Source organism: Pseudarthrobacter sp. B4EP4b (assembly GCF_006680095.1).
Lineage (GTDB): Bacteria > Actinomycetota > Actinomycetes > Actinomycetales > Micrococcaceae > Arthrobacter.
The window spans coordinates 57,147-152,374 of record NZ_VHIJ01000031.1; the positions used below are offsets into that span (position 1 = coordinate 57,147).

The 95,228-nt window shown below is 61.3% G+C and carries 83 protein-coding genes and 2 pseudogenes (1 of these 85 only partly in view); 46 read left to right on the plus strand and 39 right to left on the minus strand.

Annotated elements, in window-relative coordinates; translation table 11 throughout:
* Together FNL14_RS11325 and FNL14_RS23620 are read left to right on the plus strand one after the other, a co-directional pair.
* Positions 1–457, plus strand: the 3' portion of a protein-coding gene (locus FNL14_RS11325; protein WP_142060074.1) for a hypothetical protein. 68 nt of this gene lie to the left of the window's left edge; the window shows 457 of its 525 coding nt (coding positions 69–525); the start codon falls outside the window, past its left edge; its stop codon occupies positions 455–457.
* Positions 439–885: a hypothetical protein gene (locus FNL14_RS23620; protein ID WP_255470800.1), complete on the plus strand. Its 447-nt coding sequence runs from the start codon at positions 439–441 to the stop codon at positions 883–885. The genes FNL14_RS11325 and FNL14_RS23620 overlap by 19 nt, the downstream gene beginning before the upstream one ends.
* Positions 886–1,090: 205 nt before the next feature.
* Here the strand turns inward: FNL14_RS23620 and FNL14_RS23800 are convergent, their stop codons facing one another.
* A complete protein-coding gene (locus FNL14_RS23800; RefSeq protein WP_142060076.1) occupies positions 1,091–1,441 on the minus strand; it encodes a helix-turn-helix domain-containing protein in 351 nt (116 codons plus the stop codon).
* 194 nt (positions 1,442–1,635) lie between these two features.
* On the opposite strand from FNL14_RS23800, the gene FNL14_RS11340 reads away from it, so the two are divergent.
* Genes FNL14_RS11340 through FNL14_RS11390 form a run of 11 tightly spaced genes read left to right on the plus strand, consistent with a single transcriptional unit; the run spans position 1,636 to position 12,936 of the window.
* The gene (locus tag FNL14_RS11340) at positions 1,636–2,715 is read left to right on the plus strand and encodes a CHAP domain-containing protein (RefSeq protein ID WP_142060078.1); all 1,080 of its coding nucleotides are present in this window, start codon (positions 1,636–1,638) and stop codon (positions 2,713–2,715) included.
* Positions 2,715–3,227, plus strand: coding sequence for a hypothetical protein (locus tag FNL14_RS11345; protein WP_142060079.1), 513 nt, complete (start codon positions 2,715–2,717; stop codon positions 3,225–3,227). Before FNL14_RS11340 ends, FNL14_RS11345 begins: the two co-directional genes overlap by 1 nt.
* Positions 3,228–3,266: 39 nt before the next feature.
* Entirely contained in the window at positions 3,267–4,715 is a 1,449-nt protein-coding gene (locus FNL14_RS11350; protein ID WP_142060081.1) for a chromosome partitioning protein ParA, read from the plus strand.
* A 34-nt stretch (positions 4,716–4,749) separates the two neighbouring features.
* Positions 4,750–5,352, plus strand: coding sequence for a DUF6668 family protein (locus tag FNL14_RS11355; protein WP_142060083.1), 603 nt, complete (start codon positions 4,750–4,752; stop codon positions 5,350–5,352).
* Between the two features lie 11 nt (positions 5,353–5,363).
* On the plus strand, positions 5,364–5,633 hold the full coding sequence (locus tag FNL14_RS11360) for a hypothetical protein (RefSeq protein ID WP_012623549.1): 270 nt from the start codon (positions 5,364–5,366) through the stop codon (positions 5,631–5,633).
* A gap of 26 nt (positions 5,634–5,659) precedes the next feature.
* The gene (locus FNL14_RS11365; protein WP_142060085.1) at positions 5,660–6,400 is read left to right on the plus strand and encodes a hypothetical protein; all 741 of its coding nucleotides are present in this window, start codon (positions 5,660–5,662) and stop codon (positions 6,398–6,400) included.
* Complete coding sequence (locus FNL14_RS11370) at positions 6,397–7,653, plus strand: hypothetical protein (protein WP_142060087.1); 1,257 nt, start codon at positions 6,397–6,399, stop codon at positions 7,651–7,653. Before FNL14_RS11365 ends, FNL14_RS11370 begins: the two co-directional genes overlap by 4 nt.
* Entirely contained in the window at positions 7,640–9,148 is a 1,509-nt protein-coding gene (locus tag FNL14_RS11375) for an SCO6880 family protein (protein ID WP_142060089.1), read from the plus strand. The genes FNL14_RS11370 and FNL14_RS11375 overlap by 14 nt, the downstream gene beginning before the upstream one ends.
* Positions 9,148–10,719: a helicase HerA domain-containing protein gene (locus tag FNL14_RS11380; protein ID WP_255470801.1), complete on the plus strand. Its 1,572-nt coding sequence runs from the start codon at positions 9,148–9,150 to the stop codon at positions 10,717–10,719. Before FNL14_RS11375 ends, FNL14_RS11380 begins: the two co-directional genes overlap by 1 nt.
* Positions 10,716–12,485 carry a type IV secretory system conjugative DNA transfer family protein gene (locus FNL14_RS11385; protein ID WP_142060091.1) on the plus strand — a complete coding sequence of 590 codons (1,770 nt, stop codon included), beginning with the start codon at positions 10,716–10,718 and terminating at the stop codon, positions 12,483–12,485. Before FNL14_RS11380 ends, FNL14_RS11385 begins: the two co-directional genes overlap by 4 nt.
* Before the next feature lie 13 nt (positions 12,486–12,498).
* Positions 12,499–12,936, plus strand: coding sequence for a DUF4913 domain-containing protein (locus tag FNL14_RS11390; RefSeq protein WP_142060093.1), 438 nt, complete (start codon positions 12,499–12,501; stop codon positions 12,934–12,936).
* Positions 12,937–13,028: 92 nt separating this feature from the next.
* Here FNL14_RS11390 and FNL14_RS11395 read toward each other — a convergent pair whose 3' ends face one another.
* Positions 13,029–13,358 carry an Lsr2 family protein gene (locus FNL14_RS11395; RefSeq protein WP_142060095.1) on the minus strand — a complete coding sequence of 110 codons (330 nt, stop codon included), beginning with the start codon at positions 13,356–13,358 and terminating at the stop codon, positions 13,029–13,031.
* A gap of 630 nt (positions 13,359–13,988) precedes the next feature.
* On the opposite strand from FNL14_RS11395, the gene FNL14_RS11400 reads away from it, so the two are divergent.
* Positions 13,989–15,695: an ATP-dependent endonuclease gene (locus tag FNL14_RS11400; protein ID WP_142060097.1), complete on the plus strand. Its 1,707-nt coding sequence runs from the start codon at positions 13,989–13,991 to the stop codon at positions 15,693–15,695.
* 375 nt (positions 15,696–16,070) lie between these two features.
* Here the strand turns inward: FNL14_RS11400 and FNL14_RS11405 are convergent, their stop codons facing one another.
* The 10 genes from FNL14_RS11405 to FNL14_RS11450 all read right to left on the minus strand — a co-directional run bounded on the left by FNL14_RS11405 (position 16,071) and on the right by FNL14_RS11450 (position 29,119).
* Entirely contained in the window at positions 16,071–16,829 is a 759-nt protein-coding gene (locus FNL14_RS11405; protein WP_142060099.1) for a maleylpyruvate isomerase family mycothiol-dependent enzyme, read from the minus strand.
* Positions 16,829–17,677 (minus strand): fumarylacetoacetate hydrolase family protein, encoded by an 849-nt coding sequence (locus FNL14_RS11410; protein WP_142060101.1) that lies wholly within the window; start codon positions 17,675–17,677, stop codon positions 16,829–16,831. Before FNL14_RS11410 ends, FNL14_RS11405 begins: the two co-directional genes overlap by 1 nt.
* Positions 17,677–18,780 (minus strand): cupin domain-containing protein, encoded by a 1,104-nt coding sequence (locus tag FNL14_RS11415; RefSeq protein ID WP_142060103.1) that lies wholly within the window; start codon positions 18,778–18,780, stop codon positions 17,677–17,679. The genes FNL14_RS11410 and FNL14_RS11415 overlap by 1 nt, the downstream gene beginning before the upstream one ends.
* Before the next feature lie 94 nt (positions 18,781–18,874).
* Complete coding sequence (locus FNL14_RS11420) at positions 18,875–19,747, minus strand: alpha/beta fold hydrolase (protein WP_142060105.1); 873 nt, start codon at positions 19,745–19,747, stop codon at positions 18,875–18,877.
* Positions 19,744–21,726, minus strand: coding sequence for an NAD(P)/FAD-dependent oxidoreductase (locus FNL14_RS11425; protein ID WP_142060107.1), 1,983 nt, complete (start codon positions 21,724–21,726; stop codon positions 19,744–19,746). Before FNL14_RS11425 ends, FNL14_RS11420 begins: the two co-directional genes overlap by 4 nt.
* 190 nt (positions 21,727–21,916) lie before the next feature.
* Positions 21,917–22,873 (minus strand): LysR family transcriptional regulator, encoded by a 957-nt coding sequence (locus FNL14_RS11430; RefSeq protein WP_142060109.1) that lies wholly within the window; start codon positions 22,871–22,873, stop codon positions 21,917–21,919.
* A 167-nt stretch (positions 22,874–23,040) separates the two neighbouring features.
* Entirely contained in the window at positions 23,041–24,390 is a 1,350-nt protein-coding gene (locus FNL14_RS11435; RefSeq protein ID WP_142060111.1) for an MFS transporter, read from the minus strand.
* A gap of 1,144 nt (positions 24,391–25,534) precedes the next feature.
* A complete protein-coding gene (locus FNL14_RS11440) occupies positions 25,535–26,056 on the minus strand; it encodes a flavin reductase (protein ID WP_142060113.1) in 522 nt (173 codons plus the stop codon).
* Complete coding sequence (locus tag FNL14_RS11445; protein ID WP_142060114.1) at positions 26,053–27,351, minus strand: styrene monooxygenase/indole monooxygenase family protein; 1,299 nt, start codon at positions 27,349–27,351, stop codon at positions 26,053–26,055. The genes FNL14_RS11440 and FNL14_RS11445 overlap by 4 nt, the downstream gene beginning before the upstream one ends.
* 808 nt (positions 27,352–28,159) lie before the next feature.
* Entirely contained in the window at positions 28,160–29,119 is a 960-nt protein-coding gene (locus tag FNL14_RS11450) for an NAD(P)-dependent oxidoreductase (protein WP_142060115.1), read from the minus strand.
* An 85-nt stretch (positions 29,120–29,204) separates the two neighbouring features.
* Here FNL14_RS11450 and FNL14_RS11455 point away from each other — a divergent pair, with 85 nt between their 5' ends.
* The 13 genes from FNL14_RS11455 to FNL14_RS11515 all read left to right on the plus strand — a co-directional run bounded on the left by FNL14_RS11455 (position 29,205) and on the right by FNL14_RS11515 (position 42,428).
* On the plus strand, positions 29,205–29,924 hold the full coding sequence (locus FNL14_RS11455) for a FadR/GntR family transcriptional regulator (RefSeq protein WP_142060117.1): 720 nt from the start codon (positions 29,205–29,207) through the stop codon (positions 29,922–29,924).
* Positions 29,917–31,395 (plus strand): amidohydrolase family protein, encoded by a 1,479-nt coding sequence (locus FNL14_RS11460; RefSeq protein WP_142060119.1) that lies wholly within the window; start codon positions 29,917–29,919, stop codon positions 31,393–31,395. Before FNL14_RS11455 ends, FNL14_RS11460 begins: the two co-directional genes overlap by 8 nt.
* Positions 31,392–32,348: a nucleoside hydrolase gene (locus FNL14_RS11465; RefSeq protein ID WP_142060121.1), complete on the plus strand. Its 957-nt coding sequence runs from the start codon at positions 31,392–31,394 to the stop codon at positions 32,346–32,348. The genes FNL14_RS11460 and FNL14_RS11465 overlap by 4 nt, the downstream gene beginning before the upstream one ends.
* Before the next feature lie 262 nt (positions 32,349–32,610).
* Positions 32,611–33,771, plus strand: a complete 1,161-nt coding sequence (locus tag FNL14_RS11470) for an extracellular solute-binding protein (RefSeq protein ID WP_142060123.1) — start codon at positions 32,611–32,613, stop codon at positions 33,769–33,771.
* 11 nt (positions 33,772–33,782) lie between these two features.
* Positions 33,783–34,697 carry a carbohydrate ABC transporter permease gene (locus tag FNL14_RS11475; RefSeq protein ID WP_142060125.1) on the plus strand — a complete coding sequence of 305 codons (915 nt, stop codon included), beginning with the start codon at positions 33,783–33,785 and terminating at the stop codon, positions 34,695–34,697.
* A 1-nt stretch (position 34,698) separates the two neighbouring features.
* Entirely contained in the window at positions 34,699–35,628 is a 930-nt protein-coding gene (locus FNL14_RS11480) for a carbohydrate ABC transporter permease (protein WP_142060127.1), read from the plus strand.
* 34 nt (positions 35,629–35,662) lie between these two features.
* Positions 35,663–36,613, plus strand: coding sequence for a nucleoside hydrolase (locus FNL14_RS11485; protein WP_142060129.1), 951 nt, complete (start codon positions 35,663–35,665; stop codon positions 36,611–36,613).
* Positions 36,614–36,696: 83 nt separating this feature from the next.
* Positions 36,697–37,482: an SDR family NAD(P)-dependent oxidoreductase gene (locus FNL14_RS11490; protein ID WP_142060131.1), complete on the plus strand. Its 786-nt coding sequence runs from the start codon at positions 36,697–36,699 to the stop codon at positions 37,480–37,482.
* Positions 37,482–38,411 carry a polysaccharide deacetylase family protein gene (locus tag FNL14_RS11495; RefSeq protein WP_142060133.1) on the plus strand — a complete coding sequence of 310 codons (930 nt, stop codon included), beginning with the start codon at positions 37,482–37,484 and terminating at the stop codon, positions 38,409–38,411. The genes FNL14_RS11490 and FNL14_RS11495 overlap by 1 nt, the downstream gene beginning before the upstream one ends.
* Before the next feature lie 38 nt (positions 38,412–38,449).
* Positions 38,450–39,553 carry a Xaa-Pro peptidase family protein gene (locus FNL14_RS11500; RefSeq protein WP_142060135.1) on the plus strand — a complete coding sequence of 368 codons (1,104 nt, stop codon included), beginning with the start codon at positions 38,450–38,452 and terminating at the stop codon, positions 39,551–39,553.
* Positions 39,550–40,317, plus strand: coding sequence for an SDR family NAD(P)-dependent oxidoreductase (locus tag FNL14_RS11505; protein ID WP_142060137.1), 768 nt, complete (start codon positions 39,550–39,552; stop codon positions 40,315–40,317). Before FNL14_RS11500 ends, FNL14_RS11505 begins: the two co-directional genes overlap by 4 nt.
* A gap of 39 nt (positions 40,318–40,356) precedes the next feature.
* Positions 40,357–41,295 (plus strand): ribokinase, encoded by a 939-nt coding sequence (locus FNL14_RS11510; protein WP_142060139.1) that lies wholly within the window; start codon positions 40,357–40,359, stop codon positions 41,293–41,295.
* Positions 41,292–42,428, plus strand: coding sequence for a glycerate kinase (locus tag FNL14_RS11515; protein ID WP_142060141.1), 1,137 nt, complete (start codon positions 41,292–41,294; stop codon positions 42,426–42,428). Before FNL14_RS11510 ends, FNL14_RS11515 begins: the two co-directional genes overlap by 4 nt.
* Positions 42,429–42,509: 81 nt before the next feature.
* Here the strand turns inward: FNL14_RS11515 and FNL14_RS11520 are convergent, their stop codons facing one another.
* From FNL14_RS11520 to FNL14_RS11535, 4 genes are all read right to left on the minus strand, one after another.
* Complete coding sequence (locus tag FNL14_RS11520) at positions 42,510–42,806, minus strand: hypothetical protein (protein WP_142060143.1); 297 nt, start codon at positions 42,804–42,806, stop codon at positions 42,510–42,512.
* Between the two features lie 117 nt (positions 42,807–42,923).
* A complete protein-coding gene (locus FNL14_RS11525) occupies positions 42,924–43,934 on the minus strand; it encodes a ribokinase (protein WP_142060145.1) in 1,011 nt (336 codons plus the stop codon).
* Positions 43,935–44,036: 102 nt separating this feature from the next.
* A complete protein-coding gene (locus FNL14_RS11530) occupies positions 44,037–45,509 on the minus strand; it encodes an MFS transporter (RefSeq protein WP_142060147.1) in 1,473 nt (490 codons plus the stop codon).
* Positions 45,502–46,452 carry a nucleoside hydrolase gene (locus FNL14_RS11535; RefSeq protein ID WP_142060150.1) on the minus strand — a complete coding sequence of 317 codons (951 nt, stop codon included), beginning with the start codon at positions 46,450–46,452 and terminating at the stop codon, positions 45,502–45,504. The genes FNL14_RS11530 and FNL14_RS11535 overlap by 8 nt, the downstream gene beginning before the upstream one ends.
* Before the next feature lie 553 nt (positions 46,453–47,005).
* Between FNL14_RS11535 and FNL14_RS11540 the strand changes: the two genes are divergently transcribed.
* The 4 genes from FNL14_RS11540 to istB all read left to right on the plus strand — a co-directional run bounded on the left by FNL14_RS11540 (position 47,006) and on the right by istB (position 51,436).
* Positions 47,006–48,151, plus strand: coding sequence for a LacI family DNA-binding transcriptional regulator (locus FNL14_RS11540; RefSeq protein WP_142060152.1), 1,146 nt, complete (start codon positions 47,006–47,008; stop codon positions 48,149–48,151).
* 55 nt (positions 48,152–48,206) lie between these two features.
* Positions 48,207–48,869: a hypothetical protein gene (locus tag FNL14_RS11545; protein WP_142060154.1), complete on the plus strand. Its 663-nt coding sequence runs from the start codon at positions 48,207–48,209 to the stop codon at positions 48,867–48,869.
* 561 nt (positions 48,870–49,430) lie between these two features.
* Positions 49,431–50,648, plus strand: a complete 1,218-nt coding sequence (gene istA, locus FNL14_RS11550; RefSeq protein WP_142060156.1) for an IS21 family transposase — start codon at positions 49,431–49,433, stop codon at positions 50,646–50,648.
* Complete coding sequence (istB, locus tag FNL14_RS11555; protein ID WP_142060158.1) at positions 50,648–51,436, plus strand: IS21-like element helper ATPase IstB; 789 nt, start codon at positions 50,648–50,650, stop codon at positions 51,434–51,436. The genes istA and istB overlap by 1 nt, the downstream gene beginning before the upstream one ends.
* 58 nt (positions 51,437–51,494) lie before the next feature.
* On the opposite strand, the gene FNL14_RS11560 is transcribed toward istB, so the two are convergent.
* The 12 genes and pseudogenes from FNL14_RS11560 to FNL14_RS11610 form a co-directional block, all read right to left on the minus strand.
* Positions 51,495–52,634 (minus strand): IS30 family transposase, encoded by a 1,140-nt coding sequence (locus FNL14_RS11560; protein WP_370455853.1) that lies wholly within the window; start codon positions 52,632–52,634, stop codon positions 51,495–51,497.
* 107 nt (positions 52,635–52,741) lie between these two features.
* On the minus strand, positions 52,742–52,999 hold the full coding sequence (locus FNL14_RS23805; protein WP_370455854.1) for a substrate-binding domain-containing protein: 258 nt from the start codon (positions 52,997–52,999) through the stop codon (positions 52,742–52,744).
* 266 nt (positions 53,000–53,265) lie between these two features.
* On the minus strand, positions 53,266–53,898 hold the full coding sequence (locus FNL14_RS11570; protein ID WP_370455851.1) for a hypothetical protein: 633 nt from the start codon (positions 53,896–53,898) through the stop codon (positions 53,266–53,268).
* Positions 53,847–54,167, minus strand: coding sequence for a hypothetical protein (locus FNL14_RS23810; protein ID WP_370455852.1), 321 nt, complete (start codon positions 54,165–54,167; stop codon positions 53,847–53,849). Before FNL14_RS23810 ends, FNL14_RS11570 begins: the two co-directional genes overlap by 52 nt.
* Complete coding sequence (gene araA / locus FNL14_RS11575) at positions 54,164–55,681, minus strand: L-arabinose isomerase (protein ID WP_142060160.1); 1,518 nt, start codon at positions 55,679–55,681, stop codon at positions 54,164–54,166. The genes FNL14_RS23810 and araA overlap by 4 nt, the downstream gene beginning before the upstream one ends.
* A 33-nt stretch (positions 55,682–55,714) precedes the next feature.
* Entirely contained in the window at positions 55,715–56,410 is a 696-nt protein-coding gene (locus FNL14_RS11580) for an L-ribulose-5-phosphate 4-epimerase (protein WP_142060162.1), read from the minus strand.
* Positions 56,407–58,130, minus strand: a pseudogene (gene araB, locus FNL14_RS11585) (ribulokinase). Before araB ends, FNL14_RS11580 begins: the two are co-directional and overlap by 4 nt.
* A 124-nt stretch (positions 58,131–58,254) precedes the next feature.
* A complete protein-coding gene (locus tag FNL14_RS11590; protein ID WP_142060164.1) occupies positions 58,255–59,220 on the minus strand; it encodes a glycoside hydrolase family 43 protein in 966 nt (321 codons plus the stop codon).
* Entirely contained in the window at positions 59,217–60,035 is an 819-nt protein-coding gene (locus FNL14_RS11595) for a carbohydrate ABC transporter permease (protein WP_142060166.1), read from the minus strand. The genes FNL14_RS11590 and FNL14_RS11595 overlap by 4 nt, the downstream gene beginning before the upstream one ends.
* Entirely contained in the window at positions 60,032–60,988 is a 957-nt protein-coding gene (locus FNL14_RS11600) for a carbohydrate ABC transporter permease (protein WP_142060168.1), read from the minus strand. The genes FNL14_RS11595 and FNL14_RS11600 overlap by 4 nt, the downstream gene beginning before the upstream one ends.
* A 66-nt stretch (positions 60,989–61,054) precedes the next feature.
* Positions 61,055–62,326 (minus strand): ABC transporter substrate-binding protein, encoded by a 1,272-nt coding sequence (locus FNL14_RS11605; protein ID WP_142060170.1) that lies wholly within the window; start codon positions 62,324–62,326, stop codon positions 61,055–61,057.
* Positions 62,327–62,345: 19 nt separating this feature from the next.
* Positions 62,346–63,272, minus strand: coding sequence for a family 43 glycosylhydrolase (locus tag FNL14_RS11610; RefSeq protein WP_142060173.1), 927 nt, complete (start codon positions 63,270–63,272; stop codon positions 62,346–62,348).
* A 108-nt stretch (positions 63,273–63,380) separates the two neighbouring features.
* Between FNL14_RS11610 and FNL14_RS11615 the strand changes: the two genes are divergently transcribed.
* The 4 genes from FNL14_RS11615 to FNL14_RS11630 all read left to right on the plus strand — a co-directional run bounded on the left by FNL14_RS11615 (position 63,381) and on the right by FNL14_RS11630 (position 70,814).
* Positions 63,381–64,391: a LacI family DNA-binding transcriptional regulator gene (locus FNL14_RS11615; protein ID WP_142060174.1), complete on the plus strand. Its 1,011-nt coding sequence runs from the start codon at positions 63,381–63,383 to the stop codon at positions 64,389–64,391.
* Positions 64,392–64,725: 334 nt separating this feature from the next.
* On the plus strand, positions 64,726–67,767 hold the full coding sequence (locus FNL14_RS11620) for a glycoside hydrolase family 2 TIM barrel-domain containing protein (protein WP_142060176.1): 3,042 nt from the start codon (positions 64,726–64,728) through the stop codon (positions 67,765–67,767).
* Between the two features lie 879 nt (positions 67,768–68,646).
* Positions 68,647–69,891, plus strand: a complete 1,245-nt coding sequence (locus tag FNL14_RS11625) for a CaiB/BaiF CoA-transferase family protein (protein WP_142060178.1) — start codon at positions 68,647–68,649, stop codon at positions 69,889–69,891.
* On the plus strand, positions 69,888–70,814 hold the full coding sequence (locus FNL14_RS11630; RefSeq protein ID WP_142060180.1) for a hydroxymethylglutaryl-CoA lyase: 927 nt from the start codon (positions 69,888–69,890) through the stop codon (positions 70,812–70,814). The genes FNL14_RS11625 and FNL14_RS11630 overlap by 4 nt, the downstream gene beginning before the upstream one ends.
* Here the strand turns inward: FNL14_RS11630 and FNL14_RS11635 are convergent.
* Positions 70,801–71,616 carry an IclR family transcriptional regulator gene (locus FNL14_RS11635; protein WP_142060182.1) on the minus strand — a complete coding sequence of 272 codons (816 nt, stop codon included), beginning with the start codon at positions 71,614–71,616 and terminating at the stop codon, positions 70,801–70,803. The two genes, FNL14_RS11630 and FNL14_RS11635, sit on opposite strands and share 14 nt — an antisense overlap.
* 691 nt (positions 71,617–72,307) lie before the next feature.
* A complete protein-coding gene (locus FNL14_RS23815) occupies positions 72,308–72,547 on the minus strand; it encodes an NAD(P)-dependent oxidoreductase (protein ID WP_142060184.1) in 240 nt (79 codons plus the stop codon).
* 492 nt (positions 72,548–73,039) lie between these two features.
* Between FNL14_RS23815 and FNL14_RS11645 the strand changes: the two genes are divergently transcribed.
* Positions 73,040–73,723 carry a GntR family transcriptional regulator gene (locus FNL14_RS11645; protein ID WP_142060186.1) on the plus strand — a complete coding sequence of 228 codons (684 nt, stop codon included), beginning with the start codon at positions 73,040–73,042 and terminating at the stop codon, positions 73,721–73,723.
* A gap of 87 nt (positions 73,724–73,810) precedes the next feature.
* On the opposite strand, the pseudogene FNL14_RS23625 reads toward FNL14_RS11645, so the two are convergent.
* From FNL14_RS23625 to FNL14_RS11670, 6 genes and pseudogenes are all read right to left on the minus strand, one after another.
* Positions 73,811–74,255: pseudogene (locus tag FNL14_RS23625) on the minus strand (IS110 family transposase); the annotation flags it as partial.
* A 461-nt stretch (positions 74,256–74,716) separates the two neighbouring features.
* On the minus strand, positions 74,717–76,690 hold the full coding sequence (locus FNL14_RS11650; protein WP_142060188.1) for an MFS transporter: 1,974 nt from the start codon (positions 76,688–76,690) through the stop codon (positions 74,717–74,719).
* 836 nt (positions 76,691–77,526) lie between these two features.
* Entirely contained in the window at positions 77,527–78,582 is a 1,056-nt protein-coding gene (locus FNL14_RS11655) for an MBL fold metallo-hydrolase (RefSeq protein ID WP_142060190.1), read from the minus strand.
* On the minus strand, positions 78,579–79,499 hold the full coding sequence (locus FNL14_RS11660) for an SDR family NAD(P)-dependent oxidoreductase (protein WP_142060192.1): 921 nt from the start codon (positions 79,497–79,499) through the stop codon (positions 78,579–78,581). The genes FNL14_RS11655 and FNL14_RS11660 overlap by 4 nt, the downstream gene beginning before the upstream one ends.
* A gap of 37 nt (positions 79,500–79,536) precedes the next feature.
* Positions 79,537–81,120: an AMP-binding protein gene (locus tag FNL14_RS11665; protein ID WP_142060194.1), complete on the minus strand. Its 1,584-nt coding sequence runs from the start codon at positions 81,118–81,120 to the stop codon at positions 79,537–79,539.
* Positions 81,121–81,216: 96 nt separating this feature from the next.
* On the minus strand, positions 81,217–81,840 hold the full coding sequence (locus tag FNL14_RS11670; protein ID WP_142060196.1) for a TetR/AcrR family transcriptional regulator: 624 nt from the start codon (positions 81,838–81,840) through the stop codon (positions 81,217–81,219).
* A gap of 350 nt (positions 81,841–82,190) precedes the next feature.
* Here FNL14_RS11670 and FNL14_RS11675 point away from each other — a divergent pair, with 350 nt between their 5' ends.
* The 9 genes from FNL14_RS11675 (at position 82,191) to panD (ending at position 92,944) form a co-directional block, all read left to right on the plus strand.
* Entirely contained in the window at positions 82,191–82,592 is a 402-nt protein-coding gene (locus tag FNL14_RS11675) for a Zn-ribbon domain-containing OB-fold protein (protein WP_142060198.1), read from the plus strand.
* Complete coding sequence (locus tag FNL14_RS11680) at positions 82,592–83,764, plus strand: hypothetical protein (RefSeq protein ID WP_220126161.1); 1,173 nt, start codon at positions 82,592–82,594, stop codon at positions 83,762–83,764. The genes FNL14_RS11675 and FNL14_RS11680 overlap by 1 nt, the downstream gene beginning before the upstream one ends.
* A 90-nt stretch (positions 83,765–83,854) precedes the next feature.
* The gene (locus FNL14_RS11685; RefSeq protein ID WP_142060200.1) at positions 83,855–85,252 is read left to right on the plus strand and encodes an MFS transporter; all 1,398 of its coding nucleotides are present in this window, start codon (positions 83,855–83,857) and stop codon (positions 85,250–85,252) included.
* A 169-nt stretch (positions 85,253–85,421) separates the two neighbouring features.
* Entirely contained in the window at positions 85,422–85,547 is a 126-nt protein-coding gene (locus tag FNL14_RS23630; protein ID WP_255470803.1) for a hypothetical protein, read from the plus strand.
* A gap of 356 nt (positions 85,548–85,903) precedes the next feature.
* Entirely contained in the window at positions 85,904–86,749 is an 846-nt protein-coding gene (locus tag FNL14_RS11690) for a MaoC family dehydratase (protein ID WP_142060202.1), read from the plus strand.
* A gap of 25 nt (positions 86,750–86,774) precedes the next feature.
* Entirely contained in the window at positions 86,775–89,081 is a 2,307-nt protein-coding gene (locus FNL14_RS11695) for a CaiB/BaiF CoA-transferase family protein (protein WP_142060204.1), read from the plus strand.
* Positions 89,082–89,500: 419 nt separating this feature from the next.
* Entirely contained in the window at positions 89,501–90,928 is a 1,428-nt protein-coding gene (locus FNL14_RS11700) for an aldehyde dehydrogenase family protein (protein ID WP_220126162.1), read from the plus strand.
* A gap of 74 nt (positions 90,929–91,002) precedes the next feature.
* A complete protein-coding gene (locus FNL14_RS23820) occupies positions 91,003–91,977 on the plus strand; it encodes an enoyl-CoA hydratase/isomerase family protein (protein WP_181762610.1) in 975 nt (324 codons plus the stop codon).
* Positions 91,978–92,515: 538 nt separating this feature from the next.
* On the plus strand, positions 92,516–92,944 hold the full coding sequence (gene panD, locus FNL14_RS11710) for an aspartate 1-decarboxylase (protein WP_181762611.1): 429 nt from the start codon (positions 92,516–92,518) through the stop codon (positions 92,942–92,944).
* Positions 92,945–93,330: 386 nt separating this feature from the next.
* Here the strand turns inward: panD and FNL14_RS23635 are convergent, their stop codons facing one another.
* From FNL14_RS23635 to FNL14_RS11730, 3 genes are all read right to left on the minus strand, one after another.
* Positions 93,331–93,471 carry a hypothetical protein gene (locus FNL14_RS23635; RefSeq protein ID WP_255470804.1) on the minus strand — a complete coding sequence of 47 codons (141 nt, stop codon included), beginning with the start codon at positions 93,469–93,471 and terminating at the stop codon, positions 93,331–93,333.
* A 442-nt stretch (positions 93,472–93,913) separates the two neighbouring features.
* Positions 93,914–94,258 carry a hypothetical protein gene (locus FNL14_RS11725; RefSeq protein WP_181762612.1) on the minus strand — a complete coding sequence of 115 codons (345 nt, stop codon included), beginning with the start codon at positions 94,256–94,258 and terminating at the stop codon, positions 93,914–93,916.
* A gap of 30 nt (positions 94,259–94,288) precedes the next feature.
* Positions 94,289–94,792, minus strand: a complete 504-nt coding sequence (locus FNL14_RS11730; protein WP_142060210.1) for a MarR family winged helix-turn-helix transcriptional regulator — start codon at positions 94,790–94,792, stop codon at positions 94,289–94,291.
* A 136-nt stretch (positions 94,793–94,928) separates the two neighbouring features.
* On the opposite strand from FNL14_RS11730, the gene FNL14_RS11735 reads away from it, so the two are divergent.
* The coding region (locus FNL14_RS11735) for an SDR family oxidoreductase (protein ID WP_142060212.1) at positions 94,929–95,228 on the plus strand (300 nt) is incomplete at its 3' end.

A 95,228-nucleotide genomic window follows, 5' to 3' on the forward strand; every position in this document is an offset into this window, starting at 1 on the left:
CGTTGCGGTCTTAGCCGTCGGCATTGTCATTCTTCCGGGATTGGTGTACAAGAAATTTGCCGTGATCGCTCGCAAGTTCGGTTTGCCCAGCAGTGGGCGAACGGTGGCTGTTACAACACTCACTATTGCCGGAGCATTAGCTTGCGTTCTACTCAGTGTGCCGACCCCGGTTCCTGCGACAGTTCTGAGCCTGGTCGCAGGAAATGGCCTACTGGCACTGGCTAGACGTTGGATGAACGCATCAGCTCACGTATCAGTCACGACATTCGCCGCACTTTGGGTGACTGATGTATACGGATCGGTTTTTATCTGGCTGTTGGTACTATCACCGATGATGATGCTGAGCCGAACGGCACTGCGGGAGCATACTTGGCGAGAGGCAGTGTCAGGGGCATTGTTAGGCATCATCACTTATGGCTGTTTCGTTGGAACTAAAAATTGGAGCTGGATCAGTTGAGTGATTTCGATCTTTCGCCGCAGCGCGCGGCCGCGGCCTTGCGGGCGGAAACGCTCGCGCGGAAGATCAATCTCCTACTGGACGTGCTCGTCTCTGAGACTGGCAAGCCCTTCGACTATCCAGCCATTCGCGATGGAGCCCAAAAAGCCGGCTACTATCTGTCTCGGACTCGATGGACACTCCTGAAGGCAGGGAAGGAACAAGTTGTTCCTGACGAAGCCCTACGGGCAATAGCCGCTGTATTCGACGTGGATCCCGAATACCTCCTCCAGGAAGGCGGCAAACTTCCGGAACGAGTCGAGGCGGAGTTGGAACTCATTCGAAGCATGAGGCGTGCCGAGGTTCGCAATTTTGCCACCCGCGCACTGGGCCCAGTTGATCCCGAAACACTGAAGGCCATCGCCAAGATCCTGGATGAGGGCGTCTAGCCACCGCACGGCTCTCCTTCTAGTAGCCCTCAGCGTGGTTTGACAAGCTTCGTCACACTGCTATCGTCGTTTGTGTAGTCACTCATGCGTGACGCATGCGTGGTTCTGAGCGAAAGCCAGCAAGTGAACGAAACGATGAACCGGTGGTTGAGGCATGATCAGCAGGAGCAGAGAAGGTCTCTCGACGCTTCCCAAGGCGTCAGCCCTAATGTCCCTCCACGTAGTCGAGGTACGTGCGCGCGAGACTTCGAATCCTTCTTGCTTGCACCGCATAAGTGACATCCCGGCCTTGGCGCACACCGCGTGGAGGATCAGTTTCGATCAAACCATCATCTTCAAGAGCTTCCAGATGCCGGTTCAGGCTCGGTCTGCCTATGTCCAGCTCGGCCTGGAGTTGCCCGATCGTCGAGGGACCCAGAATGGCCAATTGCCTCAAGACGTTCGCTCGAGCCCTGTTGCCGATGAATCTCACTGCGGCTTCGACATCTGGAGGAAGATTCGGTCGGATCAGTCGGGGCATGCGTCTATACTGCCCGACTTTCCACAGATTCATCATGTCTATCCATACCGCACTCTATTGCTAAATAAAAGAGTCCGTGCCGCGGCTCTCTTTAGATGGAGTCGTGAAGACAGCTGCCCGCAGCGTCTTTACCTCATCTCCGATGCCTTTTGTGCTTCCACCACTGATCTGGCGACGAAAACGGACGTCAGTGGCCTCTTGTTAGTCGGACCAGACGAGGGTCTGCGCTGATGCGAGGCAGGTCATTTGCTCTGGTTACCCTAGCCGTTACCCCTGTACTGTTTTTGGGCCTGATACTAAGCATGCTCGTGCTGCTCGCCCCCGCGAAGCCTGCTGCCGCGACGTGCGGTCCAGCCGCCGTCTCTGCCGTCATCGCCGCTGGCACCAAGGTCGCCGGCTACTCCGAGGAGCAGCTGAAGAACGCCGCTGCGATCATGGGTGCCGGCAAGGGGCTGGAACTGTCCGTGAAGGGCCAGATGATCAGCGTCATGGTTTCCCTGGGGGAGTCGGGGCTGCGTGTCCTTGACTACGGCGACGGACCAGGCCCTGACTCGCGTGGGTTGTTTCAGCAGCGCGACAACGGCGCGTGGGGCTCCTACGCCGACCGCATGAATCCGACCACTAGCGCCACGAACTTCATCAAGGCCCTGCAAAAGGTCGAGGGCTGGGAGTCGCTAGAGCCGACCCTTGCCGGCAACAGGGTCCAGCGCAACGCAGACCCGTACCACTACCAGAAGTACTGGCCCGAGGCCGTCAAGATCGTCCAGGCGCTCTCGGACGGCAAGATCTCACTGGAAGGCAGCGACTGCGCCATTCCGGGGAAGTCCGGTGCCGGGGACGACTACCCGTGGAAGGACTCTCCGACATGGGTTCAGGTCGGAGCCAACGACGCCAGCACTTCGCCGCTGAACTTTTACTACCGGGAGTGCGTGGACTTCGCTCTGTGGCGGGTGAACCAGCAGATGGGGTCCACCGGGGAACCGTTCAAGTTCCTCAACGGCACTTTCCGCCCCGACGGCCAACGCTTGGGCTCGGCGCTGACGTGGAAGGCCGGCTGGGACGCCAAGGGCTGGCCCACCGGTTCCGTCCCCCGGGTTGGGGCGGTCGTCTGGTACGCGCCCGGGGCCGGGGGAGCGGACCCGACGTTCGGTCACGTCGCCGTGGTGAAGGAAGTCAAGGACGACGGGACCTACGTCGAAGAGGGCTACAACGGCAACCCGCCTCCGGATGACCACAACTACTACACCCGCACTGTCAGCAGCGATGTCCCGTCAGCGTTCCTGTACCTGCCCACCCAAGAGGAGAAGTAATGAAGAAGCCCCTGGCCCTGATCGCTGTGGCCTTGCTGTGCGCCGCGTGCGCACCGGCAGCGAACACGACGCCTGCACCGGCTGAAACCGCGGCAGTAACGCCTTCTGCGCCCGTTTCGTTGAGCGTCAGCAGCGGCCCGCAGGCCCCAGGGGGCACGGTGCCGGCCACTATCGGCATCACCTGGGATGAGGCCAGTAAGGCCGCCGCTATCGATGTTGCGGAGCAGGCCATGGCCGACTTTGCCCGCCCTGGCGTGGAGGAAAGGCAGTGGGCCAACGATCTTGCCCGCTGGCTGACCCCGCAGGCCACTGCCGACTACTCGGCCGTGGACCCGGCCAACATTCCCGCAGGCCGCGTCACCGGCCCGGCCACGCTGAGCGTAGATGAAGCCAACGGCTACGGCGTCGTGGCAGCTATGCCCACCGACGCCGGAACCTACACGCTCCAGCTACTCCGCACGAGCAAGGAAGCCCCGTGGAAGGTCAACCGCTTCACACCACCCTCGTCCTAAGCGCCGGAACTCCCCAACCCACACGTAAGGAAGAAGCCCATGAGCACCACATCAACCGAGGTCCTGGCCTTTCCAAACATCAGAGCCATCGTCCGTGACAACGGAACCGCCGAGGTCGTCGTCGCCGGTAACTCCCGCATCGTCCCTGCGGGGGAATCCCTGCAGGATCTTCGCAACAACGCCCTTGCACTCGTCATGGGCGAGGCCCAGACATTGAACCGCCCCGTCAGAGTCCAAATCGAGGATCCCGAAGGACACGGTGAACTGATCGTTCACCCGGACAACACGATCGAATCCGTCTCCTACGAGACACGCCCCACCCGCCGCCGGACAGAAACACCGGAACCCACACCCGAGACGTCAGTTCCCGCAGTCATTGAAACCCCGGCTCCCGCGCCTGAGTATGTGGAAGCTCCGGCAGAGCCCACGGCTGCCGCCGTCGCCGCGGTGGACCGCCAACCGTGGCCGCCTAATCCTGTCGTGTCAGAGACGACGCCAGCGCCGGCAGTTGCCATGGAGGAAGCACCGCCGACCCGCCGCAGCCTGAAGGAAACCTCATTCCTGGTCAGCGCCCCGGTCCTGGAACCGGCCACACAGGGGTGGCGGGGTGTGCTCACCCGCCTTGGCCTCAGGATGGACCCGTCCACCGAAGAACTCTCCGAGCGAGAAGATATCCGCACGGTCAGCCAGCACTGGCCCGGCCCCCGGACCATTGCCGTGGTCAACCGCAAGGGCGGCGCGAACAAGACGCCAACGGTCGTCATGCTCTCGGCCATCCTCGCCCGCTACAGCGGGGCCGCGACCGTCGCCTGGGACAACAACGAATCCCAAGGCACCCTGGGCTGGCGAACCGAAAAGGGCGCCCACGACCGGAGCGTCCTGGACCTGATCGACTCCTCAACCGAACTGCTCTCCCCGTCAACGAACGCCGCGGAAATCGCCAAGTTCGTCCACCACCAGACCGCAGACAAATTCGATGTCCTGCGCTCAGACGAGAACGAAGAAGGTGACCACGAGGTCACCGCTGAGGAAGTGGACATCGCCCACCAGGTCCTCACCAGGTACTACCGGCTGGTGGTCATGGACTCGGGGAACACCGCACGGGCAGCGAACTGGCGCAGGATGATTCACCACACGAACCAGCTCGTCGTGCCGGTGACGGCCATTGAGGACCGCGCCGAAGCCGCCCGGTTGACGCTGCAGACCCTCGAATCCCGAGGTGGCCATGACGCCGAGTTGGCCCGCAACGCCGTCGTGATCGTATCTGAATCCACCGACGCCAAGCGGGCCATGTCCGGGGATGCCCTGAAGCGGGCCAGAGACGAGGCCCAGCGAATCGCGGACGGCTTCGAACCGTTCGTCCGGGCCGTCGTGAGGATTCCCTACGACCCTGCCCTGGTCAACGGCCCCATCCGCTATGAAGCCCTTCAGCCCGCCACCCAGCGGGCATGGCTGGCGGCCGCAGCCGCCGTCGCCAAAGGCTTCTAAACCACCCATGAACTGACTTCAGAAAGGAGGAACCATGCAACAGTCCCTGAACCCCTGGATTACCAGCCCCGGCACAGAAATGCCGGAGGAGGAAACACTGGACACGTCCCTGCCCCCGGCGGCAGTTATCAGTGCCCCACTCAAGGGCATGGTCGAACCCGACGCAGCGGACCGACTGGCCAGCCGCACCATGGCCGGTTCCGCCGCGTTGTGGGTCATCGGCGCTCACGGGGGAGCCGGCGAGAGCAGAATCGCGGACCTCCTCGATGCACGCGCCACAGGTCACTGCTGGCCAGTCCTCCAGAACGGAAGCAAACCACGGGCCTTGCTGGTCTGCCGCGCAGACATGCGCGGCCTGACAGCCGCCAGAAGTGCGCTGACCCAATGGGCATCAGGAGCCGCCCCGAAAGTTGAGCTGCTCGGCCTCACCGTCCTTGCGGATGCGCCAGGGAAGACTCCCAAAGCTCTCCGGGATTTCACCGCCATCGTTGGTGGGGGAGCGCCCCGGCTCTGGACCCTGCCTTGGGTAGAAGCATGGCGGCACGGGGACACCACAACACCGCCGTCCCGCGAATATCAACGCCTCATCACTGACGTGGCCGCGCTGGCCGACGAAACCAAATCAACCACCAACTGAAAGGTCTCACCATGAACTACTTCTCCGCACTTGCAACCGGTGTCATCCCCAACCCCACTCCGACCATCCCGGCAGAGGCAGACGGGTTGCTCCTGGTCCTGAACTGGGCCTCCGGCATCGGCCTGGTCCTCGGCGTTCTCGGCGTGATCATCGTCGGCATCGGTATGGTCATCCAGCTCCAGCGCGGCGAAGGCGCACAAGCCATCGGCAAGCTCGGTTGGGTTCTCCTGGGCTGCATCATCATCACCGGTGCCGCCGGCATCGTCCGCGCCTTCGTCTAAGCCAGCACCAACAACGGGAGGTTCGCATGAGCCAGTCAACAGAGAGCACCACCGAAAGCAATCCGTTCACGAAACCCGGTTTCATCATTGCGGCCGCGCTGGTGGTCGCGCTGATCGCAGCAACCATCGTGATCTTCCTTCTCCCCAAGGGACAGGGCAACGCGCAGCCGGCCCCTCCGTCGGGGGAGCCTACCGGGTCGGTAGCAGCCACCCCCAGCGCTTCGGCTGGTGCTGAGGCAAGTGTCTGCGGGCTCCCCTCGTCTTCGGAAACCGCTTTGGGCGCTGCGCCGGAGACGACGTGGGAACTCGTAGGAACCATGGCTGCCCCAACTGATCCCAAGGTTGGTCCAGGGAAGACCGATGATCAGGGCATCCGGTCCTGCTTCGCCCATACACCCACGGGTGCACTATATGCTGCGGTGAATCTTTGGGCTCTGGGCAGCGATCCCTCCAAGGAACGAGCCATCGCCGAACAGCTTGTGGCTAAGGGAATCGGCCGGGATGCAGGAATGAAGGCACCGCAAACCGCGACCCCGTCCTCGTCCGTGAAGATCCAGATAGCTGGGTTCAACGTTTCGTATACATCTACCCAGGCTGTGGTTGAACTGGCATTCAAGGCAGACAATGGTGCCCTTGCTTCTGTAAGGACGAACCTGCTTTGGCAGGACGGTGACTGGAAAGGAGTGGTAGCCGACAACGGCGCACCCCTGGAAGAACCACGCCAAGTCCGTGATCTCTCAGGCTTTATCCCATGGAGCGGAGCATGAAGCCCGTATGGAACCCGGCAGGAGATTGGATAGCGGGCATCACAGATGATGCGATAGGGAATCTTGCCAAGGCCATCATGGAGGGTATGAGCCAGATGGTGACGACTCTGTCTACCTTCTGGGTTTCAATGCCCACGGTGAACCTGGCCAGTGAGGACGGGACGACTCCAAGCCCGGTTGCTTCTGCCGTCAACAGCGAACTAATGCCGTGGACGCTGGCTCTGGCGGTACTCGCAGTGATCCTCGGCGGAATCCGGATGATCTGGGAGCAGCGTGGTGCGCCGCTAAAGGACCTGCTCCGTTCGCTGCTCACCCTGACGTTGGTGTCCGGCTTGGGTCTGGGTGTCATCTCGATTCTGGTGATCGCAGCCGACGCATTCTCTGTCGCCATCATTGAGCGTTCCTCGGACGGCAAGGGATTCGCCGAGTCGATGAAGATCCTCGTCGTGACCGGCCAGACGGGCGTCGGGGTATTTATCCTCATCATTCTGGGCTTGATCGGGCTGATTGCTTCGCTGGTCCAGATCGTCCTGATGGTGGTCCGTAGCGGCATGTTGGTAATCCTGGCGGGCATCCTGCCCACCACTGCAGCGTTCACGAACACCGAGATGGGCAGGCAGTGGTTCCAGAAAGCAGTTGGATGGACGATCGCGTTCATCCTCTACAAGCCTGCGGCGGCCATTGTGTACTCGGTCGCGTTCCTTCTCATGGGCAGCGGCGAGGAGCGCGACGCGCTGGTTAAGTCCATCACGGGCTTCACGTTGATGATTGTTGCCTTGTTCGCGTTGCCGGCGTTGATGCGCTTCGTCACACCCATGGTTGGTGCCGTTGCCTCGGGCAGCGGGGCCGCAGCAGGGGCTGCTGTTGGTGCCATGGCCACCGGTGCTGTGTCCCTGGGACGTGGCGGCGGCGGACGAGGCCATGCCGCACCAACCCCCGCGACAACAAGCACCACAGCCAGCACGCCCAGCACTCACGCCGGCTCTTCGCCAAAGGGCAGTGACGGAGCGCCCGGCCCCCGGCGCGGGGGAGGCCAGCCTACCCCCGGTGTTACCGGCCCGGGAGGAGCCGCTGGCGCTGCAACCGCAGGCAAAGCTGGCACAGCAGGAGCAGCGGCAGGCGGCGGGGCAGCAGCAGCTGGCCCGGCAGGCATGGCCCTGGCCGCCGGGGCACAGGTGGCTACCAAGACGTCACAGGCAATTGAAAAGACCGCACAGGATTCAACCGGGGAGGGCCCCAGTGGCAGCAATTAACACCGAATACAAGGAACCGTCCTACGGCAACTGGCGCGTACCGCGCTCCGCCGGCTTGGGCAACCTCGGTGCCATTGGCACCGGGATTGTGATGGCCGGGCTGTTGCTGGGCATCACCACGTTCGCTATCTGGGGCCTGTTCCCAGGCCTCGCTGTCCTCGCCGTCGCCGGGGCCAGCGCCCTGTTGCTCACGGTCAAGGACAAGCACGGCCAGTCCGCTGTAGACCGCTTCGGCACCCGGATGGCCTTCCGGCTCTCCCGGTCCTCCGGAACAAACCTCTACCGCTCCGGACCCTTGGGCGTGACCGAGTGGGGCATGTACCAGCTCCCCGGACTGGCCGCGAAGTCCACCCTGTACGAGTTCGTCGACTCCTACAAGCGCCCGTTCGCCATGCTCCATGTCCCGGCCACCAGCCACTTCACCGTCATCTTCTCCACCGAACCTGACGGAGCCTCCCTGGTGGACCCTGAGCAGGTTGACGCATGGGTCGCCAACTGGGGTGGTTGGCTCGCCGGCCTTGCCGACGAAGCAGGACTGGACGCCGCGGCCGTCACCGTGGAGACCGCTCCCGACTCCGGGTACCGGCTCCGGAACGAGGTCGAAATGAACATTGACCCCAAGGCGCCGGAATTCGCCCAAGCGATCCTGCGCGAGGTCGTGGACACCTACCCGGAGGGATCGGCAACGGTCCGCGCCTGGGTTTGCCTGACCTTCAACGCCTCCCTGCGGTCCGGGGCGAAGAAGCGCACCCCCGAAGATGTGGCCCGGGACCTCGCCTCCCGGATCCCCGGCCTCTCCGCCAGGCTGCAGTCCACGGGTGCCGGGATCGCCCGCCCGATGTCCGCGCAGGAACTCTGCGAAGTCGTCCGCATAGCCTATGACCCTCCCGCTGCGCTGATCATTGATGAAGCCCAGGCCGCCGGTTCCCCCGTTGCCCTGACCTGGGATGAGGTCGGCCCCACCGCCACCCAGGCGAACTGGGACGGCTACCGCCACGATTCCGCGTTCTCTGTCTCCTGGACCATGGCTGGAGCCCCCCGCGGGTCCGTGAACTCCTCGGTCCTGTCCCGGCTGCTGGCCCCGCACGGCGACATTGACCGCAAACGCGTCTCCCTGCTTTACCGTCCGATGGATTCGGCGAAGGCTGCCGCTTTGGTTGAGCGGGACCAGAACAATGCCAACGTCCGCATCACTTCCGGAACGCGGCCCACGGCACGCGCCCTGGTTGATGCCCGCTCCGCCGTGCAGACCGCTCAGGAAGAAGCCCGTGGTGCCGGCCTGGTGAACTTCGGCATGGTTGTCACCGCCACGGTGACCGACAGGGACCGGTTGCCGGATGCCGTGGCCGCCATCGAGCAGACTTCCGGGACTGCAAGGGTGCTCCTGCGCCGCGCCTACGGTGCTCAGGACACCGCGTTCGCGGCGTCCCTGCCGCTGGGCCTGGTGTTGCCCAAGCACAGCATGGTGCCCTCCGAAATCAAGGATGCCCTCTAATGGCACTCAAGGACGTTTTGACAGCGATGACAGTAAAGCCAGTAAAGAAGGCAAAAGGCACTCCAAAGGAGGCTGGCCCGGGTGCCCGTGGCTGGGCCGGACGCGGCGGCGGCATGGCGCAGCTCGTCCCGTCGGTGAAGGAGTATCGGGGAACCACAGTCCAGGTCTGTGGACTGTGGCCGTTCTCCTCCGGTACGTCCTCGCCCATGATCGGTGTACCGCTCGGCCGTCATGAGGAAACCCAGGCCACGGTCTGCTGCGACCCGATCAGCTGGTTCCAGCGTGCCCGCCTCATCTCCAACCCTTCCGCCTTTATCCTTGGCAAACCCGGGCTGGGCAAGTCCACCTTGGTTCGGCGCATGTTCCTGGGTCTTGCCGCCCAGGGCGTCAATCCACTGGTTCTCGGGGACTTGAAAGGCGAGCACGTCAAGGCCGTCGAAGCTCTCGGCGGGCAGGTCATCAAGCTCGGCCGCGGTGTCGGCTACCTGAACATCCTTGACCCGGGCCAGGCCGTGGAGGTCGCCCAGCTCCTCGAGGAACACGGCCACCATGAAGCGGCCACCCGCGTCCGCGCTGACGCGCACGGGCGGCGCCTGAACATGGTCGTCTCACTTATCACTATCAGTCGGAACAACCCGCCCACCGATCAGGAACAGACCATCCTGGACCGGGCGCTGCGGGTCCTCGATGACCGGTTTGACGGGATTCCGGTCCTGAAGGACCTGCTGGACGTTATCGTCTCCGCCCCGGATGAACTCCGGCAGGTCGCATTGGACCGTGGCGACATGAACGTCTACCTGCGGGAGACCCGGGCGCTGGAAGCAACTCTGTTGGGCCTGACCGGGGGAGGGAAGCTGGGAGAAATCTTCTCTCGGCAGACCACTAACCCGATGAAGCGGGACCGCGCCGTGGTCTTCGACGTCTCCAGCATCGACGAGACCGAAACCGACCTGCAGGCCGCCGTGTTGCTGGCCTGCTGGTCCTACGGCTTCGGTACCGTGAACGTCGCCAACGCCCTCGCCGACGCAGGGCTGGAGCCACGGCGGAACTACTTTGTGGTCCTGGACGAGCTGTGGCGGGCGCTGCGCTCCGGCAAGGGAATGGTCGACCGGGTTGACGCCCTGACCCGCCTGAACCGTTCCGTCGGTGTTGGGCAGATCATGATCTCCCACACCATGTCCGACCTGCTCGCGCTGCCCGAGGAAGAGGACCGGATGAAAGCCCGCGGCTTCGTCGAACGCTCCGGCATGGTGATCTGCGGCGGTCTGCCCGCCTCGGAAATGCCGCTGCTGACCTCCGCGATTCCCCTCTCCCGGCAGGAGCAGCAAAAGCTCATCTCCTGGCAGGACCCGCCCGCTTGGGACTCACGCGGCCTCGACGTCGAACCCCCGGGCCGCGGGAAGTTCCTGATCAAGGTCGGCGGCCGGCCCGGCATCCCCGTACAGATCGGGCTGACCTCGATCGAGAAGAACGACGGCCTGAACGATACCGATACCCGCTGGCACGCGCCGGCGAAAACGCTGATGGACCCGGCAGCACCGGCACTGCCAGCCGAAGGAGGCTCACTGTGAGCGCACCGAACCGCAAAGGCATGGGCCTCGAAGATGCCCTGCTGGTCTGGCTGGCCATCGGCGCCATCGTCGTCTTCGGCGGCGGCACCTACGCTGCCCTTCACCTTGGGTCCTGGATGGCCGGCATCGCCGCGCCCCCGGCCCACCCCATCGATCTGATCGCCGGTCTCATCAAAGGCCGGGTTCCTTGGCCCACCCAGTCCACCATCGTCGTCTGTGTCATGGCCGGCCTGATCCTGGCGCTGGCCATCGTCGTGCTCGTGGCCTGGAGGAAAGGGGCATCCAAGCGAGCCCGGGTCGATAAGGCCGCCCGCTACCTGGGCCGCGGCAAAGCCCTCGACGCGTTCTCCGAAAAAGGCGCACAGGCCAAAGCCGAACGTCTCGGTATCAAGGACAACCCCGGGATTGTCGTCGGCAAGGTCGTCTCCACCGGCCAGAAGTTCGTTCAGTCCTGGGAAGACCTCAGTCTCGACATTTGGGGACCCCGAACGGGTAAGTCCACCTCCCGGGTGATGCCCGCGATCCTGGGCGCGCCCGGCGCCGTTGTCTCGACGTCGAACAAACGTGACGTCGTGGACGGCACCCGCGGCGTCCGCGAGAACACGGCTCCGGTGTGGGTCTTCGATCCGCAGAAGATCGCCCAGGAAGAACCGGACTGGTGGTGGAACCCCCTGTCCTACGTCACAGACGAAGAGAAAGCCTACAAACTCACCCAGCACTTCTCGGTCGGTTCCCGGGTCCCCGGGTCCAAGCCGGACGCCTACTTCGACCCCAAGGCCGAAGACATCCTCTCCTCGTACTTCCTCGCAGCCGCGCTCGGTGGTCTGCCGATCACGCAGGTGTACCTCTGGGTGACCGAGCAGGTCAACCGTGAACCTATCAACATCCTCAAACAGCACGACTACGAGCTGCAGTACAAGGGACTCGAGTCAACGCTGGAACTGGCCGACAAACAGCGCGACGGTATCTTCGGCACCGCCGAGAAAATGATCCAGTGCCTCAAGAGCAGGAACACGCTCCGCTGGGTCGCCCCGACCGGCGGCGCAAGCGTGGCCGGTGATCCGCGCCGGCAGTTCAACCCGCATGCCTTCGCAGCCTCCCAGGAGACCATCTACATCCTCTCCAAAGAAGGCGCAGGATCAGCCGCCCCACTCACCACCGCACTGACCGTCGCCATCGCCGAGGCGATGGAGGAACGCGCCGAGCGCAGCGGCGGCCGACTGCCCAAACCCGCTTTGTTCGCCCTGGACGAGCTGGCCAACGTCGTCCGCTGGGCCTCCCTGCCTGACCAGTTCAGCCACTACGGCTCCAAAGGCCTGATCGTCATGGGCATCCTGCAATCCTGGTCGCAGGGCGTCGAACTCTGGGGCGAGGCGAACATGCGGAAAATCTGGTCCGCAGCGAACGTCAAGGTCTACGGCGGCGGCGTCGCCGAAGAAGGCTACCTCCGCGCGCTCTCCGACCTCATCGGTGACTACAGCTACACCAACGTCTCCATTTCCTCCGGTAAATCCGGCTCCAGCCGCTCCCGCCAGGAAGCCAAGGAACGGATCTTCGACGTTTCCAACCTCGCCGAGCTCGACCGCGGCCGCGCCGTCATCCTCGCCTCGGGCGCCCCAGCCACCCTCGTACGCACCATGCCCTGGTACACCGGCCCACACAAAGAAGCCGTCGAAGCATCCATCAAGACCTACAGCCCCCGCCCCGAGGAAGAGGCGGTGCCGGTCGCGGCCGCAACTGTCGATAATCCGTGGGTCACGAAGTAAGGAAGCTGCTGCCATGACAGACGATTTTGGGCTGTTCGATACGGACACTCCGCCCGCCAGCGCCGGCGGAAGCGAAGACGAGAGAAGCGAGAAGAAGTCAGAGCTCGTCTACGGCTCGCCCGAGGAGTTCCTTCATGAGCAGCTGCTACCCACATATGTCCGCAGCGTCACCGGAAAGTCCGCCAAGTGGTGCATCGAATGGTACTTCCACCCGGAAGCCGTCTCGCGCGTAGCTGCCATGTGGCGGGCCTGGGAGCATCTTCGCCTCGATCCTGCCACCGGCATGAGCGTCTGGTGGCGCGACCACGCAGACCACCACATGAAAGTCCTACTGGACCCCCAAGGCCCCTTCTACAACTGCGATATGAAAGAACACCGCGACCCCGAACACCTCGAACCCAATAAGGCGCCCGCAGGCTGGTTTCCGGACGTCCGGACTATTCCTGCCTGAAAAAAGCAGCTGCACCGCTATCTGCGCCCGCCTGTCAACAATCAGGGCTGGAAACCATTTGGATTCCAGCCCTGATTCTTATTTTTCCGGCTTTAGTGCGCGGCCTCGTACTTCTCTACGACCTCCGCCTGGATACGGCCCCGAGTGTTGACCTGAATGCCATTCTCGGCCGCCCACAGGCGTACCGCTTTGGCATCCGGGCCCCCGTGCGAGGACTTGGTACGGGTCGCGGGGCGGCCACGGCCGCCGGCCACTTTGCGTCCGGCCTCGGTAAAGCGCGCCAAGGCGTCACGCAGTTCATTAGCGTGTCCCTCGTTAAGGTCAATTTCGTATGCACTGCCGTCGAGGGCGAAAGATAAGGTTTCGGTAGCTTCCGAACCGTCAATATCATCTTCCAGCAGCACGACTGTCTTTTTCGCCATGAATTAAGGCTATCAGTCTGCTGAGCAACCGGATTCCCTAATTAGAAGGCACCGACACAGTGGAGCCACTGCTGGTTGTTGAAGATACTTTTAGTCCCCGAACTGAGTTACGCAACAACAACGAGGCAGGAGGGATGCGAGCAGTACACAGCTGGGGTCAATCCGGGTTATCCACGGCTGGAATCGGCAGCCATCGGGGTAGCTCCCTCGGCAGCAGTAGCGGTGGGTAACCCACCAGCATTGTCCCCGGTTGTGGGCAGCGGGAAACCCACCGTCCAAGACGGTCGTTGGACAATTCCGCTACAGGCCGTTGTGTAACGCAGCTCCCGACTGCTGCTTGCTGTCTCGTCACACTAAGGCTTTCAAATCGAGAGGTATCGAACAGAAGATGGAACTTCCGTTGTGTCGCCGGGGGTTGATTCATCCACCTGCAGAACTCAGAAATTCGTATGGCAGGTAGCGCCGGCGACCCGGTCGACTGGACTTGAAAGTCGCCTTCATGACATCGCGGCCGACTTGAGTTCCCTGTCCAGGGATACCCTCCGGTAAGTTATGGACGGCGATCAGAGCAGGAAAAGATGAACTCTTCCTGTTGCTGATGATGTGAGTCAAAGTGGCGTGGGGGAGCGAATGAAACTGACCAGACTTAGAATCGATAGATTTAGGGCGATTCGCAGCGCCGATATTCGTATTGGTGATGAGTTAGCTCTGGTGGGACAGAACAGCTCAGGAAAAACTTCTGTCCTGCGTGCTCTTAACGCCTTTTTTAACTTTGAAGATGAACGCCAGGCTTTCGAGACGGGCCAGCATGTCTTCCGATCGTCCGCAGTAGCGATTATCGACGTGACATTCTCAAACACGCCCGATGCGTGTCCTATTCCACGGGTTTCCCCGAGTGGTGACCTTGTTCGTGCAAGGCTCAGATACAAGAGGGAGCCGTTGTGGGAGATCTACGTGGATCGAGACTGGCAGAAAGCCCCCCAGGACTTTCAGGAACAGTTGCACCGCTTCATCTCGTACGCCTTCATCCCATTGCGCCGTGACCACCATGTTGCTGGCTGGGGCCCAGAGGGACTCATGGAACGCGTAATCGAAGCCAGTGTTAATCATGGGCGTCAACGAGACCACATCACCCCCAAGATCAAGGGTCTGACACAGGCCATCAAGAACCAGTCGTTGGATACCCTCGTTAAACAGCTGAGGAAAAAGACGCCCCTCAACGGAACTTTTGAGTATGTCCTGAAATACGAGGAGGCCCCAGACTATTCAGTTCTACTGAGAGACCTGACGCTCCATGTGACCGAGGGTAGCCAAAGTGTCCGCTTGGCCGATAGTGGTAGCGGAACGCAGAGCATGGCAGTTTTCGCGTTGTACTCATACTTGGCGGAACTTGAAAACAGCACCTACATTTTGGGGTTTGAGGAGCCAGAACAGAATCTTCATCCTCAGGCCCAGATGCAGCTCCTCAAGAATCTCAGAGGCCTGGGGTTGCAAATCCTATTCACGACCCACTCCTCGACCATGATCGACGCTCTGGATCATGAGCAAGTAGTCCTCTGCCGACGGGCTCAGGCGAGTCGTCGCGATGTTGAGATGACAATCTCGCAACTTCCGGAAGATTTCTTCTTGGCCAACGGGATGAACAGGGAGTCGTACTATAAGTTCCACCGACGACGGAACTCTGAGTTTTTCTTTGCTGACTTCGTAGTTGTTACGGAGAGCCCAGTTGACGCGATGGTGGTTCGCCATCTGATGAGCGACGGTCATGGGGACCTTGAAGCACTCAATATGACGATACTGCCGCTTGACGGAGTTACCAATATCGATTTCGTCTATCATTTGCTCAAGAGCTTGGAGATTGAAGCAGCATTCGTTGTGGATAAGGACTACTTCCTACCCTATAAAAATGATGAGGTAAAGCTCAGCCGCAACAATCATGGATTCCCTCAGTACCGAAGGGAATTCAAAAGAGATTGCCTCATCAAGGAGATTATCCCTAAGGAAACCGAACGCATCGCCTTGCTTGATTACTTCTGGACCAATCCTTCTCGCGCGGCATCTATGCTGGCTTCTGCTAATTTCTACTGTTTCCGCTGGTCGTTGGAGATCGACTTAGTAGCTGCCCCGGTGGCTCGCGCTACAATGGCAGATATCTGCCAAATCCACGATCCAGACAAGCGGACATCCGAGGAATTGCTGACTCAGCGACAGAATAAAATCAAGAAGCAGGAAGTCGTTGGCCCGGTGCTGGCTAAACTCGGGGCGAAGAATCTGCCTTCTTCGTACAAGTTGCTTCGCAGAGACCTCCCGACCAAAGCAAAATTAGCTGCACGGTAGAGCTGTCCGTGACACTAACAGTTGCGCCAGCTCGGAGTAGTACCCAGGCACGTCACTCCAAAACCGTCAGGTTGATGTTAAAGACATTTGGAGGGAAGCGTCACGAAGCGACACTCCGAACCCTATTCTGACAATATTTCGCCTTCTGCCTGACGTCAGGTTGGGGTGTACTTCAGGTGCGCTAAGAGCGGGGAAAGCTCCTCTCGACGGATTGCCCGTTTCTAGATGAAGCACCGCGATCTTCAGGGCAAGCTCTTCGGCGCACCTCTTCATACTTGATAGGTTTTGAGTCCCAGCCTGCGGCGGAAGTGGGCAAGTGGGAGCCTGAAATGCAACGGGCGACGCCGGAAGGCCGTACGCCCTTGGTAGGCCGGCCTAGATCCAGGCCGGTGCCGGCGGCGCTGGGGTGAGGGATTCGCGGTCGCGCCTTGCCGTGGTGCCGCCTGTGCCGCGGCCTGTGGCCCATTGGGCGATGGCCGGCAGGGAGCCAGAGACCACGGTGGGGGAGGTGGCTGCCGTATTGCCGTAAGTCACTGGTGAGGGCTGGCCGGTGACTTCGACCACCAGGTCTTTGTCCGTCCCGCGGGCGTGCCAGGCGCCTGTGATGTCCTTGAGGAGCCGATCGAGGACGGGGGCGGGGATGTCCTTGAAGGTTGCCCCGTTGTCCAGGTCGACCGCATGGACCCAGACCTCGCGGGTGCGCATCCATACAGTCTCCTCTGCGGGGACGGTCCTGCCCTGGACGGTCTTGACCTTGTGGTGCCAGGAGTCGGCCGGCAGGTCGCGCCATTCCACGTTCAGGTGCACGGCGGAGTGTTCGAACAGGTTTCGAAGCGCAATGGGGCTGAGGGTGGCGCCGAAGTCGATCTCATGGTTGCGGACCTCAACCGAGGGATACATGGGAGTCTCCACCCCGGTTGCCGCCCATTCCACCAACCGGGCGACGGCCCGCGCGTTATAGCCGACGTGGGCGACGACGTGGCGGCGGGTCCAGCACGGCAGCAGCGAGCCCCCGTCCAGGTCAGCGTCGGTCAGCTCCTTGAGCTTGCGGGCAAAGAACGCGGTGCCGCGCCGTGCCTGTAGGAGCCCATCGAGCAGGACGGGATCGGTGGTCTGGTCGTGGCGGGCGGCCATCAGGCTTCCTTGACCACGCGGTTGGTCAGCTGGCCCAGGCCCTCGATGGTGGTCACCAGGACCTGGCCTTCCTGCAGGTAGCGCTTGGGGTCCTGGGCGTGGCCCACGCCGCCGGGGGTGCCGGTGGCGATCACGTCGCCCGGGTTCAGCGTGATGATGGTGGAGATGTAGGAGACCAGGAATTCAGGGGTGAACACCAGGTCCGAGGTAGGGGTGCTCTGCTGGACGTCGCCGTCCACCGCAGAGGTCATCAGCGGGCCGGGGGTGAATTCGTCCTGGGTGACCAGGGCGGGGCCGAACGGGGTGGACTTTTCCCATGTTTTGCCCTGGAGCCACTGGATGGTGCGGAACTGGTAGTCGCGCATGCTGATGTCATTCAGCACCGAGTAGCCGGCGATGTGGTCGGCGGCCTGGGCTTCGGGGATGCGGCGGCCCTGCTTGCCGATGACGACGGCGAGTTCTGCTTCCCAGTCAACGGTGTCCGATTCCTGGGGCAGGGCCAGGTCGTCGTTGGGTCCGATCAGGGATTCGGCGTACTTGGCGAACAGGGTGGGGTACTCGGGAACTTCGCGGCCCATCTCCTTGATGTGGTTGCGGTAGTTGTGGCCCACGCAGATGATCTTGCCGGGGGAGGGCACGACGGCGGCGAGGTCGGCGCCCTCAAGCGGGTGGGTTGCGCCGTTGGCTGCCTTCGCCGTGGTCTCCCACGTGGCGTCCTTCAACAGGGCCCCGACGTCGGAGAAGCCCGGGATTTCGGTGAGGATGTCGCCGTCCTGGCGGACCGCCGTCGTGCGCGCTTCGGTGCCGGTGCCGGTGTCGGCGGGGAGGCGGAGGGTGAGGAGTTTCATTACTGGGTGCGTCCTTCGATGTAGGTGCGGTTGAAGTTCAGGCGCTCGAAGATGGGGGCGTCACTGAACCGGAAGAGGTCAAATTCGGTGTCGGCCTGCAGTGACCAGGCTGCCCAGGAGGGGACCACGAACAGGTCGCCCTTAGCCAGCTGCTTCGTTTCACCGTTGAGGACCACGGATCCTGTGCCTTCGAAGACCTGCCAGACGCTGGAGCCCACCTCGCGGACCGTCTCGGTGGTGGCGTGGGCGCGGAGGCGGTGGAACTCGGCGCGGATGGTGGGCATCACGTCCCCGCCGGTGGTGGGGTTGGTGTACCGAACTGCGGCGTGGCCCTGGGAGGCGGTTGCCGGGTGGCCCTCGTCCTCGAGGAGCAGCTGTTCCCGGAGGGCGGCGTCCGTGTACTTCCAGCGGTAGGCGGCAATGGGCGAGCTGGTGGTGTCATCCAGGGCGGAGAGCGGGCGCAGACCGGGGTGGGCCCAGAGCCGTTCCGACCGGGAGATGTCCGGGGTGGCTTCGTCGGTGACACGCTCGGTGCCGAACTCGAAGAACCCCGCGTCGGCGTAGTGCACGAACGGGATGTCCAGGCCGTCGATCCAGGCCATCGGCTGATCGGTGTCGTTGTGGTGGCCATGGAAGTTCCAGCCCGGGGTCAGCAGGAAATCACCGCGGGACATCCGCACCGGGTCGCCGTTCACCACGGTCCATACGCCCTCGCCCTCGACAACGAAGCGGAAGGCGTTCTGGGAGTGCCGGTGCTCCGGTGCGGTTTCCCGGCCGCCCAGGTACTGGATGGCAGCCCAGAGCGTGGGGGTGGCGTACGGGGTGCCGCCAAGGCCGGGGTTGGCCAGCGCAATAGCCCGGCGTTCCCCGCCGCGACCCACGGGGACCAGGTCTCCGGCGCGGGCGGCCAGCGGGTACAGGTCGTTCCAACGCCACACGTGCGGCACTGCCTTCGGGGTCGGGACCATCGGCATGAGATCGCCGATCTCCGTCCACAGCGGGATCAGGTTCTCCGAGTCGAAGTTCTCATACAGCTGGTCCAGCTGTTCTTGTTGCTCAGCTGTAGGTGCCGAGGCAACTAACTGACCGTGGTCGTGACTCATTGTGGTCCTGTCCTATCTTCTGTCTTTCATGTGTTTCGATGATTCGTGGGGCGCAGGTACAGGTCTTGGGACCTGTCCGATGCACAGGTCCCGATTAGACGAGCTGGGAGCTTTCGTGTCGGCTCAGGAAAGGTGTGATCGCCTGCATCAGCTCAGCGATGTGGTCGATGTTGGGTGCGTGCTTGCAATCTAATTCGACGGCCTCGCAGCTGGGGGCAGCGGATTGTATGTTCTGCATCCATTCCGGCCTCAGGAGCGGGTCGCGGGAACCGCCAACGAGCAAGATGGGTGTGGAACTGCGCTGCAGATCATTCAGCCAGTTGTCATCCACCCGCGGAACTCGAAGTGCTTCAGGCAGGGGAATAGCTGCTGCTTTCACAGCTCTGTAGTGCCCGCTCTTCCGTGCTTCCGCAGCCCTGAGGGCAAGATGGCTGGAAAAGTGCGGGCCGTCGTCGATGAGGAGGCTGACGATCCTGGACAGGTCATTTTCTGTCCCGTCCCAGTGCCCCAATTCGTCAAGGGCCAGATCGGTGCGCCACGGTCCTCCTGATCCGTTTACGCTGACAACAGATCGTAATTGGATCTTTTCATCATTCGAGCCGGACCAACCGGCTGCAGCGCGCAAGGCCAGGGATCCTCCGAAGGAATTGCCCATCAGGTGCACCGGGCCTTCCACTCCCAGTGTGCGGAGGAGATCGAAGATGTGACGGAGCCGGAAGTCGTACGGCGACTCACCCAAGAAGACGGCCTTATCGGTGCCTCCGAATCCGAGGAGATCCGGGGCTATGACTCGATAGTGTTCAGCTAAAAGAGGAGCCATTGTGCCCCAGGTCACTGCAGCGCTGCCTCCCCACGCGCCGTCATGAAGCAGTACAAGAACGGGCGCATCGGGTGCCCCGCCCTCAAAATAGCGGGTACGGAAGGACCCGGCGACGGTCCATTTTTCTTCCAGCAGGGGACTGGTCATACCAGGACCTCTCCATTCCTAAGCGTCGTCTTTCCGGCGCTGGCCTGAGGCGCAACATAGGCGTAGTCCTCTTCACGGAGCTGCTCCGTTAGACGCCAGTACTCGACTGTGCTCAGTGGCCAGTTTTGCGAGACCCTGCCGGAGGAACTCTTGTACCAGTTGTTCACGCCCTCTATCCCCCAAGCCATCTCCTCGTTGGCACGGTCAATCCTCTTGTTGTATTCAAGGAAGGCTTCCGGTTTGCATTCCAGGCTTCCCCCACCTCTTGATGCCAGAAGTGAGATACATCCCATGACGTGGTTCATTGCCAGTTCGGAGAACATAATGATGCTTCCGTTCAGGACCAGGTTTGTGTTCGGCCCATAGAGGCAGAACAGGTTGGGAAAGTTGGGAACCGTGATACCCATGAATGCCCTGGGATCCTCACCCCACCATTCGCGCAGTTCCTGGCCGCCGCGGCCGACAACTTTCATGGGGGCCAGGAACTCTGAAGCCTTGAAACCTGTACCGTAGATGATCACATCCACGACAACCTCGTCCCTGCTCTCCGTCACAATGGCCGTGTCGGTGATGCTGGAGATCCTGTCGCTGATGAGTGTTACGTTGTCCCGCAACAGGGTCTTCGCCCAAACGCCGTTGTCACGCAACATCCGCTTCGAATACGGCGGATAGTCAGGAATGACCTTTCCCAGCAGGTCGGGACGATCAACGTACTGAGAAGAAATATGCTTCTCCAAAGCCATGCGCAATTCATAATTCATCTGGGACACCGAATCATGTCGGTCCCATGAGGGGTCGACGACGGCGAACCGGCGCATTCCATCGACTGCCATCCAGAACTGATGGAAACGGAACCAGCGGTGGTAGTCGGGAAGATTTTCGAAGAGCCACTTGAGTCCGGGACGTAGCTCATCGTGATATGCCGGGGCCGGCAGCGCCCAGGGCGCGCTGCGCTGCATGACATACAGGTGCTCCGTTTGCTCGGCAATTTCCGGGATGACCTGGTAGGAGCTCGCTCCGGTGCCAATGACCGCAACGCGCTTTCCGGTCAGGTCGACATTGTGGTCCCAGCGGGCGGTGTGAAACGCGGTTCCGCCAAACGTGTTTCCTCCTGGAAAGTTCGGGATGGACGGCTGGTTCAGCTGACCGACGGCGCTGATGACGGCATTCACCGTATAGGTCTGCTCCCCTGCGTCCCCGGAGCGGGCCGTGACGGTCCACAGGCACGTGGCTTCATCGAAGGTTGCCGACACCACTTCGGTTCCGAAGACGATCCTGTCCCGCAATCCGAAGCTGTCGGCGGCGTTACGGAAATAGTTGTGGATGGCGCCTTGGGTGGAATATTGATGGGTCCAGTCGCTCTTTTGTGCGAAGGAGTAGCTGTAGGCGAAATTGTTGGTATCGAGTCGGCATCCCGGGTAGTCGTTCTCTAGCCACACGCCGCCGACGTCTGTGTTCCGCTCGAGGATGATGAATGGAATACCTGCCTCGTCAAGGCGGTGCGCGGCGAGCAGACCGGACATGCCCGCTCCGATGATCATCACCGAGAAATCCTCAGGGACTTCGACAGTGGTCGGGGCGGCGGGGGACACGGCGGCTTCGCCAAGTCCGAGTTCGTGCAGCAGCAGGGGCTCGTAGTTCTCGGCGACATCACCGGTAATAAAGCGAATCAACCGACGCAATTGTTCGGGATCGTCCATACGTGCGCTGGAGCTTGCCGAGTCCCGGAACTTCTTGATGGAATCGAATGCGAGGTTCCTCGCGAGCTGCTGCTCCTGCGCTGAGAGGCCGCCTTGTGGAGCGAGAGCAGCGCCTTCCACGCGTATCGCGGGGTGCAATTCATCGCGGTTCACCAGGCTCATGTCTCCGGTCAAATGTGCCAGTGCCGGAATGAGCGAGGGCAAATCAGCATCCTCGAGCGCCGACATCAATTGATCATCAGTGGCTGTGAGAATGCCCGGAGTGGTAGAAAAAGTCATGTTGGCTCCTCAAGCGACACGTTCGCGCAACTGCCAATAATTAGCAAGTGGTTTATGTGTTGGCCGAACGTGGCGGAAACGTATTTTTATATGTCTAGGCTATTTCAGTGGACATTCGACGACAAACGCTTTGTGTGAATGTCAGTTATGAATTCAATAAATGTACGGAGCGGGGTACGCCCTGCGTGACTTAAGGACGGATCTCAGGGTGCGTATTTCCAGCCGGTGCACTCATGATTTCGTGGCCGATCGCGGTAAATTTATCTCTTAGCCATCTGTTACCGGGATCCTGCTCGTTCCGCGCGTGCCAGTACATGTGCATGCGCACTGTGGGCAGCTCAAGAGGAGGAGCAACGGTCCTGAATTGGTCGTCGCGGGCGAGCTGGTCAGCGAGCTTTTCCTGCAGGAGCCCGACCAGATTATTTCCCCGGATCAGAAACGGAATAATGACAAAGTCATCGACTATGACCCGGTCATTTCCGAGGCCGGCAGCGATCAGTGTCGAATGGGCATTGGTTGCTACACCGTGATGCTCGTACACCACATGCGGATACATTTTGAAGGATTCAGCATCAAACCGCTTGCCGGCAAATGGGTGGTCGCGGTCAACCACGCACGTCCACTCCAATGAAAGGACGTGCTGGTTGGGATGTGTGATGCCGAACGTGTCCGGCAGCAGAACCAAATCGATGCCTGGTCGCTCCACGAGTTCGTTCCGGGGCTGCCCTATGGGTTCGATCTGGATGACCACTCCCGGCGCATCCCGCATCAGTCGAGTGACCAACGGGGCCACAAGCAGTACCGCGGCTGCATTGGCAGTAGCGATACGGAAACGTCTCTGCGAGGTGCCAGGGTCAAAAGGAAGATGACCCAGGACTTCCCCTCGCGCGATCGCCAGCATACGCGACAGAGGCTCCTGCAATGAAGCTGCCCTGGGAGTCAGCTGCCACTCCCGTCCGACCCTGGTAAGAACGTCATCATCGAGCAGGCGTCGTAGCCGTCCGAGCATGTTGCTCATGGCCGACTGAGTGATTCCTAACTGCTCGCCAGCGCGGGTCACGTTTCGCTCAAAGAGCAGCGCCTCAAGAGCCACGAGCAGATTAAGATCGACGCCGTAAAGGTTTCGCGCCCTCTGCTCTTCGCTCAACTTTCCAACTTTCTGGTGTTCTTCCTGACGGCTCCGGCTTTGTCCGATGCTATCGGGCGGCGCCGGTCAAAGGGTGGCCCATCCCAGCTCGTTTGGCTGGGATGGGCCGGCTCTCGGAGGTGCCCCCTTTGGCCTGCCTTGCAGCAGAATCCCCTGGTGTACCTGAACTAGGCGTCCTTTGGGCTAGGGCTGGAACTCGCCACAATGGGATGTTCAGGCCCCGCAACGACGTCGTTACCGCGGGATATTTTGGACAGAACCAGCACGCTGATCGCGGAGACGGCAACCATTGCGACCAAGTACAGCGCGATCGCCTGGGAGGAAGCAGTAGCCGCGTAGATGGCAGTGGCGATCATAGGCGTCAGGCCACCGCCGAGGACAGAACCCATCTGGTACGACAGTGAGGCGCCCGTGTATCGCAGGTGTGTTGGGAATGAACGGGTGATGATTATGGCCTGGACCCCGACCGATAGCCCGATCGGCACAGCAAGAATCACAAGCGCCAAGAGGGCTCCGCCGATGGTTACGCCGTCGAACAACCAGAAGCACACGAAGACCGCGGCTGCGGAGAGGATCATGGCAAGAGTGAACAGTTTGACCGCCCCGACCCTGTCTGCGAGGTTTCCGGCGAAACCGGTAACGACAAGATAGACAACGGATGCAGCGATCAGCGAGCCAAGAAGCAGTTGCCGGTCCAGTCCCAATTGAACTCCGTATGAAAGGAGATACACGGAGAACAGGTACCCGAGGGCTGACGGCGCGAGGGAAACACCCATACCGCTGATCACGTTCTTCCATCCGCTGCGCAGTACCTCCAGGAGCGGCAGACGGCGGGTCGCGGAAGCAGCATTAACCTTCTCGAACTCCGGGCTTTCCTCGAGCTGCATTCGGATGAACAGCGCAACAATTACCATAAGGGCACTGAACACGAACGGAATCCGCCAGCCCCAGGCAGCGAACTGAGCAGGTGCAAGAACGGCGCCGATGATCAGGAAGACGGCGTTCGCCAGTATTATTCCAGCCGGGATTCCCATCTGCGGGAACGATGAATAGAAGGCGCGTTTACCCGGCGGGGCATGTTCGGTCGCCATCAGGACAGCGCCGCCCCACTCACCTCCCACACCAAGGCCCTGAACGAGGCGCAAGGTAATCAGCAGGATTGGCGCCGCAATTCCGATTTGTTCGAAATTGGGCAATAGGGCAATCAGGAAAGTCCCAACACCCATCAACATCAGGGAAAAGACCAGAGTACGCTTGCGACCCAGCCGGTCTCCAAAGTGACCAAACAGAATTCCGCCAACGGGGCGGGCGATAAATCCGGCCGCGAAGGTCCCGAATGATGCGATCAGTCCAGCTGTAGGCGAAAACGCGGGAAAAAATTGAGGGCCGAAAACAAAAGCTGCGGCGGCTCCGTAAATGAAGAAGTCGTACCACTCAATGGTCGTGCCGACGAACGTAGCAGCGGCGACTCTCCGTGCTCTCTTAGGCGCATCAGACGCCAAATTTGCCGTGTTCATAAATCTCCCTTGATTCAATCTCCCATAGGTGACGCGTGCGGTCACGCCGTCGGAGCTTCCGTTATTCACACAGGTCCATTCCGCGCGTGAATACATACTGAGCTAAAGTGAACGAGTGTGATCTTCGTCCTAACCAATTCAAGAACAGCATGCGTGTATATACAAGGATTCCTGCTTGGCGAATCGTGATGCCAGACATCACGGCCGTGAATGGTTCGTTTTGGGTCTCATGAAGCAGCGTCGTGAACCAGTGCCCTTTTTCGGCTGCCAGCCGTCCCTCTGGACATCACCGCGCCTCACCGACAGCCACCTCTCAATTCTCATACCAAGACGGACCGGAAAAACAACCAGCCCGCGGTCCCTACGGTCAGCTAACGGCAGGAAATCCCTGCGCCAAATATGAGGACAACCCCACGACCGATGGCAGTAAACAGGCTCTTTGGCAGCCGCTCCCCCGCCCGATTTCCAACGCCGATATCGCGCCTTCCGTCAACCTGCATGTTCTGGCGGGCGCTTCATGCGAGTAGAGCCGCCAACACGCCTACGGTTGCCTGAGGGTTCGAGTAGCGGAACTCCGACCAAGAGCGGTAGGCCGGAGTTCCGTGTCCAAAAGGTACACCCCGCCGTTGGAGTTCGCTAGGGATGTCACCGACAACTCAAGGGGCCACGAAACAAGGGGCAGCAAGAGGGTTTTCGTGACGTAGCCGGTTGGCTTCGTCCGGGGGAGTAGGACCGATAGCCGCCTTCCTGCGCTGGCGTCAGGATAGTGCGAAATTCCGTTTCATTGACAGTGGCTGTTGATGTTTTCAGATCCCACCCTGACAGCGGGAGAGGAAGGAAATCAGGCTGGGGAAGCTCGGAATAGTCGAATAGCCCTATGAATTTGGACTTGTTGAAGTCGGTCGGGGCCGCGGGTGGCTATGTCCCATATAGAGACTGGTCGCAACGTCGGAGAACAAGGGGAAGCTCCGCCTCCAGGCCAATGTTTTCCCATGTCACGCGGATTTAGACGTCAGGTTTGGGTGTACTTCAACCAGGTGACGCAACGCGAAACCTGCCAAGTTCTGCAGTCGTGTCTGTTTATCGCAAAGATGAGCAATTACTTGCCGTGAAGCGTTGTAGCCGACGAGCTCGTGGTGAGGTGCTACCTGATTTGCGCCTCCAGACGGCTGTTCGCCGTGCCAACGTGGTGGTAGCTTCGATTGAAGTAGACCAGCCCATGCCCGCCTTGCATCCGCACTTGCATTACCTCCGCGAAGATGACTGTGTGCGTGCCTACGTTTATGACTTCATGGATGGCGCAGTCCACATTGGCGACGGCGCATTCGAGCAGTGGGCTGCCCGTTTCACCGGGCGTCCATTCCGCTGCAGCGAATCTTTCGTCAAGGGAATTAACACTGCCAGCGAAGACGCTGGCAAGGGGTTGCTGTGAGGCAGAGAGAACATTGACGCAGAGCACTCCATTTCGCAACAGTGGCTTGTTCTGCATGCTGCTTTGATTCATGCAAACCAGCAGCATGGGCGGGTCGTCGGTGACGCTCGATACCGCTGTGGCCGTGAAGCCAAGGCGTCCGGCTACCCCCGAGGAAGTGATGACGCAGACGGCCGAGCTTAGATTTGCCATCGCGTCACGAAAGCTACCCTTCAAATCGTCAGGGCTGCTCATCGGGGGACCGTCACGAGGTCGGTGACACCGTGTCGTTCGGCGAAAGCCTGTGCTGCCCGCATGTCTTGTAGTGCGGGCACGATTGACTCCGGGTGAGGAAGACCGTAGTAAAGCTCATCGGCGGCAGTCGTGCTTTGCACTGCTGCATCGACAACAATCCGGGCTGCGGGTTTTAGCGGCTGTAAGAACAAGTTATTGTACTCGCACTGATTGCGCCCATAGTAGGACCAGATCAAGCTGTTCACCCTCGTCATCCAGCTTTCGTCGAATGCCTTGTCCCCATTCTCGGTGATTTGTTCGGCAAGGAACTTTCCACTCCGATTAGCGAAATTGCCGCCCTGCCCGCAGATTGGGTCGAAGGTGATGGCGGTATCGCCAATCGGCATGATCAGGCCGCCGGAAGGCAGGCGGCCGAATGCCTGGCGTACACCCGGCACGAAGCGGCCCGTCAGCCACCCGTTGGGGTCCTCGTGGACGAATTCGACGTCGTCAATGAAGTGACGCTCCCATGGTGCGAATTCTCGCGAAATCTGCTTGAAGATTTCCGTCGCCTCCACGCCGGTGCTAGCACCACCAAACCGGTCGAAGACGCCTCCCGGCTTCGCTTCAAGGAGCCATGCAAAGGTGTCGCCGGCGGTCTTGTGCATCCAAGGACCCCAAAAGAATTCTCCGGCGTCCGCGTAGAAGTTGAACTTCTGCGGGATGAGTTCCCAGCGGTCGGCGAACCATTCGCTGACATGTCGGCCCGACTTACTGCGGACTACACCCATGGCGAGATGGCGCTGAGGGGCGTCAAAGACGGAACGGGCCTCGTCGCGGGGGATCAGCTTGCCCAGGTCAGCCTTTCCGGCGGCGAGAACGGTGACGTCACTCTCGAGGGCGATGAGATCCGCTCGCGCCGGAGTGACGTTCTCAATCACCAATCGCCCACCCCGTGATTCCAGATCTGAAAGCCAGCGGCTGACGCGCATCCGCATGTCGATCCCGCAGCCCCGGCGTCCGTATTCGGTGAGGCCCTGGATGACCTGGGGCTCAGGGTCGCCGACAAATCGGGATCGGTCCATTAGGACGCCCTGGCCACCCATCATGTTCCCTGACCAGTGATCCATGTCGAGTTCACGCTCGATGTCTATCGAGGAAGCCCAAAGGTAGTTTGAACCAGTTGGCTTCGACTCGTCGAGCCACTGCTCCGGTGTCCGGTCGGAGTACACGGTCACATCGTGCCCATCGCGAAGTAGCGCGTAGGCGAGGATGCAGCCCGCAGGTCCGGAACCGATGATGCTGACTTTTGACATGAATCCTCCGAGGTATAAAACGCCTCGCCGCAGCGGAGGCGCAAGACAAATGATGTCTTTACTTAGAGACGTTAGACAACTTCTGACGCTTGTTTGAGGGAGTGAGTATGTGTTTACGTGATGTTTACGGGCTGCCCCTTCAGCGCTTACACGAGTCGATTTCCACGATGGTTAGTAGGCAGGGCCACGAGACCAGAGGTCAAGGCATCGTCTTATAAACCAGGTGGGGCGCCCAGGGAATGACCGGCATTAGCGAGATGGGGGTTTCGGGCGTTTAGCAAGGATTGAGGCGTAAGCGCCTGTGACACCGACGCCCACCAGCTTTCGACCCGCGGGCGTCCGTGGGTCGCGGTCGATATCGATCTTGTGTCCGTTGTAGCGATGAACGTTCGCCTCCTCGTCGTTTAGTCCCGGCGTTGAAGATGTCGAGGTTTCCGCCCATCTCTTCTGGTTGGACTGTCTTCGGAATAGCAATAATGCCCAGCCGAACGAGCCGGTGCAGCACGACTAAGGACGAACTTTTCCAATGCCAGGACTATGACCGTTAGGACTGGCTTGGCAAAGATGATGTTGCTTTGCCCTCCCGCTAACGGGAGAGAAGTGATGCCGGACGTCGTGAACAGCTCGGCGCAGTTGATCCCCCTGATGCTAGGGCGCGTCCAGCTGCGTCCTCACATTTGTATGCCGCGGCGGTATCGATCAATCGGTAACTCGTAAGCCGGAGCAGCGCCAACGGCTTAGCTTTGGTCCTCCAGGATCTATAAACGCCGAAGCCCAGGATTGGCATTTGACGAAACTGCTGCTGTGCCTACTTTGGGGCTGCGCTTCCTACCACGAGATTTTGGAGCTTGTTGCCAGCGTGAAGTGCTTTTAGGTTCCTACCGACCAACTCTGCTGCTCCCTGGGGCCTGTTCCCCGCAATATGCGGTGTGATGATGAGGTTTTTTAGTCTCCATAGTGGTGAGGTGGAGGGGAGAGGTTCGCTTTGAGCGACGTCGATGGCCGCACACCTCAGCTGTTTCTTTTCGAGAGCAGATATGAGAGCCGCTTCATCGACCGTCGAACCACGTCCTACATTGATGAAAACGGAGCCTTGGGGCAATGCAGCGAAAACGCTGCTGTTGAACAGCCTGTCGGTTCCCGCACTGGCGGGCACCAGCGAAATGAGAACGTTTGTGCTTCCTAGCAGTTCTCTGGCGGTATCTTCTGTCACCACCGGATAGCCGGCGCGGCTACCGGCCGTGCTTGCCACGCCAGTAACCTTTGCGCCAAGAAAGGTGAGAAGGGGAGCGAGCTTCGCGGCAATGGAACCAAATCCCCAAATCAGGACGCCCGCACCAGCGAGTGTGTAGTCGGCAGCGCTGTCCGGACTTGCCTGGTCATGAAGGTACTCGTTGTCCCACGTCGCGGATTGTTGGGCACGGTGGAGCCGGTCGAGCCTCCGGATGCAGGCGAGCAGGAGCGTAAGGGTGTGCTCGGCCACCGGCCCGTCATGAAGAGAACGCCCCGAACATACCTGTACCGACTCCGGAAAGCCGGCGGCGGTGACAGCGTCCGTCCCCGAGGCCAAGGCTTGCACCAGGCGCAGGCGTGTCAGGTGCTGGGCTGCGGCGGCCAGTTGTGCAGCAGGGTTCTGCCACACAACCAAAACCTCAGCGTCCCTGTCAGCCTCGGGTATTGGCGCATGAACGTCATAGACGATGAAGCGGTCTTCCGTTCCTCCTGTGAATGACTCCGGACTGACTGTTGAGGGGACCAGAACCTTCATAGCGTCTCACTTCTCCCTTTTTGGCGAATTGCCTTCAGACATATGACCTCTTGCATCGTACTCCTTAGACGTTTAGAGTGTGAGCATGAACACGTCAGATGAGTCCAGTCGGCAGCGCCGCTATTTGAATGTTGCCCAAGATCTGTTGCTGGCCATTACCAATGGCGAGTACGTAGCAGGGGAGCGGCTGCCCGCCCACACTGACATCGCCGCTAAGTATCAGGTTTCACGGCCGACTGCGCGGGAAGCGTTTCTAGCCTTGGAACTTGTGGGAGCAATTGAGGTCCGCCATGGTGACGGGACCTTTGTGCGGCGCGCTGCAAGGGTTGGCGGGACCGAGGGTTCCCCTCTCGATGTCCCTCCGCGGGAGCTGATTGAGACTCGCCTGTCGATTGAGCCTGTGGCCGCCAGCCTCGCCGCGACCCGGATTACACCTGAGCGGATATCCACCCTGGAAGGGTATCTGGACCGCCAGGCCGAACTTGTAGAGGATCCGAATGGGATTGCCGAGTTTGTCGCCTTGGGTCTTCAGTTCCACTCGGATCTGGCGCCGGGGTGCGGCAACTCAATCCTTTCGGGGATTATCGAGCAGCTGGTGAACATCGAGTCGCATCCACTGTGGGTCCTCGTCAACCAGCAAGGATTGCCGGACCCGGCTTCACGGCAGGTGCAAGTCGACGAGCACCGTGCCGTCCTCAAAGCAATCCGCGGCGGCGATCCAATATCCGCGGCCGAGGCCATGCGAAACCATCTTGGGCACCTGGACCGTGCCATTTTCATGAACGGAGGCGGCTCTCGTGCCTGACCAAACAATCCCTACGCCCTACGACCTTGTTGTCACCGGCGGCCTTATAGTCAACGCCACCGGATCCACCGAGGGGACCGTCCTTATCAAAGACGGGCGCATCGCAGGGATCCTCGACGGCGACGCGCCGTTGCCACCTCATACGCGACAGATCGACGCGACAGGTCAGCTGGTGCTCCCGGGCGGAGTCGATCCTCACTGCCACGTCGGGCAGGTGCTCGGCGAGTTCTCCATGCTGGACAGTCACGCTCAGGCAAGCATCGCAGCTCTGTGGGGCGGTACCACCACCATCATCGACTTCGCCATCCCGGAACCCGGCCAAACCCCGCTTCAGGCTGTGTACGAGAAGCGCAAGGCCGCTCAGGATACCCGGACAGACCTGGCCCTGCACGGTGGTGTTGTCGCCTGGGACAACACCACGCGGGATCAACTCCTGTCATTGGCTGAACTAGGTGTCCTCACGGTCAAGATGTTCACCACATATCGTGACGGGGTGATGGCCGGATTCGACACCATCGAAAAAGTCATGGAAGTCCTTGCCGGACTCGGTGGCGTGGCAATCATTCACGCCGAGGAAAACCACCTGGTCGAGCAGGCGCAAAACTACGAGCGGGAGCATGGGCGGGGCGACTCCCGACACCACGCCCTGACGCGGCCCGAAGCAGCTGAAGCAGCCGCCGTCTCCCGCGCTCTGGGGCTCGCGGCAAGCACTGGAGCGGCGGTCTACTTCGTGCACCAGACGACGCCGGATGTTGTGGATCTAGTTGCAGATGCCAGGTCCAAGGGCATCCGCGCCTATTCGGAGACCTGCCCGCACTACATTACTTTGGACGACAGCGTCTACGAAAGCGGGCGGCCAGAACTTTTCGTTTGCTGCCCGCCAATCCGCTCCGCTGCCGCGATGACTGGACTGAGGGACCGGACGATCAGGGGCATGGTTCACACCCTGGGATCTGATCACTGCTGCTACTCCAGCGCACAGAAGGAAAAGTACTCCCACGACGTGACATCGATGCCTAACGGGCTCCCTGGTGTCGAAAACCGCATGACGGTGTCCTTTGACACGCTCGTCGTGCACGGTGGGATGAGTGTCGAAAACTTCGTGGCGATGTCTTCAACAAATCCCGCGATCCTCAACGGCCTGAGGTCCAAGGGCTGGATAGGACCTGGCGCAGATGCAGACGTGGTCATCTTCGACCCCACGATAACCAAGGTCATTAGCGCGAAGACGCACCATATGAACTCTGACTATTCGCCGTACGAGGGCACTGAGTTTACCGGTTGGCCCACGGCGGTGATCAGCGCAGGACGCGTCGTTATTGACGATGACGGGTTCCACGATCCGGGGCCAGTTGGACGCCACCTTTCCTCCAAAGCCCAGCTCGACGCCGTCCCCCTCCTGGCGGCACGCGCGGTCGGCGGAACACAAACCATGATCACCGGATCCAACAAAGAGGAGCTCCTGGCATGACCCGAAAAGTGATTCTTGATGTGGACACAGGAACCGACGACGCAATCGCCATCATGTTGGCGGCCCAGTCCCGGCCATTGGATTTGGTCGCCTGCACCACGGTGTGGGGAAACCACGACGTTGACACCACGACAGAGAACACGCTGCGGACTCTCGACCTGATCGGCCGCCAAAACATTCCGGTGTACCGGGGACTCGGCAAGCCCTACGCACCCATCCCGTTCCTCTTCGAAGATCACGTTGACAGCGAACGGGAAGTCATTCACCCCCATGATTTCCCGGCGCCTACCACCACCCGACAGGCATCCCAGCAGCCAGCAGTGGAATGGCTGGTGGAAACTCTGCGGGCAACGACGGAGCAGATCACCCTGGTACCAGTGGCACCCTTGACGAACATCGCAGCAGCCATCACCCTGGACCCTCGGATCGTTCAGGCCATCGATGAGATCGTCATTATGGGCGGCGCGCATGCCCTGGGTAACGTTACGGCTTCAGCCGAAGCAAACATCTGGCATGACCCGGTCGCAGCAGACGTCGTCCTGCAGGCAGGCTTCGAACGTGTCGTGCTGGTACCCCTGGATGCAACCCATAAAGCCAACATGTCATTGCGTCACACCGCCGCCCTGCGGGCTATCGGCACTCCGGCCGCAGGTGTGGCTGCAGACATCGTCGAGCAGCGCATCCGTGGCTATAACGAAACACAGCCTCAGGCCGAACCTGATTCAGCTCCCGTGCACGATGCCCTCTGCATCGCGTACCTCTTAGACCCGGCCGTGGTTGACCTGGCGCCATACCACGTCGCCGTCGACACGGTCAGCCCGCTGGCTTTCGGCAAAACATTTGTCGATGTCGCCTCACGCACCCGCAAAAAGCCCAACGCATTTGTGGCGCTGGGCGCGGACGCGGACCTGTTCAACAAGCTTCTTTTCGAGGCACTGAGCGAAGGGAGATAGGCAGCTAGTCCTAACGCGGAGAGTGAATGCCTAGGAAACGAACACCCTCCCACGCCAGAAACAAGGAGTTACTTTGCACACCAACTTTACCTCACGACGGCGGACAAGCCGTCTGATTCTTACAACACTTGCGATTGGGGCCCTGGCCTCATCCGTGGTTGCCTGTTCACCGAGTTCCCCGGCCACCAGCGCCAACTGCCCCGACGGGTCAGCCAAGCTTAAGGTTCTGCGGTCCACGACAAACGTGCCCACGGACGCCCAGATGGCCGATTACACGTCCAAGACCAACGGGTGCGTCACCTTCGATGTAACCGATGTACCGTTCGGCCAGTACGCCGATAAGGTGAGTGTTCTCAGCTCCTCGGCCAATGCACCGGACATCTATGGCTACGACATGCCGGAGACCGCGAACTATGCCTCCAAAGGCGTGCTGCTTCCCCTCGATAATTACCTGCCTGAGGGGTGGAAGGACGACGTCCTGCCGGCAACCCTCACAGAGGGCAGCTACGAGGGCAAGGTTTACACCATGGGTGTGCAGCAGGACGCCCTCGGCCTGTACTACAACAAGACCCTGACTGACCAAGCAGGCATCACCGTCCCCACATCCCTGGACACAGCCTGGACGTGGGAACAGGCCCGCGATGCCATGCTGAAGTGCCAACAGGGGACCCCTGGCAGCCCAACGGTTTACGGGCTCGCACCGACGCAGTTGGGTTCGGGCACTCCGGGGCCGGTTTACAGCGATCTGCTGTATCTTCGCAGCGCCGGCGACCCTAAGGCGCCAAGTGACTCGTCAGCGTACAAGACTTTCTACGCCATCTCTCCAGACGGCAAAGAGGTCGACGGCTGGCTGAACACACCCGAAGCGGTTGAAGCGGCTGGCTTCTATCAGTCTCTGTATAACGGTGATAAGGCAGTCACCTCCAAAACCGGACGGCCAAATGCATTCCTGGACGGCAAAGCCTGCTTTGACATGTTCCACGCGGGGCAGGTCCAGCCCTTGAAGGACGCGAAGGTGCCATTCGACTGGGGTGTCGCACCGCTGCCCTACATCAAGACCCCGATCGTTCACACCGGCGCGATCACTGTCGCGGCGTCGGCAAAATCGAAGCAGGCAGATGCGGCCGCGAAGTTCGTGGTTGCCGTGAGCACGGGTTCGGCAGCCAAGGAATATAACCAGAAAAACGGCCGCCTCCCTACGCTGAACAGCGTTTACAAGGAACTGCCAGAATTCCAGGAGCCCCCGCAGAGTCTGTTCTACAACGAGCTGGAGAAGTGGGGTCAGCCGCGGCCGCCCACTACGCACTTCTCCCAGTACAGCCAGATCGTCGAGAACGCGCTTAAAAACATCGCCTATGGTGGCGACCCCAAGGACGAACTCGACCAGGCAGTGACTAAGCTGTCGCCGCTGATGTCCCGATAAGGAGAGCATCCATGTTATCCACGACGACGAGGCCCGTTCGTGGAGCTGGAAGGAAACGGTCGCGACGGGAATTACTCGTCGCGGCCGGCTTCCTGGCCCCGTTCCTCATCATCCTCGCAATATTCCAATACGTCCCCGTTGTACTCCTGATCAAAAACAGCCTTCTCAGTTACACGCTCATCAACCCCGACCTGCAGACATTCGTGGGGCTGGAGAACTTCGCCCGGATCTTCAGCGATCCAGCGGCTCTTCAAACGATAGGGGTCACGCTGATCTTCGCGGTAGGAATGGTCGTCCTGATCATTCCGATGGGCTTCCTCCTGGCTACTTATCTCAATCAGCCCCTTCCAGGCAGGGGAATTCTTCGGACAGCCGTGTTCCTCCCGGTCATTACCTCATCGGTTGTGGTCGCAACGCTATGGAATTTCCTGCTGGCCAACGAAGGACTCGTCAACGCGGTGCTGAATTCTTTGGGGTTTGGTACCGCCTCGTTCCTAACCGACCAGGCTTTGGCTTTGCCGTCGATCATCATCATGAGCGTTTGGCAGCAAGTTGGGATGGCCGCCATCCTTTACCTCGGCGGTTTGCAGTCTATTCCCGGGGACGTAATGGAGGCATCGGTCCTCGACGGTGCAGGGGGGCTGAAGCGGACATTTTTGATCGTGATCCCGCTCCTGTCCAGGACGACGGTGATGGTCGTGGTCATCATGACTGTCTTTGCGCTTCAGTCGTTCACTCCGGCCTACGTCATGACCCAAGGTGCCCCGGGGGGCACCACTAACCTGATCGTTTACGAGATCTATAAACAGGCTTTCACGCTGCAGGACCCGGGCTTCGCGTCCGCCTTGTCCGTTCTGCTGTTGGCCGGAGCCATCACCATCAGCCTCGTTCAAATGAGACTTCTCCGAACCCGATGGGACTACTGAGATGACACAGCTGACATCGCAACGCGTGTCGGACGACGCCGGAGCCGGGGACGGCACCCGCGCGAACGACGACAGAACCGGCCGGAGTCGGGTGCCCGTCCGGCTTTGGCAGCGGATCTGGACAACGGTCGTCGTCATTGCAATCCTGATAGCTTTCGTCCTGCCCTACGAATGGATGTTCGTCTCAGGCCTGAAGAGCCAATCGAGCATCTTCGCGGACATCAGTCCGCTTAGTTGGAAGACGTTTGTCCCACTCGCTGTGACATTCGAGAACCTCCAGGAACTGTTCGTTGACCGGGGCGTCGGCCGCGCCCTGTTGAACTCGTTCCTGGTCGCCGCATTCCAAGTGGTGGCCTCACTAATACTGTGCACCTTGGCGGCCTATGCGCTGACCAGAATCGCCTTCAAGGGCCGCAATGCGGTGTTCGCAATCATCCTTGCCACGTTCATGCTTCCGGCCGAAGCGCTCGTCGTTCCGCTGTATCAGCTGATTTCCGCAATGAGCCTGCAGGACACCCTTCTCGCCGTGGGCGTTCCCTGGATCGCCAGCGCGTTCGGGTTGTTCCTGCTCCGTCAGTCCTTCGAAGCGGTTCCGCTGGAACTGGACGAAGCGGCCAAACTTGACGGCGCCGGCCACTTCCGGATTTTCTGGTCGGTCATTCTCCCTGTGGTTCGGGTCGACCTCGTGACGTTTGTGCTGATGATTTTCCTGTTCTCCTGGAACGGTTTCCTTTGGCCCCTCGTAGCCATCCAGAGCACCGAGAACACCCTTGTGCAGGTAGCCGTCGCCCAGTCCGTTTCTCCCGGGGCACTGCCAAACTGGGGCCTGACATTCGCGGGCGCCTCCGTGGCCACCATCCCCCTGCTAATTCTGTTCATCTTCCTTCAACGGCTCTTCATCCCCGGGCTTGCCCGTACCGGACTGAAGTAAGCCCGATACCCATCTACCTCCAAGGAACAAAAAAGTGACCAAGAAAATCATTCTCGACGTTGACCCCGGACACGATGACGCCATCGCCATCCTGCTCGCGCAGGGAAACCCTGACGTTGAACTGGCGGCCATCACCTCTGTCGCCGGCAACCAGGTCCTGGCCAAGACAACCTACAACGCACAGCGAGTCGCCACGCTCGTCGGCGCTACGAACATTCCGATTGCAGCCGGCGCGGAATTCCCCCTGGTGCGCGAACAGATCACCGACGGCGAAGTGATCGCCGGATCCGTCCATGGTGTCTCCGGTCTGGACGGCCCGGAGCTGCCGGAACCCGCGATGGAGCTCGACGCCCGCCATGCCGCACAACTCATCGTTGACCTCGTGATGGCAGGGGAGCAGGACGAGTACACGCTCGTTCCCACCGGTCCTCTGACCAACATTGCCCTGGCGATGCGGCTGGAACCGAAGATCATTGGCCGTGTAAAGGAAGTCGTCCTGATGGGCGGGGCCTACACGCAGGGGAACGCCACGCCCGCGGCCGAGTTCAACATCCTCGCCGACCCGGAAGCGGCTGCAGCCGTTTTCGCCGCCAAGTGGCAGGTAACAATGGTCGGCCTGGACCTCACGCACCAGGCAGTTGCCACCCCTGAAGTGAAGGAACGGATCCGCGCGATCGGGACGCCCATCTCCCAGGTAGTGGTCGAATGGCTCGACTTCTTCGGCGCAAACTACGACTCTGTATGGAAGATGCCGTACCCGCCCATCCACGACGCCTGCGCAGTCGCCCGCGTCATCAACCCCTCCATTGTCGGGGTGAAAGAAGCCTTCATCGCTGTCGAAACGCAGGGTAAATGGACTTACGGCGAAACCGTCACCGACTTCCTGGGCGCCTACGGCCTGCCATTCAACAACCTCGCCGCCACCACTTTGGACTTTGACGCTTTCTGGGATCTCATCATCGACGCCATCAAGCAAGTCAGCTGACTGATTACCCCTGTCCGTCCCGGCCTGCGCCTCGGCAGGCCGGGACGGCACCCTTTTGCTCGCTTACAGAAAGGCATGACCCCATGCGCCTCGCAGGCCGCACAGCAATTGTCACCGGAAGCTCCTCCGGAATCGGGCGGGCCATCGCTGTCCGCTTCGCCCGCGAGGGGGCGAATGTCGTGGTCAGCGACATCCGGGAAAGCCCGATTTGGAGCGGTGACGACGAAAGGCCCACCGCCGACCTCATCACCGCTGAAAACGGCAGCGCCGTATTCCAGCAGACTGATGTCTCGGACGCTGTCGCCGTCGACAGGCTCGTGAACCGCGCCGTTGACGAGTACGGGCGCCTGGACATCCTCGTCAACAACGCCGGCCTTGTCTTCTCCTCCTCCGTGCTCAACACCAGTGAAGAAGACTGGGACCGCTTGATGGACGTGAATCTTCGGGGTCAGTTTCTCAGCTGTAAACGCGGAATCGGCCAAATGATTGACCAGGAGCCCATCGGTGAAGTCCGCGGCCGGGTGATCAACGTGGCCTCCCAGCACGGACTCGTGGGTCCTCCTGATTTCTTTGCCTATGCGGTCAGTAAAGGCGGAATGATCCAGATGACCCGGCAGCTCGCCGTCGACTACGCCAAACATGGAATTATCGTCAACGGCATCGCCCCGGGGCGTATCATCACCGGCACCCATCCCGGTGAGGTTGACATGACCGACCCCGTCCTCGAGTACTCCCGGTCCCGCACGCCCTTCCCAAGGCTGGGCCGGGCTGAAGACGTCGCGGGCGCCGCCCTGTTCCTGGCATCAGATGACTGCAGCTACATCTCGGGACATAACCTGCTGGTTGACGGCGGATGGATGGCGTACTGATGACAACGCTTACAGGACCGCAGCGTGACCTGGTGGGCTACGGTGCACACATCCCGAAAGTCACCTGGCCGGACAATGCAAACATTGCAGTTAACATCGTGGTGAACTACGAGGAAGGTTCCGAGTACTCCCACGCTGCAGGAGACGGTGAGAACGACGTGCTGGGCGACTCCGGCTACCGGTTTCCGGCGCACGTGCGCGACCTGGCGCAGGAGTCGATGTACGAGTACGGGAGCAGGGCCGGAATCTGGCGGCTCCTGAGGCTCTTCGACGAGCTTCACGTGCCGGCAACTTTCTTCGGCTGCGCCGTGGCCTTTGAGAAGAATCCCGCCGTCGCCGCCTACGCCAGCCGAGCAGGCCACGACCTGGTCTCCCACGGCTGGCGATGGGAAGAACATTGGCGCCTGAGCCGGGACGAGGAACGCGAACACATCCGCCTGGCCGTGGAATCCTTTGAAAAGACCTGGGGGAGCCGGCCCACCGGCTGGTACTGCCGGTACGGGCCGTCCGTGAACACCCGGGAGCTTGTCGTCGAAGAAGGAGGCTTCGACTTCGACTGCGACGCCTATAACGACGACCTTCCGTACTTCACCACGGTCAACGGCAAGGAACACCTCGTCGTACCGTATTCCCAGACCTACAACGATTCCCAGGGGTCCAAAAACCCCTCGGAGTTCCTGGACTACATCAAACGCGCCTTCGACGAACTGTGGCTCGAAGGCGAACGCGGCTTCCCCAAGATGATGTCCATCGGGCTGCACCCAAGGCTGGTGGGCCAAGCCGCCCGCACCTCGGCCTTGCGCGAGTTCATCACCTACGCCCAGCAAAGGGGCGGCGTCTGGTTCGCACGGCGAAACGATATCGCAGACTGGTGGTCCACACACCACCAGGACTTCCCGCTCGTCGACAGCCTGCGGGCGTCTTGCTGACCGGCGAACGGGTTCCATACCGGTCACGCTGGCGTTCGGTGTGGGAAACCCTCGAAAGCGAGGGGCTGGACGCACTCGTCATCCACGGCCGAGGACAGGTCGCCCATTACGGCAACATCACGCACCTCACCGGGCACATCCCCGCTAACAAGGGATTGTTCGTTGTCGTTGCCCGGGGCCGGGCGCCAGAAGTCATCGCCTCCACGGCCCAGGCTGCCCGCTACGTGCTCATGGACCAGTCTCTGGCGCCTGGAGTTGTCGTCCGCGCCCCAGGCAACGGCCCCAAGGCAACGCTGTATAAGGAAATCGCGGCAGCCACGGGACCCGGGACCGTGGGTCTGGCCGCTTCAGATAAGAATGGTCTGCCCCACAAAGACCACGGCGGGATCCTCGCGGCCCTGGAGCCCGGGGCTGAGGTCAGCGACGCCTTCGGCATTCTGGAATCACTGCGACGGCAACCGGAAAGAACCAAAACACAACAGCTCCGCCGTTCCATGGCCAGGGCTGAGGGCGCAATGGAAGCCGCTGCACACCAGCTGGGCAGCGACGGCACCGAAGCAGCCGTCGCCGGTGCTATCGCGCAGTATCTCCGTTCCCACGGCTCGGTATTTGACATCATTCATGTCGCCGCCAACGAGTTCCATGGCCAGCCCCCCGGCGACAGGCCCATCCTGGACGGCGACCTGGTCACTGTCTTCATCGAAACCGCCGCGGCCGACGGGCACTGGGTCGAACTCGGTGCATTGTTCGCCGTGGGGAACGTGCCCACCCAACGCCTCATCTTGGCCGGACAGGCCGTTAAGGCTCTTGATGGTGCCGCGAGCCACCTCCATGGCGGACACCCAGCCAGCGCCGTCGCGGAATTCCTGACCGGGCAGGGGCGCCACGCCATCGGCTTCGGACACTGCCTTGGCCTGGATGAGATACCCCTACCCGTCACCAATGACTCCGCGTGGACACTGCTCGACGGTGAGGCCATCGCCTTGCACCCGAGCCCCCTAGGTGAGGACGGGCAGGAGGCAGCCGGGGTCGCCAACACCTACCTCGTGGGTGAGGCCGGCGGTCTCCCCTTATCCGATTACCCCAAAACAGTGCGGCGGATCAGCCGCTCACACCCGCTACCACCCAAGAAGGAACCATGACAGATTTCAAGACCGCGGTTATCACAGGTGCCGCGAGCGGCATCGGCCGTGCCACCGCAGTGGCTTTTGCGAGGGCTGGAATCCGATCCGTCATCGGGGCGTTCCCTGGCGACCCCCATGACCCGTACGAGAGCTTGAACCTTGTGAAAGAAGCCGGGGGAGAAGGGGTCGTCCACGAACTCGACGTACGCAGTGCCGACGAGGTGGATAGGTTCGCCCAGCGCGCGGTCGACGAATGGGGGCGCCTTGACATAGCAGTCGCCAACGCAGGAATCGTCCGGTTGCACCCGCTGGACGAACTAACCGACGATGCCTGGAACGACCTGATGTCGGTCGACTTGGGTGGGGTCATGCGCCTCTTCCGCAGCGCCGCCTCCCGCATGGACCACGGCGGCGCCCTGGTGGGCATTTCTTCCATCTCCGGAGGCGTCTACGGGTGGGCCGACCACGCCCACTACACGGCAGCCAAAGCAGGGGTCCTGGGCCTCTGCAAGGCCCTCGCGGTGGAACTGGCTCCCCGCGGAATCCGGGTCAACTCCATCGTTCCAGGCGTTATCGACACAGCTCAGACCCAGGACAGCACGAATTCATTCGGCCGCGAAGGCCTTGCAACGGCAGGAACGAAAATCCCGATCGGACGGGTAGGACGCCCTGAGGAAATTGCCCATGCTGTCAGGTTCTTGAGCAGCGATGAAGCCAGCTACGTAACCGGGCAGCACCTGGTCGTCGACGGCGGGCTGACTGTCTTTATGCCGGTTTCCTGACGCGTCCATAGCGGTCTAAGACAGAAAGGCGTAAGACAAATGCCCGACGTGAAAGTACTGGTCGTGGGGTCGATGAATGCCGACCTAACGACCACAGTCGGGGGGTTCCCTTCCCCCGGCGAAACTGTCCTGGGGACCGACCTCAGGACAGAACCCGGCGGCAAATCCTCTAATCAGGCAACCGCGGCCGCACTCCTCGGAGCGGACGTGAGCCTGGTCGGTGTGGTGGGTGCGGACGAACTGGGTGACCGGCTCATTATTGAGGCCGCGGCAAAAGGCGTCGACACCTCCCGGGTCAGACGAAGCCCCGACAAAAGCACCGGCGCAGCGATGATCGCAGTGAACCAGGACGGCGAAAACACCATCATCGTTTCCCCTGGCGCCAACTCCACCCTCGCACCTGAGGACCTCCCCGACGTGGACCTCGAAGGCGGCCCCATCGTTGTGATGGCACTTGAAGTGCCCCTTCCAACAGTTATCTCCGTCGCGGAACGCGCCGCGTCCGCCCGCGCACACGTCCTTCTCAACGCTTCGCCGATGCAAGTACTCCCGGCCCAGCTCCTTGGGAACGTTGAGGTGCTCATCATCAATGAAGGCGAGATGCTCGCGCTGCTCGGGGAGCAGGACCTGGGTCAAGGGTGGGACTACTACGCCCGCAGAGTCCTGGACCTGGGATCGAAGTGCGCAATCGTGACCAGAGGCAAGACGGGAGCCGTGGTCTTTGAACCCGGGTATCAGGCACCCACCGTAACCTGCATCGGCGCCGTCCAGGTCACTGCCGTTGACACCACAGGATGCGGAGACGCTTTCATGGGCGCTGTCGCTGCCGAGCTGGCGGCCGGACGCACCCTGGTTGAGGCGGCCAGAACCGGTGCCCTGGCGGGGGCATGGGCTGCCCAAAACCGGGGCGCTCAGGCGTCTTATGGAAGGCGCAATGACCTCCAAATCCTTCTCTCGGCAGCGAGCCTACAACCATGAGCCAGCTTATTGCTTCACGGCCGGCGCGGATTCTTATCGCTCCGGATTCCTACAAAGGTTCAGCTACTGCGGAGGCTGTTGCTCGCAATATTGCCCTCGGCTGGTCTTCCGTGCGCGGACAGGACCACATCCAGTTGGCACCCATGGCCGATGGCGGCGAAGGCACGATCGATGCGCTGAAGTCGATATATCCGTCTGCGGACCGGCGTCCGATCCGCGTCGCAGGTCCCGGCGGGCAGCCAGTTGAAGCCGAATGGCTTTACCTGCCGCCGGCCTTCGGCTCTCGGGGAAGCACAGGGGTCGTGGAGCTGGCGTCAACCAGCGGCATTACCCTTTTGGAGCACCTGAGTCCCCTCGATGCCCAAAGCACCGGGTTCGGGCAGGCGATCGTTGCTGCTCTGGAGGCGGGAGTTTCGAGGCTTGTCCTGGGCATCGGTGGAAGCGCATGCACAGATGGTGGTGCCGGGATGCTGCAGGAACTGGGCTATCGGTTCCTTGATAAAAACGACAAACCGATCCGCCCCGGGAACAGGGGACTCTCAGATGCCGTATGTGTTGATGCGTCCGCGGTTTTGCCGTTGCCCGAGAACGGCGTGGTGGTCCTGACGGACGTGACCAATCCGCTCACCGGGCCGAACGGCTCAGCAGCTGTCTTTGCGCCTCAGAAAGGTGCATCCAGGCAAGACATTCCTCTCATGGATTCCGCACTCGAGCATTTTGCGGCGTTATTCAGTATCGATCCTCAAACCACTGGTGCCGGTGCGGCTGGCGGGACGGGGTTCGGCCTCATGGTCTGGGGCGCGGACATGAAGTCTGGGGCTGAAGAGATTGCATCACTCCTGAACCTGCCGTCGCGCGTCAAACATGCGGATCTCCTCATCACCGGGGAAGGGCGATTTGATCGGCAGTCGGACCTCGGAAAAGTAGTGGGTCAATTGCGCCGTACGGCCGCTGCGTTTGACGTGCCGGTTGCCCTTGTCGCCGGTGCCATCGGCTCGGAAACGGAAGGATTTTCGAACGCCATCTCCCTGTCGGACCTCGCGGGGGATTCCAGATCCGCCATGGCCGATCCGGAGACGTACCTGAGGATCGCCGGCGCCGAACTTGCCTCCAGCTTTGCAGCCAGCTCGTAACGGCTGCGATTACCGCGGGCCGCACGGGCGGGAACAGCAAGCTCCCCTCTAACCGCGGCGGTGCCCACAGCCTCAAGAGACTTAGTCCCCGTTGGCTCGTGAGTCTTTAAGTGCTCGTTTGCGATTCGATGCTGGTCGTTCCTTTCTGGAACGGAACAGCCCTGCGCAGGCGACGATGCACCAGATGGAATTTAGAGCCACTACGGACCAGGCGTGGGCTTGTGCCGTGGTGATCGCCAGAAGGAACGCGCCGGCGGCGTTGAGTGCTTGATATTGGTACCCGTCGGACTCAATGCGTTTGACGGTGAGGAGCCCGAAGGAAAGCAGCAACGCGACGGTTCCGACCCAGCCAAGTACGTTGGCGACAAGTTCAACCATTCTGCCCAACCGGGAATTCGAGGATTACGTGAGTGCTCGCGCCTTCTCTGCGGCATCCCGGCTCAGCCCGAACAGTTTGGGCGGAACCGGTCACCGCGGTCTGCAGCATGTTGATATTCATCGGATCTGCAGGCTGGCCAAGGACGTCAAGCAAGCCGCTGTCCGCGCGCGGTCCGCGTAGCTGGCCTGCGCGCCGTGTCCGGTCGCCGCGATGCTTGCTACGCAGCTGGCTAAACGGCAGGCGTCCAAGAGCGGTGTTCCGGAGGCCAATGCCGCAAGGACCGTCCCGAAGAAAGCGTCACCGCAGCCGGTGGTATCAATAGCATCCGTGGGGATGGCAGGAACTACTGTTGTGCTGGCGCCTTCGATGACAAGGGACCCGCGGGGTCCCAGAGTGATCACAGCTTGTTCAACGCCAAGCTGGGACAAACCGGCAGCAATCCTGCCTTGGTCGTCACTGTCGAAGTCATTCAGCCCCGAAGCGACATGGGGGGGCAGCAAGTCTGCCAGTTCGTTCTCGTTCACGATCAGCACGTCGGTCAGACGCAGGAGTTCGGCGGGAACACTGCGATAAGGCGAGAGGTTTAGGAGAACGAGAGTGCCACTGGCCGCGGCCAGCCGCGCGGCGGCCAGCGCTCCGGTTATCGGCGTCTCCAGGCACAGGCCGAGTACTTTGGCCTGCCTTACGGCATCTGCGTGGTCGTTCACCAGTGCGTCGGTGACATCGTTGTTGGCCCCAGGGGAAATAACGATGGTGTTTTCCGCGCTGTTATCAACGACAACAACTGCCGTGCCGGTCTCAGAAGAAGACTGCACGCAGTCGGTCAGGACCACGCCGGCCCGGTGCATGGATGCCCGGAGCAGTTCACCGTGATGGTCTTCGCCTACAGCGCCAACGAACTTGACGCTGGCTCCCAGCAGCGCTGCCTGCACTGCCTGGTTTGCGGACTTTCCTCCGGGAAGGACGCGAACCGGGGTGCCAAGGACCGTCTGACCTGGACGGGGGAGGGTCTCTGTGTGGACGGTGAGATCAGCGTTGGCCGAGCCGACCACGGTGACTCTTCCATGGATATGTTCCAGTGCCCTGGCGAGATAAATGTCGGTGGGCAGAGAGGTTACTGGGGCCATGCTGGGCACGCTCCTCTGTGTGATAGCCAGTGGGTGGAGATGGGTGGGCGGCGGGGACACGAATAGTTCCCGCCGCCAGCATCGAGTTTCGAATCCGTATGACTAGCTGCGGCCAGCCTGCGGTTTTGGTATTAGGAAGCTGGAGGCAAAGGCCAACAGGAGAATGGCTGCACCAGTGATGATGCCTCCGGTGTATCCGGCTTCAATTCCACCGTGCTCATGAAGGGCAGTCTGAACGAGGGGCAGAACAACAAATGACAGCCCTGCCCCGAGGTTGAATGCACCTGCGTTCAGTCCCGGCAGATACCCGGGGTTGTCCGATGGTGAAAGGACCACGCACAGTCCGTTGAGCATGATGTTTGCCATGCCTGCGTACGCAATTCCGACCAGAATCGATATCCCGGTCAAAAGCGGCAGATTTTCCGACTTGATCATAGCCAGGGTCAGCACCACGCCGACGACACTGCAGAACAATCCGACCTGCAGAACGCGCTTGTACTCGAACTTGCCCGCCAGGTATCCCGACACGGGTCCCATCGCCAGTCCTGCCAGCGCATAGGGCGTCAGAGTGACGAATGGAGCAAGCGAGGCGCTTAGGCCAGCCCCTGACTCGGTATCCTGCGCTATGGCCGGGACGATCTGGTTCATCACAGCAAACACGCCGGTCAACGTCAGCAGCGTCGTGAGCAGCAGACCCCAAGTGGCCCGGCTCCGAAGGTACTTGATCGTCACCAGGGGATGGGCAACTTTGGACTCGGTCTTCCAGAACGCGACAAAAGCGATCACGGCCACCACTGCCAGAACCCCAATTAGTCCCCAGTTGGTGTTCGCCAAGGCAGCCAGTTCGTTAAAGACGAGGTAAATGCTGCCAACCGCGACGACCAGCAGAATGGTGCCGATCCAGTCCATGGGCGGTGGATCCGCGACTGTGGACTCGTTGGCCATTAGCCGCAGCGCCAAGGCCGCGAAGAGGGCAACAACAGCCATTGACCAGAAGATTGAGGAGAACCCGAAATTCTCTGAGAGCCAACCGCCAGCGATGGCGTCCACGCCGGCGATTCCGCCGTTGACGGAGGTGATGATGCCCAGCAGCAGCGCATACTTCCTGGGATCGGTTACGTGTGTGCGCAAAAGGATCAGGCACATGACCACAACAGGGCCTGCCACGCCTTGAACGATGCGGCCAACGAAAAGCCATGTGACGTCCGTTGCCATGGCACTGATCACGCAGCCAATTCCGGTGACGAGGAGCATCAAGGTGAGCACTCGGCGGCGGCCGCGAAGATCAGCCAACCGGGGAAGGAACAGGGAGAAAACAGCGGCAGAGGCGAAAAATGCCGTCTGGGTGAGGCCGATCTGCGCCGTAGTTGCGTGCAGCTGAGTTTCCATGCCCTTCAATGCCGGTGAAAGCATCGAGGCGTTGAGCTGAAACGCAAAGCAGGCCGAAAGCAGAGCGAACATCAGCGCCGCCGTGCTCTTGCGCTTCAGGACGACAATCTGGCCTGACACCAACACTTCATGGGGACCAAGCCGGGCTTCTGTTCGCTCCAGGGTGTCCTCGGCGCCCTTAGCCATTGGAGTTGTCCTTGCCCAGTCGAGCGATGGCATCGATGACCAAATCCCAGAACCGATCCGCATCCAGGGTCATGGCCGCCTGGGTGTGGCAATCCGCGGGGATGTGGGCCGGACGCAGCTCCGTTACGGTCATGCCCAGGGTATAGTCGCCGCGGGTTTCGACCACGATAGGTGCACGGACCGTACCAACGATGGACGGATCTATAACGCGGGCCACTGCTACCGGATCGTGGACCGGGGGAAAATCGAAGCCTTGGGCATCGTGGTAGGCCTTGCGGAAAAAGCCAAAGAGTCCAAGGACAAACTCGGACAGGGGGGTGTCCAATGCCTTGATCCGCTCGGCTACTTCATCCGTTGCCAGGGCCTGGTGGGTGACGTCCAGACCGCACATGGTGACCTCCCACGGAGCGTCGAACACCATGGCCGCGGCCTCCGGATCGATCTTGATGTTGAATTCCGCAACCGCAGACCAGTTCCCGACGTGAACGCCGCCGCCCATCAGAACGACTTCCTTCACGCGGTCGATGATCTGCGGCTCCTTACGCATGGCCATCGCAATATTTGTCAGAGGTCCGGTGGGAACGAGCGTGATGGTCTTCGGCTCCGCTTCCATGATGGTGTCGATGATGAGGTCAACGCCGTGACGAGGGTCGAGCTCCATTGCCGGTTCGGGCAGCACGACACCGTCCAGCCCCGACTCGCCGTGAACGTCGGCGTCTTCGCCTTCGCGCATCAAGGGGTGGGCGCAGCCGGCAGCGATCGGGACGCCGGTGATTCCCGCAATCGTCAGCACGCCCAGGGCATTCTTAGTCGTCTTCTCAAGTACGGCGTTGCCGCCCACCGTCGTTACGGCCACAAGTTCCACATCCGGGTTCCCGTGGGCGAGCATCAGCGCAATCGCGTCGTCGTGTCCGGGATCGCAGTCCAGAATGATCTTGGTCATTGTTTTCCTCTTTCTGTTTTTTCACATCAGCGGTGATGGGTGAGTTGGGCAGGCCTGAAGTGGCCATAGGCATGAGGGAGAGACTTCAGTCCCGGGCATGTGGGATGGGATGGGTTGCGTCACCGGCATCCAGAGCATTTGTACCCATGTACGCAGGCAGGTTCCTCTGTCTGGAATTAGGGCGGGTGCCGTTCGCGTTCCGGCAATACCTTAGGGCGATGATCCCGGGGCCGTCATGGGGCCGGGGTTGTGGCGGTGCCGCGGTCCGGTCGGCTTCAGGTAGGTTGGACGGTACTCAAACTCGTGCCTTGCGACAGACGCGAGCCGCGTCCAGCTCCGCCGTCGAAGCCATTTGCACCGCCGGAACCCGCCCCGTTAGCAACCACGGGGTGGGGGTTGCTGCCGTCATTTTCTCTACCATCTGCTACCTCATTGTCTCAGTGCGTAATCGATTACGCAAGCGCTTTATAAGCGTAAGGACGGCGGGGTATGCTGTCAAACGGATCCTTGGGGGAGTTCGTTATCAGGCTTTTCGAGAAGGCTTAGCTCTGCGATGGATGGCCGCCCCCATGTCTTTGCCCAGGCCTTCAGCCGCGGGCACAAAGGGCCGCGGCTGAATGGAAGCCGTATCTGGTCAGAGGTGGGCGATTACGCGGGCTTGGAAAGGAATCAACAGAGCATGCCGGCCGTGACTTTGAATGATGTGGCTATTGCTGCGGGTGTTTCCGTCGGCACAGCTTCACGGGCCATGACCGGCCGCGGCCGAGTGTCGGCGGAAACAATTGAGCACGTCAGGGCTGTGGCAAGCGGACTGGGTTATAAGCCGAATGTGATTGGCCAGGCTCTGCGTCGCGGCAGCTCGAACACGGTGGGCATGGTTGTGCCGCATATCGAGAACCCGTTCTTCGCCGAGCTAATTCGTGCGGTGGAATCCGGCCTCCACGACAAGGGGTATCAGCTTATAGTGGCGGATTCCCATGCAGACACCGAAGCTGAAGAGCGGCGGCTGGGTCTTCTGCTGGCCAGACAAGTCGACGGCATATTAGTCGTTCCTGCCTGTTATGGTCAGTCCGCCGCTGCCGTTGTTGCCACCGCTGGAGAAGTTCCCCTGGTGCAGCTGGACCGCCGTGCCGGCGAGGACACCGCAGACTACGTCGGCGTGGATAACAGGGCCGGCATGACACTTATCGCGGAGCATCTGGCAGCCCAAGGTGTCCGAACTGTCCAATTTGTCGGAGGCGACGACGCGACAAGTCCCGGTACGGAACGAGCCGAAGCCTTCCAGGAAATCGCTGCAACCGTGGGCCTGGATCTCGTCGGAATTTTCCGCCACCAGTTCACGTACGAAACAGGCACACAGGCAATGAGCATCCAAGACCCTATTCCTGACGCCATAGTCTGCGGGGACGACTTGATTGCACTTGGCGCCTACGGGCAACTTCGAAGAGCTGGCGTCGACGTACCCGGCAGAACCAAAGTGACAGGCTTCGATGGAACTGTCCTTTCAACAATCGTGGAACCGTCATTGACGACAATCAAGCAGCCCCTGGAACAGATTTCAAATGCAGCAATCGAAGCGCTTGTCCGCCGCATGCGTGGACACATCCGGCCGACATTCGTCAATGAACAGTTCGAACCGCGCCTCCAGACGGGCGGAACCACTCAACTCCTGCCCGGAAACACAACAGCCCTTGCTTAGTGAATAGACGGCAGTTCAAGCACTTGCCTCGACGAGATCAAGAAGGTTAGGTCCCATGCCCCGTGAATTCCCGGCAGCGGTTAGAAGATTTATACAAGCACACGGCCGAGCGCCTGTCGTGTTGGTGGACATGGACGAGGTCTTGTGCCGCTGGGAAGAACAATTCGTTGCCTCTCATCGGCGGCTGTTTCCCCACCTTTTAATCGCCGAAGCGGGGCAACGGGAAAGCTTCGATCTATTTGCAGGTCTAACGACCGAAGAACAACAGGCAACTGCAACGGTCCTCGATGAGCCTGGCTTCTTTGCAGGAATGCTGCCGGTTAAGGGCGCACTCGCCGCCGTCGAAGAGATGCTCGCCGCTGGTGTTGACGTCGCATTATGCACAAGTCCCTGGCTAAGTAATGCAACGTGTGCCTCAGACAAGCTTCGATGGGTGCAGCGCTACCTGGGGCCCGCGATGGCTGAGGCTACCGTCATTACGCGGGATAAGACCCGGGTCCGGGGTGATGTCCTCATCGATGACAAACCGTTCGTTACCGGTCAAGCACAACCAGAGTGGGACCTAGTCCGCTTTACCTACCATTACAACCGACATCTGCCTGGTCCCCGCATAGACGGATGGTCAGACTGGCAACCAGTGCTGAGCAAGATTCTGGACATGCGAACACAGCGGGCAGAAGCCGCCCAGATTGAATCGCCATTGCCATCGCTGTCCTGATTTTCTCCCCAGAAAGCTCAATCGGGCAGCCCGGCGGCCCTCGCGACCAGGTGGTGCGGCGCCGCCCTCGCCAGCGGTGGATCATCAGAGGCGCTAATAGAACTCGCCAGAGCCGGTTGGAGCAAAAGACGACTCAGTCGCAGGACTGAGTCAATTCTGCAACGAGAAACGCTCGGGACTGGAGGGTCTGAGCGAGTCAACGTACCGAGGAGGGAATGTCGGGCTCGTACCGAGAGACTCAGTTCGTCGAAGAACGGGAGTGCTCAAAAGCTACCGCTACTCACGTTGTTTAGGGCGCCGATAGGGCACCTTCCGTCAGATTGGGGTGTACCTATTTCGCCACAACTTTCGACGCTAGACCGGTTGAGGATTCCTAATGATTCGGCCCGTGAAAAAGCTAAGCGCCACTGGGCGGGGGAGTGGTTTAGGGATTGGCGTGCACAGATGTGCTCTTACGGATCACTGGTTCGGGTTCCACCACGATGCTGCTGTCGGTGACGGTCGAAAACTGAGCCATTGTGACGGTTGAAAACTGAGCCACCCGTTCAAACGATTGGGTTGGTGATCACAGTGGAGGATTGGGCGCTTATTCGGCGGTTGCATCTTGCCGAGGGTGAGTCGATGAGGTCGATAGCGGCACGGTTGGGGATCTCCCGGAACACGGTGGCGAAGGCGTGCAGCTCTGACAGTCCGCCAGCGTATGTGCGGGCGCCTCAGGAGTCCGGGATCAAGGCCGTCGAGCCAGCCATTCGTACTCTGTTGCAGGAGAACCCGCGGATGCCGGCGACGGTCTTGGCGGAGCGGGTCGGGTGGTCAGGGTCCCGGGCGTGGTTTCGGGAGAACGTGGCCAGGATCCGGCCGGAGTATGCCCCGGCTGATCCAGCGGACCGGATCACTTACGACCCCGGAGATCAGGCGCAGTGCGATCTCTGGTTCCCTGAGGTGCGGATACCTGTCGGTGCGGGCAAGGCCAGGGTGTTGCCGGTGCTGGTGATGGTGTCCTCGCATTCACGGTTCATCATGGCCCGCATGATCCCGTCCCGGATGACAGGGGACTTGCTGGCTGGGATGTGGGAGCTGCTCGGATCCCTGGGTGCGGTTCCGCGGCGGCTGATCTGGGACAACGAAACCGGCATCGGGCGGCGGAACAGCTACGCCGCAGGGGTGGCCGCGTTCGCCGGGGTCTTGGCCACCCGGATCGTGCAGGTCAAACCATACGACCCGGAGAGCAAGGGCGTGGTGGAGCGGGCAAACCAGTTCCTGGAGACTTCGTTCCTGCCGGGCCGGGTCTTCGCCTCTCCGGAGGACTTCAACACCCAGCTCGGCCAGTGGCTGCCGAAAGCCAACGCCCGGCTCGTCAGACGGACTGGTGCCCGCCCGGCGGACCTGCTCGCCGTGGACAAGGCGGCCATGCTGGCGCTGCCACCGGTTCCCCCGGTCACCGGCTTCACCGCAAGGGTTCGGCTGGCGAGGGACTACTACGTCCGGATGGGATCCAACGACTACTCGGTCCACCCGCAGGCCATCGGCCGGTTCGTCGACGTCACCGCCAACCTGGAAACGGTCAGGATCAGCCTGGACGGCAGACCCGTCGGGACTCACACCCGGTCCTGGGGTGCCGGTCTGACCATCACCGACGCCGAGCACGTCGAGGCGGCAAGGGCACTGCGGCAGGCTTTCCAAAAACCGTCACCAGTGGCCGAGACAACCGGGCTGCGGGACCTGGCGGACTACGACCGCGCCTTCGGTGTGGTCCTGGATGACGGGCAGGTCGCCTGATGCCCGAAGCCAAAGAAACGACGGGCCAGATCGAGTACTACTCCCGGGCGATGAAGGCACCCCGGATCCGGGAAGCTGCCACCCGGCTCGCAGACCAGGCCCGCGAAGGTGGGTGGACGCACGAGGAATACCTCGCCGCTGTCCTGTCCCGGGAAGTCGCAGCCAGGGAAGCCTCCGGCGCCGAAATCAGGGCCCGGGCCGCCGGCTTCCCGGCCCGCAAGTCGCTCGAGGACTTCAACTTCGATCACCAGCCCGGCCTCAAACGTGACACCATCGCACACCTGGCCACCGGCTCGTTTCTCACCGAAGCGTCCAACATCGTCCTGCTCGGACCGCCCGGAACCGGAAAAACCCACCTCGCCACAGGCCTGGGCCTGCGGGCCACCCAAATCGGTCACCGGGTCCTGTTCGCCACCGCCATCGACTGGGTCGCCCGGCTCCAGGCAGCCCACCAGAACGGCAGGCTGCCCCAGGAACTGGTCAGGCTGCGCCGCTACGGCCTGATCATCGTGGACGAAGTCGGCTACATCCCGTTCGAGCAGGACGCCGCAAACCTGTTCTTCCAACTGGTCTCATCCCGCTACGAACACGCCTCGCTGATCCTGACTTCAAACCTGCCCTTCGCCCGCTGGGGCGACGTCTTCGGCGATCAGGTCGTCGCCTCGGCCATGATCGACCGCATCGTCCACCACGCCGAAGTCATCACCCTCAAGGGCTCCAGCTACCGCCTCAAACACACGCAGGTCGACTCGCTGCCCTCGACAAGACCGGAAAATACGGCAGAATAACCAGCGTCAACGTGGCTCACTTTTCAGCCCGGCGGAGTTCAGCGGTCGTTGCAACAAATTATGGTTCGGTCGAAGGTGAGACCAGTCTAGTCAGGTGCTCCAAGGGGCTACGCCATCCGAGGATTTCACGTGGTCGCTGATTGAGTTCGGCGGCGACCACAGCCAGGTGTTCGCGAGTGTGGACGCCGAGATCTGTTCCTTTCGGAAAGTATTGGCGAAGCAGGCCATTGGTGTTCTCGTTCGAGCCGCGTTGCCACGGACTGGCGGGGTCGCAGAAGTACACAGGGATGAGTGTTTGCCGGGTGAAATCCTGGTGGCAGGCCATCTCAGTGCCCTGATCCCAGGTAAGAGAACGGCGTAGATGGGCTGGGAGCGGCATCATCGCTTCGGCCAGTCGATCGCGCAGATTCTCAGCTCCGCGGTTACCCGCCAGGTGCACCAGGATGATGAAGCGCGTGGTCCGTTCGACCAGCGTGCCGATGGCAGAACGGCCTCCCTTTCCAATGATTAAATCCCCTTCCCAATGCCCTGGTACTAACCTGCCGATGGCTTCTGCCGGCCGATCCCGGATCATGACCATGTCCGGGAAGCGCCTGGTCCGGTGTTCCTTCCGACGACGCGGCCGGCGACCGGTCCGTCCGGTGCGCAGAGAGACTGCAGGATCCAAGGCCAATTCCAGGCTTCCGCGCCCATACAGGGCCTGATAGATAGTCTCCGGCACAACGTGCATATCGGGTTGTCCAGGAAAAACAGCGCGCAGGCGATTGCTGATCTGACGCGGACTCCAGCGCTGTTTCAGGTGTTCGCGCACGAACTCCCGCAGCACAGAATTGGATGCGATCTTCCCGGTCCGCTGGCGGCTCCGTCGACGCTCGGCACTACGCTGAGCCGTGCGAGGACGGTAGTTACCGGAGGGCTCGTGAACGTTCCGGCGGATTTCCCGGCTCACTGTCGATGGACTACGCCCGAGCTCTGTGGCGATAGCGCGAATGCTCCGCCCGGCATGCAGGAGGTCTGCAATCGTGATCCGTTCCAACTCCGAGAGAAACCGGGCGGAGATAACGACCGGCCTCTGATGCGAGATGGGAGCAACCTTTTTGATGTCTCCGGACTTCAGGACAACCGAGTGGCCATGCCGCCATCGCGTCCCCGAACTACGGCTGATTCCCACAATGCGGCAGGCCTCAGAATTGCCCATTCCCTGTTTCATCAGCTGATCATAGTGAGCCCGTGCAGCGTTCTTTGGAGGGGCGCCCCGGGACTTTCTTGCTCTTTTCATCTCTGCCAATTGCAACTCCTACAAGCTCAGGTGTTGCAACGACCACTAGACGCCAAGCCCGCGAAATGGCTCACTTTTCGACCATCGCTGACAGCTGCTCGGGGCCTTTTGCCGTCCTTAATCGCACTCAGCATGACATCCATACAGCCCCGTCCCAACTCCTCGAAATCCTGCCGCACTGCCGTAAGGGGCGGTGTGAAGTACCGGGACTCGGGCTGATCGTCGGAACCGACTACCGAAATATCCTCGGGGACCGGGATACCGGCTTCGCCAAAGGCGCACAGGAGACCTAACGCATCTGGTCATTTCCCACGAACAGTGCTGTAACGGGGCGGTGGAGACCAGTTTCTTGCCAATTTCGTAACCACTATCCGCACTCCAGTCGGCCTCGACAAGAAAATCAGCAGTTAGGTCGGCGGCCTGCAGGGCCGTCCTCCAGCCCTGTGCGCGGACTTCTCCGTCCATCCAATCCCGCGGTCCCGCAAGCTCGAGGCTGAAGAGCAACGATTCATTTGTTCCTCACAACTATCAAACGAAAACGAAAGCAAGGTCAGTCGCCTGCGGCGTAGATACTCCAAGAGGCCTCGTGATCCTCTCCTGGCTCCAGTCGCAGCAAACTAACCGCGCTGTTGAAGGCGTCGGGAGGGCAGGTCATAGGCTCCACCGCAAGGCCGATTGGGTTCGCAGCCGGCGCTGCTTTGTCAGCTGTGTGGATTTGGAGCCACTGGCAGGATCGGTCCCATGTCATTCCGACACCTGTCCCGATGGGATCCTGAAGTTCCAAGCGCGCATGTCCAGTCTCGTCGAACGCTATGTCGGTGAATGCGTGATCGATCTCGGTGGCACCGATGACGCGGCCGGTGCGGAAGTCGAATTCATGGTCCTCGACGCTTCGAACCTTCTTCGGCAGCAGCCGGTCGGACGTGACCTCGAGGAATGACCGGGCCGGGATCTTCAGAGACCACTCGTCGAGAGGTGACTCGCCCGCGATTAAGTAAGGGTGCGGACATACTCCGTACGGCGCCGTAGTTTTTCCGGTATTCCGGGCAGTTACCCGGCTACGCAAACCCTTGTCGGACAGGACGTACTCGACGTCGATCTGGAGCGCGTGAGGGTAGCCTTCAGTTTGGCCTATTGCCACAGACACGTTACTGAGTTCCGGTCTTGTGCCAGAAGCGTCCATTCCTGGGGGAAGGCCAGACCGTGCAGGGCGCGGCCACGTTCAGGCTCGTTGACGGGAAGATCATGCGTGGCTCCGTCAAAGACGTACCTGCCGTTTGCAATTCTGTTGGGCCAGGGGGCAGCGATGATTCCGCGGTAATCACGGATGGGACCGCCCTCCGGGAACGGAACGATGAGGTCCCGGCCCCGGTGCCGCAGCTCCCGCAGGGCACAGGCCTGTGCCGTAACAACTGCGGCGTAGTCGCCGAACCTCAGCCGGTACTCGCTCACAGCCCGCCAGCCAATTTGTAGTAGGCGGCGTTCCAGTTCAGGTCCTTCTTGAACTGGCGGATGGTGGTGTTTTCGTCGATGGTCAGCAGCTCGGTCTTGGCGATCTCGGCGAAGTCCTCGAACACGTCCATGCCCACCTGGGTAGAGAGCACAGTGTGGTGCGCGGCGCCGGCGGTGAGCCAGGCCGCGGCGGAGGTGGCAAAGTCCGGTTTGGGCTGCCAGAGGGCACGGGCGACGGGCAGGTTGGGCAGGGGCTGGTCCAGGGGCACGACAACGGCGTTGGCCACCAGGCGGAAGCGGTCGCGCATGTCGGACAGGGCGACGACGACGCCGGCGGAGGCGTCGGCGTCGAACACCAGGCGGACGGGGTCTTCCTTGCCGCCGATGCCCAGCGGGTGGATCTCCAGGCGCGGTTTCGTGGCGGTCAGGGAGGGGCAGACCTCGAGCATGTGTGCGCCGAGGATCTTCTCCGACCCCGGTGCCAGGTGGTAGGTGTAGTCCTCCATCAGGGATGCGCCGCCGGGCAGGCCGGCGCCCATGACCTTGGCGGCGCGGACCAGGATGGCGGTTTTCCAGTCGCCTTCGGCGCCGAAGCCGTAGCCGGCGGCCATCAGCCGCTGGACGGCCAGGCCCGGCAGCTGGCGAAGCGCGCCGAGGTCCTCAAAGGAGGTGGTGAAGGCTGCGGAGCCGTTGGCTTCCAAGAAGGACCGCAGCCCGAGTTCAATCCGGGCGCCGTAGCGGAGTGAATCGTGCCGGGCCGCGCCTGCGCGGAGTTCCGGAACCACGTCATAAAGGTCCTCGTACTCGGCAACGAGCGTGTCGACGTCGGCCTCCGTGGCGCCGTGCACGGCGTCGGCGAGCTCGTTGACGGACCAGGTGTTGACTGCGACGCCGAAGCGCAGCTCGGCCTCGGTCTTGTCGCCCTCGGTGACGGCGACGTTGCGCATGTTGTCGCCGAAGCGGGTCAACTTGAGGGTGCGCACGGCGGCCCAGCCGGCCGCAGCGCGCTGCCAGGAACCGACCTGGCGGGTCACCTCGGGGTTGGAGACGTGCCCCACCACCGTCTTCCGCGTGATGCCGAGCCGGGACTGGATGTAGCCGAACTCGCGGTCGCCGTGGGCGGCCTGGTTCAGGTTCATGAAGTCGAAGTCGATGTCCGCCCAGGGCAGCTCAACGTTGGCCTGGGTGTGCAGGTGCAGCAGCGGCTTGCGAAGCAGATCCAGGCCCTGGATCCACATCTTCGCCGGGCTGAAGGTGTGCATCCACGCGGTGACGCCGATGACGGCATCGTTGGAGTTGGCCTCCAGCGCGGTGCGGCGGATGGCGTCCGAATCGGTCAGGACCGGCTTCCAGACGACCCGGACCGGAACTGACGACGAAGCGTTGAGCTGGTTGGCGATCTCCTGGGACTGCGCGGCCACCTGCTTAAGTACATCCTCGCCGTAAAGGTGCTGGCTTCCGGTGAGGAACCAGACCTCAAAGCCGTCAAGGGAAGTGTGTGCTGCGGTGCTCATGGGTTTCTCCTGGAAAAGTAGTGGGGCCCGGAATTACTGGCCGTAGACGTTCTGGTAACGGGCGTAGAGGGATTCGATGTGGCCCTGGTCGATGGGCAGCGGCTCACCGAGCTGCCGGGAGACATGGACAGTTCGGGCCACTTCCTCGCACATCACCGCGGCTTTGACCGCGGATCTGGCGTCCTTGCCGATGGTGAACGGGCCGTGGTTCTGCATGAGCACGGCCGGGGAATTCGAGTTCTTCAGCGTCTCGACGATGCCCTGGCCGATCGAATCGTCACCGATCAGCGCGAACGGCCCTACCGGGATGGAACCGCCGAATTCATCGCTCATCATGGTCAGGACACACGGGATCGACTCGCCCCGGGCTGCCCACGCCGTGGCGTAGGTGGAGTGCGTGTGTACCATCCCGCCGACGTCGCGCATGTTCCGGTACACATAGGCGTGCGCGGCAGTGTCCGACGACGGCGACAGCAGCGGATTGCCCCACTCACCTTCCCCGTCACTGTCCACGGGCACCCCGTAAAGGTCCGTGACCACCATCTGTTCCGGTGTGAGGTCATCGTAGGAAACGCCCGAGGGCTTGATGACCATCAACTCACGGCCCGGAACGCGGGCCGAAACGTTCCCCGCGGTCCACACCACCAACTCATACCGGGTCAGCTCAGCGTGCAGGGCGCAGACCTCTTCGCGGATCCGGGCAATGATCCCGAGGATTTCGGAACTCATGCGAACACCTCCGCGGCAGCCGCGCCGGAAGCCAGGAGCGAACCGGCTGCTCTCCGCTGGATGGATTTGAGCCGATGCATCACGTTGTTGGTGCCGCGGCCGAAGTAGTCGTGCAGGGTGCGGTATTCCTGGAAGAGTTCCTCGTAGGCGGCGACGTTTTCCGGAATGGGGGTGTAGACGTCACCGGGTTCGGAGCCCATGGCGGCGGCGGCTTCACGGATGTCGGCGTACTTTCCGGCGGCTACGGCGGCGTGGATCGCCGAGCCGAGGGCCGGGCCTTGAGCGGAGCCGATGGTGGACAGCTGGAGCCCGGTGACGTCCGCGTAGATCTGCATCAGGAGTTTGTTCTTCAGCAGCCCGCCGGCCACGATGAATTCCTTCACCGGCACTCCGGAGTTCCGGAATGCGTCCACGATGGTGCGGGTGCCGAAGGCGGTGGCTTCCAGCAACGCCCGGTAGGTGTCCTCGGGCCTGGTGGCGAGGGTCTGGCCCACCACGATGCCGGACAGTTCGTGGTCCACCAGCACCGAGCGATTGCCGGAATGCCAGTCCAACGCAATCAGGCCGTGCTCCCCGATGGCTTGCCGGGAGGCCAGTTCGGTGAGGTATTCGTGGATGCCCAGCCCATTCGCGGCAGCGGCCCGGTGGTATTCAGGCGGCACACCGTTCTCGGTAAACCAGCCGAAGATATCACCCACGCCGGATTGTCCGGCTTCATAGCCCCAGAGGCCGTCCACGATGCCCCCGTCCACCACCCCGCACATCCCGGGAACTTCGCGGAGTTCGGTTCCGTTCATCACATGGCAGGTGGAGGTGCCCATGATCGCCACCAGCTGGCCCGGGTCAACGGCCCGCGCGGCGGGCGCGGTGACGTGGGCGTCCACATTGCCCACTGCCACGGCAATGCCTTCAGGCAGGCCCGTCCACGCCGCGGCTTCAGCAGTGAGATACCCGGCCGCGTCGCCGAGCCGGCCGATAGCGTGCTCCAACTTGGCGCTGACAAAATCCTTGAAGTCCGGGTTCAGGGCGGCCAGGAAATCCTCCGACGGGTAGCGGCCATCCTGGTAAATCCCCTTGTACCCGGCCGTGCACGCGTTCCGGACGTAGCGTCCACACAACTGCCAGACGATCCAGTCGGCGGCCTCCACCCAGTGATCCATCGCAGCGTAGGCTTCCGGATCCTCCTCGAGGAGCTGCAGGCCCTTGGCGAATTCCCACTCAGAGGAAATCAGCCCGCCATAACGCGGCAACCAGTCCTCGCCGCGCTCTGCGGCCAGCTGGTTGATCCGGTCAGCCTGCGGCTGCGCCGCGTGGTGGCGCCACAGCTTTACATAGGCGTGCGGCCGGTTCGCGAAGCCGTCCACTTCGTTCAACGGCGTGCCATCAGCCTTCACCGCACCATGGTGCAGGCCGTGAAGTCAGTGGCGATCCCGACGACGGCAGCGGGGTCGATGCCCGCGTCCGCGATGGCGGCGGGGACCGCGTTGCGCAGGACGTCCCGGTAGTCGTTAGGCACCTGGAGGGCCCATTCCCCTGGAAGCCGGACGCCGTCGTCACTGGGCAGGGCGCTGGTAATCACCGCATGGGGGTATTCGAAAACTCCGCTGCCCATTTCGGCGCCGTCTGAGACACGCACTACTAGTGCGCGGCCGGACAGTGTGCCGAAGTCCACGCCAAGGACGAACTGCTGGTCGAGCGGACGACTTTCAAAAGTGTTCATGATGTCTCCATCTGGTGGATTGCGGATCTGGCTGAGTGGGTAGTGGAAGGATCCAGCGGCGGCGCTTGTTAGCGCTGACACTGAAGGTCGAGGGAACTGCGGCGTAAACTCAGCCGGCGTGGGCTTACCTGTCCGTCAGGGGTTCGAGTTGGGAGTATTCCTCGGCGGTGAGAGCGAGGATGGAGCCGTGGCTGGCTCCTGGGGGCATGACTGCTTCTACTGGGGTCCAGGTGTTGGAGTCGAGCGAGTCGCTGGTGAAGGCGGTGTACCGGCGTAGGCCGAACTCGTCAATGAAGAGGAACCATTGATTGCGTTCTGGTCCGCGGACGATAATGGGCCCCTCGCCGTGCGCGAGGTCGTTCTTGCCGATCCCGGTGGCGATGACGGTGTAGTGCGTGCTGTCCAGGGTGTCGGAGCGCTCGGTGGTTATGAATTTGGCGTCGGGGGATGATGAATCGGCGGAGAGCTCGTCTTTGCTGAAGCGGTAAAAGTAGCCGTCTGCCTGGACGACGGTGGAGTCGATGACTGACCATCCTCGATCGATCCAGACGCGTGCAGGTGTGAAAGTTCTGAAGTCGGTGGTGTTGGAGCAGAGCATCCGGTGGTGCGAGCCTCCGTCACCCGAACCCGGGTTGAGCGTGGAGGCCCAGTAGACCAGGTAGGTCCCGCTTTCGGGATCGTAGGCTGCTTCGGGTGCCCAGGCGTTGCCCGCATCCGGCGGGGCGACTTCCACGAGCCGCGGGTCGGTCCAGGAGACCAGGTCTGTGCTTTCCCAGACCATGATGGAACGGCTGCCTGCCCGGATGCAGTCCTCCCAGGCTGTTGCCGGGTTCCTTTTGGCGATGCAGAGGTCGGTGGCCAGGAGGTAGTACCGGGCGATCTCACCGGGCAGGCCGGCCGCGCGGAGCAGGAACGGGTCCCTGACGCCCAGCTCGCCGACGGCGGAGTGCAGGACCGGCTGGCCTCCGTTGAGGACCTGCCATTCCAGCGGGTGGGGGCCGGTGCTGAGGGCGAAATGTACCTGCTCCCCGTCGGCCTCAGCGGCGGACGTGAAGTAGGCGAAGAGGTAGCCGGCCGGGTCTTCGGTCATCCCTTGACGCTTCCGCTGACGAGGCCGCTGACGATGTGCCGCTGCATGAAGACGAAGAAGACGACCATCGGGAGCAGGACGATGACGGTCAGGGTCATGAAGGACGGCCAGTCGGTGGTGAACTGACCCACGGCGGAGTAGACCTGCAGGACCAGGGTTTGTTTCTCTTCGGAGCTGATGAACACGTTCGGCGTGATGAAGTCGTTCCAGACCCACATGGTCTGGAATACCCCGACGGTGACCAGGATGGGCCGGATGAGGGGCAGGACGATCATCCAGTAGATGCGGAAAGGCCCGGCCCCGTCGATTCTGGCGGCCTCGAGGATCTCTGCCGGGATGGTCCGCATGTAGCCGAGGATGAGGTAATAGCAGAAGATGGAGCCGCAGGTGTAGATCACGATCAGCCCTTCGAGGGAGTCCACCAGGCGGACGCCGACGAGCATCCGGTACAGCGGGACGAGGGTGGCCTGGCCGGGGATGATGAACGCGGCGATGAGGACTGCCCCGATGATCTGGGAGGTCCGGCTGCGGCCGGTGATCTGGCCGAACGCGGCGAGTGATCCGATGGCGAGCATCAGAAAGATCGAGATGGCCGTGACGTACACCGTGTTCATCAGGCTTTGGAGGATCTGGGTGCCTTCGAAGACCTTGATGTAATTGTCCAGGACCCAGGTTGTGGGAAGCGCCAGCGGACTGTTGGTGGTCTCCTCCTGGGTCTTGAACGTGTTGACGACGATGTAATAGAAAGGGACGCTCATGAGGCCGGCAAGCGCGATCATGAGCACGGACGTCAGGGTGTGCCGGGTCTTGGTCATGAGAATTTCCTTTGCAGTGCGTTCGAGAGGGCCATCTGGCCCAGCACGACGAGGCCGACGACGATCAGGAAGAGGACGGCGAGGGCTGATGCAGCCCCGACCCGTGACTGGGCGATGCCGTCCTCGATCAGGGACTGGGTCAGGGTCCTGGTGGAGAAGCCCGGGCCGCCGCGGGTGAGGGTGAACGGCAGGTCGAAGACTTTCAGCCCGTTGGTCATCAGCAGCAGCTGACTGACGGCCATGGCCGGGATCAGCAGGGGAAGCGTGATGTAGCGGAAGCTCTGCCAGCTGCTGGCGCCGTCGATCTTGGAGACTTCGTAGTAGTCGGCGGGGATCGCCTGCAGATACGCCAGATACAGCACCGCGTGCCAGCCCGTGAGCGCCCAGATGGTCACAGCCACCGTGGAGAGTTGGGCGAGCGTGCTGTCGGAGAGCCACGGGATGGGACCGAGTCCAGTGAGCGAGTGGATGATGCTGTTCAGGACGCCGGAGCCTAGGGGATTCAGGATAAAGCCCCACACCAGGCCCAGGATGGCGACGCTGGGAACAGCGGGAAAGAAGAACGCCGAGCGGACGAGGTTGCGGCCGAAGAACTTCCGGTTCAGGGTCAGCGCCAGGGGGATGGCCGTCACCGTGACCAGGATGGTGGTGGAGACCGCGTAGAAGATGGTGTAACCAAGCGCCGAGAGCATCGACGGGTCCTTAAAGAGCTCGGCATAGTTGTCGAAGCCAACGAACTCGGGGTTGCTGACGTAGCCGTCGAAGTCGGTGAAGCTGTAGTACAGCGACTGGGACATCGGAATCACGTAGAGCACCACGAAGACCACTGCGATGGGGGCCATGAAGACCCACGAGGTGACGGAGAGCCGGTGCGGCCCTTTCCGGGTAAGCGTCCTGTTGCTGCTCGTTTGCGGCTGCAGTGGCTGCAGTTCGGGGGTTGTGGAGAGTGCCAAGGTAAAGCTGCCTTTCTGGGGAAGAGGGGCCGACGGCGGGGCTGCCGCCGCCGGCCCTTCGGAGTGCTACTTGCCTTGGAGCGACGCCAGCTTCGCGTCAAGTGCCGATGCGACCTTTTCCGGAGTGGTCTGGCCCTGGATGAGCTGCTGGAGCAGGGAGACGGTCTCGCTGTTCAGGGCCGCTGAGTTCGTGGGCCAAGTGACCTGGGGAAGGTAGAACTTGCCATCGCGCACTGCCGGCACCATCGAGGAGAGTGCAGGGTCGAGCTCGGGAGTGAAATTTTTTGTGGTGGTGATCGCGGCGTTCTGCTTCTGGTAGAGCTCCACGCCGGTCTTGCTCTGGAGGAACTCCACGAGCTTTTCGGCCGCGTCAGGGTTCTTGGCCTTGGCGTTGACCGCGTATCCGGGTGAGACCGCTCCCGCCCAGTACGTGCCGGAGTCACCGGGGACCGGCATGAACTCCAGCTTCATGTCCGGCGCGGCCTTCTGGATGCTGCCCAGTGCCCACGAGCCGGTGCTGATCATCGCCACGGAGCCCCGCTGGAACTCGGAGGTGATCTGGTCCCCGGTCAGGCCGGCCACGGAAGGCGAGACGAGATCCTGCTTGAACAGCTCGGACCAGTCCTTCAGCGGCTCCATCCAGGTTTTAGCGAAGGAGGTCTTCCCGGCCCAAATATCGGCATCCATCGTGCCTCCGCTGGCTTCGTTCTGGAGCCCAACGAGGGCGGCCAGGCTCACCGGGATGGTGTCCGCCGGCTCGTAGAACGGGGTGATGCCGGCGTCCTTGAGCTTCTTGCACAGGGCAAGGAAGTCATCCCAGGTCTGTGGCGGTCTGGTGAACCCGACCTTGGCCAGGAGGTCCTTGTTGTAAAGGATGCCGCCGCCCCAGGAGGCGGTTGCCGCGCCGTACACCTTTCCGTCTTTGGTGTAGGTGGCCTTGGCGGCATCAGCGATGTTGCCGATCCAGGGCTCACCGCTGAGGTCCTTGGCGAACCCGCCATCCATGATTTCAGTCTTGTTCTCGGCGGTGATGATGAAAACGTCGGCCGCAGTTCCGCTGTTGATGCGGGTCTGCAGGGTGGAGATGTATCCCTGGACCGGGGTGCCGTAGGAGACCTTTAGGTCAATCGAGGGGTTCTGTTTCTTGAACTCGTCCAGGACCGGCTTCATGCTTGCCTCGTTGTCCCAGGAGTAAAAGCTGACCGTGTTGTCCGAGCCGGAACCCCCGGAGGACCCGCACCCCGTCAGTGCGGTCGCGGCTGCGACCACTGCGCCGAGGACGGTCAGGCGCAGGGAGGTTTTGCGACGGTGCTGCGGGCTGTTTGTGTGGTGAAACATGGCAGGTGCCTTTCTAGTGCTATTTTGATGCGTTTTCGGATTGAGTGCGATAGGCGGCCAGGTCCCTCACGATGGGTTCGCGGGAGGGAATGACCTTTTGGAGCAGGCCGTCGTCGGTGTGGACCAACGGATCGATTGCCAGTTCCCGGCGGTAACCGGTCCCGCCGGGTATGGCAAAGCGGTGGTAGGCGATAAGCCATTCGTCAGTGTGCGGGATCCTCACGATGGAGTGGTGCCCGGTTGCCCGGATACCCCGCCGGGGATCCTTCTCCAGGAGGACCCCCCGGTCGGTCCATGGGCCGAACGGGCTTGTGGAGGTGGCATAGCGGACCCGATAGTCCTCGTCGCGGGTGTCGTTCTCAGACCAGGAGAGGTAGTAGACATCCCCCCTCCGGTGGAGGTTGACCGCCTCGCGGAAGCCGGTGGGGATCCAGGACACCACGCCGGAAGGTTTGAAGGAGACCATGTCCTCGTTCAGGGGCACGATATGGGCCACGCTGTTGCCCCAGCAAAGGTAGGCGGCGCCATCATCGTTGATGAAAATGTTCGGATCGATGGCCCGGCCGGGGAAAGCCCCCTCCGCAATCAGCGGCTTTCCCAGGTCCACAAACGGCCCGGTCGGGGACGAGGCCACGGCCACGCCGATGTTCTCCTGCTCCGCGGTGTAGTAGAGGTAGTAGCGCCCGTCCCGTTCCGCGACGGCGGGAGCCCACGCATGTGCCGCTGCCCACTGCGTGTGGTCAGGCAACGAGAAAACGATCCCATGATCGGTCCAGTTGATCAGGTCCGGGGAAGAAAACGCCCGGAAGGACGTGGCCCCCCATTCACTGCTGCCGTCGGTCGTGGGGTACAGAAAGTACCTGCCGTCGAAGACGCATAGGTGCGGGTCCGCGTAATAGCCCTCAATCAGGGCCGGGACGGCAGGGTCCCCATCGAAATGGCTCAAAAGATTCTCCTTATGATATTTATCGATACAACGCTTGTGGATCGATACAAGTGTTTGGCGTACGCTGATCGGAAGACAGGCTGGATTGCGGCGGGAAGAAGGAAGACGATGGCAACCATCCAGGATGTGGCCAAGGCCGCCGGCGTTTCGCCAATGACCGTCTCGAATGTCCTCAACGACCACCCCCACGTGAAGAGCAGCACCCGTGCCAAAGTGGTCAAGGCGATGGAGGAGCTGGACTACCGCGTCAACCATGCCGCCCGGAATCTGCGCGCTGGCCGGACCTTCACCATCGGGCTTGCGGTCGCGGAATTCGACCGCCCCTACTGGGGACAGTTCGCCGCGCGCGTTATCGAGGAAGCTGCCGCGCACAATCTCCGCGTCCTGGTCGAACAGACCGGCCGCAGCAAAGAAAACGAAATCAGTGCCCTGGCACTGTCCCGCAACCGGATGTACGACGGACTGATCCTCAGCACTGTGGGCCTGAGCGCCAGCGATGCCAACATGCTGCGCGTTGACTTCCCGATCGTGATCCTCGGCGAACGCATTTTCTCCGGTCCCGTGGACCACGTTGCGATGGCCAATGTCGAGGGAGCGGACGCAGCCACCGGGCATCTGATCGAACGCGGCTGCCGCAGGATCGCCGCCGTCATGGGCCCTATGGGACCCGACCCCGACGCGTCCTCGCTCCGATACGCCGGCTACCAGCAGGCACTGGCAGCCGCAGGGATCGAAAACGACCCGGCACTGCACATAACCATCAAAGAATTCACATTGAGAGGCGGACACGAAGCCGTCAACCGCCTCATCGACTCCGGCACCCAGTTCGATGGGCTGTTCTGCGCCACTGACACCGTAGCCCTTGGTGCTCTCCGCGCCCTCCACGAGGCCAAACTCCGCGTCCCGGAAGACGTCAAAGTCATCGGCTTCGACAACCTGGTCGATGGCCAGTACAGCACTCCCACTCTCTCCACCGTGGACCCGGACAGCGCGGAAATGGCCCGCATCGCAGTGAAGCTGCTCGTGCAGCGAATTGCCGGCGACTCGCCTAAAGGGGAGCCTACGGAATTCATGAGTTCCTTCCGCATTGTTGACCGGGAATCCACCGCCGGGCAGTGATGGGAGGGCGTACGGAAATGATTCCCGGGACATCCCTTGAAGCTGCTGCATCTTTCACCTCCGTCCGCGCTGACGAGCGTTGCCGAAACTTGTATCGATACATATACTGGGTGATCCAAGCCACTCCTGTCAAGGGTTTGCGAGGGCTGCGGATGGCTGTTTATTGCCGTGCGTCACCTCCGTGCGATCCCGCGACCGTGGCATCGCAAACCGGAATAAGCTACGCAAACCTAAGGCAGCAACAGCAGCAGAACGTGAGCCTACACGTGCAAGCCTCGAAAGGCGCAGCGCCGCCTGCATCCTTCCGGTAAACCCCACGAAAGCAAAGGAAGCCATGCAACTTCAGTCCCCCTCCACCCCGGATGGCATCAGGCTGGCAGCAGCTTCGCCCGCCAGTTGCCTTGAACTTGGCGCTGAGGGCGTGCGGCAGCTGTGCACTTTGGAGCCTGGTTCCGGCACTCTGCCTGCACGTGCCTGCCTGGACAGTGACGCGCCACGGCTGTCGCTCAATGGGGAGTGGCAGTTCCGCCTCAGCCCGGGAATCCGGAGGGCACCTGAGGACGGATGGCAGCTGGGAAAGGATCTGAACGGGTTCGAGAGCCTGCCGGTTCCGTCCAACTGGTCCATGCACGGTCATGGGGCGCCCGCGTACACGAACGTCCAGTTCCCCTTCGCCGTGGAACCTCCGCACGTTCCCGAGGCGAACCCCATCGGGGACCATGTGGTGGTGTTTGAAGCCGGGCCCGAATTTCTTCCGCACGCGCTGTTGCGGTTCGATGGGATCGAATCCGCCGGAACCGTGTGGTTGAACGGAGTGGAGCTGGGAACGACGCGCGGCAGCAGGCTTACCCACGAATTCGACGTTTCAGGAGTCCTAAAGCAGGGCACGAATACGCTGGCCGTGCGCGTCGCCCAGTTCTCGGCCGCAAGTTACGTGGAGGACCAGGACATGTGGTGGCTCCCCGGGATCTTCCGTGACGTTACCCTGCAGGCGCGGCCTGCCGGCGGCATTGATGATGTTTTTGTGCACGCGGATTACGATCACCGCACCGGCGGAGGCGTCCTTCGGGTGGAGGTGAGCCGGGGCGGACAGGCGATTGACGCCGTCGTCCGTGTTCCGGAACTGAACCTGGAACTGCCCGCAGGCACCGAGGCGCGCCTGCCCGCCGTCGAGCCGTGGTCCGCTGAGGTGCCCAGGCTTTACGAGGCAGCCGTCAGCACTCCGGGGGAGGCCGTGACACTCCAGATTGGCTTCCGCAGCATCGCCATCGAAGACGCGCGGTTCAAGGTCAATGGGCGGCGGATCCTGCTGCGCGGCGTCAACCGCCACGAGCACCATCCCCGCCTTGGCCGGGTGGTTCCCAAGGATGTGGTGGAGGCTGAGTTGCGGCTGATGAAGCAGCACAACATCAACGCCATCCGCACGTCACATTACCCGCCGCACCCCGAGTTCCTGGCGCTTGCGGACCAGCTGGGCTTCTACGTAGTGCTTGAGTGCGACCTGGAAACTCATGGCTTTGAGAGCGCGGGCTGGGCCCAGAACCCTAGCGATGATCCCCGATGGGAAGCCGCGCTGCTGGACCGCATGCGCCGAACCGTTGAGCGGGACAAGAACCACCCGGCAGTGGTCATGTGGTCACTCGGCAACGAGGCGGGCACGGGCAGGAACCTGGCCGCCATGTCGCGCTGGACCAAGGACCGCGACCCGTCACGTCCCATCCACTACGAGGGAGATTGGTCTTCGGCGCACGTTGACGTCTACTCCCGCATGTACGCCAGCCAGGCGGAAACAGCACTGATCGGGCAGGGGATCGAGCCGCCATTGGAAAACGCTGACTTGGACGCCCGCCGCCGTGCCATGCCTTTCGTGCTCTGCGAGTATGTGCACGCGATGGGCAACGGGCCGGGAGGAATGAGCGAGTACCAGGAGCTCTTCGAACAGTACCCCCGCCTAATGGGCGGCTTCGTCTGGGAATGGCTGGAACACGGCATCACCGTCACTTCGCCCGACGGCGGAGAGTACTACGCCTATGGTGGGGACTTCGGCGAGGAAGTCCACGACGGCAACTTCGTCACCGATGGTCTGGTGGACGCGGACCGCAACCCGAGGCCGGCCCTTTTGGACTTCAAGAAAGTCATCGAACCTCTGCGCATCACGGTAGCCGCTGACTGGTCCGGCTTCACCGTACGAAACGGCCAGGACTTCGCGGACACGGGCGCCTACAGCTTCCGCTACATGGTCGAGACAGGCAGTGCGACTCTGGAGACTGGCTCCGTGGAGGTCGCACCCGTGGCGCCTTCTGACGAAGCAGCTGCCCGGCTTCCCAAGAGCGTCGCTTGCCTGGCATCGGAACTGCCGGACGGCGAGACTGCGGTGCTCACCGTAAGGGCCGTTCTCGCCACGGACTCGTCGTGGGCTGCAGCCGGGCATGAGATTGCGTGGGGACAGGCGGTTCGTGGGCTGCGGAGTGCAGCTCTGCCCCGGCCGGTTGCGCCGGTTAGCATCCAGGACGTCGAACTGCGTTTAGGGCCTGTCGTGTTCAGCCGGCTCACGGGTATGCCCACCTCCATTGGTGGAGTGCCCGTGGAGAAGATGGGCCTTGCATTGTGGTGGCCGCCCACGGATAACGACCTCGGCCTGGAATGGGGCGGCACCGATGATCGCCCGGTTGCCACACAGTGGACGGACGCCAGGCTCAACCTACTCCATGCCCGCCTGCTGGGCATCAGCGCGGACGGGAACCTGGAAGGCGGAGAATCCTTGACGGTGCGTACACGGGTGAGTGCTGCCGACAAGCAGTACGGGGTTTTTGTGGACTACACATGGTCCAGTGACGGCGAAAAGGCTGCACTCCGGACGCAGGTTCGGCCTGACGGCGAATGGGTCAGCCACGGCCGTGGCATTGAATGGGCGCGGATAGGACTTGAACTCGTGCTCTCTGAGGAGACGTCGACCGTGAGCTGGTTCGGCCAAGGCCCCCACCAGAGCTACCCGGATAGCGGGCAAGGGACGCGGACGGGCTGGTTTTCGCGGTCTTTGGCAGACATGGACGTGGACTACGCACGGCCACAGGAATGCGGCGCACGCTCCGGCACGCGCTCGGCTGCCCTCGAGATTGCCGGCAGCACGCTGGAAATCTCCGGTGATCCTTTCGCTTTGACAGTACGCCCCTACGGGCTGAAGGCTCTCGACACGGCAGCACACCGGCCGGACCTGAAAGCGGACGGCAGGACCTACCTGTATCTCGACCATGCCCTCCGGGGAGTAGGAACCGCCGCGTGCGGCCCCGGCGTCCTGGAGCCGTACCAACTCAAGCCACGGGAAGCCGACTTCACATTGACCCTAAGAGTGCATAACACCCAAAACGACCAGTGAAGACCCGTAAATACCCCCGCTGACCCCGGGTCAATAGCGGTGAACTGGTTGGCTTTGTCCCCACCTGCGTGCGGGGCGTCACAATAGTGCGGAATTCCATTTTACTGACAGTGGCTCTTAATGTTCTCAGATCCCACCCTGACACCCGGAGGGGTCGGAAATGGAGCTAGGGACACCTGGAATAGTCGAAACCGCCCAGTAAATCTGGACCTGGCGAAGTCGATTTGCGCAACAGGAAGCTATGTCACGGGTGGTGACTGGGTCGCCGCGTCGAAGAACAAAGGAAAGCTCCGCCCGCAGGCCTTGTCCTCCCACGTCAGACGCCTTTGGCGTCAGGTTCGGGTGTGCCCCTTTCCGAACAGGACATGCCAAGATGTGGGTGCTTGCGGTGGAACTCGCATTTCCTTCATATGGCTGCCCCAGTGGCGATGCCGTCACAGGGGCAGCCATATGAGGGCGAGAGCGTTTGGGGTCTGTCGCTGCTCCCGACAAGCCCATCTCTCCGGGCATCACACGGGGAAGTTCTCCTACCTTCGGCGCGTCCCAGACGGTTTCGTGTCAACTTTGGCTTCTTGAGGCTAGCGCTTTCGGGAGGATTGCGGTGGGCCGAGTTCGGTACGCGCGAAGACCACCTGCTGCCCTGGTACAAACCCACCCAGTGAAGTGAAGACTGCCTCTCACTCCCCGCCATTGACTCATATCATGAGTTCGTGCTCATATTGTAATACTCCGATTTACCCCACGCCGACACATTCTGGCCGCTGCAATCCGTGCTCGGCCAACAGCCCGCGGAACACCGAAGAGTTGCGCTTATGGCGTCCCGTGGAATCCGTCGTCACCCTCGTTCTCAGCATCTTCATCTAAGAAGGAACACAAGCAATGACTATCAACAGCGCCGTGGCCCCGCTTCAGGGGGTCCGCGTTCTGGAACTGGGCAACTACATCGCCGCACCCACAGCAGGGCGTATGCTGGCCGATTTCGGGGCGGAAGTCATCAAGGTTGAGCGCCCCCGTACCGGCGATGAACTCCGAAACTGGCGGCTATACGCGGGCAACACTTCGATGCTTTACCGAACCATCAACCGGAACAAGAAATCAGTGGTGATCGATCTGCGGACCCAGGAAGGACGCCAGCTTGTCTTGGAACTGGCCGCAGTCTCGGATGTCGTGTTGGAGAACTTCCGCCCCGGTACCTTGGAAAAGTGGGGCCTGGGACCGGAGGTGTTACACGAAGCGAACCCTGACCTGATCCTGACCCGGATTTCCGCTTTTGGTCAGACCGGGCCGATGGCTTCCCGTCCTGGCTTCGCTGCAGTCGCCGAGGCCTTCGGGGGCTTCCGGGAACTTGTCGGCGACCCCGACCGGCCGCCGGTCCGGGTGGGTGTTTCCATCGGCGACACCATCGCCGGGTTGTACGCGGCGTTTGGGTCGGTCATGTCGCTCTTTGAACGCGAGGTCAAGCGCGGCAAAACACCGATACCCCTGGACCATCGGATAATGGACATCGCCCTGAATGAAGCCATGCTCTCGGTTACAGAGTCCCTGATTCCCGACCACACGGCTTTCGGCATTCAACGCCAGCGCACCGGTGGACGGATGGAAGGGATAGCCCCCTCGAACGCGTATCTGTGCATCGACGGGAGCATCGTCGTCGCGGGCAACGGTGATTCCATATTCAAGCGCTTCATGGACGTCATCGGCCGTCCTGACCTGGGCAACGACCCAGGACTTCAAACCAACGCAGATCGATGGGAACGGCGCGACGAACTGGACCAAGCCATCGGGGAGTGGGCCCAGGGCTTCACAACAAAGGAGGCCCTTGTCGTCCTCGATGCCGCCGATGTGCCGGCGGGCCCTATCTACACCGCAGCCGACATCATCGCCGATGACCAGTACGCCGCAAGGGACATGGTGCAGAGGTTTGACGTTTCAACCGGAGAAAAGACGATCCCTAATGTTGCGTTTCCCGGGATCATTCCGGTGATTGGCGGGAAATCGCTGACGATCCGAAATCTCGGCCCGGACCTCGGCGCAGACACTAAGGAGGTCCTGGAACGGGTGCTCGGAAAAACCGCGGAGCAGGCGGACTCGCTCATAGGCAAAATGGAAATGGACACAGTATGAACACCAGAAGCGACTTTCGGCTCAGGGACGTCACCCTACGGGACGGGCTGCAGCTCACCGGCGGCGTGCTCTCCACCGAACGAAAAGCATCCATCGTCCGGTCGTTACTGGCAGCAGGAGTTCCGGCCATTGAAATTGGGTCAATGGCCCGGCCGGACCTGGTACCGCCGATGGCAAACACGCTGGAGCTCATCAACGCACTGACTGCCGAAGAACTGGAAAAGTGCTGGATCTGGGTGGCAACACCCCGCCACGTGGAGAAGGCCGCGGCCGCCGGAGCGGTGAACATGCAGTACTGCCTCAGCGTTTCGGACGCCCATAACCAAGCCAACATCGGCCGGCCCACGGAAGAAAGCATGGCGGCCCTACCCCAGGCCCTCAAGTACGCCCGCGAAGCCGGCGCAACCCTCCAACTCTGTCTGGCTACCTCATTCACCTGTCCCTTTGAAGGCGACATCGACCCGGGCCGGGTACTGAAGCTAGTGGAAGACCCCAGAGGCAATGGCGTCAGCGATGTCGTCATCTGCGACACCCTGGGCCACGCCGTCCCAGAGCAAGTGAACGCCCTGATAGGGAAGGTAAAGGCGGCGGTCGCTGACCGGGGCGTAGTCTTTCATGGACACGACACATGGGGCATGGGTGTCGCCAACGCGATAGCGGCCCTGGACGCCGGGGCCACCACTATCGACGGGGCACTCGGCGGACTTGGTGGCTGCCCATTCGCTCCCGGCGCCTCAGGAAATACTTCTACCGAAGACTTGCTGTTCGGACTTCGCCCGAACTGGCTGAACCCGGAAAACTTTGCTGACCTCGTCCGGCTGGGCGAATCAATTACCAGCGAACTTCACGAGGACAACCGCTCCAAGTCAGCGCTGGGAGCCCGCTCCAAAGCAGCGGCGTTCCGATGGGTTATGTCGAGTTGACCTTCAGGGCATGAGGAAGGGCGCTTGTCGATGGCAAGCGCCCACCGATCATCCGGGTTATGCGTTCTGCCCCCTCCAGCAGGTCACCCACCCACTGCTCGCATACCTCCAGGGGCATCCGAAGCGTGGGACCCATGATGGTCAGTGCACCAACAAGGTCCGCCTGTGGATTGAACACCGGCGCGGACAAGCCGCTCGCACCAGACTCGCGTTCCCCCGTGGTGAGGGCGTACCCGTCAGCACTCGTCTGCTTGATCGCCGCCTTTAGCGACTCCCTGTCCGTGATGGTGCTGTCAGTAAGCTGGTCCAAGCGCGTCGACAGCACCCTGGTGGCAGCCTCGGGGTCCCACGCCAGCAGAACCCTGCCTGCCGATCCCGCATGCAAGGGCAAGATCCGGCCCACAGCCATATCACGGCGGATCATATGACGCGTTTCAGCCATGGCGACGCACACCCTGTACTCCATCGACGTCTGAAAGAAGCAGACCGTCTCGCCCAACCGATCCCGGAGCTCCTGAAGGACCGGTTTGATGATTTCAATCAGCTCGACTCCATGCGATGCCGCGGCCGCCCAAAAGGACATTTTCACACCGACTCTGTACCTGTCATCAACTCTGTCAATAAACCCATGAGCCACAAGGTTGCCCACCAACCGCTGGACCGTAGAGGTGGGAAGGCCAGTTGACTCCCGTATCTGAGCCAGCGTCAGCTCAGAACGGGTCAACGAGAAGGAATCCAAGATGTCACTTATTTTCGCCAGAACCAGAAGAGGTGGCGGTCCCTGGAAGTTGTCGGCTGCCATGCCTTAATTCTATGGCGACCCCCCGCCAGCAAGGCCCAGCGCCAAGAAACCAGGCCGTACCTGGCGGAATGCGCCGCAGGTCCGGCCAATTCGGCCTGACCTCGACGAGACAGACCGTATTAGACAAATCAGCCAAGAAGCCCACGGCAGCCGTCCTCTTCGGATGTCTGCATCTGAATCCTAAGTCCCACAGTCATGACGGACACTCCACAAGTCGGACCTTGGCTTCGTACCCGTTTTACGAATGGGCAAAATTAGCCGGGGTGGAAGTTGAAGCCCGCTTCAATGGCGCACTTTTCCGAGTGGCCGTATCGAGGCCGCCACAGCGGACGGAACCATCGCCTGGCCCGCCCAGGAAGGCATGAAGGACAGAACCCTAATAGACAAAGCTTCGGGCTACGAGATACGACATGCACCATGCCACAACTTCACGCTACCCACGAGATGACCCAGGCAGGCTGCTTCAAAACCAACGGGCCGGCAACCGGTTCCGCCCTCAATAAGGAGAAGCTGCCTTTTCCGTCCTCTCTGAGAACATCCCCCACCGAAATCCGTCTCTTGGGCGGGGCTGAGACCCCGCGGTGGGGAGGGCGAGCAACCAGAAGAAGGTCAGGGCATACAGTCCCCTTTGCCAGGTTGGCGTGCTCAGGGGACGCTTCTCTCGACGACGTTTCCAAGTCCGCACCGCTGATCAGGTTCTCTGTGGTTCACAAGGTGAGTCAGCGGGCAGAGGTTCATTTTGGGCGACGTCGATGCCTGCTACCCTGGGGTGCTTTGTTTCCAGGGCTGAGATGAGCGCTGCTTCGTCAACCGTTGAGCCGTGGCGGACGTTAAGGACTATCGCGCCCTTGGCCAGGGCGGGCGAACAAGCGGCCGTTGAACAATTTATCCGTGTGAGTGCTTGCCGGGACCAGCGAAATGAGCACGTCACCTTCTTTCAGCAGGTCTCGGGCGGTCTCCTCAGTCACTACCGGGAACCGGAACGTTCACCTGCTGAGTTCGCCATCCCGGTTACGTCCTTTGACTTCCAGGATCGGGTGGTCGGTTCTCCGGTTTTGCCGATGTGGGACAAATCGGACAGTTCTACAGTCCTAACGAAAGGTTCCTTCCGTGATGAAGATACAAATGACCGCCGCCGGAGTCCGGATACTTCCGCAAGTCCAGATGCTCCCCGTTCAAGCAGGGCGTTCAATAGGCGACCTCGCCCCACTCCACAGAAAACTTCGTGCAGGGCGTAGGGATGATGTTCGCGCAGCTGGATCCCTTGTGTTGAGGAAGGATCCTCGATGACCGGCGCCGCGACCGAGCTGACCGCAGAGACGGTCGGGGATGCAGCGATGGAACCGAGCGGTCACATTCCTAAAAAGCGCCGGGCTCCCACTCTCGCAGAGACGCAGAGGCAACGAGTGTATACAATGGCGGCATGCGTGCAGGTGAAGTAGCTTATCAAGCTCTAAAAGACGAAATCATCCAGTGGAAGCTTGAACCGGGAGCCCCGCTGGGCGAAGTGGAAACGGCGGCGCGTATCGGAGTGTCCCGAACCCCTGTACGCGAAGCACTCTCGCGGCTTGTCGCTGAAGGCCTCGTCACCGCCGGCGCCGGGAGGACTTTGACCGTCTCCCCTCTTTCGAAAAAGACCATCATCGAGCTCTTTGAACTCCGCGAAGCGCTGGAAATGCAGTCTGCACGCCTTGCAGCCCGGCGGCGAAACGCGGAGGTATTCGAGAAGCTGCGTCAGGATTTTCAGTCCGGCCCGGACCCTGATGTCTTAATCGATCCTGATCGCCCGTACTTCTTGGCCGGCGCCTTGGACCTTGCCATTGACGAAGCTGCCAGCAACTATCAACTCGCCAACACGTTGCGTGACATTCGAGGGCATTTCGCTCGAATCAGGAGGATTGCGCACCACAACCCCGTTAGGTTGAAGGCGGCGACGGCGGAGCACCTGATGATCGTAGAGGCCATTCTCGCTCAGGATGAAACTTTGGCATGCCAGGCCACTGCTGTTCACCTGCGGAACAGCCTGGGGAACGTTTTGGAGCACCTCGAACAGCATGAACAATCGAGCCAAGCCCAGGTGCCATCCCTTGAAGCAAACACCGCCTAGCTATACTGCCCAGGCAGGTTAGGTAACCGGCTGATGGGTGGTTGTCCTCCGATTGCGGTGCGGGGCCTGTGGACTCTTCTATGTCTGTCAAGCCGCATTCATTGTTTCGGATGAGGCATTGAGCGTCCGATAGATGCGGCGAGCCATGTGGCGCTTGATGCAGCGGGGGATTTCCTTGTCGGTACGACCTTCGGCGCGTCGTTTTTCACGTACTGGCGGGGTTCTGCATCCTAGGTCATCCGCGTTACCGCGACCATATGCAGTGCGCTGTTCAGCTCCCTGTCACCACCCCGGTTCAGCCAATGCCGGACGGTGCGCTGATCGCCCTGAACCCTTCCCCTTCCAGCAGAGGTGCGGCCTCGCTGTCCTTGACCAGCTCGTCCAGCTGTTTCTCATTGGCCATGAGCTGCTCGTCCAGTTCGAGGATGTGTTTAGCCGGGCGAATGGCCTCGTTACTGGCGACGGACAGGGACAGTTCTTCCTCGCAGAGCCGCCACCGACAGATGTCCGAGATCTGGGAGGCGGTAAGGGATTAGCGGGCATCGATCCTGGGTCTTCCAACGCTTCTACGCTACAGAATTAGCCCGAAGGAATACCTCCCCACCTTGGTGCAGGCGGTTCAGTCGGCGCCGGACCAGGTCCGAATGGACGGTCGAGGTCGATATGGCCATCTTCGCACTCCGGGGCTGCCACTTGAAGTGCGGGGCACTCTTGGTTGCGGACTGTAGACTGGGGCCGGTTCCACTCAACGAGATGAAGCTCACACAGGGTGACAGCATTGCCATCTTCGGCGCCGTCGGCCTCTCGGCTGTGATGGCAGCGAAGCTCTCGGGCGCCGGCGAGATCGTCGTTGTCGATCTAAGGAACAGCTTCATGACCAGGGATGCTGACACCTCGGCGTCCGGGGCAAGATCGCGCACCGCGAGGGCACGGCAGTCGCGTTCCCCGAAAGCCGGTCCACAGTGCCAAGGATTGCGTCGTGGCTGGGGCTGCTCACGCTCCCATTCTCCCTCCACAGTTGTCCTCTACGCGTGGGGCGGTGAAGTCCAGGGTGATGGATCGAGTGTCCACGGTGACCTTTTGTGCCATGGCCTCTTGAATCGCCGGGTGCAGCATAGTCAAGACATAACGGCCGGCGACGGGCAGCGGAAAGACATACCCACCGTTGCCGTCCGTGCGGGTGGTGCCCACATACCCGCCCCCAGCTTCAAGGAGGGTCACCACCGCCCCGGACACAGACGCCCCGCCGGCGCTGACCTTTCCGCCTACCTGTAGCCGGTCCCGGAGGAGAAAATTCTGTTGGAGGGTGCGGCCGTCGAAGTCAAAAACTTCGGCTATGGGTGCCCATCCGCCGGCATTGGCCACCATCAGGTACCGCCCGGCGCCGGGCAGCGCCACGGAGTAATTGCCTTCAGCGTCTACCCGGCTCCAGTCCACCGGTTCGCCGTCGATCTGGAGAACGGTCACGACGGCGGGGGTGAGGGGTCGGTGGTCCGGGGCCATGACCCGGCCCTGAACCACCAGTTCGGTGGCGGCGACGGCTGGCGAAGGCAGGCGGTGCGCAGCAGCGGCGCGTGGGATAAAGAAGGCCGCCAGCATCGAGGCCGCCGACGCCAGCGCTGCGAGCCAGAAAATGTCCTTGAACGCGTCAAATGAGGGGAGACGGGTATCGCCAACTGTCATGGTGACGGAGGTGAATACGGCGGCAATTGCCGCACTGGACGTTGAGGTGCCGATAGCGCGGACCAGGCTGTTCAGGCCATTCGCGGACGCCGTTTCGGTGATGGGCACCGCACCCATGATCAGCGTGGGCATGGCGGCGTAGGCAATGGCCGTGCCGACGGCCACCAAGGTGGAACCGATGATTACCCAGGCGATGGAGTCGTAGAAGAACACGCGGCCCACGTAGCCCACAATCATCACCAGCGCCCCGGCCATCAATGCGGTCTTGCCGCCGAAGATTCTGATGATGCGACCGGAAAGAGGTGCGAACACGACCATGGCCAGCCCGGAGGGGACCATGCATAGGCCTGCAATGATCACGCTCAGCTCGAAGCCGTAGCCGGTGACGGCGGGCAGCTGGAGCTGCTGGGTGGTCAGGAGCATGTTGGCGAACATGGAAAAGCCGATGAGCAGCGAGGCCAAGTTGGTCATGAGTACGGGGCGGCGGGCGGATGTCCGCAGGTCAACCATCGGCTGCCTGACCTTCAATTCATACGGGACCCAGACGGCCAGCAGTATCGCCGAAGTGAGGAACAGCAACAGCACCGGTTCGGACCCCCAGCCCCAGGAACCGCCCTTGGAGATCGCCAGCAGCAGGGCGGCCAACGCCGCCGACAGCACCAACGCCCCTGCGTAGTCGAAGGTCCCCGGCGTGCGGACCTTCGACTCAGGGACAACCAGCACCACAGCAAGGAGCAACAGTGCACCGGCGGCAGCGGATATCCAAAAAATAGAGGCCCAGCCCATGTACTCGTACAAAACCCCCGCCAACGGAAGACCCAGGGCGCTGCCGATTCCGAGGGTGGCGCTCATCAACGCGACCGCGGAACCCATCTTTTCCTTCGGCAGCTCATCGCGCATGATGCTGATGCCCACCGGTATCAGTGCCGAGGAGAAGCCTTGGAGGGCCCGGCCGATGATCAGCAACACCAAGGAGCCACCAACGGCTGCCAGTACAGACCCGGCCACCATGATGGCCAGGCACACCACCATCATCTTGCGCTTGCCGTACATATCAGCGCTGCGGGAAACGATTGGCGTTGCCACGGCGCTGGAAAGGAGGGTAGCGGTAACCAGCCAGGAGGCGTCGTCCGTACTCACGCCCAGGATTCCGGGGAAATCCGGCAGGAGCGGAACTACCAGTGTCTGCATGAGCGCCACGAGGGTGCCGCTGAGGGCCAGGACGGCAGTGATCGCGGACGGGGACGCGCGTCGGCGCGATTCGGAAGCGTGGGAGCGCGGCATCGGCTTGCTTTCTTTCAGGGGTAAGGAACCTTTGTGCTTTCCAAAGCTGTGACGCGAGAGCGACGGTGCGAGTCCACCCCAGGACGGAACTGCGACTCAATCTGACCAGCCAAAGACCTCAAACTCCCCAAAAGGCTTGTGCCCTCCAACTGTCGAATCTCCTCAGTGACGTTGTAGAGGCCTACTTCAAATCCGGAAGTCAGGAGGGAAGCGCCTTTGCGAACAATCATGAGATGGACGCCCCAATGACTCGGCCGCCTCCGGTGATAACGGCAACCTTGCCGTCCAGAACTCCCATGATTTCTCCTTGTTTGTGGACGCTGGAAGGTAACTACTGCGAGGCCAAGGTTCTTTGGCTCGTAGACATCCCACAGCTCGTGGCGGCGAAGCTTTTTTGTCGCGGTGCGTGGCCCAGCAGCGCGGCGCCTACCAGGGACGGAAACGGACCTTACCCCGAAAACAGGCGGCTCAGCTGCGGCGGCGGGCTGCCGTCGGCGAGCAGATAGACCGGCCTGACCCCTGCGCCGGGCTACCGGGACACCCGCCGTGTGACAGTAAGCAGGGGAACTTTCCGAACCGACCGAAAGGTGAGAGCACCGGCCAAGGCCGCGGAAGCCGGCCGAAGAGCGGTTCACCGAAGCTTGGGCTTCCTACCCCAGTTTACCGTTGCACAGCAGCCCGACCTCCTACGAAGCATGCCAACTGCACGGTTCTGCACGGGTGGCCGCGGAAGAACAGTGAGCTGGTTGCCCTTCGAGACGGCCGCCCAGCCACCGCTCACGTCGGTAAGGTTCTTCTTCATTTCCACCGACGCGTCGGAACCTCCGGCTCTCCTCTTAGGCGTGGTTGATGGCGTACAAGGCACTGTCATACACCCTCGGGGTTTTTCCCTCGTCTGCTTCCCTGGCTGCGAGAAAAGCCAGATGGGCGGCGGTTTCGGCCAGGGCGAAGTTCAGTGCGTATCCGTGCAGCGATTCCCAGCCCCGGCTCCAGGTGAGATGTCGGGCGGTTTCCCATACTGTTCGGGGGCTGTGGCGATCGAAGACGCGCTGGATCTCGGCGGCCCGTTCCTCATGGTGCAGATGCAGCTGTTGTGTTCTGTGCTGCAGTCCGCGGAACCTGTACTCGTGGCCCGGCAGGACTTCGGCGGCGGCGTAGGGAGTGATCTTGTCCAGCGAGCCGAAATAGTCCTTGAGGGGGTTGGCCGACTGGCCGGGTTCCAGCGAGATGTGCGGCGAGATCCGGGGAAGCACATGGTCCCCGGAGAAGAACGTTCCTGATTCTGCCTCGTGGAGGCAGATATGCCCTCGGGTGTGTCCCGGGGTTTCGATGACCTCGATGTTCCGGCCGTCCAGAGGAATGCGGTCCCCGTCGCCCAGGCTGAGCCCGACGTTCGAAAGTATCTCGAACTGCCGGCTGATGTCCGCCCTGTCCAGGATCTGGTTCCGGACGGCTGCCGGCACACCCCAGTGCTCCAGGCGCGTCTGGCGTGCGGTACGACGATCGGACGAGTCATCGGTGAGGAAGGGGCGGGCTTCGTTTTTCCCGAGGGCGACCCATGCCCCGGATGCCCGGACCACATCGGCGGCGAGGCCGATGTGGTCCGGGTGGTAGTGGGTGAGCACGATCCCGGTAACCGACGCTGCCTTGATTCCGGCGAGGTGCAGGCCGTTCCCAAGGTGGTTGAGGCCGGTTTCACTGCGCCATCCCGGATCGACGATGATGGCGCCGCCGCTGCCGGTAATGAGGTAGGAAAGCGTGTAGCGCATGGGGTTGCCCGGGAACGGTACCGGGATTGACCAGATATGCTCCCGCACCTGTTCCACGGGCGGCAGAAGGTTGTGCTTCCATGCACGCTGCTGCAGCACGCCCGTTACCGAGATCGCTGTCATTTTCCGGGCAGTTGCGCGCTGAAGAAGCTGCTCGGCAGCCCGTCCGCCAACGGCCGGAAGTTCGATTCGATGGCTTGCCCGAGGTCCTCCACGGACCAGGGCTTGTCGCTTTTAAAGGTACTGATTTCTTCCGGGTTGGCGTAGAGACCAACTTGGTAGCCCTGGGCCGAAACGACACGTCCGGTCATCCAGCGGGATTCGTCACTGGCCAGATAGAGGGCAACGGTGGCGATGTTGTCGGGGGAAACTTCAGGGGATTCCTCCTCAAGACCGCCGATCCTCTTGTCGTCCGGGATCGTGGCGGTTAGCCGGGTAGCCGCTCCCGGGGCAATGGCGTTGGCGGTGACACCATAGCGGGAGAGCCCCTGGGCCAAGGAATAGGTAAGCCCGACGATGCCCATTTTTGCAGCCCCGTAGTTGGGCTGCCCCGGCGATCCCTGCAGTCCGGAAACGGAGGTGAAATTGATGATGCGGTAGTTGGCCTCCGGGTTCCGCTGCTCACGGAAATAAGCCGACGCCGGTCGGACTGTACTGTAGTGGCCCTTGAGGTGGACCCGGATCACTGCGTCCCAGTCGGCTTCACTGAGGTTGAAGATCATCCGGTCCCTCAGGATCCCGGCGACGTTGACGACAATGTCGAGTTTTCCGAACTGTTCGATGGCTGTTTTCACCAAGCGTTCACCGGTGGCGACGTCGGCTATATCCCCGCCATCGGCGATGGCCTGCCCGCCGGCTGCAGTGATCTCCCGAACGATCTCCTGAGCCGGGCCCTCATCCCCGCCCTGGCCGTCCGGGCCGGTGCCGAGATCGTTGATTACCAGCGAGGCGCCATGCTTGGCGAACAGCCGGGAGATCGATGCCCCGATGCCGCGGCCACCGCCGGTGATTATGGCTACTTTTCCTTCAAGTGTTTTCATAGCAAGCTCCTGTTCTTATACTTCGGTTATTTCGCGGTTAGTGCGGACGGCTGGATTCAGCTGCTAGTGCGGCGCGAACAGTTAGAATGTCGCGGAGGTTCCGGCGGATCAGCTTCCCGCTGGGGGTGCGGGGGAACTCGTTGAGGAATTCGATCTGTTTGGGCCGCTTGTAGGAGCCCAGGTTCGTCCGGGCGAAGCTGTCGATGTCCTCGCGGATTTCATTACTGGGTGAGTAACCCGGGTTTAGCTGGATGACGGCAACAACCTTTTGGCCCCACTCCTCGTCGTCAACTCCGATTACGCCGACATCGGCGACGGCTGGGTGACCGATGAGGGCCTGTTCCACCTCTACGGGATACACGTTGGCTCCGCCGGAGAGGATCAGGTCGTCGCGGCGGCCCTTCAAATACAAGTACCCTTCGGCATCTAGGTACCCCAGGTCTCCGACGGTGACGAAGTCCCCCTGCCGGTTTTCCCGAGTCTTATCGGGATCTCCGACGTATTCGTATGGAAGGGTTGCCCGGAAGAAGATCCTTCCGCTTTCACCCGTCGGCTGTTCGGCGCCGAACTCATCGAGGATAACGACGGAACCGGGTTCGGGCCGTCCATGGGTGCCGGGATGCTCAAGCCATTCGGAGGGTGAGGCCTGGGCGATGATGCCTTCTGTGGCGCCGAGGTACTCCCAGATGATGGGCCCCCACCAGTCGATCATGCGGCGTTTCACACTCGGCGGGCAGGGGGCACCGGCGTGGATGGCGGTTTGCAGTGACGAGGTGTCAGCCGCAGCCTTCGTCTTATCGGGCAGTGAAAGCAGGCGGTGGAAGTGCGTGGGGACCATGTGGGAATTGGTGACGCCGTACCGCTCTACATCACGGAGGACCCACTCGGCGTCGAACTTCTCATGGACTACCAGGGTATGGCCCAGATGCAGGGCGGCTGCGGCGAAGGCGGCCGGTGCGGAATGGTAGAGGGGTGAGCAGACCAGATGGACCCCATCGGGGCGGGTCAGACCGAAGGAGTTGATCATGGCGACGGAACGAATGGCGACCTGCTCCGGTGTCTCATGGCCAACCTTCCGCTTGACGCCCTTTGGCTGGCCCGTGGTTCCGGAGGTATATCCCATGATGGCGCCCGCCACCCGGTCCACGGGTGCTCCCGTCGGCTTCCCATGTCCCAAGTCAGAATAGGGGCGCCATCCCGCCAGCACCTCACCGAGGGTGAAGAGGTGCTTGGCCTCGACGACGGTGCCGTTTGAGGCGAGCAGGCCTGCCTGGGCAGCACCGGCAACCAGAAGTTTTGCACCGCTGTTGTGGACGATGTACGCAGCTTCCTCGGCTTTGAGGTGAGAGTTGATGGGAACGTAGTACAGGCCGATCTGCTGGGCTGCCAGTGTCAGTTCCCAGTATTCGGGCTCATTCTCCAGGAAACTGGCGACCACATCACCCACGCCAAGCCCCAGCTCACGGAAGTGATGGGAGAGCTGGTTTGTGCGGCCGATCAGCTGACCAAAGGTAATTTCATGGTCTCGCTGGATCACCGCGGTCCGGGACGGGTCGACTTCGGCCCACTGGTAAGCGCTGGGGGCGGCTTCATCGCCGCCGGAAGAGGAAATAGCGTTCATGGCCAGCTCTGTCTAGAGGGAAGAGGCAAGAATATTTAGAGACGATTTGCGTCTGTTATTAGAGTAGAGCGTGCGTTCTATGCCGTCAAGGGAGATTTAGGGCGCCAAGATTTCCGGAGCATTCAGGGCCAATCGGACAACCCGGCGGGAAAATTCCCGACGGTCATCGAGCAGCCGGCTGGCCTTGTCGCTGGGGGCCAGGAGGAAGCGGTTAATGATCGGCCCGCGGATGGCGTCAAACAGCAGCCCGGCGGATGTTCCGGCGGGCAGTTGCCGGCGCGCCACAGCACGCGCAATACATTCACGTGCATTCTGCATCCAGTCGGCTCTGATCGTATCCATGGCCGGATCCAAAATTTCCGGGTAGATCTTTGCCTCGATCTGCAGGCGCAGCTCCGCGAGGCCGCGGGTCGAATGCAGGCTGACAATAAGGTCCTTGGCCAGCTGCTCAAGATCGGTCACCACATCCCCGGTATCTTTTATCCCGACTTGATGCCGGTCAACCATGCGCATCGCACTGGTGAGCAGGTCCTGCTTGCTGGCCCAGCGGCGGTAGAGGGCGGCCTTGCCGACATTGGCGCGCGCGGCCACTGCGTCGATCGTGAATCCGCCCCAGCCGACTTCGGAATAGACCGCAATGGCAGCCCTGCCGGCACGGTCCTCAATGCTTGGATCTGCGGGGCGTCCCCGCTGCACTTCCGCATGAGCCTTCGCTGCCACTGAAAACCTCTTTCGCCAAGGGGTTGACTTCCCCCTCCAAGTCTCCCATTATTCTGTATCAGAATACAGACAATTTCTGTCTGTAAATTGGTGGTCGCATCCCCGTCCTATCCCTGCTTCACCTCTGCGGGCAGTGACGCGCTGGCCTGCATCAGTCTTTGTCTTCCCGCCAGAAGTCCTTGTCTTTTCCTATTCGACGGGTCCATGGTGGCCCCTTCCTGAAAGGGACAATTCCATGCCAATAACCCACAATTCACCCAACGCCCCCGGAAGTGCAGGCAGCGTCCATCGGACCGCCGGCTGTCGGCAGTTCCGCCGCAACCCGGCCAGTGCTAGTTGAGGAGAACGCCATGACCTATAACGTCCCAAAAGCAACACCGGAAACCGCGCACTTCTGGAACGAGGCCAAGGAGGGACGCCTCACCCTCCCCTATTGCCGAGACACCGGACAGTACTTCTTTTATCCGCGCTCTTTCTCGCCTTTCACCGGCTCCCGCAACGTGGAATGGCGGCAGGCAAGCGGCAAGGCCACGCTACACTCCTACGTCATCAACCACCGGCCGCTGCCGGGACGGGAGGTCTTCTCGCCGGTCATCGCCCTGGTCAAACTGGCCGAAGGCCCGGTCCTGATGTCCAACATCGTTGACATCGAAGCGGACCCCGCACAACTGAACCTCGACATGCCGCTGCACGTGAAGTTCGCGCAGATCGAGGGCGTAGCCGTCCCCGTTTTCGCCCCGGAAGGAGCATAGTGATAACACACCCCGCAACCTCCATGCACGGCGGAAACATCGCGGTCATTGGAGCCGCCGAAACAACTGAAATCGGCAGGCTGCCGCATATGTCCATGCTGGACTTGCACGCTGACGCCGCACTGAACACCTTGGCCGATGCCGGTCTTACCATCGCCGACATTGACGGAGTGGCCACTGCCGGTCCATTGGCCCTTGAAGTCAGCCACCATCTGGGCATCACTCCCCGTTGGGTCGACGGCACCATGGTCGGCGGCGGCAGCTTCATGCTGCTGGTCCGACACGCGGCAGCGGCGATCGCCGCCGGCGCCGCAACAACCGTACTCATCACTCATGGCGAATCCGGCCGCTCCCGAATCGGGATGAACGGGTGGGAACGTTCCCCGGAATCATTTGTCGGACAATTCGAACTCCCCTACGGAGCCGAACTTCCCTACTCGACCTTCACCGTGCCTGCCCTGCGGTTCCTGCACGATCGCGGCATGTCGCCGGATGACCTGGCAACTGTGGTCCTGGCCCAGCGGGAATGGTCCGCGAAGAACCCCCGCGCCCTCAAGCGTGACATCATCACCCGGGACGAAGTCATGAACGCGCCCATGGTGGCCTACCCCTTCACCAAGGAAATGTGCTGTGTCGTTACGGACGGCGGCGGCGCCCTCATCCTCACCTCGGCCGAACGCGCAGCAGACCTGCCCGCCGCCGACCGCGCCGTCTATCTGCTCGGCTCCGGCGAAGCCACCGAGGCGCCCCTAGTGTCCCAAATGACGGAGACCGGTTCCTTTCACGCTTTCCGGCGCTCCAGCACCGAAGCCTTCGCTACCGCAGACTTGGGCCATGCCGATATCGATCACCTGATGATTTATGACGCATTCGCCCACCTGCCCCTATATGGGCTGGAGGATCTGGGGTTCGTCGGCCGCGGAGAATCTGCGGCGTTCATCGCCGAAGGTCATACGGCTCCGGGCGGCAGACTGCCCGTGAATACCAATGGTGGTGGACTTGCCTACACTCACACTGGGATGTACGGCATGTTCGCAATCCAGGAGGCCATCCGACAGCTTCGTGGTGAAGCCGCTGCTCAGGTGCCGGAAGTGCGGACCAGCTTCGTCCAGGGCGTCGGACTCTTCTTCGCCGCCGGGGCAAGCCTCGTTTTCTCCAACCAACGCCCCTGACGAGAACCCCGCACGTCCCCACGCCCAATCTGTCCGCATTAAACGGATTTGTACACATCATCAAGATTGAGACAACGGAGTCAAAAAGAGATGAACTCAGAAACTCTGCGAGCGAATCACACCGCGTCGCAACTGATCAGCGCCCGCATGGACCGGCTGCCGAGGCTCACCCGCACCCATCGACGAATCATCGTCATCCTAGTTGCCCTCTTCACCTTCGACCTGATCGACATAGGAACCCTTGGTATCGTCGCACCCGCGGTACGGGCCGAATGGGGCATGTCCCTTGAGGCGGTGGGCGTCCTCACGTCAACCACATTTATCGGGATGATGATCGGTGCCATCGTCGGCGGCCGCGTGGCAGACGGCATAGGGCGCAGGCCCACACTAATCACAGCTGTCGTGGTCTTCTCCAGCGGTTCGCTGCTCTCGGCGTTCGCCACCGGACCCGAGTTGCTAGGCTGGGCACGCATTGTCACCGGCATCGGCATCGGCGCGACCAGCGGTACCATCCTTGTGCTGGTCTCGGAGATGTTCCCCAAACCCCTGCGCGGGCGAATGATGGCGGTCATCTACGGAGTCGCCGGTATTAGCGGGCCGCTTATGGCGCTGTTGGCTCGCATTGTTATCCCCGCCGGCCTGTGGCCCGTCATCTTTCTAGTCGGGTCTGGCGGCTTCATCTTCGCCTTACTTGCCGTCAAACTGCTTCCCGAGTCGCCCCGTTGGATGGCGGCCCAAGGCCGATTGCAGCAGGCAGAGGCCGAAATGTCACGATTCGAGGCGGAGTATGAGGAAGAGACCGGAAAACAGCTCCCGGCCCCCCTATACCTTGATCACCAGTCGTCAGCGACAGGTTCCATTTTCGACATCTTCCGGAAGCGCGTCATTGGCAGGACGATCGTGGGCAGTGGTCTCTTCCTTTTGGCGACGGTCCTTAACTACGGTCTAGGTTCCTGGTTCCCGGTAATTCTGATCGAGCGTGGGTATCCAAGCGAAGACGCATACAGTTTCCTCTTTGTGCTTATGTGCGCTAGCGTCGTCGGAGCTTTGTCTTCTTCTACGGTGATCGACCGGTTCGAGCGCAAATGGCTCATCGTAGGGGCATCAATTGTTCTCGGCTCGTCGTACATGGTCATAGGTTTCGTCGACAGTGTTCCCGTACTTCTCATCTTCGGGTTCATCGCCGGATTTGTGCACAGCGCCATCACAACGACGGTGTTCACCTACATGCCCGAAATTTTCCCTGTGGAAATCCGTGGCCAGGGCAGCGGTTTCTCTAACGGCATCGGTAGGCTCGGCGGTATCGCCAACTCCCTGCTTATAGGCGTGATTATCGCGACCTTCGCGACCGAAGGCGTCTTCGTTTATCTAACGGCCATCTGCGCCCTAATGGTTGTCGTGGCGCTGTTCGGTCCGGTCATGGGCATCCGCAACGCACACCTCAATCTTAAGCGAGAAAAGCTAACTGCAGCGCAACAGGGGGTCTGAGCGGCACAGGAGGTTCGCGGGGTGGCGGATAAGTAGGCGCGACACCTGCCGCCCGGCCCCAACGGGCTGCAGCCTACGCAATAGCCACCAAGGTGAGATTCTCATCGGAAGTGCGTTCAGACCCATTCTGCTTGGGCACGCTCACGATCTGACAGGGTCCTACGACCTAATGCTGGCGATTCTCGGCGGCAGCCTGGTCGCCTGCGCCATCGGCCTCCTCGCCCTCGGCAAGTACCGCTCTGCCCCGGTTGACGGATTCGCCAAGGTCGCTGCCCATGACGAACGGCAGCGCTGAAATCCTTGCACAGTTGCATCCGTTATTGCTTTCCGTCGGTATCGGTTCAAGCTGCAATAGCCGCCAGCTTGGCCTTCGCAGGCACCCTGGCTTAATTGGGAGCGCACGCCGACTTCCGGATGGTTCGCGGACTACGGGCTGTCACTGCGGCCCTTTGCGCCTCATCACGATACCTGTCGCCCGGGCTTGCCTAAGTACCCCACATAGGAAATTGCATACATAAGAGTGATCTTTGTATGAAAATGCTTGACATCGTCGACGCGTGCGGAGTCCAATGTATACATTCTTAGCAGCCATCGCGTCTGCATATCGGGCCGCCCTTGGGTGCCCCCTAATCCGATCAAAGGAGCACGGATATGACCCTTGATACATCTCACGTAGGAAGAAGCGGCGCGATGGTCGAGCGAAGCTGGACAGCTTCAGATGCTTTGCTCTATGCGGTGGCCGTAGGTGCCGGTAGCGCTGATCCCACTAAAGAGCTGGAGTTCACAACAGAAAACTCGGCAGGAATTGACCAGCAGGTTCTGCCGTCCTTCATCTGTGTCGCTGCCGGAGCGCCTCTTCCAGAGGGGCTCGACATTGACTTCACAAAAATGCTTCACGCCGAAATGGGGTTCCTCCTCTACAAAGACGTTCCCGTGGATGGAAAAGTCACTTCGACAACGACCGTCAGAAGCATCTATGACAAGGGCTCCGGAGCGCTCGTGTCGACAGTCACCGAGGTGCTCGATGCTGCAACGAAAGAACCCGTAGCGCAGCTGGATTCTGCATTGTTCATTCGAGGAGCCGGCGGGTTCGGGGGCGACCGCGGGCCCAGGGATCCGTGGCAGCTGCCAGATCGTGAGCCTGATGAAACCATCACTGCCTCCACGCTCAAGGAGCAGGCGCTTATCTACCGGCTCACTGGTGACAGGAATCCGCTGCACAGTGACCCTGAGTTTGCCAACAAGGCAGGCTTTCCGCGCCCCATTCTCCATGGAATGTGCACGTACGGCTTCACGGCCCGCATCTTGCTGCACGCAGCGGCCGACTCAAATCCCTCAAAATTCGGAAGCATGTCAGCCCGCTTCTCCAAGACTGTAGAGCCCGGCGAGACACTCACTGTCCAGGTGTGGCATGACGAAGCTGGGGCTCTGTTCCGCACTCTGAACGAAAACGGCGAAGTCGTGCTCGATATGGGCCGACTCACGCATCGCTCCTGAGCGCACTGCAAATCTGAAGGTGAATATGAATGCTCTCGAAGGTGTTCGCGTCCTCGACCTCAGCATGGGAATCGCTGGCCCGGTAGCCGGCATGCTTCTCGGTGACTTCGGTGCGGACGTGGTCAAGGTAGAACCACGAACAGGCGATCCAGCCCGTTCTGAACCAGGGTTCACTGTTTGGAACAGAAACAAGCGAAGCGTCGTCCGTTGCCCGGACAAAGCAGAGGACAGGGCATGGATGGCCGAGACCCTGGCGGCCGCTGATGTCTGTCTCCTCGGTGAACAAGAGCTCGGGGTATGGGGTGAGCAGGCGCTGCGTGCAGCCGAAGAGAATCTCCGCCTTGTCGTACTGAAAATGCCCCCATACCTCGACGGCCTTACCCCTTGGGGGGAAGGCGAATCCAATGGACTACTGGCAGCATATGGTGGTCAGGCCACCAGGCAATCATCTTGCACGGGCGGCCCCGTAGAGACTCTCTCGCCGTACATGCTCTACATCCACGGCATATGGGCAGCAACCTGCACAGTTGCTGCCCTTGTGGAGCGGACGACATCGGGGCGGGGGCAGACTGTGACCGTTACCGGTGCCAATGCCCTCATGGAAGCAACAGTGAGCGCCCTGAGCGTGGATCCAATCGAACCCGACCCTGAAACCGCCATCGGCCCTTCGGGCCGTCATCCCACGTACCGCCCGTTCCGAACCGCCGACGGAACCTGGATTTCCTCCGGCGCACTGGGACCCAAATTCGAGCCCGCCCTGCTCCAAGCGCTGGGCTGCGGTCACATCCTGAGCGACCCGCGTATCGATGGGCAAACCGCCAGAATGTCGCTGCCGGAGAACCGCGAGTGGGTCCTGCCAGAGATTACAGCTGCCTTCGCGTCCCGGGGGAGGGACGAGCTGCTCGAGCTCATGGACTCGATCGGTGTGCCCTGTGGACCTGCTCAGAGCCGAGAAGAATGGTTCGATTCAGAACAAATCAACGCCATTGGCATGAAAGTAAAGGTGGAGGATCCTGTACTCGGTGAAGTAGTCATGCCAGGCGTTCCGGTGAAGCTGACCGGCAGCCCGGGTTCCATTCGCAGTGCCGCCCCCGCCCTTGGAGCCCATACAGACGATAAAGCTTGGCAGCGGCGGGACAACAGTGGCACCCAAGCCCCACGTTACGTGGAGGGCCCGCTGGCCGGCTTCCGCATCCTTAACACTGGAACATTCGTTGCTACACCTTACGCCGGGCTTCTTCTGAAGGAGCTTGGCGCCGATGTCATCAAGGTCGAACCTTTGACCGGAGACCCATTCCGGGTCTCGGGATACACGGTTAACCGCGGAATGCGAAGCCTGGCCATAGACCTACGCTCGCCAGAGGGTCAAGCAGCCTTCCATCGCCTCGTCACGAGCAGTGACGTTGTTATCGATGGTATGAGGCCGGGCGTGATGCAGAAGATGAACATTGACTACGACAGCCTCGTGGCGCACAACCCTGAGATCATCAGCATGTCACTTTCGGCATACGGCGAAGGCGGGCCTATGTCTCACCGTCCAGGCGTTGACATGGTTATGCAGGCTGAGAGCGGCATGATGACCTCTTGGGGCGGTAAAGATGACCCCATCGCGAACTCCATTGCCATCAACGACGTGGCCACTGCCGCCTTCACAGTGCTGACATGTGTCCTGGCCCTCCACAGACGCAACATAGGAGGCGGCGGACAACGCACCTGGGACTCTCTCGCCGCCACATCCGTGTTCCTGCAGATGGAGTCCATGGTCCGGTATCGAGGCCGCCCGCCGGCCCCCACCGGCTGCAGTGATTTGCGGGGCCTCGATCCGATGCACTCCTACTACCGGACCAAGGATGGGTGGCTCTATCTGGATGCTCCCGCCGGTTATGACCCCTGTGATAGCGCCAACGCCCTTCTGATGAAAAAACTGGGCATTGAGATTACCTCGTCAGAGGCTCTCCAGTATCAGCTCAGCTCCAAACTGGAAACAGGCACAGTTGATCAGGGTCTCACCTGGCTGCGCTCGGTCGGGCTTCGAGCTGTTAAGGCCCGCCAAGTCGCAGAGGTCCTTCAGGATCCGGCAACCCTGGAGCACGAAGTCGTGCATATCCGTCCATCAGATGACGGAGGCACCTTCATGGTTCCGGGACGATATGCAACATTCAGTCGGACCCAGCGGCGCGGCCCGCTGAGTCCTCCTGGGACAGGCGAACACACGACTGCAGTCCTGCAGGACGCCGGGTTCGCCGAGGATGAGGTCCAGGCCCTGATCGATGCTGGCGTAGTCCGTACGGGCGGCCCGGTGCGCCACGTCCTTCCCATCCAGTACCGCTAACGTTTAGCGCGCTCTGAAGGCTCCCGCCACTTGCAGGTAGCTCCAGTGCATCTGCCGCAGCGCACTAAGGAGGCGACGCAGCACAGCGCTCAGAGCACCGTTGGTCATCAGGCTGCTAAGGCAAAGCCACTGAGGGCCAGGCTGGCTGTGGCACCGTCGACTTACATGTTCCCGCCCTACCAAGCAGTTCCGCGTCAGAGATCCTGTCGCCACGCACGCTCTCGAACATCAAAGAGGGCTCACACCGAAGCGTGGTGTGGTTTGAGACTGCAGCCCTTGCGCAATTGTGTATGTGCAGGGACAGGCTCACCGGCGTATTACTACCGCGTCCGACGGCACGCGTAACTGTCGTGACCTTGGTCAGATTGACCAGCCACTCAACGGCGTCCTACGCGCCCAGCATTTAGAAAGGTACATTGATGATGACCCCTTTTACGGAACTGTTGAATATCCCTGCTACAAGCGCGGGGCGTGACCTGGAGACAACAGATACGATTCCAGTCATCAACCCGGCTACGGGAAGTGTGTTCGCGCATGCGCCAGCTGTCACTCCTGACCAGCTGGATGGCGTTTTCAAGGTGGCGCAGGATGCGTTTGAGAGCTGGAAGGTCGATGAGGACCTCCGCCGAGACGCGCTGCGCCAGCTGGCCGCTGCCTTCCGGGATCAGGCGGAAGAAATCGCGCCTATTCTGACTGCGGAACAAGGAAAACCTCTGTCAGACGCTGTCGGAGAGCTTCGCGTATCCGCGGACTGGTTCGACTACTACGCCGACCTTGAGGTGCCCCGGGAAATTCTTCGGGACGACGAAGGCGGATACGAGGAAGTTTTCCGCCGACCCCTTGGCGTGGTTAGTGCGATTACTCCATGGAACTTCCCCATTGCGCTGGCGGCCTGGAAGATTGCTCCCGCTCTCCGCGCAGGAAACACGCTGGTCGTTAAACCGTCCCAGTACACGCCATTGGCCACGCTGGCCATCGGCCGGCTTGCGCGTGGAATCTTGCCCGATGGTGTTCTTAACGTTGTATCCGGAAGCCTTGGATCAGCTATGGTTTCGAATCCGATTCCCCGCAAAGTCAGCTTCACCGGCTCCACCGAGATCGGGAAAACCGTTGCCCTTAACGCAGCAAGCGATCTTAAGCGTCTCACGCTCGAGCTGGGTGGCAATGATCCGGCGATCATCCTGCCTGATGTCGACGTGTCAGAAATTGCGCCGAGGCTGTTCTGGAACGCATTCACCAACAACGGCCAGCTCTGTTTTGCCGTGAAGCGCGTGTATGCCCACGAAAAGATCCGCAACGAACTCGTTGAAGCCCTCGCAAACATAGCCAGGACCATAAAGGTAGATGACGGCACTGTCGACGGCGCTCAACTCGGTCCCATCAACAACGCTCCCCAACTGGAGAGGGTCACAGAACTGGTAGACGATGCGGTGGCGCATGGTGCCCGGGTTTCGGCCGGCGGCAGCAGACTTGCACGCGACGGATACTTCTATCAGCCCACCATCCTCGACAACGTTGACGACGGCTTCCGCGTGGTCGATGAAGAACAGTTCGGGCCGGTCATGCCAATTGTGTCCTTCACGGATGAGGAGGACGCCGTCGCCCGCGCCAACCGGAGTGAGTATGGGCTGACTTCCTCCGTCTGGTCTGGTGATGCAGAACGGGCCTTCCGCCTTGCAAGCCAAATCGACAGCGGCCAGGTGGCAATCAACCAGCATGGCCGGGGAGTTCAGATGCACCTGCCGTTCGGGGGGCATAAGCACAGTGGATTAGGTGTCGAAAACGGCCCCTGGGGGCTGTACGGCTTCACAGAGCTTCAGGTAATCGCAGGGCCCCCGCGTCGATGACTCAGACAGACCCAGCAACCGTGGAAGCCCGGTCAGGGCTTTCACGGTTGCCTGCCCGCTCAACCGCAACCGCGATGGATCAGGGGCATCTCGCGGAGGACACCTGCGCCGTCCGCGTAGATTGTCTGAACTCGGTTGCAACACTTACCCTGGACCACCCTGCTCGGCACAACGCCCTGACGTTCGAAATGCTCGCGGCCATCCCACTGATAGTTCGTGAGTTGGAAGCTGACCCGGCAATTCGCGTCATCGTCTTGACTGGGGCAGGGAAGAACTTTTCGTCGGGTGCAGATATCCGGGATTTGGACCGGGTCCTTCATGAGGGGCCTCCGGGCGGCGTTCTGACGGCGGCAGAAGAAGCTCTGGCCAGAACGCACATCCCAACCATTGCTGCTATCCGTGGCTATTGCTTTGGCGGTGGCTGGCAGCTTGCGTCCGCCTGTGACGTCCGTCTGGCGGCAGCGGATACTCGCATCGCCATCACCCCCGCCAAACTCGGAATCATGTACCCTATGACGGGCTTGCGGAGGTTGTTGCAGCTTGTGGGACCTGCCGTAACTAAGCGGCTCCTCTACTCCGGTGAATCCATCGGTGCTGATCGTGCTGAATCCTACGGGATGGCGGACAAAGCCAAGAATCTTGACGCTGAAGTGGCAAAACTCGTCGATAATATTTCCAGGCGTTCCCGTTTAACGATTTCCGGCACAGGAGAAGTACTCCCACGCGTTGCTGGAGGGCGTAAGCGTGGACGAAATACAGGCAACGTGGGAAGCGGAAAGCCAGCGCAGCGGGGAAGGACGGATCGGACGAGCTGCCTTCCTTGGTCGTTACGAGCCAATGTTCAGCTGGGTGCGGTAGCAGCACCAAACATCGGGACACTCCGACGCGGGGTGAACCCGAACCGCCTGCCTAGCGGCACCCTTGGGATTGCCCTGTGTAATCAGAAGGCACCTCAGCGAGTTCGCGTCGAGCGGCATGATTCAGCCCAGCCCGATCGGGAAGACGGCCGGAGTAACGTTGCTTCACCGCGCAGGGCAAAAAAGAACTAGTAGAGCCGAACAACCGCATGCAGCAAATCTCCGGCCAGTACTTGACCGCTTGGGCCGATGAAGTTCTTCACGCAACAGCCGTGCTAGCGAAGCTGGTTGAAACTCAACGGCCGCGGGATGCTTCCCCGTGAGAGTGCAAATATCAAACACCGCCCAAAGAGTCAAACGCACCGCGCGCTGTATACGATCTGATGAAGCATGAAAAGATCTTCCCCAGAAACGCTTGTACCTAAGCTCACTCAAGTGTTCAATGTATACATTGAACACTTCGGAGGTCCCTGGTAGCTGGAGGTTCTTTATCCAGTTCAATTGACTGCCGAGAAGCAGGAAACCAGCACCTGGCCACATCGATTGCCGGGGCCACCCCTAACTTTCGGCGCCGGCATGCACCGTACTCGCAACAGGGCACTCCGAAAGTCGGGGGCCGGCGCCGGATCCCCACCCGTCCACAAGATCTGGCGGCCAGGCGAAGGTGGGGGCGACAGGGCCAGTAGCGTGTGTCGCAAGATGCATCGGTCTCCATAGTGAAGGAATTGCTTTGAACCGCACAATGCTCAAATCGAAAATCCATCGAGGAGTAGTCACCCACGCCGATCTACATTATGTGGGGTCTATTACCGTTGATATGGACCTGCTCGACGCTGCCGACATATTTCCGGGAGAATTGGTGTCTGTCGTCGATGTGACAAATGGGGCACGGTTGGAAACCTACACCATTGCCGGTGAGCGGGGCTCGGGTGTCATCGGGATCAACGGTGCCGCCGCACACCTCATCCATGTCGGGGACATTGTGATCGTGATCAGTTACTCCTCTATGACCACCGAGGAAGCTCGCACGTATTCACCCCGGATAGTCCACCTGGGCAACGCCAACACCGTGTTGGAACTCGGAACCGATCCCGCTGAGAGCCACACCAAGGATCTCGTGCGGCCACCACTTGCGGCCGGAACATCAGCTTGCCCCTGAACTTCGCGTTTCGCTTACGGCAATAGCCGACTCAAAGTCAGACCAACTCTTGAACCCTCACGTTTTCCCTTGATTGCGCTAACCCGCTACGCCGGATCTAGCCCCTTGCCCGCGGAGCCTTATCCAAGGCGAGAATTGTAGGGGAGTCCTCACCGGGTGAAGCCCAGGCTCTTTGACAACCTCCACCTGCACACCTTTGCGGGTCAAGTCCTTAACGAGGGCGCAAATTATCGAGGTTGCGTGCCAGCCCGTCCATATTGTCCAGGACGACGTTTTCGTCTTTGACCTAGCGCCGTTGCACATGTTGACTGCCATCAGTGTCTGGCCATGCTCGTGCCCGAGGTGCTCGGTCAGCTCGGCTTCCAGCGCACTCCTCGTGAGCTGGTTCAGAAGCCCGCCCGGGCCAGGCTCACGCCCTGTTCCTTGGTCTGCGTGAGCAACCGCTCCGCAAGCTCCTTCTGATCGATGCTCTCTCTCGTTACAGGATCGACCATCACCCCTGTCATAGCGGTCGTCGACTCTGACACGGCCGTCTCCTTTGGGATCAGGCCGGACCCTCACACACCATTTTTCTTACAGTCCCCTGTGGTGTTGTTTGATGGAGCGGGGGAGTGGTGGCGGTACCTGCTTCGGTGTGCCACCCCCAGTTGAGGTGAAGGTCAGGAAGCGCCTGCGCGTTCAACGGGGCCGGTTAGCAGGCATTGTAGTGCGCTGCGGCCTTGACGCATTGATTGCGGAGGAGCCTTGGATGATAGAAGTGGCGCTGCCGTAGACCGGCAGGGTGACACCGGTGATGAACGAGGCGAGTTCGGCGACGGCCGTATGCACGACGCCGGCGACGGCGTGCTTGGCGATGGGGATTCCGGCGGCGCTGGAGGTCGAAATGATCGATTCCCCGTGGAGTTGTGCGTGAAACTGGCGGTGTACTTGTGTTCGAGTGTCACCGAAGCGCACGAGCAGGTCAAGGGTCTAGTCCAAACCTGCCGGCGTAAGGTCGGTCAGGCCGGCAGCGACGGCGACCGCCCGCATCCACGGCCTGTCCAGGACGTGCCCGGTGAGGGCGTCGAGGGAAACGCGTCCGGGTCCGCCGATCGCAAAGGACGTGGCAGCGAGCCCGAGCACTGCTGGGTATTCCAGGCCGCCCTCCATGGCGAAGAAGCCATTTGGTGCGTGCACACTGGCTGCGACGCCCATGGTGGCGGCGGCAGCCGCTCCGGCTGCCGGCGTTGCAAAGCCGAGGGCCAGTGCCAGGCCCGCACCTGCTTCACCGATCCGGCGAGCATGGCGCTGGTCTTCGCGGGTCGGAAGCCCCATCGCATGCTAGGGCCCGGCTTGCGCTGTAGCCTAAAGGTTATCCATCGCTTCGCAGGGACTGGCTCCGGGTAGGGCCCGGTGGACGCTTTTAGCCAGGCGGCTGATCAGGAGTGCGAGGGCTCGGGCATCATCTTCTTCCAGCCCGGCCATCAGGTCGTATTCGGCCGCGGCGACCCTGGCCTCGTAGACGGCAAGCATCTTCCGGCCACCGTCGGTAGGGACAATTTTCCGGGCCCTGCGGTCGCCCGGATCGGGGATACGTTCAACAACGCCGGCATCGACCAAGGTGTCGAGCAGGTAGGTAAGGACAGTCCTGTCAATGGCCAGGTGCGCCCCAAGAGCCTGCTGGTTCGGCGGGTCCTTGTGCACAACGGCGGAGAGCACCTGGAAGCCCCGGATGCCCGCGGGCATGTCAGCCACTGCTGCCTCGAAGAGGGTCTGGTAGCCGCGCAGGACCATCCCAAGGTTCCATCCCATGTCGCCCGGAACAGGTGCCGTCGTAGTCCCGAAGCGGCGATGCGTGCTTTCGGTCATGAGTTCATAGTACCGCAGGAATGTAGCCAAAAATACATTCTGCGAGAATTACCATCTGCTGGACAACGCAATTCATGCGATGCCGCCAGAAAGATTGACTGCATAACAGATAATCTGTCATTGAGGAGGTCATCAGATGTTTGGCGACATCAATGTCTTGGTGAACACGGCCGGTGTTGGCATCTTTGGCCCCGTTGAAGAAACCACGCCGGAACAGTTCACCACCATGTTTCGGGTCAACCAGCTCGGCGTGTTTCTCGGTATCAAGCACGTGGCTCCCAGCATGCGAACCGCCGGAGGCGGCTCGATCATCAATATCGCCTCCGGAGCGGGCCTTCGCGGGCTGGTCAACATGTCCTGCTACTCGTCGACTAAGTGGGCCGTCCGTGGCCTGACACGGAGCGCGGCGATCGAGCTGGGCCCGGACAAGATCCGG

Coding starts and splice junctions, on each gene's coding strand:
- FNL14_RS11675 (WP_142060198.1), top strand. CDS start 82,191: ATGACCTATAACGTCCCAAAAGCAACACCGGAAACCGCGCACTTCTGG.
- FNL14_RS11540 (WP_142060152.1), top strand. CDS start 47,006: ATGGATGGCCGCCCCCATGTCTTTGCCCAGGCCTTCAGCCGCGGGCAC.
- FNL14_RS11660 (WP_142060192.1), bottom strand. CDS start 79,499: ATGAAAACACTTGAAGGAAAAGTAGCCATAATCACCGGCGGTGGCCGC.
- FNL14_RS11685 (WP_142060200.1), top strand. CDS start 83,855: ATGAACTCAGAAACTCTGCGAGCGAATCACACCGCGTCGCAACTGATC.
- FNL14_RS11525 (WP_142060145.1), bottom strand. CDS start 43,934: ATGGCCCCAGTAACCTCTCTGCCCACCGACATTTATCTCGCCAGGGCA.
- FNL14_RS11730 (WP_142060210.1), bottom strand. CDS start 94,792: ATGACCGAAAGCACGCATCGCCGCTTCGGGACTACGACGGCACCTGTT.
- FNL14_RS11380 (WP_255470801.1), top strand. CDS start 9,148: ATGGCACTCAAGGACGTTTTGACAGCGATGACAGTAAAGCCAGTAAAG.
- istB (WP_142060158.1), top strand. CDS start 50,648: ATGCCCGAAGCCAAAGAAACGACGGGCCAGATCGAGTACTACTCCCGG.
- FNL14_RS11395 (WP_142060095.1), bottom strand. CDS start 13,358: ATGGCGAAAAAGACAGTCGTGCTGCTGGAAGATGATATTGACGGTTCG.
- FNL14_RS11560 (WP_370455853.1), bottom strand. CDS start 52,634: ATGGGCAATTCTGAGGCCTGCCGCATTGTGGGAATCAGCCGTAGTTCG.
- FNL14_RS11455 (WP_142060117.1), top strand. CDS start 29,205: ATGAACACGTCAGATGAGTCCAGTCGGCAGCGCCGCTATTTGAATGTT.
- FNL14_RS11435 (WP_142060111.1), bottom strand. CDS start 24,390: ATGAACACGGCAAATTTGGCGTCTGATGCGCCTAAGAGAGCACGGAGA.
- FNL14_RS11410 (WP_142060101.1), bottom strand. CDS start 17,677: ATGAAACTCCTCACCCTCCGCCTCCCCGCCGACACCGGCACCGGCACC.
- FNL14_RS11365 (WP_142060085.1), top strand. CDS start 5,660: ATGAGCCAGTCAACAGAGAGCACCACCGAAAGCAATCCGTTCACGAAA.
- FNL14_RS11605 (WP_142060170.1), bottom strand. CDS start 62,326: ATGTTTCACCACACAAACAGCCCGCAGCACCGTCGCAAAACCTCCCTG.
- FNL14_RS11345 (WP_142060079.1), top strand. CDS start 2,715: ATGAAGAAGCCCCTGGCCCTGATCGCTGTGGCCTTGCTGTGCGCCGCG.
- FNL14_RS11645 (WP_142060186.1), top strand. CDS start 73,040: ATGCGTGCAGGTGAAGTAGCTTATCAAGCTCTAAAAGACGAAATCATC.
- FNL14_RS11590 (WP_142060164.1), bottom strand. CDS start 59,220: ATGACCGAAGACCCGGCCGGCTACCTCTTCGCCTACTTCACGTCCGCC.
- FNL14_RS11490 (WP_142060131.1), top strand. CDS start 36,697: ATGCGCCTCGCAGGCCGCACAGCAATTGTCACCGGAAGCTCCTCCGGA.
- FNL14_RS11505 (WP_142060137.1), top strand. CDS start 39,550: ATGACAGATTTCAAGACCGCGGTTATCACAGGTGCCGCGAGCGGCATC.
- FNL14_RS11440 (WP_142060113.1), bottom strand. CDS start 26,056: ATGAGCAGCCCTGACGATTTGAAGGGTAGCTTTCGTGACGCGATGGCA.
- FNL14_RS11475 (WP_142060125.1), top strand. CDS start 33,783: ATGTTATCCACGACGACGAGGCCCGTTCGTGGAGCTGGAAGGAAACGG.
- FNL14_RS11355 (WP_142060083.1), top strand. CDS start 4,750: ATGCAACAGTCCCTGAACCCCTGGATTACCAGCCCCGGCACAGAAATG.
- FNL14_RS11510 (WP_142060139.1), top strand. CDS start 40,357: ATGCCCGACGTGAAAGTACTGGTCGTGGGGTCGATGAATGCCGACCTA.
- FNL14_RS11480 (WP_142060127.1), top strand. CDS start 34,699: ATGACACAGCTGACATCGCAACGCGTGTCGGACGACGCCGGAGCCGGG.
- FNL14_RS11420 (WP_142060105.1), bottom strand. CDS start 19,747: ATGACCAGTCCCCTGCTGGAAGAAAAATGGACCGTCGCCGGGTCCTTC.
- FNL14_RS11655 (WP_142060190.1), bottom strand. CDS start 78,582: ATGACAGCGATCTCGGTAACGGGCGTGCTGCAGCAGCGTGCATGGAAG.
- FNL14_RS11350 (WP_142060081.1), top strand. CDS start 3,267: ATGAGCACCACATCAACCGAGGTCCTGGCCTTTCCAAACATCAGAGCC.
- FNL14_RS11400 (WP_142060097.1), top strand. CDS start 13,989: ATGAAACTGACCAGACTTAGAATCGATAGATTTAGGGCGATTCGCAGC.
- FNL14_RS11620 (WP_142060176.1), top strand. CDS start 64,726: ATGCAACTTCAGTCCCCCTCCACCCCGGATGGCATCAGGCTGGCAGCA.
- FNL14_RS11695 (WP_142060204.1), top strand. CDS start 86,775: ATGAATGCTCTCGAAGGTGTTCGCGTCCTCGACCTCAGCATGGGAATC.
- FNL14_RS11665 (WP_142060194.1), bottom strand. CDS start 81,120: ATGAACGCTATTTCCTCTTCCGGCGGCGATGAAGCCGCCCCCAGCGCT.
- FNL14_RS11470 (WP_142060123.1), top strand. CDS start 32,611: ATGGCCGATTACACGTCCAAGACCAACGGGTGCGTCACCTTCGATGTA.
- FNL14_RS11625 (WP_142060178.1), top strand. CDS start 68,647: ATGACTATCAACAGCGCCGTGGCCCCGCTTCAGGGGGTCCGCGTTCTG.
- FNL14_RS11570 (WP_370455851.1), bottom strand. CDS start 53,898: ATGGACGCTTCTGGCACAAGACCGGAACTCAGTAACGTGTCTGTGGCA.
- FNL14_RS11635 (WP_142060182.1), bottom strand. CDS start 71,616: ATGGCAGCCGACAACTTCCAGGGACCGCCACCTCTTCTGGTTCTGGCG.
- FNL14_RS11615 (WP_142060174.1), top strand. CDS start 63,381: ATGGCAACCATCCAGGATGTGGCCAAGGCCGCCGGCGTTTCGCCAATG.
- FNL14_RS11340 (WP_142060078.1), top strand. CDS start 1,636: ATGCGAGGCAGGTCATTTGCTCTGGTTACCCTAGCCGTTACCCCTGTA.
- FNL14_RS23630 (WP_255470803.1), top strand. CDS start 85,422: ATGCTGGCGATTCTCGGCGGCAGCCTGGTCGCCTGCGCCATCGGCCTC.
- FNL14_RS11650 (WP_142060188.1), bottom strand. CDS start 76,690: ATGCCGCGCTCCCACGCTTCCGAATCGCGCCGACGCGCGTCCCCGTCC.
- FNL14_RS11690 (WP_142060202.1), top strand. CDS start 85,904: ATGACCCTTGATACATCTCACGTAGGAAGAAGCGGCGCGATGGTCGAG.
- FNL14_RS11465 (WP_142060121.1), top strand. CDS start 31,392: ATGACCCGAAAAGTGATTCTTGATGTGGACACAGGAACCGACGACGCA.
- FNL14_RS11515 (WP_142060141.1), top strand. CDS start 41,292: ATGAGCCAGCTTATTGCTTCACGGCCGGCGCGGATTCTTATCGCTCCG.
- FNL14_RS11360 (WP_012623549.1), top strand. CDS start 5,364: ATGAACTACTTCTCCGCACTTGCAACCGGTGTCATCCCCAACCCCACT.
- FNL14_RS11405 (WP_142060099.1), bottom strand. CDS start 16,829: ATGGCCGCCCGCCACGACCAGACCACCGATCCCGTCCTGCTCGATGGG.
- FNL14_RS11535 (WP_142060150.1), bottom strand. CDS start 46,452: ATGACCAAGATCATTCTGGACTGCGATCCCGGACACGACGACGCGATT.
- FNL14_RS23820 (WP_181762610.1), top strand. CDS start 91,003: ATGGATCAGGGGCATCTCGCGGAGGACACCTGCGCCGTCCGCGTAGAT.
- FNL14_RS11445 (WP_142060114.1), bottom strand. CDS start 27,351: ATGTCAAAAGTCAGCATCATCGGTTCCGGACCTGCGGGCTGCATCCTC.
- FNL14_RS23800 (WP_142060076.1), bottom strand. CDS start 1,441: ATGATGAATCTGTGGAAAGTCGGGCAGTATAGACGCATGCCCCGACTG.
- FNL14_RS11725 (WP_181762612.1), bottom strand. CDS start 94,258: ATGGGGCTTCCGACCCGCGAAGACCAGCGCCATGCTCGCCGGATCGGT.
- FNL14_RS11425 (WP_142060107.1), bottom strand. CDS start 21,726: ATGACTTTTTCTACCACTCCGGGCATTCTCACAGCCACTGATGATCAA.
- FNL14_RS11370 (WP_142060087.1), top strand. CDS start 6,397: ATGAAGCCCGTATGGAACCCGGCAGGAGATTGGATAGCGGGCATCACA.
- FNL14_RS11545 (WP_142060154.1), top strand. CDS start 48,207: ATGCCCCGTGAATTCCCGGCAGCGGTTAGAAGATTTATACAAGCACAC.
- FNL14_RS11415 (WP_142060103.1), bottom strand. CDS start 18,780: ATGAGTCACGACCACGGTCAGTTAGTTGCCTCGGCACCTACAGCTGAG.
- FNL14_RS11450 (WP_142060115.1), bottom strand. CDS start 29,119: ATGAAGGTTCTGGTCCCCTCAACAGTCAGTCCGGAGTCATTCACAGGA.
- FNL14_RS11700 (WP_220126162.1), top strand. CDS start 89,501: ATGATGACCCCTTTTACGGAACTGTTGAATATCCCTGCTACAAGCGCG.
- FNL14_RS11630 (WP_142060180.1), top strand. CDS start 69,888: ATGAACACCAGAAGCGACTTTCGGCTCAGGGACGTCACCCTACGGGAC.
- FNL14_RS11390 (WP_142060093.1), top strand. CDS start 12,499: ATGACAGACGATTTTGGGCTGTTCGATACGGACACTCCGCCCGCCAGC.
- araA (WP_142060160.1), bottom strand. CDS start 55,681: ATGAGCACCGCAGCACACACTTCCCTTGACGGCTTTGAGGTCTGGTTC.
- FNL14_RS11530 (WP_142060147.1), bottom strand. CDS start 45,509: ATGGCTAAGGGCGCCGAGGACACCCTGGAGCGAACAGAAGCCCGGCTT.
- FNL14_RS11495 (WP_142060133.1), top strand. CDS start 37,482: ATGACAACGCTTACAGGACCGCAGCGTGACCTGGTGGGCTACGGTGCA.
- FNL14_RS11595 (WP_142060166.1), bottom strand. CDS start 60,035: ATGACCAAGACCCGGCACACCCTGACGTCCGTGCTCATGATCGCGCTT.
- FNL14_RS11580 (WP_142060162.1), bottom strand. CDS start 56,410: ATGAGTTCCGAAATCCTCGGGATCATTGCCCGGATCCGCGAAGAGGTC.
- FNL14_RS11520 (WP_142060143.1), bottom strand. CDS start 42,806: ATGGTTGAACTTGTCGCCAACGTACTTGGCTGGGTCGGAACCGTCGCG.